The following is a 115,343-nucleotide window of genomic DNA, read 5'->3' as shown; positions in this document are numbered from 1 at the left end:
GCAGTGAAATGCTTTCATGCGGCCATCGTAGAGATTGGGTTCCCAACCAAACCAGGCTAAATAAACCGGTGCAGATTGGGAGGCTTTTGCTGTGGAGGTATTGATAGCACCTTGGCGGTTGGATAGGATCATGGCCCAAAGATCTGCCGGAGATGCATTTGGAAAGTCCTTTGCATAAGCAGCATAAATAGCATCAGATTGTTCACCAAATCTACCTTTTAGCTGCTCCACTACCCCGGCTTTATCTATTTTTTCCAGTTCGGCATTGGTTCGGGTTGGGTTCCATTCATGGAATGTGGTACAAACCATCAAGGGCATGTTGGCTGCATGGCCTGAAGTTTCTGAAAAGAACTCACCTTTCGGAATATGTACTCCATCAGCAACAGGACCGAAACCACCTCGAAAGCCGGGCTGAGGGTTATCTTTCCGCATTCGAACTAAAGCACGATTTGCGACATCTAAATACTCTCTCCACGAGATTTCCTGAATTTGATCCAGCGTAGCAGGCGTTAGTTTTGCCTCCTCCATGACATAGCGACCCAATGTCTGTGCATATTCTTTGTCATTGGCTTGAAGCATGCTGCCACTGAGCGCAACGCCTTTATGTACCATACCTTCGGAAGCAGGCATGGCCATGGTGCAGGTGACTTTCGCACCTCCTCCGGATTGCCCCATGATGGTGACATTTCCAGGATCTCCTCCAAAATTGGAAATATTGGTTTTCACCCAGTTCAAAGCCGCAATGATATCCAACATGCCAACATTTCCTGAGTCTTTATATTTATCGCCTCCTACAGCGGATAAATCTGTGAAGCCAATTGGTCCCAACCGGTGATTAATGGATACGAAGACGATATCTCCGTTTTTGGCAATATTTTCCCCATGGTAGCCATCCTGCTCAATTCCATTTCCATTGGTAAATCCACCTCCGTGAAGCCAAACCATCACTGGGCGCTTTTTCCCATCAGCGATTCCATTGGACCAAACATTTAGGCGCAAACAGTCTTCGCTGAGATCGTCATAGTTCCAATGATCCGCAAAAGAGTAGTGGACATTTGCATAGCGATTATCCATAATCTGAGGAGCGGTGTTTCCCCACCAAATAGTGGGTTTGACATCAGTCCAGGGTTCAGGTTTTTTGGGAGCCATAAATCGATTTTTCCCAGCAGTGTCTGCTCCATAGGGAATCCCCAAGTAGGTAAATATGCCATTCAGGATATAGCCTCTTACTTTTCCTGAGTCGGTATTGGCGATTGCTATATTATCTCCAATTTGGAGAACCTGATCATCCGAAGCTGCTTTCGGGGCGGAGGAAAGTGCATGTGCTTGTGAAGCGAATGGGATGGAAGCTGCAAGTGTTCCGGCGCCAACTTTCTTAAAAAAATCTCTTCTGTTGGTTTTCATAGGTGAGGGAGTTTTGGATTATTGTTTCAATATGACAAAATAGAAAAAGAAATTGAGAATCAGAGTATAATAGAAAAATTATAATGCCTATGAATCAAGTTCTATTTTTAATATGGAGTTTCGATAATTAAATTCATCCATCTTTTTATTAAAAAAAGTAGCCTTTTATGCACATATCAATATGCACTATTGAGTGAAAAATGCACGAGTTAATTTTTGGCTCTCAATTCATTTCCTCTTTACTAAAAAAGCCGACCCCATTTTCAGGAGTCGGCTTTAAAAAACCGGCTTTCAGCTATTGATTTCAGCCTTCAGAATTCATATTTCATCCTTTCCCTACTGTCCAACCAGGAAAATCGCATTGCTCAGCACCAATTTTCCGGATTCCCAGAAACCACGGAAAATCGGATTATCCACGAAATAGACAATTTCTCCACGTCCCATTCGTTCGGAACCGATGGCTAAGGATCCCCCCATGGAAGATTTGATTTTATAACCTATGTATCCGGTTCTGTAGGAATCATTGGAGCTGATTTTTCCTGCATTGACTCCGTCGAGTAAGTAGGCAAATTTATTGGAGTTGTTTTTCAAAGCGTAATACTTGCCCTGAGTTCCAAAGCCAAGGGGATGTGTAACATCCATATCAACTTGGTAAATTGCTCCTGCAGCTCCGCCTGAGATTGCCAAACGTTCTCCCTCCTGATAAGGCTCTAAGCGTTCTTTTCTAGCCAGGGTGTCAGCTGTTTTTTCGGCAGCTTTTTTCTCCTCATCGGTATCGAAAGTTTTCAGAGAAAAACCTTCCTTGTTTGCAAATAGGTTCACAGCGCCATCTATCGCAAGGATTTTTCCACCTGCGCGTATCCATTCCATAAGTTTATCCTGAGCTGCTTTATTCAGTCCTCCGCCCCACATGGATGGGAGAATGATCACATCGTATTTGCTTAGGTCATATCGGGCCATGTTGTCCAATTCCAAGTTTGAAAGTGGATAGTTCAAGTCCTTTTCGAAGAAATGCCAAAGCTCACCGTAGTTCAGAGAAGAAGTCCCAGCTCCTCCTACCAATGCAACTTTTGGGGCCTGGATAATCCGGATATTAGGTGAGCCAAAGTCTTTGCCTTCTTCCATGTAACCAGTCATGGTTGTTTCAAGGGAGATACCAAATTGATTGGCAATTCCTGTAACTTTTTTATCGAAGTCAGCGACATATTCATTACCTCCTTTGGTGATTAGCAGAGTGCCGGCTGGGAAGCTTTTTCCTTCTGTTTTGAAAGGGAATTCAGGATATTTTACTCGTATGCCTTCTCTTAAAAGTGCTGCAAGAAAAGCTGCATCTCTTGTTCCTTCCCATTTAGCAATATAAGCTACAGGGGTTTTTCCTGGGACATTTGCTACAAAATCTACTTTCTCATAAGCTCCGGCTGGGTCTAGTCTGCTTTCTAAAGCGTAGGCTTTCAAATTATAGGCATAAGGTAAAGCCCATGAAGTAATATCGTAAGTGATGCTATCGTTCAATTGAGGATTTGGCTCAAAAAAGACCTGTGCCAAAACAGATTTTGGCTGATAAGCTGAGATTACAATGTCCTTTTCAGAGGTGCTGAAAGCTGCACTTTTTCCGCTTTGATATTCAAAACCTCTCAAACCTGATTTACTTCCCGCCTTTCCATACTGGATTCCATTTTTATCCAATAGCTCCAATAACTTGGCAATTTGTGCAGGGTTGCTTTCTCCTTTGATGACAAAGCTTTTGTATTTACCCTTCGGGTTAGTTGAGTTCTCTTTGTAAAACTTCTCAAACTGCTCCAGAAGTTTTGAAGCATTCTGGCTGGTTACTTCTGCGGCTGACATGGCAGCGGTATAGTGTCCTTCGATTCTGTAACTCAGCGTTACTGTATCTCCTACGGCATTGAAACCACCTCGGCCAGCCTGACCTCCTCCACCTTGCTCTATGGTCATTCCGATTGCTCCGTTAAACATCGGGTAAGAATCACCATAAGAAGGATAGAGTAAATCAAATCGCTCTTTGGTAAAATAAAATCTACCCATATCATCGAAATACTTGGCGGTATTTCTTCCAAAAATATCCTGGAACTCATGCTGCCAAGCAGTCAGCTGCTCATGCAGTGGTTCAGCGGCAGGAGCCATGTAGAATGGATTATTAATGCCTTGCTCATGAAAGTCCAAATGCAAATGCGGCATCCACTGCTGATACATTTTCAGTCTTGCCTGAGACTCGACCTGCACCTGCCATGCCCAGTCTCTGTTGAGGTCAAAAAGATAATGATTTGCTCTACCTCCCGGCCAAGGTTCGCTGTGCTCCATGGATTGTAAATCTGGCTGCAGGATGGTATTCATTTTTTGGTTGTACCACATCGCATAGCGATCTCGACCATCTGGATTAATAGCCGGGTCAATGATGATAACCTGATTTTTCAGCCATTCCTGGGATTTTGCATTAGTAGGATTAGCGAGTGTATGAAAAGCTGAAATAGCTGCTTCCATACCCACAGATTCATTTCCATGCACATTGAAAGACATCCAATTAATTGGGATAGCTGTAGAGGGAGTTCCTTCCATCAACCCGGCTCTTTTAAGGTTGTCGGTCCGTATTTGTTCCAGATTAGCCATGTTTTCAGGGCTTGAAAGGATTGCCATGATCAGCGGACGCTTTTCGTTGGTTTCCCCGTATTGGATGAGTTTGACATTGGGATTATTAGCGGCAACGTGTTCGAAGTAGTCTACCATGCGGTGATGGGGAGTAAATCGGTCACCGGGCTTGTAGCCTAGAAACTGCTCTGGTGTTTGGATCTGCGCTTGCGCGAAAGTCCAGCATACCAAGCTGAAAAGAGTGAAGAGTAGTCGTTTTTGCATAAGAGAAAATTTCATTGAATGCCGAATTTAAAACTTAAAGCCAAAGAGATAAAACCAGCAATGGAAAAGCGCAAAAAAAGCTATTTAGAAAACTGTCCAAATATTTATTTACCATGAAAATCGTAAAATATACTTTCGATTTTCATGGTAAATAATTTGTAAATCTGATTAATTAATTCTATTTTTACCATGAAATCCGTAAATTGAACTTTCGATTTTCATGGTAAAAGATCGTCAAATTCTCCCTCTTTTGCAGGAGTATCTATCCATTTTCCCAGCTGTAGGCCTATTGGGTCCTCGACAGGTGGGAAAGACAACTTTGGTCAAAAACCTGAAACTCGAAAAGGACAGCCTCTACCTCGATCTGGAAAAATCCTCTGATCGGGCAAAACTGGTCGATCCGGAGCTTTTCTTAAAAGCCCATGCGGATAAAACGGTCATTCTCGATGAGATCCAACTTATGCCTGAGCTTTTTGCCGAGCTTCGAAGCTTAATCGATGAGCAACGCGAACCTGGACGTTTTATCTTGTTGGGTTCGGCTTCACCGGACCTGATCCGAAAAAGTGCAGATTCCTTGGCCGGTCGAATTGGATACTTGGAACTGACGCCATTTTACCTTGGGGAGATTGATTCGGATGAGTTGGAAAAACTCTGGATTCGAGGTGGATTTCCCTTGTCTTTTTTTGCCAAAAATGAACGAGAGTCTCAGCTTTGGAGGCGAAACTTCATCAAAACCTATCTCGAACGTGACCTGGCACAAATCGGATTAAGTACCGATCCGAGACTGATTGAGCGCTTTTGGATGATGCTTGCCAATGCACAGGGGGGAATCTGGAATGGAGAAAGTTTCGCAAGGGCCCTAGGGATTACACGACCTACCGTAAACCGATACTTGGAGTTTCTTGAAGGTTCGTTTATGGTTAGGATTCTGGCACCTTTTCATCAAAATATTAAAAAGCGCCTGGTCAAATCTCCAAAGGTTTTTATCCGGGATACTGGATTGCTACATTCCCTGGCTGGAGTGGAAGGTATGGATGCTCTGATCAACCAATTATTGGTCGGACCGAGTTGGGAGGGCTTTGTGATTGAGCAGATCATCTCCACGCTGAAGGATGAGTTTGAATATTACTTCTACCGAACCCATCAGGGCGCAGAATGCGACTTGCTTTTGGTGAAAAATGGAGTGGTCAAAACGGCTATCGAAATCAAAAACACCCTCTCGCCTAAGCTCAGTAAAGGCATGCAGATCAGCATGGAAGATACGGGTGCTGAAAGCGGTATGATTATCTGTAGGATTTCGGATAGCTTTCCTCTTTCAGAAAAAGTGATGGCCTTGGGATTGAGGGAGTTTTTGGGAAACTCATTCGTATAAAAATAACACCGCTTACTCCCTCTCCACTAAATCCTTCCTTGTAAAATTAATTTTCAATGAAGCTTTCTGAAACTAAAATCACAAATATTTTAACTATTTAAACGTAATGCTTTATGAAAAAAATTAAACCCGGATTATGCATTAGAATCTGTAGTGAGAGGTCAAACCGCAATAAAATCAAGTATTTAGCGAATGAAGCATAGCACCGCTACGGTGATTGAGCTAAATACAGCAAAGCGATTGATTTTGAAGCGGTTTGGACTCGTAATAAGAAGTCTACTGTATATTTCGGGTTAAAGTTTTTGTGGCAGTAATTGCTGCCTTTGCTTTACCCCATTTTGGAATGGCGTGTAGTGGTAGTTGGTATACTTGCGAAAATTTGGGAGAATTCTTGATTCAAGTTGCGGAGAATTGTCCATGTGATGGGATCATGATCATTGAAGATTGTGATGCTGGAATGATCGAACTTGATTATAGTTGTGAAGATTAATCAAGTAATAGAGTATCCCAAGTTTTTCTTGGGATGCCTTTAAAAATTCAGGGAATTTAAATTTTATAAATTAATGAGAGTCTTTTTTCTTCTTTTATTGGTATTTTGTTTTTCGTGCCACTCTGATACTATTAGACCATTTAAAATTCATTTTGAGGAAATGAATTTACCAATTGATCAGGTAGGAGTCTCGTCCTCAAGACCCTTTTTTTTCTTCATCGATTCTAGTGGAATGTACGTTTTTGATGAATTTTCAAGAACAATTTTAAAATTTGGTCAAAACGAGGTAGTACCCAAAGAGTTTATATCTTTTGTAGATGAGGATAGATTTGAAGTCTCCGAGATGCAAGGCTTTATTTATTCCAAGGTTGGCTTTTTCTTCTTTAATCCAAATCAAATCGTTCATTTAGATAATGAAGGTGAAGTAAAGAGATTTCGACTAGAGGATTTAACTATTGATTCAACGAGTGAATTCCTGGACTATGGTTATAAAATTCAATTTAACTTGACTTTTGGAAAGACTATTTCGGCTTTTGATCCTGAAAATAATAGGTTGTTTTTTGTTTTAAAGAAAGATAAGGAAATGAAAGTTGGAGAATATTCATTGAATTCTCCTTCAAAAGTGAAGGTCTATGAAATCATCGATAATGATAGGATCGATGTCCAAAGAATTGGGAATCAATTTACAAGTAAGATTTCTCTAAGTAATGCTGTAAGCCCTATTCTAAGTTACGCAAATGGGAATCTTATGATTTCATATCCTTTTCAAAACTCTTTTCAGGTATTTGATTTGAAGACAAATAGGCTTTTTGAAAGTACTATTACTTCCTCGATACACCCGAATTCGAAAGAAATTCAATATGTCGAAAAAGATGAACTAAATGAGTTTGTTGCCAAAATAAAAGCTTGGAATAACGATATTACATTTGGACCAATTTATTGGGAGGAAGAAAATCAAGTTTATTATCGATTAGTTAAGGGAGTTTCGAAGAGTTTGAATCCATTTGAAGGTGAGCTTTTTCTATCACTTTTTGATTCTAATTTTTCCTTGATTCAAGAAGAAAAATTGGAATATGGTTCAAATCTCTCCTTTGAGTATTTTAAATCGGATAAAGAGATCTGGATAAAGAAGGTTTCAACAGCAGAAGATGACTTGGCGTATGAAACTATAACCTTGTCAAAATGATTTTTAAATCCTTTTGCATTGATAGGTTACATATCGTCTTTGAAAAAGTTTGATACTCCAGTTGGTTGGCAGATTGGCAAAGAATAAAAAAAGCACAAAATCTTATCGACTTTGTGCCTGATAGTTTGGGATCTAAGGGATTCGAACCCATGACCTCTGCTCTGTCAAAGCAGCGCTCTAAACCAACTGAGATAAGATCCCATTGATGGTTGCGAAGATAGTCATCCGGTTTAGGCTTCACAATAGTAGAGAATCATTGGAACCCTTTTTTTTTTGGTTTAGGCATTATTGGGTTCAGTTTCCTTTTTTCTATGGAAAATAGGTATGCCTACCCGATCTATATGCTTTATTAATTCAGACTCTTGAATCTTATGATAATTGACTAGGTCAAAATGATAAGGCATATTGGTCTCTTCATTGAGTAGATAACTGATTTGACTGACTTTTTCAAAGGTTAGACTTTCTCCCTTCAAGGCCAAGTCCACATCACTTCCAGGGCGGAAATTTCCCTTAGCTCTGCTTCCAAATAGAATCACTTCTTCTACAAGTTTATGATTTCCAAAAATTTCAAATATGGCAGCCATATCCGATTCCAAAAGTCCAAATTTATTCTTCATTTACTTTTCTTTGGAAGGTGAAGCGCAGTGCGTTTAATAAAGGGAAATATTTTTCCTGAATGAGTTTTTCCATTTCAGTAGCCTTTTGCTCATCATAGGTATGAGCAGTTAGGTTTCTATCTTGTAGCAAATCCATCCAATCATGGCCATTTTCCAAAAGATTGACTTCAAAAGCCTTTTTTAGAGCTGCCCTTGGTGAACGAATATCTACGAAACCTTGCTCTTCCAGGTAATCCTTGACCATGTTCCAGGCAAGCTCAAATGACATTTCAAAAAACTGAATAATACCGGCTTTTTGTACCAAATCCGGATTTGGAATTTGTAAGGCCTTTTCCAAATGACCTAAGGCTTTGCTAAAGTTAGAAAAGCGTTGTTTCCAGCGGATATCTTCATTTTTCATGCTTGAATTCCTGTATTTCTATGCACAAAATACAGCTTTAATTCTGTTTTTCCTTTTTTGACCATTAGAACAAGGTTGTGAATCTTCAAGGTTGAAGGAGTTTATTAGTCTTCTGATATTTCTTGTGCTATCGATTTTAATTGAGGAATAAGCTTCGAAATATAATCTTTGTAATAAGCCAAATCTTTCTCTTCAGGAATTAATCGTTTTTCAGAATTCGCTTCAAACTGATCCTCAAGACTAGTTTTTGATCCTAGATCCTTTCTGATTTGATTGAACAAATCAGGGCTCACCAAAGCATGGGAACTCCAATACTCTGGATCAAAAGCAACAATTGTTTCCAATCCCACAAAACCAAATCCTTTTTCAAGCGATTCTAAATCTTGTCTGGACTGGACAAAGTGAAAATCCTCGAAAAGAATTTTCTCTACAATCGTGACTTCACTTCCCTTCTGATATGGTCTTGGATTTCCGATATTGATGGGACCGAAAAGTTTAGCTTTTAATTCTACCTCGCTCATAAAGACTTTGTCACTAGAATTTTCAAAAATGACTGAAAGACTACCGCCCATTTGCCGTTCTCGTCCATTTCGGTTTTTTGGAAATGCGACGTAATTGTATTTGGAGAAGTTGATGGTAATACTCTCGATGTTTTCTCCTGACTCATCCAAAATAATTTTTCCTTCTCCTATGAGAAATAAGTCTGAATTTGCCTTTACGCGCTCATCGTCTTTTGATTTAAACAGGATGATTTCTTTTCCATTTTCCAAGTCATACTGGAAATCATAGAATTTGAGATTTGAAGAGGATAAAGGCCAAGAATACTCAAAAGCATGCATTAATTCTCTTGCATAAAAAGGTTTTATAAAATACTGATCTGACCGTTCTGTACTGGATGAAGTATTCCTTGCAGGAATCGTATCTCCTGTTGCCCAGTCCCAATGATGGCTTCTCCTCAGTTCTAGGGGCACTAGAAATTGATAAGCGCTGCCGCCGCCCCATGCTTGGACAAAATTATAGGGTTTCCATTTTTGAGTTTTGGAGTGTAAAGAAATACCACTCGCTTCGAAAAAATCCACATACTTTTCTTGCTGTTGCACAGCATAATAGCCTCTGAAATTAGATAGGAATGCCTCCTTTTCAAAAGTAGGCTCAAAGTTTTTGTTGAGGTATTTGAGCTGATCAACCGGGTTTTGAAAGGATCGGATTTCGATTTCTTCCAATGCGATTTCTGCCCTTTCCAGAAGAATTACTTTTTCCGCATTTGGCTTTACCCGAAAAGCTTTGTCTTGGTAAAAGAAACTTCGGATAAAAAAGGTGATCCCTTCCTCCAAGGTGATATTTCCAATGCTATCGGTGATTCCGTAAACGGCCCCATTTTCAGAAAATACCGGTAAAAACGGAATGGGGCTCCTTTTTTTATTTTCACCCTTTTCTAGTAAAGAATACTGATGCTTCTTTTGTTCAGCTTCTTGACCGTACGAAAATTTTGAACCCATAAGTATGGCCGCAAAAGTTGCGAAAGCTGACGTAAGTAGGATTGACTTTTTCATTCTGATAACTTCAATCTATAGACGACTATCTTTTCTTCCCGTTCAAATTGCTTATTGTATGAACCGTAGAGGTAAGGTTCCTTGTATCCGAAGTAGTTAAAACCCTTCGGAACAGCTTGGTCCAAAAGTAAGGTGTCATTTCTGTAAAGCTGAATTCCATCTTCTAACGGGCTGTTTTTAGTATAACCTCGTACTAAAAGATCTCGCTCCTCAATAAAATCTAAAGTAGTAAAGTAGTTGACTTTTGGGCGAAGTTCTTCTCTGCCCAGATCAAATTCCGTTACATCCAAAGCGCTCAGATCAGGGTAGTCAGTCAACATGTCTTTGCCAGCATGCCCAAATGCATGCTGAATCAGCCCATCAGCAGAGAACTTGTTCAGCAGACTATCCGCCTCAAAACCTTGAACGTGAAAATTGTTTTTTATTGGTGCTATTGCTGTACCCATTAAGTAGGGGATAAAACTATCGCCTGAATATATTGGAGGGTATCCTCCAGAGATTTGTATTTTCCCATTGCTTAGGTCTAGTATCCCCAGGTTTTTGGCTTCCTCAAAGTAATTTTTATTTAGAATGTAATTGTACTCGGGATGGGTAGAGGATATCTGAATCATCACTTTCCTTTCTCCAAACCAGGTCGGTTTCTGAAATTCATAATGGAGTTCGTAAATGCCTGCGTATTCCGGTTTTGGATTCTTCAACAATTCATCATAAGGCGTATTTTCATGGTAAAAGTCCAAGTTGCCTGTTTGGGAAATAGTCCAGTTCTTATCAACCACATAATAGTCATAACTCCCACCTAAAAGGAAAAGCCCCTGATCTCCGGAAGCCATGGCAACAAGTCCTCCTTTGATCTGATTTGGTCCTTCGCCGATTCCTATTTGCGTTTCTTTTAAGCTAAGGTCATCATTAAAAACATAAATTATCCCGGTTCTTTTATCCGCAAGAATAATCTGATCATTAAAAATCTTCCAAATTCCACTGCCGGAGAAAATGACCTCTTTGTTCTCTAGTGAATCAATTTTTAAAGAAATAGTGTTGATTTCCGCATTCCGATAATAGCCGATCTCTTCACCGTTAAATTTGACTTTTTCGCCGGAAGTACAGGAAAGAAAAATAAAAGAAATAAAAGCCCCGATCAAAAACTGCTTCTTTGATATCATGGAAATTAAGGAGGAGTTATCGGGGCTTTTCATGATACTAGCAGTTAATTGAATAAAAACCGCAGATACCTTGTCCAGATTCAATTTCTGCACATTTTGGTCTTAGTGAAATATGATTTCCTGATCCACAAATCTTATTCCCGTCATCATCTTTTTTACAGCGACATTTCAAAGTATTCGAATCTGGAATATCAGGCAAACTAATTGTCTGTGCTTTAGTAGTTGTTTGGAATAGGTTTGCCCCAAGATCTATGAAGGGACTTTCTAAAGAAATATTCAGTGGGAGTCCAAATGCGAATAAAACTACCATGGACAGCGTGATAATTTGAAATCTTTTAAGAAGTTGCTTTTTCATCATTTCTCAGCTTTAAGTTCAACATTGATTTTATGAAATAAGCTTAGGCCTGAAACTAATTTCAACACTTAGTAAAAAAAAACAAACCTAGTTGTCAAGAAAAATTGAAAAAATCTGATGAATTTTTTAAAAGTTGAAGATTTAGGGAGGTGAGGAATTAGTTGATTTTATGCAAATCCTTCTCTCAAATACTTCGCTGTGTAATTCCCTTCCTCCTTAGCCAAATCCTCAGGAGTACCAGCAAAAGTCAGATGTCCTCCTTTGTTTCCTCCTTCTGGGCCCAAGTCAATCACCCAATCGGCGGATCGGATCACTTCGGTATTGTGCTCGATAATGATGACCGAGTGACCCTGGTCAATCAAGGCGTTGATGCTGTGAAGGAGCTTGCTGATATCATGGAAGTGTAAACCCGTCGTCGGTTCATCAAAAATAAAGAGTACATGATCTCCTGATTTTGTACCTCCTTTTCCCAAGAATGAAGCCAGTTTGACACGCTGAGCCTCTCCTCCGGACAGGGTATTGGAGCTTTGCCCCATGCCGATGTAGCCCAATCCCACTTCTTGAAGAGGCTGCAGTCGGTTGATAATCTGGGTTTTTCCTTTGAAGAATTCCAAAGCCTCATCAATGGTCATGTCCAAGACTTCAGAGATATCCTTGTCTTTGTATTTGACGTCGAGAATCTCATTCTTGAAACGCTTGCCTTTACAGGATTCGCAAGTAAGATGGATGTCCGCCATAAACTGCATCTCTACTGTAGTGACCCCTTCACCTGCACAGTTTTCACATCTTCCTCCGTCCACATTGAAGGAGAAAAATGCCGGTTTGTAGCCCCGTTGCTTAGATATAGGCTGCTCCGAAAATAAGGTTCGGATGGCATCATAGGCCTTGACATAGGTCACTGGGTTGGAGCGGGAGGATTTTCCTATCGGGTTTTGATCCACAAACTCCACTTGGGTGATTTTTTTAAAATCCCCTTCAATCTTGTCGTATTTTCCGCTTTCATCTATGACTGTTCCCAGCATTTTACCCAAAGCTGGATAGAGTACCTTTTTGATCAACGTAGATTTTCCTGAGCCGGAAACCCCCGTGACCACTGTCAGGGTATTCAGCGGAAACTTTACCGTCAGGTTTTTTAGATTATTTTCTCTGGCACCTTTGACGATGATGGAATCTTTCCACTTCCGATTTCCATTTTTCTGGAAGATTTTTTCTTCTCCTCTCAGGTATCGGGCTGTGTGAGTTTGTCCGGAAGAGATTAATTCTGCGATTGAACCTTGGAATAATAATTCACCTCCATTTACTCCTGCATCCGGGCCAATATCAATGATTTGGTCTGCAGCTTTCATGACCTTGTCTTCGTGCTCGACCACGATCACCGTATTACCCATATCTCTGAGCGATTTTAGAACCCCAACCAGGCGATCGGTATCTCTCGGGTGTAAACCAATACTCGGCTCATCCAAAATATACATGGAACCTACCAAGGCCGATCCAAGTGATGTGGCCAGCTTGATTCGTTGGTATTCCCCACCTGATAGTGTGGAGGTCAGTCGGTTCAATGTCAAATAGCCTAAACCTACCTGATCCATAAACTCCAAGCGGCTTACAATTTCCTTGAGCAGTCTATTCGCAACCTTCGCTTCATGTGGAGCTAATTCCAATTGATTGAAAAATCCTAAAGCCTCGTCAATTGGCATTAATACCAAATCGGTAATGGATTTTTCATTGATTTTCACATAGGATGCATCCTTCCGAAGTCTGGTTCCACGGCATTCAGGACAGGTAGTTCTTCCCCTGAACCTGGAAAGCATCACCCTATATTGGATCTTGTGAGTTTTGGTTTCTAAGTCTTTGAAAAATGCGTCTAAGCCTTTGAAATACTTATTTCCAGTCCATAGCAAAGCCTGCTCTTTTTCGGTCAAGTCCTCAAAGGCTCTATGGATGGGAAAATCAAACTCAATTCCTTTTTTCAAGAGTGGTTCTAACCATGAGCGGGAGGATTCTCCTCTCCAAGGTGCAATAGCTCCTTCGTAAACAGACATGGTTTTATCTGGAATTACGAGGTCCGGATCTATCCCTAATACATTTCCAAAGCCTTCGCAGCGTTTACATGCTCCATAAGGATTATTGAAAGAGAAAAAATTAACAGAAGGCAATTCGAAGCTCATTCCGTCCAATTCGAAGCGGTCTGAAAATGCTTTGGTTTCTTTGCCGGGAATCGTGATTTTACAGTCGCCATGGCCTTCGAAAAGTGCGGTTTGGATGGAGTCTGCAATTCTGAACTGGTTGTCTTCGTCATCCTTTCGCACAGCTGCACGATCTATCAGGATTTCATAATCGCCTTTGGGTACTTTCTTTTCTTCTAAAAGTTCTTCTACAAAATAGGCTTCCCCGTCAATCAGAATTCGGGTATAGCCTTTTTGTAACAAAAGTTCCAACTCTTGCTCAACCTTTCTACCTCTCGCTACTTGCAGAGGGCAGGAGATCATCACTTTCTCTCCCTCCTCGAAGGATAGAATGTAATCTACAATATCAGTGACTGTATGATGTTTGACTTCCTTTCCAGAGATCGGAGAGAAAGTCTTCCCAACTCGCGCAAATAATAATTTAAGGTAATCGTAGATTTCAGTGGTTGTCCCTACAGTGGAGCGAGGGTTTTTGGTACTTACTTTTTGTTGTATTGCAATGGCCGGAGCTACACCTTTTATGTATTCTACTTCCGGTTTTTCCATTCTGCCCAAAAACTGCCTTGCATAAGAGCTCAAACTCTCTACATACATGCGTTGGCCTTCGGCAAAAAGAGTGTCAAAGGCGAGAGAGGATTTACCGGAGCCCGAAAGGCCGGTAACGACAACAAATTTATTTCTGGGGATGGCTACGCTCAGGTTTTTTAGATTATTGACCCTCGCGTTTTTGATAATGATGTATTCTTTGGGATCGAGTGAATCGATGTCTTTTTTCTCAGTCAAGGTGCTCAAAGTCATAGGGGACAAAGTTAATCATCTAACCCTAGAAGTCATGGGAAAGTTTATTTCATTGCAATGAGGACTTAACATACCAAACGTAAGTAAGACTGTCTTAAAATTTCACATAGCGCCGCATCTGTGTAATTTTTTTTACCTAGATATTTAAAATTTTCACCGCTGAGGCGCAAAAAGCGCAGAGAAAACTTACAAGTTATTTACAACTCGCTTAATCCCATCAGTTAATCTCACAACATTAAAATTCAATAATAATCCTAATTTCAGATTGGAAAGTTTTAAATATGTCAATACTTGAGCTAAATGGATCGGATTAAATTCTTCGATAGATTTCATTTCTACAATCACTTTTTCTTCCACAAGAAGGTCAATTCTATATCCTGTATCAAGTTTCATTTCTTTATAAGTAACTGGCAATAAAACCTGCCGTCGAAAAAATAAACCCTGATCCTCAAGCTCAAATGCAAGACATGCCTCATAACTGCTCTCTAAAAGACCTGGTCCTAATTGTTTATGCACATTGATTGCAGCTCCAATTATCTTAGAAGAAATTTCATTTTCTGTCATTGCTAAAAAAAATTTTGATTAATTAACTATATTTTATTTATAAAATCAACTAAACCTATTTAATACCTGCGATCTTCTTTGCGATCCCTGCGCCTTTGCGGTTTAAAAATGGATTTTCTACCGGCCTATGCTTTTATCACCGGTAAAGAAGGTAGGAGAAGGGGCTTCGTGACTTTATGGGGGATAACTTTTTGGAGAATACCAAAATCTGGAAAATAGATTTTAAATTAAGCTCCACTTTAGTAGCACTGAACATTTAATAAAATATATAATCGAAAGATCCTAATACCTCAAAAATGTCGTTTAACAGGTGTTCTAACTTACACATAATTACACCTTATCTTTTGTCGTCTCTTTTCACTTCACACAAAGATTGCCTCTTGAAAGGTTGAGCACTCACTTTAAAAGCAGTAGGATATCTTGAATTGTTGAAAAACTCAAGATATGGTTGCTTTGGGATTATAAGATTTTAAATATCCATGAAAGGATATTTTGCCCCTCGCAGAGTCGAGGTACTTCCAACTTTTTCCCTTATTTCGTGGCATGGATATTCAGTTTTTGGTGGATGGATTTGCGGAAGGTTTGAAGGCCATGACTTGGCTCGAAGCTATAGCCGTATTTTTTGGAATCGCTTCCGTGTTTTACTCCATGCGCGAGCATATCTGGGTTTATCCCACTGGGATCATTTCTACCCTGATTTATGTATGGATTTGTTTCCAATATAAGCTCTATGCAGATATGGGGATCAATGCCTATTATTTCAGCATGTCCATTTACGGCTGGTATGTCTGGACGCATCCAAAACCTAATCAAGCTGTTGTGCCCGTCACTTGGCTTAAGCCTAAAGGTTGGATTATTTCCGGCTTTATATTTTTAGCTTCTTACGGAATCCTTTCCTTTGTATTGACTCAATTTACAGATTCTGATGTTCCATATTGGGATTCATTTACCACATCTTCTGCATTTGTAGGCATGTGGTTGATGGCCAAAAAGAAAGTTGAAAATTGGATTTGTTGGATTATTACTGATTTAGTCTCAGTTCCTTTGTACTTTTACAAAGGGTTGATTTTAACTTCTTTTCAATTTCTATTTTTCACAGTCCTAGCATTTATGGGCTTATTTGCCTGGATAAAATCTGCAAAAAATTATGCAAAATCCTAAAAGGATCTTGATTTTGGGCCCTGAATCTACGGGCAAAAGTACTTTAGCATCGGATTTGGCTGTTCATTACGATGAACCTTGGGTTCCGGAGTTTGCTAGAGAATACCTAGAAATGCTGGACCGTAATTATTCTTATTCCGACCTTTTGAAAATCGCCAAAGGTCAGATGGCTTTGGAAGATGAGAAATTTCAACAGGCACGGAAGTTACTTTTTTGTGATACTGATCTTAGGGTGATTCATGTTTGGTCTCAGCACAAGTTTGGTAAAGTGCATGATTGGGTGACTCAGGAAATAGGAAGGAGAGCTTACGATTTAATTCTATTGACGGATATTGACTTACCTTGGGAGCCAGATCCTCAAAGAGAGCATCCAGAGCCGGAAATGAGGCAGTTTTTTATGGATTGGTATGAGCATCTTGCTATAGAAAGCAAGTTTCCATGGGAAAAAATCAATGGTGATCCCAAAACAAGGTTAAATAGAGCTATCGAATTAATTGAGTCTCTGTAAACTTCTTTCGTCATTTTCTACCAAAAGATAGTGTAGCCGCTTCTACCAAACGCATCATGGCAGGATGGACATTATTATTTAAAATAATGATGGTTTTATTTTCTTCGATAAATCGAACAATGATGGTCTGATAGCCCGGATTGTCACCATTGTGCTTGACCATTTTACCAAATGGACTTTTGGGCTCTAAATCCCATCCAAAACCATAATAACTTCTGGTGCCGTCCTTGAGTCGATATGGGCTAAATGCCTCCTCTAGAGTTTTGGGGGAAATTAGTTTGTTGGTATACAAAGCCTGATCCCATTTCAAAAGATCCTGGGCAGTGGAACTCACTCTCCCAGGTCCTTTTCTATTTCCTAGCCATAAAGTATAATCCGATGCTCGAAATCGGTTGGCATTCACATAATTTCCATTCTCATCCTTTAAGTGGCCTGCAGCAAAATTGCGGACTTTGGATTTTTCATCTAAACTTCTGATTGCTGTATTTTTCATGCCCAATGGCTCGAAAATCCATTCTTTGGACAGAACCACAAAGTCCTTCCCGCTTACTTTTTCTACAATACTACCCAATAGTACATAGCCTGTGTTGCTATACTCATATCGTTCCCCTGGTTTAAAAAGAATAGGAGGGGCATAGATTCTTAAATACTCCAAAATATCAGGGTTGCCGGCAACTTTACTTTTATCCCAGTGCTCATCCATGATGGCCTGGTAGTCTGGGAGTCCTGAAGTGTGAGTTAATAAATGACGGATGCTGATGCCTTTATATGGGATTTCCAAATAATCCGAAACAGGATCATCAAAATCCAAAAGGCCTTTTTCCTTACATAGCATGATCATCATAGCTGTAAATTGCTTGGAAACGGAGGCCATTTCGAAGATGTCATCTTTTTGTAAAGGAGTGTTTGACTCATAGGACCTCATTCCACTCGCTTTTTCAAAAAGTATTTTTCCTTGGTCAGCTACCAGGACCACTCCGGAAAAGCCTTCATTACTTGCCCTGATAAATGCCTCTTCTAGTAATTTTTGTTGAGCGATCCCTTGCCAGGAAATAAAGAATAACAATAGAAAGACTTTAACAGGCTTCATAAGCTGATAAAATTAGTATTAACTCCAAGATAGCTAAGTCGTGGGGCCTTTCAAAGCTTCAATAAACTCTCAAGTTTCCATTAATAAAATCTTTCGGGTATTAATGCTGAATTGGCTTAGATTCAAGCTGTAATGATTCAACCTATGTCTAGATATTTCCTGCTTTCATTATTCTTTCTTGCTTTCTTGAATCGAGCTGAAGCTCAATTTTCTCAAAGTTCAAGGGATTCAATAACTAAGCTCAGCCAAGCTGATCATCAATTGATGCTTCAAAAATTAGGGATTGATAGTCTCCGACCCGGACCTTCGGGAAACCCTTCCGCTCCGAACGCAGCAAACTCAGACGAGAGCAAAGCCAAACAGTATAGCGAGGTTCCCGATCCTTTGGTTTTTGAAAATGGCTCGCCAGTCCAAACCTTGGAAGACTGGGAAAGAAGAAAAGAAGAGCTTTATGGTCTATTCGACTTTGAAATGTATGGGAAAACTCCTGCCAACTTACCCCCGGTAAATTGGCTAATTGTAGAGGAGAAGGATAGTCTCATTGGAAAGCAAGAATTCAGATATAGAAAGTTGAAAGGAAAGGTGGACAACTCTTTCTATCCTGCAATTGAAGTGGAAATAGATTTTGAATACGGGGTGCCCAAAAATACTGTGGATCGGGTTCCATTGGTGATGGAGTTTGGGTGGAACTGGCCTGCAGGGATGAGGAGACCGGCTCAAAAAGGTCCTAGCTGGCAGGAGCAGCTCTTGCAAGAAGGTTGGGCTTTCGGAGTAATTATTCCAACAAGTTATCAAGCTGATCACGGTGCAGGATTAAGAGCCGGAATAATAGGTTTGGTGAATCAGGGGCAACCTAGGAAGCTGGATGATTGGGGTACACTCAAAGCTTGGGCTTGGGGCGCAAGTAAAGCTTTAGACTTTTTGGAATCTGATGATTTAATCAATCAGGAAAAGATTGCGATAGAAGGATTATCTAGGTATGGAAAAGCAGCATTGGTAGCCTTGGCCTATGAACCCCGATTTTCACTTGGCTTGATTGGAAGTTCGGGAGCTGGAGGAGCCAAATTACTCAGGAGAATTTTTGGGGAACAAATAGAAAATCTTGCGAGTTCAGCCGAATATCATTGGTTTGCTCCCAATTTTATCAAATATGCTGGTCCATTGAATCAGAATGATTTACCTATAGACGCGCATGAATTGATTGCCCTTTGTGCACCGAGACCATTGTTTATCTCAGTGGGTTCACCAGAGGTGGAGGGGCAATGGATTGATGCAAAAGGGATGTTTGAGGCTGGAGTTTTAGCAAGTCCTGTATATCAATTTTTGGGTAAGAAGGGGGTGCCCATATCTGAGTTTCCGCCTCTTGGAACATTCCTTAAGTCAGGAGAAATAGCATTTCGACAACATGAAGGAGGACATACTGTGGGACCGAATTGGCCTTATTTTATAGAGTGGGCAAAAAAGTATTGGGAATAAAAAAGGCCAAGCTTTTTCAAACTTGGCCCATTCAAATATTTCAATGAATTAATCCATTCCTCCCTTTCTGGTCGGAGATCTCATAGATGGCCATTCTGTAGGCTCACCGTTTCTACCAAGTGGAATTCTTCTTTCGCGGGATACCATATCGGGTTCTTCGCAAGCCATATAAACCATGATGGCAGCCATAATCACATTGTTTTGCACGTCGTCAAAAACAATCTTGTCATAGGTGTCCAAATTTGTATGCCAGGTGTAGTTGTAATATGACCAGCTTAGTGAACTCAATGAAAAGGCAGGAACTCCTGCAGCTACAAAGGATGCATAGTCAGATCCACCACCACCTGGATTTCCAGGGAAAGTTGTTTCCACATCTCTAGTGATTTCTCTAGGCACTTTATTCATCCAGCGACCCAAGTATTCGTAACTATCTACAAAGCCTTGACCTGATACATTGGCTACTCTTCCGGTTCCGTTATCCTGGTTGAACAATGCCTGAATCTTATCCATCATTTCAGGATGATCCTCTACAAATGCTCTTGAACCATTCAAGCCTTGTTCTTCTGATCCCCAATGTCCCACCAGAATAGTTCTTTTAGGGTTTGGATAAACTTGCTTCAACACTCTCATTACTTCCATCATCATGATAGTACCGGTTCCGTTATCGGTTGCTCCAGTTCCTCCATCCCAAGAATCGAAATGCGCGGATAGCATCACGTATTCATCTGGCTTTTCACTTCCTTTGATTTCGGCAATGGTATTGAATGTAGGAGCTACGCCAGTTTCTTTGGACTGTGCATTGAGATGGATTTTTGGTTTTTTGCCACTCTCAGCCAATCTGTATAGCATTCCATAATCTTCCAGTGAAATATCAACTGTAGGCACTTTTTTGGTGTAGGCAGAGAAGATTTTATTCGCACCGAAACCCTGAGACCAATAGGAAGTGATAATGCCGAGTGCTCCAGCATCTTCCAAAGCTTGAGGTAGTTCTCTTCTTCCCTGTCCGGTTTTTTGAAGTCTTTCGTTCCAAGCTCTATTGAGCTCAGTTCGCTCTTCTTTCATTTTTTCAAAAGATTCTTCAGTAGCCCATTCTTCCCAGTTATAATCCGGTCTACCGGTAATTTGCGGGGCTGAAATCATCACATATTTCCCTTTAACAGAAGGAAGCCAGGCTTTGAATGCAGCTTCGTCTGCTAAATCAGGGATGATAACCACTTCGCCCATAGCACCACCTTTAGGGGATGCCGGTGACCAGGCTAATTGCATTCCGGAAAGAGACTTCACCCAAGGCTCCATCATATCAATATGGGTAATCCCTCTTTCCCATCCTCTCCATTCGCCCCATTGCTCATTACGAGCTTCTATGCCCCAGGATTGATATTTTTTTACTGCCCAATCGTGGGCTTTCTGCATTTGAGGAGAGCCTACCAAACGAGGGCCAATTCCGTCCATCAATTCATGGCCGATTGATTTAAGCTGGGAGTTGTCCCGGGCTTCTTTGATAATATTATCAATAACTTGATCTTGGGCCATTGCCTGTATGCCAAAAAGTAGCATCAGACCCATGCCAAAAAGGTATCGTTTTTTCATAAGTGTTTTGTTTAGGTTCTAAAAGTATAGGAAGTAGACGAAAAATTCGAACCGCTGGTGGAATGTAAATTCAAAAAAATAGCCGGCTAAACCGGCTGTAAATCTTAGAGAAATTCAATTACGTCAGCTGAGCTGTTTACTTGATGCTTCCAGAAAAATAGGAAGAAAGAGCTTTTAGTGGAAAAGGTTTCATTAATGATGGCTCTTGGAGAGCCTTGAAGTTTGGCCTTGGAATACATTTCACTTCTGGCTTTTTCAACAAGTGATTTCTTATTTAATCCACCTATACCAAAAACATAAGTTGCTTTAGCTTTTCCCTCAATGTGATCAACTACGCTGAAGTTATTTTGCTATAAGACCACGCTGGTTTGACTGGATTTCAAATTTCCCGTGTAGGAAGAATGAGTTGCACAGCTAGAAAGAAGAGAAGCTGATAAAATTAGAGTTGAAAGAAGTAGTTTTTTCTTTGCTTAAAATTTTAAAGTTGAACAAATTAAATAATAATTGAACTAAATAAGAAAAATAAATAACAATGTTATAGTTAATTCACTAAACCTAAGAGAGAAAAATTCTTGACACTTTTCATATTTACTCCCCACTCCTCCCAAAATTGATGGAATTTAATTTTTGATTGAGTTTATTTACAGGAGTAGAGCAAGCTCAATTGACAATGACCCAAACTGAAAATTTTCCTGCATTCTTGATAACTCTTTTGGAACAACAAGCCGATGAAAAATCCATTGCTTGGTTGAATCAAAAAGTAGAAAAATTTAAAGAATCAGGCTCCAAGACAGGATTTTTTCTTGCCTTTAGTCAGGCTTCCCGTTATTTTGGTAAAGACCCTTTACAAATTTCAGAGCAAAAGGCCCATGAAGCAGAAAAGCTTAGCAAAGGCTTTGAACCCTCTTTTTGGAACGTCCTGCAAACAGCCCGTACTTATTTGCTCCTTCATTATCCTCAGCAAAAGCAAGTATGGTTTGATGCTATCAATCAGCTCTTTGAAACAGCCGATATGCATGAGCATCAGGCATTATTTGCCGCTCTTCCGCTCTTGCCTTTTCAGGAAGAATTACTTTCCCGAGCCATTGATGGTTGCCGAACAAATGTTGCTTTGATATTTGATGCGATCGCTTTAAACAATCCTTACCCATCCACTTATTTTCCGGAGGGCAACTGGAATCAGATGGTCCTGAAAGCCGTCTTTATGCAAAGACCGCTTTATCGAATTCAAAATCAAGATAGTAGAAGAAATCCTGCATTGGCAGAAATTGCTTCTGATTTTGCCCATGAAAGATGGGCAGCAGGAAGGAACGTAATGCCGGAACTATGGCGTTTGGTTTCTCCCTTTTTAAATGATGAATTCTTCAAAGACCTCAAAAAGGTGATGAGCTCGGCAGATGAGTTGGAGAAAAAAGGAGGAGCTTTGGCCTTGTATCAAAGTGATTTTCCTCCTGCGAAGGGGCTTTTGGCAGATTTTCCTAACTTGATTCATGGAATTGAGTCCAAATCCATCACCTGGGAAAGCATTGGTCAGGAGTACCAGCAAACTCGCCTTTAATTAGAAGCAAGAATTACCTAAACATAGAAAATCATGTCCATGTATATAGATCCTCATATTCATTTAGTTTCCAGAACCACCGACGATTACGAAGCCATGCAAAAAGCCGGGATTGTGGCTACTATTGAACCCGCATTTTGGTTGGGACAGCCCCGAACAGAAGTGGGTAGCTTCAAGGATTATTTCAGCACTTTGGTAGGTTGGGAGCGTTTTCGAGCCAGTCAATTCGGCATTGTCCACTATTGCACCATGGGTTTGAATTCCAAGGAAGCCAATAATATTCCTTTGGCGGAACAGGTCATGGAATTGCTTCCCTTGTATGTGGGAAAAGAAGGCGTAGTGGCAATCGGAGAAATTGGCTATGATGATCAAACGGAGGCTGAGGATAGGTTTTATCGGGAACAATTGGAATTGGCCAAGGAAGTGGATCTTCCCGTACTGATTCATACCCCACATAGAGATAAGAAAAAGGGAACCTACCGCTCCATGGATGTGGCAGAGGAGCATGGCATGGATCCGGGCTGGGTCATTGTAGATCACAACAATGAAGAAACAGTCAAAGAAGTTTTAGATAGAGGTTACTGGGCAGGATTCACGATTTACCCGCATACCAAAATGGGTTCCGAGCGAATGGTGGAAATTGTCAAGCAATATGGCCCTGAGCGAATTATAGTGAACTCGGCAGCTGATTGGGGGATATCTGATCCTTTGGCTGTACCCAAGACAGCCGACCTTATGAGAAAAATGGGGATACCTGAAGAGCATGTGCAGATGGTTACCTACAAAAATGCCTTGGCTGCATTTTCACTCTCTGGCCAAATGGATGAAAAAGACTGGTTGAATGCACCTCCAATTGATCAGACAAAAAAAATGGGAGGAAACTCAGTGCTTAGAGGTGGGCAGGTACCTAGAGTCGAAGGACCTTCTGATCGTGTGGAAAATTAATCTATGAGTAAGGGCAGCCTATTTGCATACCTTCAGTTAACCCGCCCAGCCAATGTGGTAACTGCTATTGCTGATATTTGGGCAGGTTTTGCCATAGCCGGAGCTTGGACTTTCATGCAAGTTGACTGGAGTCAGGGAGCTGAAGATTTTTGGCAAAATTTGCTTTGGCTTTCGATCAGCACCATGGGTTTGTATGGCGGAGGAGTAGCTTTTAATGACATAGCAGACGCCGATTTGGATTCGGTGGAGAGACCCGAAAGACCTATTCCTAGCGGAAGGGCTTCCAAAAAGAGTGCAATTCTGATGGCTTCCTGCTTACTTTTGGGAGGCATTTTCTTTGCATTTTTGGTCAACATTTTCGCTGGTCTTTCGGCAATTGCAATAGCTATTTGCGCTTTACTTTATGATTTTTGGGGAAAGCATCATCAACTCTTTGGACCCATCAATATGGGACTTTGCAGGGCTGGAAATCTACTGCTAGGTGTGGCTGTTGCTCCTGAGGTTTTGCAAAAACTTTGGCCAATTGGTGTTTTGCCCTTGATTTACGTAGCAGCCATTACTATGGTGAGTCGGGGAGAAGTGCATGGAAAAAATAAAAAAGCGCTCTACGGGGGGTTTGGGTTGTATATATTGGTTATTTCCGGGATTATTTTTCTGGCGAAAGTCCAAAAACCCGGTTCATGGGAAGTCTTTCCTTTTTTGATATTGTTAGCCTACATGGTATTTCCTCCTTTGACAAAGGCCATCCAAAAACAGGAACCCGCATTGATAGGAAAATCAGTCAAGGCTGCCGTAATTTCTTTGATTATAGTCAATGCATCTATAGCAGCAGCCTTTGAAGGATGGATAGTCGGTGCTATAGTTTTATTGCTTCTGCCGATTTCTTTATGGTTGGCTAAGAAGTTTGCCGTGACTTGATTTACTTTAGGATTGGTTTTCAAGTTAGTTGAGAACTTTCAGCCCCAATAACCTATTATCCTTGTATGAATACCATTTTAAAGCAGCGGTTTTCAGTGTCTTTTGAGTATCCGGTCTGTTTTTCCGAAGATATTTTCAATCCAGAAAATAAGCTCTTTGCTTCCCTGTTTGAGAAGGGGAGAAAGTGTAAGACTTTTTTCATCATAGACAGTGGAGTTGCGCAGCATCACAAATCCCTTTCTGATAAAATTCAACATTATTCCGAAGCAAATTCAGACACATTCTTTTTATGTGCGGATCCTTTGATAGTTCCTGGCGGGGAGGCCTGTAAAAATGATGCGAGTTTCTATCAGAAAGTAGTCGAAGCCACCCATATTCATGGAATTGACAGACATTCTTACATAGTAGCCATAGGAGGAGGAGCCGTTTTGGATATGGTAGGTTTCGCAGCGGCAATTTCTCATAGAGGGATAAGATTGATCCGGGTACCGACCACAGTTCTATCCCAAAACGATTCCGGTGTGGGAGTGAAAAATTCTGTTAACTCATTTGGGAAGAAAAACTATTTGGGAACCTTCACCACTCCAGTTGCTGTCATCAATGATTTTAATTTTTTGGAGACCTTAGATGATAGAGATTGGAGAGGTGGAATTTCTGAGGCTATCAAAGTTGCCTTGATTAAAGATTTCTCCTTTTTTGAGTGGCTGGAACAGCACGCTGCTCAATTAGCGTCCCGCTCGCTGGAGCCAATGAAAGAACAGATTATGAGATGTGCTCAAATGCACATGGATCATATAGCTGGGAAAGATCCTTTTGAAATGGGTTCTTCAAGACCTTTGGACTTTGGACATTGGGCGGCCCATAAACTGGAGCATCTAAGCAGCTATAGAGTTAGACATGGCGAGGCAGTAGCCATAGGAATTGCTTTGGATTCCACATATTCTTACTTGAAAGGCTGGATAGCCAAAGAAGATCTGGATAGAGTAATTGTATTGCTACAAAATCTCGGATTTTCATTGTACGAGCCGGAATTATCCGGTGAAAATTTAATCAAAGGTTTGAGAGAATTTCAGGAACATTTGGGAGGCCAACTAACCATTATGCTTTTGGAGCGATTGGGTAAAGGAGTGGAAGTTCATGAAATGGATCATGCTATGATTGAAGAGGCAGTAAAAATGCTAAAAGATTGGAATCAAGAAGCTATAAGCAAATCCTAGAATGCATATTTCAGATTTTCACTTAAGCTATTGTAGTAATATCCACCCGGGAGAAAGCTGGGGGGCTACTTTTCAAAATTTACAGCGATATATCCCGGAAATCAGGAGTAATCTCAATTTTCAGCAATCCTTTGGAATAGGCCTGAGATTATCTCATGAAGCAAGTTTGGAGCTCCAAAAGCCGTCAATTATAGCAGAATTCAAAGCTTGGTTAGAATCCGAAAATGCCTATGTCTTCACCTTAAATGGTTTCCCGTATGGAGATTTTCACCGAACTACAGTAAAAGATCAAGTGCACTTCCCGGATTGGACTACTGAAGAGAGAAGGGATTATACGATTAGATCCTTCAGAATATTGGCGGGATTAATTCCTGAAGGATTGGACGGAGGAATTTCTACTTCTCCCATATCTTATAGGCACTGGTTCCAATCTGAATCAGATCTAAATGCTGCCATGGTCAAAGCTAGCCATTATTTATTGCAGGTAGTGGAGGAGTTGGCTTTGATTGAAAGAGAAACTGGCAAATTTTTGCATTTGGATATTGAGCCTGAACCGGACGGTATTTTGGAAAATTCAGGTGAGATGATCTGGCTTTTTCAGGAATATTTACTCCCAATTGCAAAGGAAACTTGGGCTAAATCCAGGCATCTCAATGAAGCTGAAGCAGAAAAATTGATCAGGCGACATATTCAGGTTTGTTATGACGTTTGCCATTTTGCGATTGTTTATGAAAAGCCTTCTGAGACTTTTGCCAAGTTTGCCAGCGCAGGAATCCAGATCGGGAAAATCCAAATATCTGCTGCCCTGAAACTCCTTTTGGGGGATGATAAAAAATTGATTAAGCAAAAACTAGAGCCTTTTGTGGAGTCAACTTATCTCCATCAGGTTGTGGGAAGGTATCCAACTGGTAAGTTGGTTTCTTATCCGGATTTGCCGGATGCCTTAGCCAAAATCGAATCAGCCAACGAAGAGGAATGGAGGATTCATTTTCATGTCCCATTATTTATAGAAAGCTATGGGGACTTACTTTCTACTCAAAGCAGTATTGTTGAGGTTTTGAATGAATTGGCCTTGAATCCAGGATTAACTAACCATTTGGAGGTGGAAACCTATACTTGGGAAGTTTTACCTGAAAAAATGAGGCTAGATATGGGAGAATCTATTTCCAGAGAGTTAGATTGGGTAATTCAAAACATGAAAAAATGATGAGAAAAACGGTAGTGCTGGATATTGTTGCGCTTTCTTCCCGAGTGGTTGGCGAGCACACGCCTTTTCTCAAATCATGGATTGAAGGCAAGAAAAAAGCTATTATTGAACCTGTTCTTCCAGCAGTAACATGCTCTGCACAGTCTGTCTATCTCACTGGAAAATATCCTTCCGAACATGGAATAGTCGGAAATGGCTGGTATTTCTATGATGAGTGTGAGATTAAATTTTGGAGACAATCCAACAGGCTGGTTAGATCACCCAAAATCTGGGATCATTTAAAAGCTGAAAACCCAGAATTCACTTGTGCTAATCTTTTTTGGTGGTACAATATGTATTCCAGCGTGGATTATGCAGTTACTCCGCGTCCTTTGTATCCGGCTGATGGAAGAAAGCTTCCAGACTGTCATTCTCAGCCTATGGAACTCAGAGATAGATTGCAAAAGGAGCTTGGGCAATTTCCTTTATTCTCTTTTTGGGGTCCCAATACCAATATTTCGGCAACTCAATGGATAGCTGATGCCGCAAAAAAAGTCGATGAGTGGTACAATCCTACGCTCAACCTGATTTACCTACCACATCTAGATTATGGCTTGCAAAGACATGGAATAGATTTCGAAAAAATCGGAAAAGACTTGCAGGAAATTGATCAAGTGGCTGAAGACTTGATTACTTATTTTGAAAAACAGGGGGCTGAAGTATTACTGCTTTCTGAGTATGGGATCACCAATGTGAACCAACCAATCCACATTAATAGGATTTTGAGGTCTGCAGGATGGATTCAGGTAAAAGATGAGTTGGGTCTGGAAACTGTAGATGCTGGCACCTCGCAGGCTTTTGCTGTGGCAGACCATCAGGTGGCCCATGTACATATTCAAAATGAGGCCATTTTCGAGGAGGTGAAAAGTTTACTCAGAAGTACTCCTGGAATAGAAAAGGTACTGGATAAAAATGATCAAGTGGAATATGGGCTAGATCACAAAAGATCAGGGGATCTGGTGGTGGTAGCTGATAAAAACTCTTGGTTTACATATTATTTCTGGATGGATGATGCCAAGGCGCCAGATTATGCGCGCTGTGTAGATATTCATCGAAAGCCAGGATATGATCCTGTGGAGTTATTTTTAGATCCGAAAATCAAAGTTCCTTTACTGAAAGTGGGTTCAAAAGTCCTGAAGAAAAAACTAGGCTTTAGATACTTAATGGATGTGATCCCTTTGGATGCTGGCTTGGTAAAAGGAGCTCATGGAAGAATTCCAGAGGAGGATATTGATAAGCCCTTTATAGTGGGGGGAAAAGGGCTGATTTCTCATCAAAAAATTGAAGCTGGTGATGTATATGATTTAATATATCATGCTGTAAAAGGTTAGACTAGGTTCAGTTTTTCTTTTACTGAATCGATATTATCCTGTTTTTTAGGTTCCCTGAATTTTTTGCAGTAATCAGTGTGATATTCATGTTTTTCTAAAAATGTCAGTTGAAGCTCGTTCCAAGCTTGCTCAGAAAAACTTGGATTGAAATGCTTTAATTCATCAAAAAGCTTATTCCCTTGTCTTTCAAATTCATTGGTTCCCAGATATTCCAAATCTGCATCGGCAATAATTTTTTCCAGTTGATTGGTTGGAGATTGAGGGATTTTGGTAGCCATAATCATTCCGCAGATTTTGGATAGATCTGACTCGGAAATATCTTCAGAAAGGTAGTTTCTTGCGATTCCGCAACCTATTTCCTCATGGTTTTTTGGATTTTCTATAAAGCCTGTATCATGAAACAAGGCAGCAAGCCTCAATAAGAAGAGCTCTTTTTCTGATACATCTTCGATCCTGGCCAAAAAGATAGCTTTATCCATCACATACTCTGTGTGGGCCAGATTATGATAGGTCAGGTAGGAAGGCAATTGCTCCAATATATTCCTGTAAACTTTCCGTTTTATTTGCTCAAAGTCTATCATACATGCTTTTTTCCTACTTTTTTAATGACTCCGCCTTTTACTTCTTTGATAGTTTGGACATAGAAAAAGGCCTTAGGATCGATTTCCTGAATAGCTAATTTGATTCTATGTACTTCCAGACGGGTTACTACGGTCATAATAATATCGCAAGGGTGCTTAATATGAAAGGTTTCAGGGAGATAGCCCCTTTCCCCTTTATATACCGAAATTGCTTTTTTAAAGTCTTTGACTATCAATTCTTTGACCAATTCGTGTTCTTTAGAAATAATTGTCAAAGCGGTGTACTCCTCGAAGCCTTCTACAATGTAGTCAGTAGTCTTTATTGCGGTAAAATAGGTCAGTATAGAATACATTGCAGGTTCTATGCCAAAAACATACGCAGCGGAGAGCATAATCAGACTATTGAGAAAAACAGTTATCTCACTGGCAGTCAGGGCAGAGTTTTTATGGAAGTACTCTGTGATGACTTCAAAGCCATCAATTAAGCCTCCGCCTCGAATAATTAGCCCTATTCCTGTACCCATCAAAAAACCTCCGAAAACAGCTATCAGTACCTTGTCTTCTGTTACGGTAGGTATTTCCATGAAATGTAAAACCAGAACCAAAAGAAAGACCGAAAAGCCTGACTGAATGGCGAATGTCTTTCCTATCATCTTCCAGGCCATGTATAAGAAAGGAAGGTTGATAACTACCAAAAGCAGGTTTAAATTGATTCCAAACCCCAAATTGACCAAGATGGCTATACCGGTTACTCCTCCATCCAAAAATTTATTGGGAAGCATGAAAGCCTCTAATGCAATCGCTGCAAGAGCTACACCACAAATTGAGTACACTAAAGAGTGGGGGGAGAAAATAGTTTTCCAATCAATCGATTTGGCTGACGATTCTTTCATTCTGGTAGCATAGGGTAAAAAATCATTTTTTGCAGCTAAGCGCTAGCTTTTAGTTTATAGTAAGGGTTCTGAATCCTAATTTAAGGAAATAAAAATTTAGTAGTTTGCCAAGAACAAAGAGTAATTATTTCACTTTTGGCTCAAAAAAATTAGACTTTCCTTAAAAAAAGGAACAGCCAAGACAATTCTTGGCTGTTTCCTCCTCAAATTCTGCTTAATTTTTCAAACTGGTGGTCACTTTTGGAGCCTCCTTGGTCCAAGAGCTTACATCCAATTTTCGTGGATTGGGATAAACTTCATCCAAGGTGTTACCATCATACAATCTGCCATCTTTAACCACATGTGTGATGGTATTGGTATTCCTGATATTTTCCAAAGGATTGGATTCCATGATTACCAAATCCGCCAATTTTCCAGTCTCGATACTTCCCAGGTCTTTGTCTAAACCTAAAGCTTCAGCTCCCAGAATAGTGGCAGTTTTCAAAGCATCCATGCTGCTCATTCCTCCGCTGGCCACTGACCATAGCTCCCAATGATAGCCCAAGCCTTGTAGCTGACCGTGAGATCCTACACCTGCCAGTCCTCCGCGCTTTACCAACTCGTTGATTCCTTCGGCATGTTTTTCGAAGACATGGTCTTCCGGAGCAAACCAACCACCCAGTCCGCCAACTCTTCTTCTGGCCTTGGAATTCAGCTCATTATATGGAGTGAATCTGTTCAGTTTAGGGTCATGCAGTGGACTTTCTGTGGTGTAATAATAATTTTCAGCCCAAGGTCCGCCATAAGCTACCAAAAGGGTAGGAGTTACCGCCATTTTACTTTCAGCAATAGTCTGTATCACATCTGAGTAAAGTGGGTATACAGGGATAGAGTGTTCATGTCCTGGATATCCGTCGAATAATTGGGTCATATTCAGTTTGTAGTCCAAGCCGCCCTCCGTAGTAGGCATTAGCTTTTGATCTTTAGCTGCCATGATTACCCACTGTCTGTGCTGTCTATTTCCAACCAAATACATTTTGATGTACTGGGTATTATAATACTTGCTGTATTGCTTCAGTACATTTTTGGTTTGATCCAGAGATTTTAGATTATACATCCAGAATCCTACTCCAGGACCTGTAGAATAAACCCGAGGACCTGGAATCATTCCTGCTTCCACCATGTCACCATAAGTCAATACGTCAGTCGTAGCCGTCTGCGGATCTCTGGTTGTGGTCACGCCATAAGCTAGATTAGCGGCATAGATCCAAACGGTATTTTTGTGAAGATTCCAGGTTGGCCACATGTGAGCATGGGTGTCAATAAAGCCCGGAGTGATGGTCTTACCTGTTGCATCTATGACTTTCGCATTCCCCGCGTTGAGGGTTCCTGTTTTTCCGACTGCCTTGATTCGATTGTTTTCAATCAGGATATCTCCATTTTCGATGACTTCTTCATCTTTCATGGTGATGATTCTTGCATTTTGAAGAAGAATTGTTCCTTTAGGAGTATCCTTTGCGAAGTATACTTTTACCTGATGCTCAGCAGGCTTATATTCTTCTTTTTCTTTGAGCTTAGCCTTGTGGATGCTATCTGCTTTGGCCAATTCTTTGTCTGCTTTGAATAAGGAGTCTATCCTTTTCTTTTCAGCTTTCGCCAGAGAATCTGCTAACTTAACCGCATCTTCTCCTTTAGCTTTCAAGGTAGCCACACTGTCAGCATCAGCTAGTTTCTTTAGCTTTTTGGCTGTTTTTACAGAGTCTTCAATAAACTCTGCCCGAGTTATGTCATATATCCAATGGCCGTTTCCTAAGGACCAATGCACTTTTTTTCCATTGGCTTCCCAAGCTGGCCATTCTCCACCGATCTCGGTAAGTTGACGTGCGGGGAAATTGGCTGATTCAGGACTTCCCACGTTGATGGTTGGAGTTTTTCCAGCCTTTGGTATTGTTACCACATATACATTGTTGTTGATTTGAGCCAGTGCCAAATCACCTTCCGGAGCCATCAAAATCGTACTGGCGCTGGAAGGTTGCATTTGAGGCTCTCGGGCGCTACTTCCCTCAGGGAGCATGCAATAATTAACTGCATCGGCGGTGCCGTAAGGCTTACCCATAATGTATTTTACAGAAGAGAAATCCTCATTATGCTCATGTCCCTCATGATCTCCTGCTGCTGTTCCAAAAGGAGTAATACCAGATATTTTAGCATAGGTTTTTTCATCCGTTCCATCCCACTTCACACTCATCAGCGTGCCTCCAGGTCCATTTAGGAAAATACGGGTAGTATCTTTTGTAAAATGTGCATTTCCGATATTTCGGGCATCCATGATTTTTCTGAATGCACCTCCAGAAGCCGGCATCCATGCTAAAATAGATTCAGCTCCGGAAACTCCCGGTCCTTCTGCTTCCTCCATGAGACGCTTATCGCCTTTGAATACCACAATTTTATTATTAGGTCCCCAAACTGGTCCCATGTAAAGAGCACTTTCTGTAGTAAGCTTTGTTATTGCTCCATTTCTTCCGAAACTAGCTTTATAAAGATGTCCACCTGCCTTTTCATCCCAAGTGGTAAATACCAACTGGCTTCCATCTGGAGACCATGAAGGCATGGCTTCGGTAAATTCATTTTTCGTAACCCTTTTAGGTTCGCCATTCGGGTAGTCCATCACATACAGTCTATTGAGTGCCGTGAAGGCCAGTTTTTTGCCATCCGGTGAAGGAACAGCATCTCTGATTTGTGTAGCCAGTTTAGCGGTGGTGTCTTTGATTTCATAATTGAAATAGAGCCTTGGACCCATTGCCAGTTTCACATCTGCTTCGAATGGGATCTCTACAGCCGGACTGCCATCTACAGCCAATTTCCATATTTTCCCTCCATAGGAAGCGATGATAAATTTGCTATCCGGAGTGAACGCCATAGCAGGCAATACTCCCTGAGGCGCGATGGACTCCTGCTCATCCCGCTGCACAGGATAGGCTAACCATTTTTCATCTCCTGTATTGAGGTCTCTAAGGACCAAACCGGTTTTATCTTGCCACCTGGATCCATAAACCATCCACTTTCCATCTTTGGATAAGGTAGGAGTGAAGGCCGAACCATAACGGCTGGTGATATTTGTGATTTTTCCTTCCTCAAAATCATAATGTCCAACCTGATATTGTGGAAGCATGGCATTGTAATTCCAAGCGCCTGTTCTATGCGAGAAATAGACTTTTTTTCCATCTGGGCTTACCACTGGGTCGATGGTTTTCATCGAGGAAGGGTTTTCATTGAGTTGAATTCCTCCGCCTCCATCTATATGGTACATCCATAGCTTCGGAATACGACGGCCTTTACTCACGATGATATATTTACCATCCGGTGTCCAAGCAGCTCCAGGTACATCTCCATTTTTATCTTTGGTTACCTGAACCGTGTCCTTCTTGACCATATCGATATACCAGAGATTATCATTTCCGGCTCGGTCAGAAGTGAATAAGATTTTTTCTCCATCAGGAGAGAATCGGGGATGAGTCTCATAGGCAATTCCTGTAGTAATCGGGCTTGCCTTTCCACCTTCAATTGGGATCGTGTATATGTCTCCCATCAGGTCAAAAGCGATTGTTTTGCCATCAGGACTGACATCCAAACTCATCCAGGTTCCTTCTTTCGCAGTAAATTTTACTTCCCGCTCAGGCTTGAGGGGCAGGTCCTTGAATTTTGGATAATCTAGGGAGTCTTTTTGGGTACTGTCTTGAGAAATGGTGTGATTCACCAGTGATTTTGGGTTTTCCCTGCCACCAGGAACCATAGCTGCCATAGACATGGTAGCTCCTAATGCCACCAATAGTGCAGGTTGGGTAAGTTTTTTCATTTGATTATAAATTGGACAAAGACTAAATTCTGTAGGGATTGATTAAGATTTATGTTGAGATTAAGCAGGTGAGACTAATTGTTTATATGGTCAACCTGCAAAACCTTGACAGGATGAGCTTTATTTTTAAGTTTCATTTCCCCAATGGTAGAAAAAGTAAAGCTATCTTTAATTTGATCGACACATTTTTCCAAGACTAAAATTTGGCCCGGATTAGCCGCAGTCTGTAATCTGGCGGCTACGTTCACCGTATCTCCAATGACTGTATAATCTAATCTTTTCAAAGAACGGGAACCTATATTTCCTGAGACCATCTCACCCGAGTTAATTCCGATGGATACTTCAGGTTTGAAATTTGTCTCTTCTGAAAAAACCGGGATTTGAGCCATTTTTTCCCGGATGGAAAGTGCAACCTTGATGGCTCTTTCGAAGTGATTCTCCCCCTGAAAAACTGCCATAATTGCATCACCGATAAACTTGTCCACACTTCCTTTCTCCTCGATAATCTCTTTGACCATTAGGTCAAAATATTCGTTGAGTAGTCCCACAACCACGTTGGGCTCTTCGTTTTCAGAGATTTTTGTAAATGCTACCAAGTCAATAAAAGCCACTGATGCATCGATGGTCTCATTTTCCATCAAGCTTGATTCCAGCTCCTTATTACCCATAAAGTTCAACACCGTTTCATCCACATACATTTTGAGAATGTTGTTTTCACGGAGGGCTTTAAGGGTGGATTTGATTTGGTTTCTGTACTGAATAGTCTTATCAAGAGTGATTTCCAAATCACGGAAATCTACGGGTTTGGTAATGAAGTCAAAAGCCCCCAAATTCATGGCTGTCCGGATATTTTCCATGTCTCCATAAGCCGAGATAATGACGGTTTTAAGCAGTGAGTTTTTTTCTTTGACTTTGGAAAGCAGGGTCAGACCGTCCATCTCAGGCATATTGATATCGCTCAGGATCAAATCAATATCCGGATTTTCTTCAATGATTTCCAAGGCTATTCTGCCGTTGAGTGCAAACTGAAAATCGAACTCACCTTCACGGATTCTTTTCCGGAATTTCTGTTTGATCAGAATTTCCAAATCCGCTTCATCATCTACTACCAAAATCTTGACCATGGGTTCTTAGTTTTTTTCTGACATCAAAGCTCCAATTTCTTTCTTAAGGGAATCAAAATCAATGGGTTTGGTAAAAAACTCCTTTGCACCTGAACTCATGGCTTTTTCATAATTTTGACTGTCCCCGTAAGCAGAAATCATACTGACATTGATCTGGGGAAATCTATTTTTGATTTTTTCCAAAAGCTCCAATCCGCTCATACCAGGCATATTGATATCTGAAAAAACATAAACTACCTGAGGGGGATGCTCGCTGTCTAAAACTGTCAAAGCTTCATCACCTGAAAAAGCAAAGCAAAGCTCTAAGCTTCCACTTTTGATCTCTTTTCTGAACTTTTGACGAAATAGCATTTCCACATCTTTTTCATCATCAACTATTAAAATTTTGCTTTTCATCTGATTATGGATTGATTGTTAGGGTTGTGACTTAGGGTCTGGAATTCTTGAAAATTGCAATTGGCTTTTCCAGAAAAACATTCGGCCCTAGACATTTTGATCTTTCCTGTTTTCATGATTTCGGTAATTTGATTGTGAAAACAGTGTATTCACCAGGTTTACTGTCTACTACTATTTCACCTCCATGTCCTTTGGTGACTATGTCATAGCTCATAGAAAGCCCTAAACCTGTACCTTTTCCAGTTGGCTTTGTAGTAAAAAAAGGCTGGAAAATTTTCTCTTTAATTTCAGCTGGGATACCTTTTCCATTATCTGAGATTTGGATTTCAACACCTGTACTGATCTTCTTGGTGTTGACGGTGACGGTAGGCATAAAGTCTTTCTCACCTTTGGCATTCAATTCTTTTTTCTTTTCGTCAGCAGCATAAAAGGCATTGTTGATCAGGTTGAGAAATACTCTGCCCAAATCTCCGGGAACTACCTGAAGGATTCCGGCTTTAGGGTCTAGATTTAATTTAAAATCAGCCGTGAAACTTTTATCCCTTGCCCTTAATCCATGATAGGAAAGCCTTAAATATTCATCTGCTAATGCATTGATATCTGTGGGTTCTTTTTGACCGGTATTGCTTCTGCTATGTTGTAGCATTCCTTTCACGATGGAATCAGCCCTTTTGCCATGGTGATGGATTTTGTTAAGGTTTTGGATCACATCTTCCAAAATTTCCATAGCATCTTCAGTTTTCCCGGCTTGCAATTCCTCTTTGAGTTCGGTCAACAACTCTGTGCTGACATCTGAAAAGTTATTGACAAAGTTGAGCGGGTTTTGAATCTCATGAGCAATCCCTGCCGTCAATTCTCCTAAGGAGGCCATCTTCTCTGCATGGATCAATTGGTTTTGTGCTGCTCTTAGCTCAGATAAGGTATTTTCCAATTCATTTTTTTGCTCAGTCAGCTCCTTGGTTCTTTGTTCAACTTGTCTCTCTAATTGATTTTTGAGACTTTCAGTTATTTTAAATTCTTTCTCTCTTGCTAGAGCCTTTAGCTTTTCCTGTTCCAGGGCTTTTCTTTGTTTGGAATTATTAATCCACATGGCAATAGCCCAGATAAAGGCAAAAAATTCAGCTACTCCAAAATAATTTTCCCATTCGGTATAAAATGATTTATTGATGAGTTCAATGGATTCTCCCAGCACATTAACTGCCATGATAGGAAGCCAGGCGTATATCATTCCTTTGCGATGGTGAAGCTCAGGGTTCTTAAGTGTCACCACGACAATAATAGCTGCCAGAACAAAAGATAAAATAGTGGCAAGCCCACTGATTAAGGGGATCTTAACGGCAGCAATTCCAATAATAGCTGCTGCTGCGACCATTCCACCGTTGAAAATTCGTTTCCATTCTGCAGATACCGTGATCAAGCCCATGGGTTGCTTGAGATAGTATAACAAAATCAAAGAAATTATTCCTAAAACCATAGTAGGCTAGTTTGGGTAAAATTTATGATTTAGATTTTGGTTTAGTAGGTAGAAAGATAGTAAAAACTGTCCCTGAATTCTCACCGGTTTTACTTTTTACACTGATTTCACCTTGGTAAGACTTGATAATATCATAGCTCAAAGAGAGTCCCAAGCCTGTTCCTTGCCCTGTAGGTTTGGTAGTGAAGAAAGGCTGGAATATTTTTCCAATCACATCCTCAGGGATACCCATCCCGTTATCGGAAAGAATAATCTCCACTCCCTTATCTGTTTTCTTGGTGGCAATCTTTACTTCAGGTTTATAGTTTTCAGACTTTGTTTTTTGAGACTTTTCATGGACAGCATGAAAGGCATTGTTGCACATATTGATCAATGCCCTTCCAACTTCCTGACGGATTACTTCCACTTCCGGAATATTGGAAGCCAACTCTGTTTTATATTCGGCGCTAAAGTCTTTTTCTTTAGCCCTGACCCCGTGATAGCTCAGTCGCAGGGATTCATCGCAGATAGCATTGAGATCTGCGAGTTCTTTATTGCCCACGCTGGCTTTGCTGTGTTGAAGCATTGCTTTGACAATCGCATCCGCTCTCATGCTATGAGTGGCAATTCTGTCCAGATTTTCTTTGATATCTCCCGCCAATATTCTGGCAGAATCAAATTTTCCTTCATGAATCTCCTGGTTCATCTCGTCCATGAGTTCATGACTTACTTCCGAAAAGTTTTTAACAAAATTCAGTGGATTTTGAATTTCATGAGCAATTCCAGCAGTCAACTCACCCAAGGATGCCATTTTTTCAGCCTGTATCAGTTGGGATTGGGTAGCCTTTAAATTTTCATGTGCAGAAGCCAAATCTTCGTAAGCTTTTTCAATTTCTTTGGCATGCTCGAGTTCCCTTTCTTTGGCCTTTTCTCTCTCTGCCTTCAGAACCCTATTCCTTTGGTAAATATTGATAGGATAAAGGAGTGAAAGGAAAAGAGCTGCATAGCCCAAGTAGGCCCACCAGCTTCTATACCAAGGGGGTAAAACTGTGAAAGAATATAAGGTCGCTTCGGTCCAATCAGCCCCTTCTTCAATTGCGGGTCCTGAGTATCTTGCTCGAACTTTAAAAGTGTAATCTCCCTCCTGAATATTACCAAAAGTAGCGGATGTCCTTTTAAGTACCGGACTCCAATCCTCATCATAGCCTTCCAGAATGTATTGATACTCTATCAAGAATGGCCTAGACAATTCATTGGTGCCGTATTCTATATTGAGATGATTGTGTTTGTAAGGAAGTGTTAGGTTGATAGGAACTGGGAAAAATTCACTGACTTTATCAAAGGTAATTCCCTTGAAGCGTTCTTGCAGATCACTTTCTTCTTCCGAATTGAGGATTTTTTTGAAGGTCAGTAATTCCTCGGTGGTTTTGGCCGCTTGATTAGAAATTTTGCTCGAAGCCAAGGTTTCCCAAGAGATAACTTCTTCATTGAGCCTTACTTGTTTGATAAGTAGCTTGGGTTTGGAATCATTTCTGGAAATTTTTTCTAGGTCAATTCTTGCCAGCCCTGTTTTGACGCTTCCTGTCCCTGCCCAGAGAATACCCTTGGAATCTAAAAACATGGCATTTTGCCCATCAGTCAAATCTTTGACTGGGTATCCATTATCCGAATTATAAATCTGTAAATTTTGGATAGCATCCACTGAGTCCGGGAAAAAGTCGAAGATGGAAATCCCCTGATTGGTACCTATTGCCATCTTGTTCCCGGGAAGATCTACGATTTGAAGAACATTGTTGTCAGGAAGTCCATCTTGACTGTTATAAGATTGAAAAAGCGCCCCTTTTGATGGGGCCCAACTAGCAATGCTTTCTTTCTTTGTTTTGCTTAAAAAACTGAATCCAGAAGTGGTGCCTATCCACAGATTTCCGTCTTGGTCTTCTTTAATGCGATTCACTCCATTATCGATCAAGCCTTGATTGGTGGTAAAGTTGATGAAAGTTTCTCCATCAAATCGGCTTAGGCCTCCATCAAATGTACCTATCCAGAGAATCCCCTCCCGATCTTCCAGGATGCTGATGATTCCATCTCCGGCCATTCCATGTTCTGAAGTAAAGTGAAGGAGTTCCCCTTCCTGATATTTTAAGATTCCATTATCAGTCCCTATCCAGATAGATCCGTCTTGTGTTTCCACCAAGGCATATACTTCATTAGAGGGTAATCCTTGATCCACAGAATAATTCGTGAATTTTTTATTGTCCAGAATACTCAGGCCATCCCCAGCAGTGCCTATCCATATTTTTCCTGACCTATCCTCCAGAATACTAAAAACTATTTCACCGGCGAGTCCTTGGGAAGGGTAATAAGAGGTGAAAGACTGTCCGTCAAATTTACTGATTCCACCATCTGCCGAACCAAACCAAAGATTCCCATTTTGGTCCTCCATTCCGCTTAGAATGATATTTCCGGAGATTCCATGGCTCGTTGTAAAACTCGTAAAACCAAATCCATCCAACCTGCTGACTCCACCTCCGTCGGTACAAAACCACATTTTCCCTCCAGAATCCAAGGTCATATCCTGAATGTTATTTCCTGCCAAGCCCTGTTCAGTGGTGTAAGTTTTAAATCTTTTTCCATCCCAAAGACTGGCACCTCTGTCCGTCCCAAACCAAATATTTCCGTCTTTGTCCTCAGAAATCGAGCGTACAACCGATCCGGCTAATCCTTCTTTAATCCCGATTGTTTGGAAGCTTTTTCCATCGAATTTGGTCAAGCCTCCTCCTAAGGTCCCCATCCAAATGGTACCATTACTGTCTTGAAAAATTGATCTGATTCGATCAGATGACAATCCGTCTTGAAGGGTATAAGTTTTGAAGGTTTTTCCGTCGTATTTGCTGACACCTCCTCCATAGGTGCCAAACCACATATTGCCATCATTATCCTTAAGAATACTGATGACTATATCGTTTCCTAAGCCATTTTCGGTAGAGAAATTCGTAAATTTTTCTCCATCGTATTTACTGACTCCTGCCCTGTCTGTGCCAAACCACAGGTTTCCTTCATTGTCTTCACCAATAGCCCATATAACCAGACTTCCGAGTTGATCTGCCAGATAATTAGTGAATGACTTTCCATCAAACTTGCTTAATCCGCCATCTGCGGTACCGATCCAGATATTTCCTTTGGAGTCTTCAAAAATGCTTCTGATGGTGATGCTGGGTAGTCCGTGGATTTTTTTGTAATTGGTAAATTCCACTCCATCAAACCTACTTAGCCCTCCTCCATTCGTGCCAAACCAAATATGCCCTCTGCTATCGGTAATAGCACAATGAATCGCGTCTAATGCCAATCCATCATCTGAAGTGTACTTATTAAACTGTGACAATCCTCCTGCACCAAGAAAATAAGGATCCCCTTGAGCATCCATAATAACTTCACCGTCTTCGTTTCTGAGTTTAGGCAATTCCACCCTATAGGGAGGATCAATCCCGTTTTGGCTTTGACTGACTAATGAAACTATTTCCGGGCCAGACTCTACTCCCAGGCTAAACTGTTTAGGCTTTTGTTCTTCCGATAGATCAGAAAGGGTGGTTTTATTGGGTGGCTGTAAATCTTCAGAAAATCTTGAATTTCCCTCTTCTGCCCGTGGACTGCAAGCTTCAAAAAAAAGTGTAATAAAAAGAACTCGTAAAAAAATTGATTTCATGAAACCTAGATTAGGCGATGGGTTGACAAATTTTCAATTTCAGCTTTAATAAGAAAGACATTTCAAAAGATTCTATTTTTTCCAAAAGCCTGAATTTCAGCATTAATGTACAAATTGTAGCAATAGCTTAAAAATTTCTTTATTTCATTTAGTGAGGGTTAAGATTTCTTTCAATCTAAAATGATCTTTAAGATCTCTATTACCAGGATAAAAAAATTGCATCAATAAATACCCCTTTACGGTGTAATTGTTTAAGAATAGAGGACACTTAAAATGATGTACCAATAAAAGCGGGAGAACATTCTCGAAAATCACAAAGACCAGTCTAATTAGCCTCTAAAAAGGATTTCCATAATTGAAGATTTATCAATTGAGAGAGGCTATAATTTAAAGTCAAAATAGAGATGCCTAAAAGACCAATTATACCAACTTCAATTATACATTTACAATAATTTAAATCAGTTTTTTCTTTTTCTTCAGAAGGCAACATGGCATCCAATCTTTGATTGTTTGAATGAATTGATATACAGTAAGTTATAAAATAATGCGCGTAAGAAAAAAATATTTTAAACAATAAATTCTGACTGAATTAGCTTGTTTTATAGACAGATAGAAAACAGAAGATTTTTTAATAATCACAAAATCCTTTTTTGGGGATAAGCAACAGCAAGTTTTGACTCCTGAGCGAATAAGGATGGATACCGAATAATTATTTTTGGTCTTCCGTCGAAAGTACTTTCCTTTTTTCTTCTTAGATTTCTTAGATACTAATTAAATCATTAATCTATGTATAAGGCGACCATACTATCGTTTTTGTTTATTTCTATTTTTTATAATCAATCTAAGGCCCAAGAAAAACCGGGATATTTTATGCATCCGGATTTGCATGAAAATACCATGGTTTTTGTAGCAGAGGGAGATATTTGGACTGCATCAGTATCTGGTGGAATGGCAACTCGCCTAACCACGCATCCTGGGGATGAGTCCGATCCCAAAATCTCCCCCGACGGAAAATGGGTTGCGTACGCCGCCAGCTATGAAGGCCCTACTGAGGTCTATGTAATGCCGATTTCCGGAGGTTTACCCAAAAGGTTGACTTACGAACCCTCTGCATCTATCCCTGTAGCTTGGAGATCAGCCACAGAACTGGCTTATACCACCAATCAATATTCCACCTTGCCCCGACTGAGGACCGTTGTGGTAGATGTAAATTCTAGAGTAAAGGAAGTTCTTCCTTTGGAAATGGCCGCAGAGGGAAGTTTTGATCGGGAGTCAAACACCTACTTTTTTGTAAGACCTACCTATCACAACAATGTCACTAAACGCTATCAAGGAGGAACAGCCAGACAACTTTGGAAATACAGTAATGGAGCTGCGGAGGCGGTCAAACTGACCAAAGATTACGCCGGCGAAGACCATCATCCTATTTTTCACCAAGGACGTGTCTATTTCATTTCCTCAAGGGATGGAATCCAAAATGTTTGGTCCATGAAACCGGATGGCTCGGATATCCAACAGCACACCAAAGAAGTATCTTATGATGTGAGGGAGTATTCCCTTTCTGGAAATACGTTGGTTTATCGTTCAGGAGCGGATCTGTTTCAAATGAATTTGGGACAAAGCGAATCCCGAAAAATTGCGATCAATCTAGTTTCGGATTTTGATCAGTTGAGGGAAAATTGGGTAGACAATCCTGCCAGCTATATCACGAATATTTCTGTGTCCAATAATGGAGAAAAAGTGGCTTTGACCGCTCGGGGTCGGGTTTTTGTCTTTCCTGCAAAGGATGGAAGAATGATTCGCCTAAGTAGAAAAGATGGGGTGCGGTATCGAGATGCAGTTTTTACAACAGATTCCAAGGATATTTTGACCTTTTCCGATGAAAGTGGGGAGTTTGAAATCCATCAATACTCTGGTTTGGGTTTGGATCAGGGAAAGCAATTGACAGATAATGGAACCACGCTTCGATTCAATTTGACTCCTTCACCGGATGGAAAATGGCTGGCTTGGATCGATCTCAACAATGATCTATGGATTAGAAATCTTGCCACGGGAAAAGCAGTCAAAGCCAACCTTACAGATGAAGACCTGCATGGCAGTATGTCTTGGTCGCCTGACAGCCAATGGCTGGCTTATGGGCAGGCAGCTTCAAATACATTTACCCAACTCTTTGTCTTCAATCCGACTACGGAAAAGCGAGTTACCTTGACTTCCGATCGCACCAACAGTCTCAACCCGCAATGGAGCGCTGATGGGAAGTGGATTTATTTCCTTTCAGACCGGAATTTTGAGACTAAAGTGGGAAGTCCTTGGGGGCAGCGTCAACCGGAACCATTTTGGGAAAAGCAGATGAAGATCTATCATATTCCGCTTCAAAAGGGTTTGATTTCTCCCTTTACTCCAAAAAATGAGCTGAAAGCAGAGGAGAAAAAATCAGAGGGTCCTGTAAGCGTGAAGATCGATGAGGAGGGACTGATGGAACGCGTACAAGAAGTACCCGTTACAGCGGGAAATTACAAAAATCTGATCGTGACAGATAAGGCCTTGTACTACCATCGAGTTGGCCCAGGTCCGGGAGTGTATTACGGAGGTGGTGCTTCCAATGAAGATGAGCCTGCACTGATGATGACTCCAATTTCTGAAAAGTCTGAGCAAAAGGTTTTTGCAGACAAAATCAACAGTTATGCAGTTTCAGCCAACAACAAATATGCTTTGCTTCGGCAAGGAGCCAATCATTTTTTAGTGGAGCTAGGGACATCTCCTGTTTCGGATTTATCCAAAAATAAGTTGGATCTGAATGGGTGGAGGTTCAGTATAGACCCTCGGGAAGACTGGAAGCAGATCTATACTGATGCTTGGCGCATGGAGCGCGATTATTTTTACGACGCAGGTATGCATGGGGTAGACTGGGATAAAATGTACGAGAAATACCTTCCTCTAGTAGATAGGGTGACTACCCGAAATGAGCTTTCAGATGTGATAGGAGAGCTGATAGGAGAGCTTTCCGTTTTGCATACTTCCGTTCGTGGAGGTGATACCCGGGATGGAGATGACAATATTCAGTTTGGAATGCTGGGAGGGCTTTTTACTAAGACTAATCAAGGTTACAGGATCGACTACATCTTCCAAAGCGATCCTGACTATCCTGATGAGAAATCACCTTTAAGCCATCCTGCTTTCGGCATTCAAACAGGCGATGTGATCACACATATCGATGGGACTTCAGTTTTGGAAGTAGCGGATATGCAGGTTTTGCTTCGAGATAAGGCCAGAAAGCAAGTTCGCCTAGCAGTAGCCGGAAAGGGAGACTTTATAGTCGAGCCTATGAGTTCGGGGCAAGAAAGCAACCTGCGATACAACGATTGGGAGTACACCCGAAGATTGGAAACCGAAGCCAAATCCAATGGAGATATTGGCTATGTGCATTTAAGAGCCATGACTTCAGGCGATATCGGACAGTGGTATCGGGATTTTTATCCTCAGTTTAAGAAGAAAGGCTTGGTCATCGATGTACGCCACAACCGCGGTGGGAACATTGATTCCTTTATTCTGGAAAAATTGATGCGAGAAGCTTTCTTCTACTGGAAAAGCCGCACGGGAGAACCTTACTGGAATATGAATTATGCATTCCGAGGGCATTTGGTTTTGCTAGTGGATGAATTTACTGCCTCTGATGGAGAGGCTTTTGCCGAAGGCTTCAGAAGACTGGGCTTAGGCAAAGCGATCGGCGCGAGAACCTGGGGAGGAGAAGTTTGGCTTTCAGGTGTGAATACGCTTTCAGATAATGGCATTGCCCGGGCTCCGATGAATGGGGTGTATGGGGAAACTGAAAATGGGACAGAATGGCTGATTGAGGGAGTTGGTTTTATTCCTGATATCGAAGTCATCAATCTGCCTAAGGCAACCTTCGATGGAAAAGACGCCCAATTGGATGCAGCGATTGAGCATTTGCAAGAGTTGATTCAAAAAGACCCACGGCCGGTTCCAACGCCACCGGCTTATCCGGATTTGAGTTTTAAGAATGGGAAGAATTGACCTACAAAGAGGGCTTGCAATTATGCAGGCCCTCTTTGATTTTAACCTTTTGCCATAATCCCTCCATCAATTGTATAAACGCTTCCGGTAATCCAAGAAGCCTCTTTTGAGGCTAGAAAAAGAACCAAATTAGCAATGTCTTTAGGCTTTCCCAGTCTTTGGATCAGGGTATTATTGCCGGCATTTTCTACAGCTTTTGCAGGATCTGGAAAGGCCTTCGCTGAATCATGAATCAGTGGGGTATCCACCGGCCCGGGACAGATGCAATTGACACGAACTTTTGGGGCATAATCTACTGCGGCTTGTTTGGCAAGTGCTATCAAACCAGCTTTGGATGCGCAATAAGCCGGGTGATTAGGAAAGGATTTAAAGCCGGCAATTGAAGAATTGATGGTAATTGAAGCTTGACTGCTTTTTTGTAATACAGGAAGTGCTGCTTTTAGGAGGTAAAAAATTGAGGTCAGATTCACGTCTAGGGTTCTATGCCATTCCATTGGTGATAAATCAGTGATAGAGCCTAAGCCCAATCTTCCTGCATTGGCAGAAATGCCATCAAGCTGTCCATATTTTGTGACCGCTAAGTCTACTAGTTTTTGATTATAGGCGGGATCACTGACGTCTCCAGAAAGGAAAATGGCATGATCTCCCAATTCATCGACAAGTTCATTTCCGGCAATTTCATTTCTTCCGCTTAAGATGAGGTTGGCTCCCTCATTTGCAAAAGCCTTCGCTACGGCTCTTCCCATGCCACTGGTGGCTCCTGTGATGAGATAGGTTTTACTCTCAAATTTTAAAGATTGAGTCTTCATTTTTAAATAAAAGGAGAAAATTGATTTATTCCTATGTCTCCAATTACTGATAAAATTTTCCGAAAGGCGGCTCAGTGCTGAAACTCCAACCAAGAGGAAAATTCAGCGTGGTTAAATGCTGCTGAGATTTTAATAGATAAAGAATCATGCCTGCCGAAAGGATGGTGATTGTGTTTCCAAAAGTGATTTCAAAACCATTATGAGTAGATTTTATTTTCCTTCAGGGTTAGGATATTTTTTTTTAATCTTCCAATCGCAGAAATCTCGCCGCATTCCCATAAAATATCCCTTCTTTATCCTCAATTGTCAGGAAATCCAAACTGTTCAAAAAATCGATAGACTTCCCGATTGCGTAAGGCCATATCATTTGATCAGAACCAAACATCACTCGATCCAGGTAGCCTGCATGCTTGATGTTTTTGAGAAAATCCGTGACATATCGTTGAGTGTTGGGCTCCACCCAAAGTAAAACAGCAATATCCGTATAAAGCTGGGGATAGTAGGCCATCAATCGAATGGCATGTTCCGGCCAATCCTCTCCTCCGGCGTGCATCAGATACACCCGTAGTTTGGGATACTTGACCAAAACATCTTCTATCAAATAAGGATCACCTAGTTTCAGTCTTGCTCTTGGGGACCAGGAATAGGTGCCTCCTGGGTCTCCACCTCCGGTATGCACAGCCACTGGAATGTCATATTTTTCACAAATCTCGAGATAAGGTTGCCAAATGGGATCGCTGAGCGTGGTACCGCCGTAGTAGGGACCCAATTCTCCAAAGATTTCGATTTCACCTGCTTTGATCATTTGCTCAAACCGCTCAATATCTATTTCGTAATCATCTGGGGAAATAGATAAAATACCCTTGATTACACGGTTATCTTTATCTTTTTCCTTCCAGATTCGAACACTTTCGGGATTACCACTGACAGCAGCCTTAACGATATTAAACCGCTCAAATGCCGCAAAAGTCTCTATGCGATGTTGCTCAGCATTTGCTGAACTCTTTACTCCATAGTGATCTGTAGCGGAAGGTTCCCGCACACCAAAATCACTCTCCGTGTAGGAGTGAATGTGCATATCAATAATTCTGGTCTGGCCGAAAGAAACCACTATGGGAAAAAGTGCCCAGCCAACTATTGCTAAAATTTTTTTCATGTTGAGGTTATCATTTGATTCTACCGTACTTCTTTAACAGCTCGACGACTTCGTCTTCTGGTAGTTCGTATACCGTCGTATTATTTTTCCCCACCATGGTTTCTGCAGCTACCAAGGCATTCAGAATTGATTCTTCGGTCGCTTGGGCGGTTGCCAGAAAAAGGGCTGACATTTGATCATTGGGAATCATGTCTACCTGTTGATTATTTTCTCGATCGGCAGCCCCAGAATTGGCAGTAGAAAAGGCAATGAAAATATCACCGGAGCCATTCCCTCCATATCCACCTACTCGACTGATTCCTATAGGTACTCGCCTTGCTAATCTTTTTAATTGATGGGGAAGCAGCGGAGCATCAGTAGCCACGATCACAATGATGGATCCTCTTTCTTCTTGGCGATTCAATGGATCTAAAAGAATCTGTCGATCGGAAATTTCTTTGCCTACAGGTACTCCGGCAATAGTCAGTGATTCACGAGTGCCATAATTGGCCTGCACAAGCACGCCTAAAGTGTAGGTGGTATTATTGATCATAATTTCACGCGAGGAGGTGCCTATTCCTCCCTTGAATTGATGACAGATCATCCCGGTGCCACCGCCAACGTTACCTTCTGCTACAGGTCCGGATTTTGCATTTTCCAAAGCAGCAAAAACATGTTCTTTTTTAACATGAAAACCATTGATATCATTTAAATCCCCATCGTATGTTTCGGCTACTACAGGCAATGCCCAAAATACGTCTGGTTCACCTGGTAATGGATCAAAATGATTGTTTTTAAACTCCCATTCTATCACCGCATCTCTGACTATACCTACACTGTGGGTATTGGTAATGGCAATGGGTCCTTCCAAAAAACCGGATTCTTCCACCCAAGTAGTTCCTGTCATTTCCCCATTTCCGTTTAGGCTATACCAGCCTGCGAAAACGGGATCGTATTGCTTGCCTCTGGGGAAAATAGTGGTCACTCCTGTTCGGACAGGACCTTCCCCTACTATCAATTCTCCCTCTCCGGATATCAGTGTGGTATGACCGACTTCTAAGCCTTTGACATCAGTGATGGCATTGAGTTTTCCTGTTTTTCCATCCAAGGGGATTCCTAAATCTCTTGCCCGATGGTTTTGACTGTAGACAATGGTAAGTACAAATTGAAAAATAAGTATTAGGATTAATTTTCTCATTATTAAATTTTTATAGGTATACCTGATACAATATAAGCTGATTATTTTCTTAGTATTTAAGGTTTCTTTTCTTTCAAGAGTAAGCAGTGAAACTGTAACCAAAAAATTTTCAAAGCATTCTATAGTATTAGCGAAACCTACTGAATGATTTGAAGCTACAAATTCCACCATCTTCTTGTTGGATTCTATAAATTCAGTTTTTCAACTCTTGCTGTTTGAATGAGTCTATTTTTTATAGATCAACTCCCCTGAATTGAAGTTTGCATTTTCAATTCCATTAGAGTAGTAATATAAAGCTCCAATATCTCCTTGTTTCTTTCTTGAGAGCTGGTCACAGTATAATTGTGAAAAGGGAATAGTTTTTACTTGTCGAAATCCTTCAATCCATTCTTCAATATTTTTGAATATTGTGTCATTTAAATGTGGCGGGATATTGGGTTTTCGCATCCAAAGCCTTGGACTTTCTCCGGCCGAAAGGTCAAACTCTTGCCAAGGTTCAAATTCCAGCCCTTCTTCGTCTTCTGGTCCAATAGCCTCAAACCCTATGATAAGTATAAGTACAAGAGAAAGAATATATAGCATGACTTTCTTAATCATGATTACCTGATATATAGGATAGGGAATTTATTTTTTATTCCACTGAAGTACGATCTCGCAGATAAAGAGCGGAACTACCCAAGAAAGCCAAATGGCCGTGGGGCCGGTCTCTATAAATGAGCCAAGCTCATTATAAAATGGTTGGCTTGTGAGCCAGCGAAAGAGGACAAAGGCAAAGGTCACCACATAGCTTCTGATCATCCATTCTTTATGGAGGCTGATTCTGCGCAAAAGAATAAACCGAAAAGCCATTCCTGTGGTACCAAACCAAGCTATAGCCAAGCCTATTAGAGCTAGACTCCAAGTCCAATGAATAGCGATACCAGTGGTCAGAGATAGCGCAATTGAGCTAATTACTCCAACCAGAATTCCGGAGATATAGGCCATTCCCATCATCCGATGAGCTTTGAGATACCTATTTCTAAAAGCGGTCCAAAACTGGAAAGGACCAAGGCTTAAGGCAATTAAACCTCCAGAAATATGTCCGATTAATGGCCATTTCATCACCCAAAATCTCCCGAACACACCTTCTTCCAATCCGAAATATGGGAGCGCATCATTTAGGATAAATTTTCCTGCTAATAGAACCATAAAAGCAACACCCAACCAGGTAAACCAAGTTTTAAAGGAGAATGCTTCAAGAGTGCTGTTTTTTGCCATGATGTGTAAAATGCTTAAGTCTTAATGCTTACTTAGAAAAAATGGACAGTCGATATGAAGTCAAGAAATCATGGCGGTTTCGGTGTCTTGGAAATGCTATACCAGGTTTAAAGACACCGTTTTATTTCCATCAGATCAAGCTGTATCAGTTCCTGCTTGCATCATTTCCATGATCTTCATTCCTTATTTTTTTGAAATCTTTCTTAGAAAATTTTCAGGGTTTCACCAGTTTTATGAAAGCCAAGTAAAGGAGATCTAGGATCTCCTTATTTTGACTGATTGACCTTTCATCAATACTTCGGCATTCAGTTGAATTGGTCAAAAGCAGAAGTCTTTACTTTTAATTATTTCCAAGATGACTAATTTCTTCGTCCATTTTGTAGATATAGCTCCAAGTGCTTTCTAAAGACGAACGGAATTTTGCTTGTAACTCATCTCTTGTTTTCTTCCCGGACGCATCTTCTACAGATTTCCAAACGCTATCCTGCATTACATCCATTTCAGCATAATTTTTATATCCTGTTACCACATGGTAGTTTGGACTGCTAGGATCGCCGGTTTGCCAATTATACCAATACCCACGAATAGGCAACCCAGAGCTTTTGCGTATCGCTTCAACTTCTTTAACCACTTCCATCATTTTATAGCCATTGGTCTGGTTAAGCTTGAAAAAGCTTACCCTGATAAGGTTGGCTCCAAAGGCATTAGAATTACTTATTTCCGGCATAAAGCGTGTAATATGATTGGTTGCAGTTTCCACGTGAGGATTAATCAGGCTGAGGGCAAGTAATCGGCAATCCTTTCCTTTTTCATCAGTTTTATCCATTTCAGCCCAATTTGGCATGTTGGTGGCCAAAATGTAAACAGTGCCTTCTCCTTGCTGTCTTTCCCACATTCGCCAAGTCCATTCTCCTCCGTCTTTTAAATAGCATTCTTTCCATGCTTTGATACCTTCTCGAAATTGCATGGTATGACCAGGCTTAATAGTAAACTCAGTGACAGAAGTTAGTGGTCCCAAAGGAGCATCTTGAGCATTTACAAATGGGCTGATCGCAATTAGCAGTACCAACCCTAACAATTTTCTCAGTGTTGCTTTCATCTTTATTTTTTTAGGTTAAAAGATTATTTGATTCAATCTCTCATTGAATTTGCAATTCAAAAAGTAAAGGAGGACGGAGCTAGTTGTTTTCTGTCCGAACTAGTGCAGTTTTTTATCAGAGGCATTTAAAATGCAAAAAAATGACTTTTAAATACTAAAAATTGTTTATTTTCCAATATGAAAAGAATCTTAGTCTTCTTTTTACTTTTTTGCCAACTTTCGGGTTTTGCCCAAATTTCCAATAATGAGGGATTGATTGAATATCAAGCTGTTTTTGAAAACACAGATGACTTTGGTCCAGAATATCTTGAATTGATTGAAAAATCACTCCCAAAAGTTGAGGGGTCTGATGTAAGGCTTCAAATGTTGTGGGATTTAGGCTATTATACGCACACGAGAAACCTTCGAAGATCACTCTTCTTTATCAAACAAGGATTAGAAGAAGCCCAAAAAGATGGAAGCAAAATCTGGGAGGGGCGAATGCAAGTAGCTCAGGGAGCTGTATTGCTAAGAATGGAGCAACTTGATCAAGCAGAGCAAGTTTTGAAAAGTGCGCTGGAAAAGTTACCTGAATCAGAGACTTGGTTACTACTCACTAATTTAGGCTATGTCTATGAGCGTAGAGGAGAATTGGGCAAAGCCTTTGAATTTGCCAGTCAAACGCTTCAATTGGGAGAAAAATACGGCGATACCAAAGCCATTGCTATGGCTTATTCAGATATCAGCAATTTGTTTTGGAAGCAGGGAAAATCAGAAGAAGGGTTGGAGTATGGCCTGAAGTCGCTCGCGCTTTTTGAGCAGAGGGGCATCAAAGACTTGGACTTTGACTTCACATTGCATGTCACTGGCAATAATTTGGTTATGCTTGGCAGGTATCAAGAGGCTCTTCCGTATTTTCAACGCTCCACCCAAATAGGCAAGAAATACGGCTTTTATAATAACCTCAGCGATACCTACATTGCCTTGACAGATTTATACTTAGCGTTGGAGGATTATTCAAATGCCGAAAATTCCGGGAAGGAGGCACTTAAATACGCCGAGCTATTACAGAATGAGTTTATGGTTGTTCGCTCTTTGCTTTCTCTGGGGAAAGTGAAAAAAGAACAAGGCTTTTATGAGGAAGCCACCATATACCTTAACCGAAGTATCCGGACAGCTACTGAGGATTTTGGGGACCGCTACTTTTTAGGGTTGATTTATAGGGAATTGGCTGAATCATACGAAGGCTTACAGGATATTTCCAATTCATACAGGGCTTTTAAAAAGTATCATGAACTCAATCAGGCAGTGTTCAATGCAGAAGCAGATCAGCGAATCGCCCAATTGCAAACAGCAATGGATGTAAATCAAAAAGAAAGTATTATTTCCCTGCAGGAAGAAGCTCTTAAGCGTCAGAAAATTATCCAAGTTTTCACCCTTTTGATCACTGCATTGATGGTGTTCTTCCTCTTTTTTCTTTATCGGGTTTTCGTCAAAAGAAAAAAATATAGCCAGCTTCTGGAAAGACAAAATTTAGAAAAGGAGTTTCTGCTGAAAGAAATCCACCATCGTGTCAAAAATAATCTGGAGACGATTTCCAGTCTCTTGGCTTTGCAAACGGCCCAAATCGATAATTCGGAACTTCAGGATATTATGGTGGAGAGCCAAAACAGAGTTCAGAGTATGGGCATGATCCATCAAAATCTATATCAAGGGGAAAATTTGGCGGCTATTGAGATGAAAAATTATTTCGTAAATCTGGGTTCATACATCATTGACTCCTTTGATGCCACGGATCGAATAAGTATGGAAGTCAACATGGATACTTTGGAGTTGGATGTGGATCGCGCTATTCCAATAGGTTTGATCGTTAATGAACTAATCACCAATTCATTGAAATATGCCTTTCCGGATAGACGTAAAGGGGAAATTATGGTTAGCCTTAAAGAGGATAAAGAGCATCTTTATCTAAGGGTAGCAGATAATGGAAAAGGTATGAGTAAAAGCAAATCAATAGAGGGAACTGGATTTGGTACCCAGCTAGTGGAGCTCCTTACTAAGCAGTTGGATGGAAAGATGACCTTGAGCACCCAACAAGGAACAGAAGTTTTTTTCGAATTTAAAACAAAGAAGGCGGCATGAGTGAGAAGACGAGAATTTTGATTGTGGAGGATGATATGATTATCGCTGCAAATATTTCTTTGCAGCTATCCAAGTTAGGATATGAAGTGACAGGAATAGAGTCCAGAGGAGAAGAGGCAGTTAATCATGCTTTAGAGAACCGACCCGATATCATTCTCATGGATATTCAACTGAAAGGGGGGATAAATGGGGTGGAAGCAGCTAAGAAAATCCAGGAAAAGGCTTCCATTCCTTTAATCTATCTTACGGCCAATTCAGACGAGGCTTCGTTCCAAATGGCAAAAGAAACCAAGCCAGATGCATTTATATCTAAACCATTCAATAAGCTTAATTTACAAAGAACCATTGAGTTAGTTGAAGAGAAGATCCAAGGAAAGGGGGGGCAAATACCTGAAAGCAATTCTTTTATTGAAAGCTTAGACGATCGAATTTTTATCCGAAATAATGGGAAATTAATCAAAATAATGTTGGATGAGATCCTTTATATCGAGGCCGAAAGAAATTATTGTAATATCATTACCAATTCTCAAAATTATTTGATTGTCAGTCCATTAAATACATTTTGCCAGAAAATGGAAAACAAGGATTTTTTGAGAGTTCACCGCTCTTATGTAGTGAATATCAGAAAGCTTGATGCTGTAGCCGATTCACACTTGGAGATCAAGCGCAAGGTAATTCCTGTTAGCAAAATGTATAAGGAGGATTTAATGCGAAGTATTCGTAAAATCTAAGCTTATCCAATTTTTCCATCTCCATTCAAATCTTTGCCAGTATGCTCCTCAAGGATTTGAAGTGTTTTTTTTAAGATCTGTTGGGTTTTGTGCAATTCATTTTCTAGGTAGGCCACGCGTGCTTCCAGCGTAGAGGCTCTGGCTTTTTGATCAGAAATTTGGCTTTGTTGGATTAGGTTCCAGAAGAGTCCCATAGTTGAAATTGTTTAAAAATTAGTTTGTAAGGTCCTAAAATAAAAAAATCCCCATAGAGATGGGGATTTTAGGAGGGATAAGACAAGTCTTAATTCATCATGGTAGAGTCAGCTGCTGCTGCCATGGATTTTTCGTATTCCATCATCGCCATCATAATTGGAGCATTGTCCCAATAACCAAAGTCCTTGACAATTTTTCCATCTACAAATTGAAATGTCTCGTGAAATGGAACTTCGAAAGATTTTCCAGATGCAGTATGGGTTCCTTTCCAGACTCCCCAGCAATTCACCCATTTTTCGCCTTTATCAGTGGTGACCATTTCAATAGCACTATCTTCTATAGTTATGGATACATTGGAGAAATCATCTGCCTGAGCTTTTTGCTCCTCAATCATTTTATCTACTGAAGTTGGATTATCTTCAGTAGCATTATAAAATATCTGTGCATCTGCAGCATAATATTCCCTTTGACCTTCAAAATCTCCCGAGGCAGAAGTTGCCAATAATGCCCTTGCGGCATCGATTTCAGGAGATTGTTGAGTGTACCTTTGTTCCTGCTGGCAAGCAGATAAAGTCAAGCCAAACAGCATAATTAAAATTAACCTTTTCATAGTTGATGGGATTTAGGTGTTTTATTTGAAATAATAGCTAAAATACCAAAAAAACAATTGAAAATCAGTTAATTATGTCATTAAATTACACTTATTAATCAAAAAGCTTCCTCTTTGTTGAGAAAGTAATAATTGTACTTTTTTAATTTTACACAATTTTAGTAGGTAAGGAAATTTTGAACTCAGAACCTATTCCTATTTCACTTTTAATATCCAATTGTCCTCCGTGGGCCTTGATGATATCATGGGTAATACTTAATCCCAAGCCTGTTCCCTCTGTTCCTTTTTTGGTGGTAAAGAAAGGTTGAAGGATCTTGTCCTTGATCTCATCGGGGATGCCGGGGCCATTGTCTTCAACTTCGATGATGACTTGATTTCCCTCTGCCTTTGTTCGTACCAAGAGTTTGGGCTGATATAATTCAGAATTCATTTTGCTCCGCATGGCATCAAAGGCATTGTTGCATAAGTTGACGATGACTCTGGAAAAATCTTCTGAAACTAGATTGACCTTTCGGACTTCGGCATCGAGATTCATCTCTATGTCTACATTGATCGGATTTTTCCCTGCGCGCATTCCATGGAAACTCAAATTGACATATTCCTTGATTAGAGCATTGAGATCGGTGGGTTCCATTTTACCTTCTCCACCTCGGGAATGCTGCAGCATGGAGGAGACGATTCTATTGGCGCGAGTACCGTGTTCATAGATTTTTATCAAATTTGATTTGATATCCGAAAGAATTTCGACTGTCTCTACAGCATGCTCATTTTCCTGAATTTGATGAATTTCCTCCAAAGCTTCCTCGATCAACTCCATTGAAACTTCTGAAAAATTATTGACAAAATTCAGTGGGTTTTTGATCTCATGGGCGATGCCGGCGGTGAGTTGTCCTAGAGAAGCGAGTTTTTCTTGCTGAACGAGTTGCTCTTGGGCTGCCTTGAGATTTTCATAGGCTTTTTCGATCTCCTTGGCTTGGGCCAGCTCTCTGTCTATTGCCTTATCCCGTTCTTTTTTGGCAGCTCTTCTTCTTTGCCCCCGGATAAAAAACATAGCCAATAAAATGATTACTACCGCGTAAATAGAATAGGCCCACCAAGTCAGGTACCAGGGGGGGAGTACTGTAATCTTAAGAGTTTCAGGTTCCAGGTTCCAAACTCCATCTAGATTCATGGACCTTACCTCAAGCACATATTTGCCGACAGGCAGATTTGTATAAGTCAAGCTGCCATTGGTGCCTGCATCCTGCCAGTCTTCATTGAACCCGACTAACCTGTATTGGGATTGATTTTGCCCATTTCCACCAAAATGAATAGCAGCAAATTGGACTACCAAAGTAGTAATACCCGGAGGGACTACTAAGGAGGAAAGCATGTAGCTTGGCTGCCTTTCTGCTGAGTCCAAAAAGCGCTGGTAGCTTTCGCCGTCCAGTAGAATTTCTTTGAAAAGAATCTCAGGGGGATAAGAGTTGGTTTTGATTTGGTCAGGATGAAAAACATTTGCTCCGCTGTTTCCAGAAAAGAAAATTTTTCCGGATTCACCCCGGTAGTTCAAGCCTCCGAACAGCAAGGATTGGAGTCCCATTTCAAAACCGAAGCGCCGGAAGTTCCCAGAATCAGGGGAATATTGAATTATTCCATCGGATGTGGCAAAGTATAATTCTCCGCGATCATTGTAGCTGATTGCATTGATTTCCAAATCAGGGAATGCTGTTTCTTCCAGATTTACCCAATGCAAGAATTTTTCATAGGTTAAATCAGTGTAACCGAAGCCCTCCCTCATGGCCACCCAAACTCTATTTTGTTTATCAATTATGGGTTGGGCTGTAAAGTAGTTTTGCCCCCTTTTGCCTTTAAGATTTAATTTCTTGATTTCTTTTGTTTGAGTATTTAAAGTGAAAAGCCATTGGCCTGACTCTCCCGAAATAGTAGCTTCTTCCAAAACCCCAAGTAAATGTCCATTAGGGTCAACCAAGTAAGCATCAAGATCCAAAAATTTGCCCTCAGGGTCGATTTTTGAAAACTTTTCGGATTCAGGATCAAAAAAGTCTATTCCCTCACTATGGGTTATCCAAAGTTTCCCTTGAGGATCTTCTGAAATATTGAAAATCCAATCTTGAGAAAGAGAGTTGGGGTCTAACGGATCATGTTTATAGCGAATAATTTGATTGAAATTAGGCGATATTCGGTTTAGTCCTCCATAGCCAGGGCCTGGTTGACCGGTACCCACCCAGAGGGTTCCGTCAGAAGAAACAAATATTTTCCAAGGGAAGTAATGAGACAATGCTTTTCCGATGGTTTTCCCTCCTGATGGGGGCGGTTCCTGAGCACCGATGCGTTCTAGTATTGTTTTTCCGTCTTCCGAAAAATGAATGAGCCCCTTTTCCAATGAAGTTCGGGTACCTACCCAAAAGGTTCCATCCTCCATTTCTGCGGCTGATAAAATATCTGCGATTACAATGCCATTTTCATCCCGTAGAAGACCGAAGTCCGATTGGTATAAGTTGAGTAAACTTAAGCCATAAGAGAACCTGGAAGCCCACAAAATCCCCTGGCGATCAATGTATAAATTGCAACCATGATTACTCTCCATGGGAAGTAGGCCCCGGGAATTGTTGATTTCAGAGTTGATTGTTTCCATCTCCCCGGTTTCCAGATCAACCCTGCTGATAGCATTGATTTGATTTAGCCAGAGATAATTGCCTTGAAGTTTGTAAGAGTTATAATTTTCAAAACCTTTCTCTTTTAAAATTTCAGGACTACTTACCTGGAAAAACTTCCAATCTTCATTTGGGCTTTCCCTTTTGGCAAAACCGTTGGGATTAAAAATGACAGCACCTTTATCCCCATATGGGAATACTATCGTTGGTGAGGTTTGGTAAAAAGAAAGCTGCTCCTCGTTGTTTTTGTCAATCGGAAAATCTTCATAGCTGTATTTTCCTTCCGGAGATCGGCTTCCTAATTGGATTTTTTCTTCTTGAAAGGATAAAAAATTCATTCTCCCGTCATTTCCTTCATTTAACTCACGAACAGCTCCTTTTTTTTGGCCTTCTTCCAGGATGAAGGTTTGTGAGGCGGGGTCAAATCGCTTGATTCCCGATCCTGTTCCGGCTAGTACATTTTTGTTTTCAAGAATCTTGAGATCAAGATATCTGATACTCTCGTCTACATTTTCAAAAAATATGACACTGTCATAGGAAGGGTGGTAATATCCTAAATGGCCCGTTTGTATTGAAATCCATAAGCCTCCCTCCTGATCGGATTCTATATAGCGTCCGTCTTGAAAAATCTTCTCATATTTTTTTCCATCAAATCGATAAACTCCGTCCCAAGTGCCTATCCAAATAAATCCAAAAGTGTCTTGGTCTATATCCGTTACTGAGGTAGTAGGCAGGCCATCTTCCGAGGTAATATTTCGAAAAACGGGGCTTTTTGTTTGCGCAAAAATTTCAAATGGAGAACAGTAACCCATCAAAAGTGCTAGGACTGTGGATCTGATAAAATTTCTCATTTTTTTTAATTAAAAGCTTGAATACTCATTTCTTCTTTTAGATCTATACCAAGGCCATTTACTCTTTCCATAAAAAAGACAAACCCTCTCCAGTGAACCGACATTCTTGAGAATGTATTGATCAATTCTTCATCTTCGGAAATCGCATCAAAATCATAAGAATAGGTGATTTCCAGTGTTTCAGGGTCGGTGTGCGCCCTCAGATATTTGTTATAAATAGTGAACTGAGTTTCCGTATCTTCTGACAATCGCCCGAAGGTGCTTTCTACTTGGAGCAAGTAGCTGTACAATTCCGCCAATTCATTTCGTAAGGGGATATTGCGGATCAGGTTGAGGTTGCCGCTTTCTTTCATTTCCTCATAGGTGAGCATGGTGGGCAACTGATTGGTTGTCCTGGGAAACCATACTATCGCAAAATCCACTATTTCCTTTTCGTAATCAGATAGAGCTGTTCTTCTTTCCAGCAATTGTTGGGTTTTGGTGATGGATGAAAGGATTTCCCGCATTTTCTGCTTTTGATCTCCACTTATTTCAACTAGGCGATCCAAATCTTCCGCTATTCTGCTTAGGTACTCATCGGAAAGCTTTTTCTCTTTCCACTCTTCATTCCAATTGTTCACCTGCAAAGCCAAGAGTATCCCAATCATGACCAAAAAAATCTCTCCCAAAGCGTACCAGATGTAATTTCGAACCTTGTCTTGTTCGATGAGTTTTTTGCGGATATGTCGAAAGAAGCGCAGCATGTTTAAAGTTCGTTTAATTGATTGATGATCATTGCCCGAAGCAGCTCAGCTTGATCCTTGAATCTGTCCAGTACTTCGCTAGTCCTTGTTTTGGATTGAATAGTGATGGGCAATATTTCCAGAAATTCAGGTTTAGCCATCATTCTCTTGTAAGCTTGCATAGCTTCTTCTGGAGAGTAAGTTTCTGAGCTGCTAAAGCTACCGACTCCTATTTGTTGCTCCGGGAGAAGGATGCCACGGGAAAATTTCAGGTAGTCGATTTGGAATTCCTGCCGGATAAAATTGAATTGATCCCGATTGTTGAGAGTTGAATAGTAAGTGGAGAGGGCAGTTCTAAGCTCCTCATTTTGGATAATGGCCAGTCTTCCGCTGGATTTAATTTCTTCAAAAATGTGATCGGAAATCACGGGATCATAGGTGTATCCGGCATACTCAATACTTTCAATAAAGTAGGTTGGCTCTTCACTCACTAGCCCCGAAGAGTCCACAGCTTCCAAAAGAAATTCAGCCCGTTTCTTCCGACTTTCATTGGCATTAAGGGATCTTGAAAAACTTTCTATGTCTTTTTCCAGATCAGCTGCCAGTCTATGCAAATAGCGATTTTCTAGGTTTCGCTCTTTCCTGTTTTCATTCCAATTATTGACCTGCAATGCTAATAGAATCCCAATCATGACCAAAAAAATCTCTCCAAGGGCATAGAGAACATACTTTCTGATGTTGTCAGAGAATAGAATCTTTTTGCGGATATGTCGGAAGAATCGGAGCATTATTTTAGATTTTCTAATTCTTGAGACACTGCTTCCCTTAACTCATTGGCTGATTCATTCAATCCTTTGGAAAACATAATATGGTGGGACCATTGCACTGAAAATTTTGAGAAATAATTGATCAGCTTTTCATCATTTGCCATTGCTTCAAAATTGAACTTTGGGTTGACCTTGATTCCCCTAGAAGTAAGGCTGCTGGTATCAGGTATCGAGCGTACAAATTGATCTATATAAAATACAGGATTCTGACTCTGATAACCTATTTGCACAAGCACTTCATCATTGGACAAAATATCTTGATCCAACTGGATTAGCTTTTTTCTAAGATCGAGGTTACCAATAAGACTAAGGTCCCCATTACTCCGCATTTCATCCAAGGTAGTTAGGGAAGGGTGTCGGTAGGGTATCTGGTAATAAAAGTGAAGCGTATTTTCAAAAACCCTAACTTTATCCTCAGGCAGGTTTTTTGATTCCAAAAAATCTATAGTTTCCAAGATTAAATTTCTGATTGAAGTAGAGCGTTTCATTGCCTGGTTAGTTTCACTGATGAAGATATCAAGGTCTTCAAGAATCCTTTCGTGGTAAGTGATCGATTTGATTTTGGCTTTCCGCTGCTCATTCCAGTTATTCACTTGAAGGGCAAGCAAAATACCGATCATGACCAGCAGGATTTCTCCAAGAGCGTATAGCAAATATCTTCGGATCTTACGCTCTTCCATCAACCATTTTCTTATATGTCTAAAGATTCTGAGCATTTTTTCTTTGGATTAATTTTTGTCGATTTCCTGATTAATTAAGTTCAGAATAGGAGCTGTAAAGGATTCCATCGATTGCTCATACAGAAGCTTTAATTCCAGATTTACAGCGGCTACATTCCGCATATGATAATCAGAATCAGGATCCGATAGGTAGCCTGGAATATCTGTTTCATATGACTCCATGATGTCATCAGTCAGCTTTTCGGTTTGGGTACCTAATTCCCAGATTTCATTCATAATCAAAGCTGAAAAGTACCGGTGTATGTGGGCATTGTAGACTGATCTCCTTGTATCTCCCTCGTCGTACAAAAATGATTGCAGGCCGTTCATCCTGTTCAAATAGGATGAGATTTGTTTAATGATCTCCTCATTTTGGATGATCCCCAATTCACCATTGGCCACTAACTCATTGTAAGCAGGGATATATGGAAGATAACTGCCGCCTCGCCCCACCAGAAAAACGTCTCTTACAAATTCAGGAGGATTCTCTATTTCTGAATCAATCTCAAATGCACGAAGCAGACGCTCTGCTTGCTCTGCTTTATATTTTACCAGACTAATGCTGCTTTCCAGGTTCAAACTGTCTTGCACCATCTCCTGCTGCAGGCGTTTGAGCACATCCCGCTCACGATTTTTGGTTTTCCTTTCTTCATTCCAATTATTGACCTGAAGGGCGATCAAAATCCCAATCACCACCAAAAATATCTCTCCCAAAGCATAGATTACGTATCGGGATAATCGGTTTTGGATCAGGAGTTTTTGCCGTAGCCTTCGGAATAGGGAAATCATATCAATTAGGTTTTTGAAGTTTGAGGATAAATATGGAACCTTTTCCCTCCTCACTTTCTACTGTCAACTCACCCCCATTTGCCTTTACAATATCATGGGTAATACTTAATCCCAAACCTGTTCCCTCGGTCCCTTTTTTGGTAGTGAAAAATGGCTGAAGGATTTTATCTTTGATTTCGTCAGGAATCCCTAGTCCATTATCCTGAAAGCTAAGTTCTATTTTGTCTTCCAGACGCTGAGTTTTGATTTGAAGGCGAGGTAGGTATTCCCCATTATTGGTAGTGTTTAGCTTTTCGCGCATCGCATCAAAAGCATTGTTGACGATGTTCAGAACCACCCTAGAAAAGTCCTCCATCACCAAATTAGCCTCCCCGGCATTTTCATCTAATTGAAAATCCAAATTCACATTAATAGGGTATTTGCCCGCTCTCATTCCATGAAAGGCTAGCGTGGTGAATTCTTTGACCAGATCATTAATCCGGACTGAACTTGCTTTTCCTGTACTTCCACGGCTATGTAGTAGCATAGATTTGACTATACTGTCAGCTCTGCTGCCATGCTCATGAACTTTGGTTAAATTATTTTGTACGTCAGTGAGAATGTCGATAATGTCCTGTTTGGTTTCTGATGAATCCAGTTTTTCCAGTTCCTCAAAAACCTCCTCGATCAATTCCTTGCTCAATTCTGAAAAGTTGTTGACAAAATTTAAAGGGTTCTTGATCTCATGGGCAATACCGGCTGTGAGTTGACCAAGTGAGGCCAACTTTTCTTGTTGGACTAGCTGAGCCTGGGCAGATTTAAGCTCTGCCAAAGCTTCTTCTACAGCGACTCTTTTATGCTCAAGTTCTTCAATGGTTTCCTCCAGCAAAATGGCGGTAGTCCGTTTTACTTTTTCGGTTCGGTCTAGCTTGAAGGATAATATCTGAAGTTCTTTATCCACATCTTTCAAAGACTTCAGCATAGCCTCCTTGACTTCAGGAGAAATATTGGGCTCCTGCTGTATGAAGTCTGATACCTCTTGAAGATTTTTATCCATTTCTATTTTTCTTTTAGGGCTATACAACAGGTCGTTAGGTTGTGCATCTCTAGATTGCCACCGGCCATTCTCCCAAGCTCAGCATTGGAAAACATTCCTACCATGGGCACATTCCAAACATTTTTAACACCTTCTATTTCTGCGTTCATCATGGGGCCAAAGGAGAGTATTCTACCCGCACAACTGAACACCACTACTGCATCTGCTTCAGGCGTTTCATCTTGTTTGAGTTGTTGAACTCCTTTCACTACTTTTTCCATCACATCCCAATCAGGGGGAAGAGAAAAGCGGATTTTTGAGCCTTGAGGTACAGTGCCACTAGTGAAAAAGGAGCGGTCGGTCCAATCCACAACCAAAGGAGGCCGCATGACAGGGTCTCCATTTTCCCGCTGGAGTTGAAGGGGAAAGTTGGCAGCGATTTCAATTAAAAGGTCTTTATTATCAGGACTGATATTTTCCAGCCCACCATACTTGGTAGTGATATCCAATGCCGGCTCATTATCGATTGTGAAGACATGGTTCCCTTCGCTTTTTGTAACTATTTTTTCGGTTCCCATTGCTTTCCATCCGCAGGTAGCAATACCGCTTACTTTTACTTTTGATTCATCCAAGGCGATGCATACCATTCCATTATTGCTTTCCCATTCATTGGTAAAAACCCAGGTTTCTTCAAAAGCATAATCGTCACCCGCAGCTCCGCCGAAGGCATTTACCTCCTCACCGATCGTCTTTCTAAATCCAAGTAATATTTCTTCCCCATCCGTTGCTGCATTGCTGGTCGCTATCAGAAAAGCGAGCTGTTCAAATTCTTTTTTTGCCTCTTGAGTGATGCGCTTTGCAGTCTCTTGGTAGTTATTTGACTTAAACTCATCAGCATAAATTCTGAAATGCTCTTTTTTCATATCTAGAAGGAGAATAGCAACAGACTTTGTCTCTATGTCTTCGTCGATAAACTCCCCATTAGTACTGCTACCGAATACAGCAATGCCCGCTTCATCAAGCAATTTGCTGATTCCCTTTCTGTCTTGGGAAACTGACAGAAAAACGATAGCTAGCGTAGGATGGAACCCATCTGCCATGCTTTCGGCAAGCGCGCTTTTTATTTCTGCGGTGGATTTTCCTTTGATTGATTTCGCCTTCATAGTTTTATTGTTTGACAGAAATTTATTTCTCTTTTAAGGCTACCCAGCTTACAGTTGTTCCTTGAAATTCACATTGGCCTTCATCCAGTTTTCCAAATTCACCCAAGGAGAAAAAGCCTACCATTGGTTTGCCCCAGGTGGATGCAAGCCCTTCTATTTCTGTGGAGATCAAAGGACCGAAAGTCCCTAACCTTCCCACACATGAAAAGACCATCAACACATCGGCATCCGGCATCTCTTTTTCTTTACAAATTCTGGTAGTCTCTACCACTTTGTCAATCACATCAAAATCTGGTGGTAGGGAAAAACGGAAATGGTCTCCTTCTTTTGCGCCACCGGCTATCATGACGGATTGGTCAGCAGGATTAAAAAATAGCGCAGGCTTCATAATGGCATTTCCCGAAGCTCTCTGAAATTGTAATGGATAGCCAAGATCAGTCGGAACAAATCCACTTCCTTCTGAATTATCCCTTACTATATCGTTCCCTAAGAATCTTTGAATGACATGCATCGCCGGTTCATTGTCAATGGTTAAAGCCCATGAGTCTTCACATTTCGTGATTTTTTTCGTAGTACCTACCGGCTTCCAACCTGAAACTGCCAGACCGCTAATCTCCACCTTGTCCTGATCAAGAATAAGAGCTAGCAATCCTCCTTTACTTGATGCATTATTGGTAAAAATAACCCCCGAAAAATCAGCCGGATCACCACAAACGCCACCTGCAATCATGGTTTCATGGCCTGCTGCATCTGTCAATCCTCTGATTAGTTCGTCGTTGGAGACTCTGAAATCCAAGGGGGAAATGATAAAGCTCGGATTCTCAAAAGTATTTTTTCCGGTTAGGCCTGCATTATATCCAGCTTGGAAAGGAGAAGACCCTTCGTAATCGTTCAATACTATTTTAAAGTGGTCTGGTTTTATATCCAGAAGCATGACAATAATATGACCCTCCCTAATTCCCTTTTCATTAAAGTTGTGGGGAGCGGTTACCCCGAAGATTTCAATTCCTTGATTCCTAAAAATAGACTGGATCGGTTCGGCATCTTCCATGTTGCTTACAAGGATAATGGCAAGGGTTGGCCTGAAATCTTGTCCATTAGCTTGATTGCCGTCACCTATACTTTCATCCAATGCCTTTTTTATGTCTGAGGGTGTGGTTCCGGTTATTGATTTTGCTTTCATATTTTCAATATTTTATGACTAAATCATTTCTCTTTTAATGCCACCCAACAGCAGGCGGTCGAATGAACATGCTGCTGTCCGTTTTTGGCCCTTCCAAATTCCCCATAGGTAAAAAATCCTGCCATAGGGCTTTTCCATACCTCTGCAAGTCCTTCGTTCTCCATGGTTACCAATGGGCCAAGTGCCGGTTCTCTGCCTGCACAAGAAAATACCAGCAAGGCATCTGAATCTTCACCTACAGTGTTTTTGACCTCCTTTGCTTCATTGATGATTTCCTCAACAATATCAAAATCAGGAGGGACCGAAAACCAAAAAGTCTCTCCCTCCATCATCTCCATGTCCATGACCAGTGCATTTTCTTCGTGATCAATATTCATGGGTGACTTGATTAATATTTCTTGACTGTTTTCCCGCTCTGTGATGAATGGATATTCGAATGAAAGCTCGTTTAAAAGATCGAATTCTTGATCTTCACCCTCTTCGCCTTTGCCCAAGTACTTTAGGTACATTTCCACTGCGGGTTTTCCGTCAATGGAATATAAAAGTTTGCCCTTGCTGTGGGTCACTTTCCTTGAAATCCCCAATTTTTTCCAGCCTGTTATGGCCATACCATTCAAAGAGACTTTATCAGCATTAAAGACCAAAGCGACAAGGCCATGATTGGTTTCCTCATTTTGGGTAAACACAGACGTTCCTGTTAATGTAAAATCATCTCCGGCCATACCACCAAAAAAGATTCTGTCCCTTCCTATAGATTCCGAGAGTTCATGAACAAGGGACATTCCGTCAAACATTTCAGAGTCAGGGGTGACGCCGGTACTACAAACGATCAGGGTCGGATTGGAAAAATTCGAAAGGGCGGAACTTGCGACTTTTTTAGCTGCAGCCTGAATACTTTGCGCTCCCATATCTTCAAACACAATAGCGTATAAATCCCGTGATAAGTCCATCAATAGGATGGCTATTTCACCCTTGCTTTGGTGACCATCAACAAACTCCCCGCAGGACGTTGCCCCAAAAACGTCAATACTCTGTGCTGCGAGGATTTCCCTGACCGCTTTTCGATCTTGCTTAATGGAGATAAAGACAATGGCCAAGGTTGGTATAAAACCATCACCTATAGCTTCTTTTAATGCTATTTGGATTTCCATAGGTGATTTTCCGTAAATAGATCTTGCTCTCATTTTTTTAGTTTGATCATGAAATTTGTCCCTTTGTTGAGAGCTGTTTCTATTTCCAGTTCCCCCCCATGGGCCTTTACAATATCATGCGTAATACTCAGCCCAAGACCAGTTCCCTCAGTTCCTTTTTTGGTAGTGAAAAAGGGCTGGAGGATTTTGTCTTTGATATCATCTGGAATACCGGGGCCATTGTCTTGAATACTGATCAATACCTGATTTTTCTGCCGCTTAGTTTTGATATCCAGGCTAGGAAGATATTCCCTGTTGTTTGAGGAATTCAGTTTATCGCGCATTGCATCAAAGGCGTTATTGGCAATATTCAAGATGACTCTTGAAAAATCCTCCATGACAAGGGTTACTTCTCCGGCATTTTCATCCAAGTCAAAATTCAGATTTACGTTGATAGGATTTTTTCCTGCCCTCATTCCATGAAATGCCAGATTGCTAAATTCTCTAACCAGCTCATTTATCCCGATGGAAGTGGCTTTTCCTGCACCGCCCCGACTGTGTTGCAGCATGGATTTGACTATACCATCCGCCCGACTTCCGTGCTCATGTACTTTGGTGAGATTGCTTTTGACATCCGTTAAGATGTCAATGATATCCTCTTTGATATCTGATGATTCTAACTTTGCTAGTTCATCAAAAACCTCTTCTATCAGCTCTTTGCTCAATTCTGAAAAGTTGTTGACGAAGTTCAATGGATTCTTGATCTCATGGGCAATGCCGGCCGTCAGCTGTCCCAGGCTCGCCAGCTTCTCCTGCTGAATCAGTTGCTCCTGGGCAGCTTTCAGCTCTTTCAAAGCCGATTCTGCCTTGGATTTTGCCAGTTTGATTGCTTCCAAATCCTTTTCTGCCTGAACTGCATTCGCCTCTGCGATTTTTAAATCTGTAAATCGGGTATAGGTCAGATCAAAAACACCAGCAAATTTTTCAAGTAGGTAGAGCGCCTCTTCATGTAATGGCTCGGGACTGGTGACTACCAACATACCTTTGGAAAAGAATCCTACAGTCTGTACCCGTCGATTGTGCTGGTATTTTTTATTGAATGGGATTTTGATCTCCTCCTTCATAAATTGAAGCCATTGATCTAGTTCTTCCCCCTGAAGGTCTATTACCAAGGATTTTTTTCCTTTTTTCCAAGCCTGATAGGCTTTGGAAAGCGTGGTTTCTTCGCTAATTCTTCCAGAAAATCTTGTGTCTAACCGATTTCCACCCTGAGCGGTGATCCAAAAGTCAATCGTTTGATTTTTCTCATTGATGATTCCGATGTTGATTCGCTCATGGGTTACTCCCAAATTTTGTAGCTGTTCAAATAGTACTGAGGCTGTTTCGGATAGTTCTTCAGATCGCTGCATTCCCATGGTTCTGGATCTAACCCGCTCCAAGGCAGCCTCTATTTGAGCCTCCCGTGCTTGGGCTTCTGCCTGCTTTAGATCGCTGAATCGGGTGTAAGCCAAAGAGAAAACGCTAGTCGCTCTTTTTAAAAGTTTCCAGCTTTCCTCAGAAATTTCTCCTGGAGAGGCTGCACCCATAAATCCGTGACTGAATTTGTAGAGATGGTAGGTTCGCTCGGGAATTTGGTCTCCATAAAACTCCTGAATGCTGAAGTGATGTGACTTTTCTGCACAATAGGATATCCATTCCGTACGGTGCTGGCCTTGCATCTTTATGGAGGTTTTGGAAGAATCTGATTGGTAAAATGAGAGCATTTCTTCTCCCACCCAGGTGTCTTCCAAGCGGATAGTCATGTAGTCGGAAATCAATTTTTTATCATCCTGGATAGCATACCAGCATTCTGTAGTTCCTTCATCTGCATGGTGGATGTAGATGGAGCTGGTCTCCAACTCTTCAACTCCCAGGAGACCCATTTCTTTTCTGAGAAGAGTTGCCACATCCACCAACTCATCCGGTTTTTGCATAGACATCGCTCTTGCTCTGACCCGCTCCATGGACGCTTCTATCTGAGCATTTCTTGCTTGCTCTTCGGCCTTTTGGAGATCAAGAAATCTGGTATAGGCCTGTTCAAAAACCTTTGCAAAACGAGGGAGTATATCGGTAGTTTCCAGATACTTGAGTGAGGAAATTAGGATATAGCCATTTTTAAAGGATGCTCCATAATCAATTTCCCAGGGCGGGGCGGCCGGCATGGGAGCATTTCTGGATTCAAGATCTTTTATAGCCACTTGAGCGGAAGGAAGATCAAAAATATCCTTGAAGTGTTGCTCAATAAAATCACCGGGAATTTCTACAGAGAACAACTCTTTTCCCGCCTTCCACTGATCGTATCGATATTGATGAATATAGTCTAAATCAATGGGAACAATAAATGGACTGAGCATACCTCCACCCGGAATACTGTGCCATTGCTCTACATGGCCTTCATGCTTATCGCAAAAGACTATCCCTGCCGCGAATAAATCTTCCCCAAAATTCCTGAGTTGGTCAAACATCTCAGTAGTCACTACCCCAAAATCTGCAGCGCTTTGCATACCCATGGAATGGGATCGGATTCGTTCCAATGCAGCTTCAATTTTAGCCTCCCTGGCCTGAGCTTCAGCTTTCTTTAAATCTAAAAAACGGGTATATGTCTGATCAAAAACCTTGGTAAATCTTTTGAAAATATCCTGCGAATCGGGCACTTTTTCATAGGTAATGAACAGAATAAACCCTTGATTGAATTTACACAAATGATTGATCTGATAGGTGGGGAGCGAAAGCCCAAGCCTTTCAATTTCGTCAAAAGTGGGCTTCAGGTCCGGGAAGGATTTCATGTATGTATAGTGCTCCTCCAAGGCTTTACCTCCAAGCTCCTGAACTAACATTGTATCGTCACCCCGAATGAATTCACCCATCTCATCGAAAGAGGCCTCACCATAAAGTCGAAGCTGAAATGGGGTTTGAAGGGTTCCCTCACTACTCATGCAGCAGGTAGCTGTTTTTTTATCCTCCGACAGAATATTGTACCCACAGCTCCATGCGGGAATACCTAATGCCTGGACTTCCAAAAAAAGCAAATTGGCTACTTCGGGTAATTCAGCACTGCTTTGCATGCCCATGGTCCTAGACCTGATTTTCTCCAAGGCTGCCTCAATTCGGGCTTCTCTGGCCTGGGCTTCTGCTTTCTGTAAATCCAGAAACCTTATGTAGGCTTGCTCGAATACTTTGCCGAACCGGATGACGATTTGATTATCACTATCAGAAAAGGGCTCATCAGTATACCGGAGGATTTGTAATCCTGAGTTTTTCATGAAAGTTAAAGTCGTCGTAAAAGCAGAACTTTCCTTCATGAATTTCTCTATTTCCGGATTGAAGGAATTGGTGTCCAACAATTGTTGGTAATACTCTTTCATGATTTTACCTGAATAGGTTTTCATAAAGAGTTCTGGTCGCTCTTTAATCACTTGATTGTATTCACGTTGGACTTGGGTGCCACTACTGTGGGTGATTCGAAGGGGCTTTTCTGAAATAGCCCCTCCTACCCAGACATCGTAGTCCGAGTCATTATCAATTACCCCGCTCATGGCCATGGCATCCAAAGGAACCCCCAAGGCCAACAATTGCTCCCGGATTTCATTTGCTACCAGTTGCATCTCCGTGGTGTTTTGCATGCCCATGGATCTGCTTCTAACCTTTTCTAAAGCGGCCTCTATTTGTGCTTCCTTTGCCTGTGCCTCTGCTTTTTGCAAATCCAAAAAGCGCTGATAGGCTCGGCCAAACTCTCTGGCAAAGCGACTGACTATACTCTTTTCCTCTTCAGTGGCTTTGCGGGAGTGGTTGAAACCCAAGTAGCCAAATTGGAAATGACCCTGAGTGGTAAATAGCCCTTTGGGAAAGTCTTTTGGATTTATTTTGTGCCCTTCTGGCAGCGCTCCCATCACCTCGGATAGTAATTCCCATAAGTAAGGGAGATCCTCTGGCGCATAATCAATGGTATTGACGGAATTGGGCTCACAGCTTTTCCATTGGGCAAAGGCCTGTTTCCAGGCATCAATGGCATGAATATCGATTAGCTGTTCTGCCACCACGCCATTGTCAGCGGTAGTCGTCAGCCTGATGCTGAAGGTTTCATTCGCTTCATCAAATAAAGTCAAATGGGTCAATACCGGATTGATTCCAAGCAGGTCGAATTGCTCAAAGAGAACACAAAGCACGTCGGTCAACTCATCGGTATGATGCATGGCCATGGCCCGGGCTCGAATTCGCTCCAGAGAAGTTTCGATTTGAGCTTCTCGGGCTTGTGCTTCTGCTTTCTGGATGTCCAAAAAGCGCTGATACACTCTTGTAAACTCTTTACAAAAGCGTGAAAGGATTTCTTTTTCCTCGCTTGTGGCAGGTCGTAGATGGTCGTAGCCCAAGTACCCAAAGGGAGTGTAGCCTGCCATGGAATAGCCTCCTTCTGGAAAATACTCTAGCTTCATTCTTTCATCCTCGGGCATTGCATCGAAGGTTTCAGAGAATATTTCAAAAACCTGTGGAAGGACTTCTTTGGAATAAAAAATGACTTCTACTGAGTCGGATTTGTCATTGATAAACTTATCATAAATCCCTTTTAACTCTTCCATACTATTTACATGAACAACCTGTTTTTGAGGTTGTCTATGCTTTGACTTACCAGAGGCTCTGTAAGTGAGTGTTCTATTTTCCCGGTCAAAAAGACTTAAGTAAACATTCATGGGATGAATTCCGAGCTGGTCAAATTGTCGGAACAAAACACTAAGTACCTCATGCAGTTCATCCGTGCTTTTCATAGCCATGGAACGGGCACGTACCCTTTCTAAGGCCAATTGAATTTCGGATTCCCTTGCCTGAGCTTCCGCCTTTTGGAGGTCTAAAAATCGAGTGTAGGCTTGCTCAAAAACCCTCGCAAAACGATTGATAATATCAATTTCATGTGGAGCTAAGGACTTCCCTTCAAAATCATTGATGTTAAACACAGCGTTTTTGACTGCTATCATGGAAATGCAATAGGCCTCACTATTGAATATCATTTGAAGAATATCCTCCGGCAAATGCTTAAATTCCTCAGTATGCTCAATCAGGTGATGATAAAAAGCATCTTTTTCTTCCTTAGAATAATGTCCTTCAAAAAAATCCAATTGCTTTTCCAGCGCATGATATAAATCTTTCGGTACAGGATTCTCAAAGTAAGGAAGACGATAATTGGTGATGACCAAACCTGCTTCATTCTGTCCACAAACAAATGCATTGAGGTCTTTTGAGTCTTCGATACTTGTAGCTATGCCAACCGCTGTGAATGGTATTTTCAGGTCTTTCAATTTTTCGAAGAGCACAGCTACTACCTCATTCAATTCATCACTTTTGTGCATGGCAAGTGATCTTGAACGGACCTTCTCCAATGCGGCTTCAATTGTGGCTTCACGTGCTTGGAATTCTGCTTTTTCAAGATCGAGAAAGCGAGTATAAGTTTGTTCGAATACCTTGGCGAAGCGTCTGGCCATATCCTGTTGTCCAGCCGTCAGCTTTGCACCGTCAACCAGCAATAAGTAACCATGTTTGAAATTGAACGTGTGGATCGCGATTCGCTCCGGAGAGATAGCAAGCAATTTTTCTTTGGTCAGAGAAAAATTGGGACTATTTTCAGCCACGTAGGTCTGATGCTCGATGGTTTCCTGCGGGTCCAGTTCAATCAAAAGGAAGGGTTCCTGCTTTTTCCAACTTTCAGAAATAGCCTCCAAGACATTTGTTCCCGATTGGGGGATGCCGGTCGGCAAAGGCCGGATACTTCCATCGCCAGGATTTACCCCGTAATTCCAGCCGATTTTTGCTTCGTCATCCATCAACACATAACCGCAGTTAAATATGTTGATACCTAGTTTTGATGCTTCCTGGAATAACAAGGCACCTATTTCCAGCAATTCATCACTTTTATGCATGGCCATCGTTCTTGACCGTACTCGTTCTAATGCAGCCTCAATCTGTGCTTCCCGGGCTTGGGCTTCTGCCTTTTGAAGGTCGAGGAAGCGGGTATAGGTTTGATTAAAGACCTTGGTGAAGCGCTTGAAAATATCAACGGCTTCAGAATTGTGTTCTTGCAAAATGAACATCAAGTGACCATTTGTGAAAAATCCACAATGGGTCACTTGGAATGTTGGTAGTGGAAATCCGGCTTCCACAAAGCTACGCATGGTTTCACCTACCACAGGTAGACCATCCATATAGCGGTAAGTTTGAGCCAGCGATTCCCCTTCGGATTCGAAAACGAGGAACTCATCACCTCTACGTTTAGCCTCACGAATTGTAGTAAAGAATATATCTTCTGTAAGTGGGATCTTAAGGGGATTGCCCAATTTCCCATTTGGCCCCGGATTGTACCCTAAAAAATAACTGTCATCACCATACCATAAGCTAAATCCGCAAGACCATAATTCAATACCAAGATTTTTTATTTGCTCAAACATCAATTCTGATGTTTCCATCAGTTCATCACTGTGCTGCATGGCCATCGTCCGTGCCCGCACACGTTCGATTGCTGCTTCAATTTCCAGTTCCCGGTTTTTTTTCAGTAAATCGGCAGTTTTTTCTTCGACTAGTTTTTCTAGCTCCTCAGTCTTTTGTTTCCAAATGTCGATCCCCCAGGTATCCTTTTCACTTGCCACTTGTTCAGGTTTTGAACCATGCCAGTGGACTACTTTCCATTGCTTATTAGAATAATTCAATACTGAAGAAAAGCGCATGAACATCTCAACTGCTTCTTCCCCGGTTTTGATGGTTGCATAAATGTTTTCTGCATACACCGCGGAATTTTCATCTTCAGAAATAAAACGATGAACCGGCTCACTCCTCCATGCAATGTCCAAACCCTGACTTTGGATTTTTTGATTGATTAGCAGATTTTTAAACTCCTCAATGCCTAGGATTTTCTCATCAATCGCTGTCCCAAAACCCATGATGTTCTTATCCACCAGTCCCTCCAAAAGTTTTGGTTCATTGGACTCTAATCCTACCTCCATAAATTCCCGATAGGTCTTTTCCAAAAGTTCTTTTTTCGCTCTTTCCATCTGGTATTAGCTTATAGGTAATGAGATAAGAAAACTTGCTCCATCGCCGGGTTTACTTTCAATTTTAATTTCTCCCCCATGAGCTTTTACTATATCATGGGTAATACTCAGGCCGAGACCTGTCCCATCTGTTCCCTTTTTAGTTGTAAAGAATGGCTGGAGGATTTTGTCCTTGATATCCTCTGGAATCCCTGGGCCATTGTCTTGGATACTGATCAGCACCTTGTTTTTCAGCCGTTTTGTTTTGATTTTCAGACTAGGTAGATATTCCCCGTTTTTGGAAGAGTTCTGCTTGTCATGCATCGCATCAAAGGCGTTGTTTGCGATGTTCAAAATAACTCTTGAAAAATCCTCCATCACGAGTGTTACCTCTCCGGCATTCTCATCCAAATCAAAATCCAGATTGACGTTGATTGGATTTTTTCCCGCCCTCATGCCATGGAAAGCCAGATTGCTAAATTCTTTTACGAATTCGTTTACTCGGATTGCGCTTGTTTTTCCAGCACTTCCCCTACTGTGCTGCAGCATGGATTTTACGATCCCATCTGCCCGGCTACCGTGCTCATGAACTTTGGTCAGATTGCTTTGGACATCTGTTAAGATGTCCATAATTTCTTGTTTGATATCCGATTCATCAAGTTTTTCCAACTCTTCAAAAACTTCCTCTATCAGTTCCTTGCTCAACTCAGAGAAGTTATTCACGAAATTCAAAGGGTTTTTAATCTCATGGGCAATACCTGCGGTCAGCTGTCCTAGGCTCGCCAGCTTTTCCTGCTGGACCAATTGCTCCTGGGCAGCTTTCAACTCTTTCAAAGCAGATTCAGCTTTGGATTTAGCGGCTTTTATAGCTATTAAATCTTTTTCTGCCTTTTTCAAGTCCTCAAAACGCTTGTATGCCAAGTCAAAAACACCTGCAAATCGGGCCAAGGTGCTTACTGCTTCCTCAGGAGGATTAGGTACATAGCCGGGCAAACTATAGCCGATTTCTCCTTGAGATGTCTTTGCCATAATAAAAGTAAGCCCTCCAATATGCCTGATGTCATCCATGGTTGGGGCATTTGGGTCTACCTTTTCAAAATCGCCTAAGGAGACCATTTTTTGAACATAGTCCATGGCGGTGTCTACATCCATTGGAAAAATCAGGGTTGGTTCATTGCCACGTTCCCAATCTGCAACCAATGGGATATCTCCATGAATATGCCGAGGTAAGGACATGACCATTCCTACTTGTGTACCATCTCCAGAGGTCATGGCTTTCTCATATTTGCTAGGAAGCCAACGCATGTACCAGAAATATTGAGCTTCGTGGCCAAGTGAAACAAATTCACTACGAATACTGACCATGATGTCTAGTAAGTCGGTGGATTCCTGCATGGATGTGACCTTGGATCGTATCCTTTCCAGCGATAGTTCGATTTGCGCTTCTTTTGCTTGCGCTTCGGCCTTTTGAAGATCCTCAAATCTCTTATAGGCCAAGTCAAAAGCTGCAGCCATTTTTTTCAGAATGGATGCAACTTCATCCTGTGGAGGCTCAAGCAAATCCAGACTCATTCTCCCATTTTTCAAGGGTACTGTGGGATGATAGGCTTGCTCCAATTGAGTTGTGTCAAAAAATATCCGGGCCTCTTCAGCTTGCTCAGGATGCCCATTGTCTTTAAGCCATTGGACAGTATGCGGGAAGTCTCTTTTTTTCTGGATAACCACAAAATAGCCTTCAGTGTGTGCCCAGATTTTTCGCATAAAAAAATCCGGGTGAGTATCGTCTAGCCTAAAACTTACATCAAGTGGAAGATGGAGATCTTCTTCTTTCAATTCCAGTGAAGTGAGATCCCAAACTCTGCATCGCCCGTTAGATTCTTTCAAGTGAATAGTGGCAGCCGCCACCTGAGGAATATTCAAACTCATAATTTCCTCTTTCAGCTTGTGAACCACTTCGAGAATTTCCCCTGATTGGTACATCGCTAAAGCTCTTGCCCGTACTCTTTCAACCGCCAGCTCAATCTGTGCTTCCCGGGCTTGCTCTTCTGCTTTTTTAAGGTCTAAGAATCGGGTATAAGCCCTTTCAAATTCAATGGAGAATCTTTTGAGGATGGACTTTTCCTCTGGGGTTAGCCTACGTCTGATATTGATACCAAAACATCCGAATCGCATGTAAGCTTCGGAATAGAAGATTCCTTCAGGAAAATATTCTGCTTTTAATTTTTCTGCCCCTTCAAGTAATTCCTGCCAAACCTCAAAAAACCCTGCTACTTCTGGCGGAGAAATAAACTCTTCCAACAAAACCTCAGGTTGTGCCCAAGCCTCAAAACATGCTTTAGTATAAGGTTCTGACTTGTCGAGTGGATAGGTAACTTGTTTGCTCAGGTAAATTGCTTTCCCATTTTCTTCTTCCGACCAACTTGCCCAAAATTGATGTTCACTATTGGGTTCGTCGGGAAGCCATACATAGGAAAACTCAGAGGGGATGTCTAATTCAAGTAATTGCTGATGAAAAATTGTTGAAATGGATTTGATCTCATCGGAATGCTTCATAAGCATACTCTGAGTTCTTGTCCGTTCCAGAGCAGCTTCAATCCGGGCTTCCCTTGCCTGAGCTTCGGCCTTTTGTAAATCAAGGAATCGGGTATAAGCTTGTTCAAACACCCTAGCAAACCGTGTGAAAACCTTTTCGTCTTCATAGGTTTCAGTCGTGATGACTAGCATATACCCATATTTAAAATAGGCGGCATGCCATTTTTGCCATGTTGGAAATTCAATACCCTGATCTAATATTCCTTGGAAAATGGGCTGGACATCAGGAACTGTGAGCATATATTTATAATGATTTCTTAGCTCCTTACCACCATTTTCAATAGATAGAAAGTCAAGGTTTTTCTTCCAGCCCTCATACATTTGCTTATGTGCTGGGTCCACATTGTTAGGGATTTTTAAATGAGGCATGATGCCATTTTCATTGGCAAACCAGAATTCATCGACCGCCGAATCTTTTTCACAGAAACCGAACCCCGTACCCCAAAGCTCTCCGCCTAAACTCTTGAGTTGTTGAAAGAGAATCATCGCCACATCTCCTATTTCATTACTATTATGCATCGCCATGGAGCGACTTCTTACTCTTTCCAGCGCTGATTCAATTTGGGCTTCTCTTGCCTGAGCTTCTGCTTTTTGAAGATCCAGGAAGCGGGTATAAGCCTGGTTGAATGCTCCTGCCATTTTCAACACAATGGTTTTTGTGTCTTCACTTGGGGGGGCGGTTAAGTCGACTCCAAGCATTCCACTGGAAATTCTCGCACAGGCTGACCATTGATGGCTTAATGCTCCAGTTTCTATAGCATTTGTAAATATTTCGGCAACAGCAGGGTCGATTTCTTCTAACTCAGGTAATGCCTTTTTTAGTTTTTCAAGGGGATAATCAGCAATGAAGTAGTCTAGGTCAGTATTTACCAGGATTTTAAAGGGAAATCCTAACATTTCATGCTTGTTGGAATCAAACTGAAACGTATAGCTGGTCTGATTTCCAATATTTCCAGGACTTGAAAAATCCCAGGCTTTCACCCATCCATTTTCTTCGACCAGATAAAAAGTAACTCCGGAAAGTCCTTGTATCTGAAGCCATTGAAGTTGGCTTAATAGTTCTTTGTTTACTTTGTCGAGATCGTCTGGATGATGCATAGCCATGGATTGGGCCCGAACCCGCTCTACTGCAACCTCGATTTCTGATTTCCTGGTTTGAGCCTCAGCTCTCTGAAGGTCTAAAAACCGAGTATAAGTTTGTTCAAAGACCTGGGCGAATCGCTTGAAAACTGAGTGAGATTCAGGCACAGGCTCATAAGTGATAAATAGAATGTAGCCATATTTGAAAAAAGCTACGTGGTCTATTTGGTACTTGGGAAAAGAAATTCCAGCTGCTTTCATCTTGAGCAACTGATCACCTACTCCGGGAAGACTGCAGAGATATTCGTAATGTGAAGGACATTCTTCCTCGCTAATTTCATTGATCAAAAGGGTTTCACCTCTTTGACCAGCTTTATAGTAATCCAAAAAGACATTTTCTCTGGGAGTTTTATATCTGGGGAAAGTAGACTGGCCATTACTTCCCCATTCAATGGACTCCTCACCATTTTCATCGTAAATGTTAAAAGCGCAAAACCAAGTTTCCACTCCTAAAGCTTGAACCTGCTTGACCAATTCTAAAGAAAGATCTGCCAGCTCATCACTTTTTTGCATGCCCATGCTACGGCTTCTCACTTTTTCAAGAGCCGTTTCGATCTGTGCTTCTCTGGCTTGTGCTTCGGCTTTTTGCAGATCCAGGAAGCGGATGTAAGCTTGCTCGAATACTTTACCGAATCGCTCAAGTATAGCCAATTCTTCCTCTGAGATTGGGTTTACACTGACTGTTTGCAGTCCACTATACTTGAAAAATGTAAAACCAGCCACATACCTTTCCAAGCTTTTATTAGCCTCCTGCACATGCTTGGGAAAGCGTTTGAATTCCGTTTCGGAATAGAGATATTCATCATAGATCTTTTTCTCTTCCCCTTCCAGCACATATACAAATCGCTTGTCCTGAGCTTTCCAGGCATTCCACATGGCCCGATGAAAATCATAATCCTCAAACTTCATGTAATAGGACTCCGCATCTTTACCGGTTTCAGGATTGGCTGCCCAAACCGTGTTGGACAGGTCATCTCCATCGATCAGGTTGATGATGCAAAAGGTCAGGGTAAAATCAAGTCCGGTAAATTCCTGCAAAAGGGCGTCCACTACCGAGGATAATTCCGAAGAATGATGCATCGCGAGGCTACGCGATCGGACCCGCTCCAATGCAGATTCTATCCGTGCTTCCCGAGCCTGCTCTTCTGCTTTTTTTAGGTCTAGAAATCGGGTATAGGATTGCTCAAATACTCTCCCAAAACGTTTCAGTATGGCATTATCCGCCTCCGAAAATGGAACACCTTCATGATTGATGATAAAAATGCTGGTATGTTCAGATACCACACAGGATCGGGTATATCCTCCTGTAGTTTCCAAGGTCTGTTTTTTCTCTTTCTTACTGAGCGAAGACCAAGGTTGGTGATTAAACAAAAAGGTAAAAAATTCAACTTTTTCTTCGAAGGTAAATTCCTCAGTGAAGAAACTGGGTCCTTTCTTAACTCTTTCAAGCAGGTTGGTATAGAAAGGCTTATCATAGCGGGGAATATGAATTTCTTCAGACGTTTCAGCCGTGCCCCCAGCTCCCCAACACTTGAGTTCTGTATCCAGCTCACTGTTGATCACGATAAATGAGCCGCCGAAAATTGAGAGATTCAAGCGAAGCAATTCTTCATGTACGGTATGAATGACAGATTGCAATTCGCTGGTTTGATGCATAGCCAAACTCTTGGAACGAACTCTCTCCAGCGCCGCTTCAATTTTAGCTTCCCGCGCTTGCTCCTCTGCCTGTTGAATATCCAGAAAGCGCCTGTACGCAAGAGTAAATACCTGATGAAAGCGCTTGAATATATGCAGTACTTCCTGGTTTAATGCTTGATAAAGCGAAAGCCCCAAACCACCTTTTCCAATAGAAAGAAAGCAATAGCTCAGTTCCTGAGATTGGTCCAAAAGTGGGTCTGAAAAATGATTTTCTTCTTTTCTATGGGCCGCAAACTCCCGAAGTTCTTTTCCCTGAATACTACCTATAAAGTGTCCATCTTTGGAGGCTAACATTTGCCGAACCATTTCATGTTCTACTGGACTTTTGAAATATTCGGTCAGTTCTACTACCGCTTTTTCATAGGCTGGAAAGTGTTGATAGCAGAGGTAATGACCCTTTTCCTCATCGATGATGGCAGTTTGAACATTCCGGATTTGCTCCACTCCAAAAGCTTTCAATTGGTCAGCTATGATTTGACAAACATCCAGCATGTCATCAGGCTTTTTCATACTCATAGCCACGGCTCGAACGCGCTCCAAAGCAGCTTCAATTTCCAGTTCCTTGGTTTTATTCTCCAGCTCTGTGGTTCTTCTTTTGACTGCCTGTCTGAGCTCAAGATTCTCCTGAGAGACCTTTTCCAAGGCCATGGTTTCCCCGTCTTCAACCTTCATGTCCGGAAGTGATCCATGTTGGTGTAGGACTTTCCAACCTAAGGGCGTCTCGTGAAGCAATGTGGAAATCCTTAATTTGGAATAAAAGGTCCATTCTGGCTCAGAAATCACGTAGATATCGCAATTCTCTATGATCAAAAACATCTCCCCAATGGCTTTGGTAATGATGTTTCTGTTTCTCATTTCTGCTTTTCCTACAATCTCCTCGATCTGATTTTTAAAAAAAGCTATACCCTCAGCCTTATTGTGGCACACCTCCGTTTCAGAGGTACCAATCATCTCAAAATCCTCATCCAGTGTGGAGGAAAAAATGGGAATATTCCCCTTGATATAGCTGTCCCAAAATTTATGGTAAACTTTCAAGGCCGAAGCTTCCCTCGAAGCATCAATATCTATCATTTTCTATGTCTAAAAAGAATTTTAAGCAGGATCCAGAGAGCTTCCTATTCACCTATATTTGTTGGAGTTTTTACTATCCAATAGTGAAAGGTGAGGGAAAAACTTTGGGGTTTTTGCCTATTTTATGTTTAGTTGAATTGCCTGTGTTTTTGGTAAAAGGCTAAGTGGCTTAGGAAAATAAAAGTTGGCTGCTTTAAAATACAAAATACAGGTTATAAACCACTAATTATGTATCTGATTTTCAATTTATTTCGACATTTAACAAGTTAAACTAGTTATGTTTTTATTAAAATCTGATTATCCGCAATCATGCCAGTTGCCATATTTTCTTTGTTTGACCGATTGGAAGACCGATGACCGAAGACCGAAGCTTCCGGATTCTGATCCATTTAGCTGACAAAAAGCCGTATTTGGTTGTTACTGGTAAGAAAGCTATACATATATTAAAAAATACAAGTCGCCGTGGGAGAGCTAGCTTTCAAGATATTGCTTTATATTTTTTTGAATGGATTGTAACTGCGTAATTCTACTTTCCAGTTTGCTTATCATATTAAAAGACCTGCCCAAATCCGCGACCACATAGGATTCAAATTCCGGTTGATTTAGAAATTTTTTAAGTTCCTCTGGGGATACTCCGGGTCTTTGGTCTTCGACAGATTCTAACAGGAGATAAAAATTTTGATTGCCCTGACTGATCAAGACTTGGTCTGAACTTTCCTTATCCAAAAAGTTATTCGGTAAACTTGCCATCAGAGGTTCAAAAGTGCTTTCAATAAATCGGAGGGTGGAGGTCAGTACATTTTCGATTTCCTGAAAACTGGAATAGTATTCTACCAATTGTTTCAGTAGTATTTTATTGGAAAAAGCAGCAATTGATCCAGCACTTTTGGCAGCTTCATAACTGGTATCAAAGCTAATCGCGGACTCGCTGTAATACAGAGGCTCGGTGTGTTTTCCAAAATCCCCAGGATTAATTGCATCATTAGGTTGTCTTATTTCTTTGAGTAACCAGGTAAGGTTTTCAATTCTGTTTTGATAAAATTTTGTTTGAGTTTCTAATTTTTGCTGATCACTTTCAAGATCAATCAAAACTGATTGATAAAAGGAAATTTCTCTTTTATGATCATTTCGTTCTTCTTTCCAGGTATTGATCTGGAGAGCGATCAAAATTCCAATTGTCACCAATACGATCTCCCCCAAAGCATAGGTTAAATACCTAGTAATCCTATTTTCCTTTAGCAGTCTTTTGCGGATTCTACGATAAAAGGAGATCATTTCAGCTGATTTTTTATGGATGTTCTCAAGCTGGAAATTTCAGCTAATGCAATTTCCATTCTACTAATTGAGCCCTCTCGATTATCCTGAAACATTTTGAAGAGAATGATATGACTAGGATTTTTAAAAAAATCCTCCAGATTTCGAGGTTCCAACCGGTCTTCATAATCAAAATCATAGAATTCACTTTTGACCACTGGAATCCAATCTGCATTGAATGAATTTTCAACATCCAAAATGGCTTGACTTAGGCGGAATAGGACTTCATCATAGTAGTTGATTAAATCGATTTGGAGATCCTTATCAGAAATCGCATCAATTCCCTTGGATTTTAAAACTTCAAAGCCACTGGACTGAGATTTGAACCTCTCAAACCGAATGACCTTGGCCATCCATACATAGAGATTCTCCTCAAAAACTCCTTTCTCCACTTGATTTAAAATGGAATCAGTGGTCGCATTGGCGATGAGAGCTTTTTGTAGCTCCGCAGCAATCACGCTAGAGTCACGACTTAGATTTTGATCAATGAGTGAAAGAATCTCTTGCTCAAAATTTCTTGATTTCCTGCTTTCATTCCAGTTATTCACTTGTAGAGCGATCAATATTCCGATGACTACTAAAAATATTTCTCCGAGCGCGTAAACCAAATAGCGAGTAATTCGATTTTCATGCAGCAGTTTTTGACGGATTTTTCGGAAAAATGAGATCATCTTTCTGGGTTTCTGGTTGACTCTGACTCTGAAATAATTTTTTCACTAATCTCTCGGAGAACATTTAAGGCATTCAAATAATTGGCTATTCCCCAAGCATGACTGTCAAGCTGGTTTTCAAACTCCAATTCCTGAAACATTTTTGGCGTAGGCGAATCGAATTTTGATTTTTCCTTCCAATTCAAAGAGCCATATTGGTCAATATTTTTTAGGGAGGCATTCTTTATCAAATAAGGCAATAGCAAGGTTTGAGCAGTTTCATCCAAGGTTTCGAAGCTTTCATTCTTTTCCATAATCTCGCTATTCCATTCAAAAATGAGCTTTCGTAAATTTTCGGATGAAATGAGGTTAAGATTTCCCGACGAGATTAAATCTTCAATTGCAGATTGAGAAGTGCTAAGGTCACGAATATCTAGACTCCTCTCGATTAGACTATCCAAATTGTGAGTTTTGAGAGTGGAATCGGGCAGCTTAAAAAGCTTCATAAGGTCCTTGGTGCAGCCTAGAATGGCTTCGTGATGTTGGATGCTGGCTTGTATTTTTTCTTTGTTGCCTTCAAACTCCGAATGCAAGCTTTGAAGAATCAATTTTTCTTTGTTGGAATCCTTTCTTAGCTCATTCCATGTATTGATCTGTAGAGCAATCAGGATACCTATGGTGACTAGTACAATTTCTCCGAGCGCATAAACCAGGTAGCGAGTGACCCTATTTTGCTGAAGCAGTTTTTGGCGGATTTTTCGAAAAAATGAAATCAATAGAGCAAAATTTTCTCGAGAAGATACTAAAAAATCCCTGATTATTAGCGTATTACTAAAGTATGTGATTTACTTCGATCAGAAATTACCACACATTGATCTTTGTTTTGACCAATTAGCTGCGAAAAATATTTCACCTAACTGAGAGGAATCGCGGATTCAAGATCAATTCCAACCTTTCTTAGGTATGTATTATTCAAGACGTTTAAGTTCTGTGTCCAGATCACTGATCATGTGTTCTACATCTTCTTTCAAATTGGCATAAAAATAATCTAAGTAGGATTTTGTTCTATTCCGGTGAGTTTTGAGAAAATAAAGGAATTCAGTGTCACTTTTTAATGCCTCAAAATCAAGTGGAATTAGCTCTCCTTCAAAATTGGATTTTGGGAAGTTGAACCCAGACTCAAACCTTCCGGGAAATATATGCCTCAATCCGTAATAGACTTCATCCAGTTCTTCTGATTCGGCTTGTAGAAAAAAGTCATATTGTGAATCATAAACTTTGACAAGTTTGGTTCGAATGTCTGGATTGGATATGATATCCAAACCTTTAGACTTAAGGGTTTCAAAGGCACTGGTGGAATGCACAAAATGAATGGGTAATAAAGTGTAGTTAAATAATGCTGCCAGAGAATCATGATATTGTCCATCATTTTCCAACAAGTCGATAAAGGTCTCTAATGCGAAAAGTGACTTTTTAAAATCATTGATATTGAGATTAATATCTTTTAAGTCGGTTTGAAACTCTGCTCTGCAGCCTTTTAGGATTTCAATTTCCTCCTTTTTTCTTTTTTGAATTTCCCCATAATTATTCAATTCAAAGGCAATAAAAATACCAATGACCAGTACAATTATCTCCAGTATATACTCTGGCCATTTTTCTTTAATTGTGGATAGGATTCGTTTCATAGCTGAAAAGGTTTAATCACCGTTTAAGTAACTCTTGGTCTATTTGTTCAATTAAAGATCTTGCCTCGATCAACGAATAGTCCATCTCACTTTTGATCTGGGAAAAAAGAAATCTCTTGAAATTACTCAGGCCCTGAAATGAAGCGGCTAATTGTGAATAATCTACTTTTACCCAGACCAGAGAATCAATTAACCAACCCTGATCGTGGTTTTCAGTAGACCCAAATGTGTATCGATCTACATAGTCAGAAACCTTGGCGCGATAATCTTCAGTAGTCCTGTTGATTTGTGTTTTTTGAAAGTCCTTTTGATTATAGAAATTCCTGATTTTACTGTTCAAAGAATCCGGCAGATAGCCCAATAATCCAAACTCTAACAAGCTATTGTAGGCGTTTCTATTATAGATAAGAGCTTCTGTCCAATTGGGATTAAACTCGAAACGGGCTATTTGAAGCAAAGTATCTATGCTTGCATTTTCATGTGCAACTCGACTACGAAAAGACTCATTGATCTCGTAATGATGTACTACTTCGGGATAGTAGGCTTGAATCATTAAAGTATCGTTGATCAAATCTGACCGAAGCGCAATCAATAGCTCTTTAATTTGACTTTGAGCTTTTCTATTTTCATTCCAATTGTTTACCTGCAGAGCTATCAATATTCCAATGACCACTAAAAATATTTCTCCAATCGCGTAAGCCAAGTAACGAGTCACTCGGTTTTGTTGGAGCAGTTTTTGGCGGATTTTGCGGAAAAGACTAATCATGGTCTAGCTCATTTCTAATTAGAAGTAAGGTTTCATTACAAAACTCCTGACTTGCGATGACTGCATCCATTTGGGTCACCAAGTAGTTCATTAAAGTCTGGTTCACATAGAATGGGTCTTTCAAGAGTTGATCTATTTCTTCCTCAGTGGGCTCATTTATATTTTTTACTTTGAGGCTTACATAATTTACTACCAATTGACCCTTTTCCTGACCGATTTTCAATTTCCGGGTCAAGTCATCGTAAGTGTTGTAGATAGATACGATTTTTCGTCTAAGCTCCGCATTAGAAATTAGGCTCAATCCATTCCCGTAAGTCAGTTCGTCCAAGGTGTTGGAATTGGGAATAAAATCTACCAGAATATTATATTGATTTAGGAAATTGGCATTTATAGAGTCTCGGTTGGCTGGCTTGCCTTCGATGTAATTTGAAAAAACAAGTTTATAGCGAACAGCAGTCTGAAGGGTGGTAGAAATTTCCTGGAGGCTAAGAGAATCCGCTTTCAAATCCTCCAAAAGGTTGGTTAAAAATGCTTTTTCCCGCTTCTTATTTTTATTTGCCTCATTCCAATTATTGATGGCCAAGGCAATTAATATCCCAATCACAACCAGGACAATTTCCCCAATAGAATAAGCCAGGTACCGAGTTACTCGATTCTCTTTGAGGAATTTTTGGCGGATTTTGCGGAAATAGGGAATCAATTTTTATTGAGATATGACATGATAGCTTGTTTTAAATCTTCATTCTTTTGAGCGAATCGTTCAATGTTTGATCGCATTATTCTCAGTTTGACCCCTGATTCAAATAAAACCTGCCTGATTTCTTCATTTTTAAATTCTTCAAAAAATCGTTCGTCATTGATCAAATCAAATTTCTGTCTATCGGTTTCAATTTGCTGACCAAAATTCAGTAGCTTTTTTTCCGCGAGAAATGGTCTTACCAGGACTTCTATGATTTCATTATGATTTAAAATAGTGAATTCCAGCCAATCAATGAGTAAATAATGATCTAAAAGAATCCTCCGCAATTCTTGATCTTTTACCTCATTGGGCAGATTGGGATTATTCTTTTTGATAATTAAAATATTTGGTTCTGAAGCCCGGATCAGGTCCAAGTTCCCGACCGCATCTTCAGGTATTTTATTTTCTGAAAGTAATATAAGGTTGTGGTGAACAGCCAGGATTTTATCTGTTCGTGACTTGATACTATCGATGCTTATCGAATCTGTTTTCAGGTTTTCCAAAGCGAAAAACAATTGCTCTCTCTCTTTTTTATGCTCCTTTCGCTCCTCATTCCAGTTATTGACCTGTAGCGCTATCAAAATCCCGATGACCACCAAGAATATCTCACCCAAAGCATAGATTAGGTATCTCGTGACTCTATTTTGGGTTAAGAGTTTCTGGCGGATTTTTCGAAAAAATGAGATCATTTTTATCAATCAACGATTTGATTTTCAATTAACTCTAAAATAGTAAGAATCTTATCTCTCAGGGTTTCTGATTCCCAATTGACTCCAATATTTATTAAAACTGCATTGGATAAAATACCTTCAACTTTTATATCATTAAGAATTTCTTTTACAGTAGGTGCATTTTTGGAGGGACTTAAGGATATTTCCTTACTATTATTTATATCCATGAGGTAGTTTAGGTTTTTTGGATTATCATAAAAATAAAGGTTTAAGTCTCGGGAAAGCCCAACTTCTATTAGAAAAGGAGCGGTGAAATTATTGTATAGTTTAACCCACTCCTCTTCCTGTTCTTTCAACTCAGTAACATAGGTTGGCCAATTAGCCAGCACCCTGCGTAATTGCTCATTTCTGATTAGTTGGATTTTTTCGGACTGGAGAATATCATTTTGAATGGGATCAAAAGTTGGAGCCATGACTATAGGACTCATTTTTTGAAAAAGAGTATCCTTGCTTACCTCAGTTTTGGAATCGATGTATTGTAAAACTTCCGTCGCACTTGATATTATATTATCTCTTAAGGCAATCTTAAGATCAATCTGCTCTAGATTTGACTCAAATTCTTCTTTGAGTTGTTTCAGAACAGTTTGCTCTTGGGTTCGCTCCAAACGATAAGTATTCCAGGTATTAATTTGCAAGGCTATTAAAATCCCAATGGTCACCAAAATAATTTCTCCAAGCGCATAAATCAGATAGCGAGTTACCCGGTTTTCTTGAAGGAGCTTTTGGCGGATTTTACGAAAAAATGAGATCATGAATCCTTTTGGATTGGAAGTGTAATTTTCATTTCCGTGCCTTTTCCTTCTTCGCTTATGACTCTCAACTCCCCTCCATGCGCTTTGATAATATCGTAAGAAAGAGAAAGCCCTAAACCAGTTCCTGAGCCTGTTGGCTTGGTAGTAAAGAAAGGCTGAAAGATTTTATCCTTGATGGAATTAGGAATACCATTTCCATTGTCTTTGACTGAAATTTCCACTCCATTTTCGTTCTTTTTGGAAGAGACGATGACTTCAGGTTGATAGCCGTTACTGCCCAGTTTTGCTTTTTCATTGACTGCATAGAATGCATTGTTGATCAGATTTAAATAAACCCGACCAATATCTTGAGCTGCAACTTTCAGCTTGGGAATACTGGAGTCAAAATCTGTTTTGAAGTTGGCCTGAAAGGATTTGTCCTTAGCGCGAAGTCCATGATAGCTAAGTCGTAAAAATTCATCTGCCAAACCATTGATGTTGGTCAATTCTTTTTCTCCGCTGCTGGACCTACTATGCTGAAGCATGCCCTTAACAATAAAATCAGCTCGTTTTCCATGTTGCTTGATTTTCGCTTCATTTTCCTTGATCGATGCGGCTATTTCTTTCACCTCATCGAGGTTTCCATTTTTGATTTCATCAAAAAGATCTTCAATCAACTCTTGGTTTAGATCCGAAAAATTATTGACAAAATTCAATGGGTTCTGAATTTCATGGGCAATTCCAGCTGTCAATTCACCCAAAGAAGCCATTTTTTCTGATTGAACCAGTTGGGCTTGTGTAGCTTTTAGGTCCTCGTAGGCTTTCTCAATTTCTCGGGCATGAGCCAATTCCTTTTCGCGATTTTTTTCTTTTTCCCGTGCCAGAATTCGATTTGTCTGAAACTTGACTATTCCATAAACCAAAAATCCGAAACTGATCAGGTAGAGCAAAAAGGCCCACCAGGTAGCATACCATGGAGGTAGAATTTTAAAGGTGTATGAAATCTCATCAGAAAATACGCTGAAGGCATTTTTAGCCCGGACCCGAAATGTATAGGTTCCGTAAGGAAGATTAGTGAATTCACGTGAAGTTTGGTCCCCCCAATTTTCCCAATCTTGATCAAAACCCTCTAAGAAAGATTGAAATTGGATTTTATCTTCTCTTACGTAAAATGGGGAAGAATAGGAAAAGGCAATACGATTCCCTTTAAAAGGAATTTCCGGTAAGTTTCCACCCAAAAACTCAGGCAAAATCATTGGACCGGTAGCTCCAGAAATGGAGTTAAAGAATAAAGGTACTGGGTAATCGATTTTATAGTTTTTATTTGGGTCTAGGCGCATTAGGCCTTCATCGGTCCCGATCCAAATTACGCCATTAGGTTCAGTATAGCCAGATGCCACCCCCGAGGCTGTGATCAAGCTTACCGGATATGTTTCTAGTTTATAGCTCCCATCAGGCTGGAGGTATGCGTACCTTTTTTCTCCTTTGAAGTCTAAAAACACATTGCCAGTCTCTCCTACGCCCAACCCATAAGTATCTAAATTGATATCTGCTACCTCATCTGAAAAACTAAAAATCTGATCTCTTTCAAACTCATTGACTTCCGTGTTAAAAAAGTAAAATCCATCTATTCCTGAAGTGTAGACTTTACCTGAAATTGGTCCCACAGCTAAGCCTGATAGGCCTCTAACCCCATCATTTTCACTATACTCTACTATTCTGGTGTTTGGGATATCTAGGTTCCCAGAAGCAGTTTCGGTAAAAATCATTCGGTATAAAATACCTGCTTGAGTTCCACCCCAAAGCTCTCCTTTTTCGTTTTCAGCCATGGAATAAACAGCTCTGGAAACGCCTGAAATGGGGCCTATATCCTGGTATTTGTAATCCCCATTGCTTCCAAGCTCTCTTTTAAATACATGTATCCCAAAGTTTCCACTCAGGAATACATAGCCATCGTGCATTTTTGATACCACCACACGGAGACTTTGAAAAGATTCGGTTTCTGGGATTACCGTAGCTTTTGATCCCCTGATTTCATAAAGACCCACACCTGTGCTCAAAATTCCATTTTTGTCATCCTGCAAATCAAAAACCTGAGTATTGGCCATTCCTTCTACTTTTTTGACGATTCCATCCTTTTTATCGATATAAAGTACCGTGGTGGAAGTGCCGATATAGAGGTTGTCATCATATGCTGAAAGAGAAAGTGCATTTCCTATTTCGTAGTTTTCCGATTGAAAGCGGGTAAGAGGTGAAAATATTTCGATTTTGGAAAGGCCATTATTGGTACCTACCCATAAATTGGCAGTATTATCTAAATGAAAGGAATAAACACTTTGATCCGGGATTGAATTTTTGATGTTGAAATGAGATTTGGTAGCCCCTTCCCGGTCGATTATGAAAAAACCTTGTCCCAAAACACTCAGTGCATAAGTGCTATCGGGAAGGGCCAATGCCTTATATAAACTTCGCTGTTGAAGCAAAGAATCAATTGATGTTGGAAAGGGTAAAAAATCCTGACCATTATATCGATAAAGTCCTCCGGCAAAAGCCCCTACCAAAAACTCACCTGAGTCATAGGGAAGCAATACCTGAACTCTGTCATTTCCTAGGAATTCACTACCTTTTATAAGTTCCAATGTCCCATTTACCTCCTTAAAAAGGCCTAAGTTCATTTGGTGGGCATAGTAAACTCCATCTAGACTAAACCCATACATAAACTCCGTATCGGGTTTCCATATTTTAAGGCTTCCGGATTCATTTCCACTTGGAGGAGTATAAACGAAAATAGCCTCTCTAGCCTGGAAATAGATTTTTCCCTTGCTTTCTCGGATTGACCAGATATCGTTAAAAATAAAATCAGCCGGGTAGCCTTTTAAAAGTGACCGTTCTTTGATTTTGCCAGTGGAATCCGAAACAACAGTTCCAAAATCCCCTAAGGCACCATAGTAAAAAGTCCCATCCGATGCCGAGAGCGTGGAGCGAATATTGGTATTGAATTCTGTGCTCGGAGAGGCTAAAAGCTCCCATGATTTTCCATCAAAAGCCTGAAGTCCAGAGCTTGTTCCTACAAAAAGTAACCCATCTTTATTTTGATTAACATTCCATACTTGTTGCCCTGCGAGACTTCTACCACCGACCACATAATTTGTATAACTAGGGACTCCCTTTGAGGCATTTATTTGTCCTACAGATGGATGGTTGAACAGGATCACCATTATCAATCCTGAAAATAATCTAGTGAGAGTACTTAAAATGCAAAGATTGATTTTCATAAGATTGATAAGTTTTTACGGACTGGGCTAGATCTGGGCAGTAGAGGTGAATAGAGTTCTATATTTCTAATTCCACCATTTTATCCAACCAAGGGAAAAGATGAACTAATAAGTATATGGAAATTCACATTTGAACTTCTTCAGAGAACTAAAAAACAGGAGTTGGTTTAGTGAATTTTAATGTTGGGTTTGCCAAAAATTCTTTAAGTCTGTGATAGTTGAAGCCTACTTAAAGTCTCTGACTAAAATACAAAAACTGCTGTTAAATACAATAATTTGTATTTGAAATTTCTATAGGAAGTTAAATAAGTTCAATTTTAATTAAGTATTTAAGTGAGTAGAATTTTACATTATCCTTTATCAGTTTTCTGTTTTTCCAATGTTCTCCAAATTCCACTTCTCAATTAAGATAATTTTTAAGGGTAAGGAGAGTAATTAGATCGGGATGAATGTGTATAAAAAGTTTCCGAAGGAATTAGATTCTTTTCCGATTAGCATTAGCCTTGGAAAAATATTTTGGCTTTACTAAAGGAGATTAAAATCTACAAGAACCAAAGTTTTTTCAGATTTTGACCTGTAAAGTGGTTTCAAAAAAAATTATTCTAAAACAAGGCTTTGAAGTAGTTCGATGAGATCGTTCAATTGTATTTTTATAATATTGAGATCATTCACCTTGCCGGTCTCATTTCCAATGAGGTATCGTAAATCTTTTTTTAAGCTTTCGTCTTGGCTTAAGGTTTCAACCACAGATTTGGCCAAATTATAATCAATGGAAATCTCGCAGTTTTTAGGCAAAGCTGTCTGATATCCATTTCTGGATTTGATGTAAATATCATTGCATTTGGCACGGATTTCTGTTTGGATCACATCAGGCATTTTACTCCTTAAATTTTCTCTGTATTTATTTTCAAGGTTGAACACGCCGGAGGATGTCCAATCGATTTCGTAGTATCGGATTAAGGCGGTTTTTAATTTTTCATTTTGAATGAGATTAATTTGCCCGGATGAAATCAATTCGGTGTATGTGGACTCTGCCGAATAAGGGTCTTGTAGTTGGCTTGCCTGATAAAAGTCCAGTAAATTTTGTAAAGGGTCTTGTTTAGCATCAGATGGATTTTCAAAAATTGCCATGGCACTTTTTCCGTGACTAATCACTTGATTCGAGTAATTTATTGTGGCCTCCATGATTGTTTTTTCCTCCAAAGCATCTTCTAAGAGTCGCCTATAATATTGATATTCTTCGTTCGAATTGATTCGGTTTTGGTTCCAGATGTTGACTTGTAGGGCGATCAGAATCCCAATTGTTACCAGTAAAATTTCTCCAATCGCATAGGCCAGATACTGTGTGAGGCGATTTTGTGAAAGAAGTTTTTGGCGGATTTTTCGTAGGAAAGAGATCATCTATTCTTTAGGTAAAGCCACAAACAATTCCGACTGTATGAGCCAATTCCCAGACTTTTTGGTCCATTGGGCGGCATAATTTCCTCCTACAACCGATTCTTCTGAGCCTTCCACAAACCCTTTCCATGTTCCACTTTCCCAAGCGAGTTGAGTTTCAGGGTTGACGATGATTTCATCGGGAGTTCTTATCCAATACATCCTTGGGCCACTTGCTTTCCTGATATATTCCAAAAGCTCAGTTTTTCCCGAAATCAAGGTTCCCGCCCCAGTGGTAATCAAAATACCGTCCGTCAAAAAAGTAGCATTGAGCTCCTCATCAAAAGCACGCAAAGCTGCATTGGATTTTGCCTTGAGCGCAAGAATCTGAGATTCTTCAGATTCTTGCGCAATAGAGCATATGGGCAATAGTATTAATATGATCCCAAGGACAAGTTTCATTTCTTGTCCCTGTAATGATTAAACCAACTCAAAATCGCTGCATTCTTACCCAATAGCATACTTGGTCTATTGACTAAGCCATGAGAGGCATTGGGAATTCTAACCATGGCAGACTCTACACCTTGAAGTTTCAGTGCTGCATAATATTGCTCAGACTCAGAGATAGGAGTTCTATAGTCGTTTTCTCCTGTTAACAGCATGGTTGGGGTTTTTACATTTCCCACGAGGGAGATTGGTGATCGTCGGTGATAGTATTCTACATCTTCCCATGGTTTTGCTCCAAACCAATATTTGGTAAAGAATACTGGATTATCTGCGTGTAATACAAAGCTGTACCAATTGATTACAGGCTTTGCAACAACGGCAGCTTTAAATCGGTCGGTCTTTCCAATAATCCAAGCAGTCAATACTCCTCCGCCTGAGCCTCCAGTCACGAATAAATTATCTGTATCGATATAGCCTTTTTCTATCACTGCGTCTACCCCGGACATTAAGTCTTCGTAATCATGATTTGGATAATCGTGGTGAATGGAATTGCCAAATTCCTGCCCATATCCCGTACTCCCTCTAGGATTGGTATAGAGCACCACATATCCTGCGGCTGCATAGGCTTGAATTTCATAGGCAAAAGAGGGTCCATACATGGCAAATGGCCCCCCGTGAATTTCCAGGATGAAAGGGTACTTTTTCGAAGGATCAAAATCCGGAGGCGTTACAATCCAGCCCTGGATTCTTTTGCCATCAAAACTGGATTCCCACCATAACTCTTCAGTTTGTCCGATTTTTCTGTAGGAGAAAAGGTCATCATTCAGGCGAGTAACCCTTGTTTTGGTTCCATTGCTCCAAATGGCTAAATCTGCCGGATGTTCTGGACCTCCTTCTGTAAATGCAATTTTATTATTGGCAGAAACAGAATAGGTTCCGGAATTGTAGGGTCTTCCCAAATCCAATCCTCCCAGCCCATCAACTATGGTTCTGACTTTGCCGGTCAGGGCTACATAACCCACTTTGGTATCGCCAAACTCATCATATTGAAAATAGATGCCTTGTCCATTGGCATCCCATTGAGGATTGGAGGCGTCCCTATCCAGGTCTTCCGTTAAATTTTTCACACCGCTGCCATCAGTATTCATCACGTATAGGTGAGTGACCTGATATCCCTGAAAAGTGTCATTGTTCCCTGTGTAGGCAATCTTTTTCCCATCAGGAGAGAGCACCGGGCCAGAGTCAGGACCAAATCGGTTAGTCAATGCTTTGATACTTCCATCAGTTAAGCTCAGTTGATAGATTTCTGAATTAGCTGGTTCAAACTCTGCATTCTCTCTCAGATTGGCGGAGAAGAACAAAGAATTCCCATCTTTCGCCCAAATTGGGCTGCCATAATTGTGATCATCCGAAGTCCATTGTCTGGCAGTGCCCCCGGCTAAACCAATGGTGAAAATCTGTCTGTTTCCAGGCTTTACATAGCCAGCTCCATCTCTCCTGTAGACCATTTCGTCAATGTAGATCGGAGCCGCGTTCCAGTCCGCCCCCGCAGGTTTTGATGGGATGTTGAGTAGTGATTTTGGAGTGGAAGGAACAAACTGGGTGAAGGCCAAACTTTGATTGTCGTAAGACCAAGAGACAGAGCCCGGAGGAACAGCCGAATTGGTCAGGGCAACGGAGGTTTGGGTATCAAAGTAATGGACGAAAAGCTTGGTCTTGTCATCTTGTTGATTTGAAAGAAATGCAAGCTTGGTTCCATCATGAGACCATACAGGAGCGTAGTCCCGCTGATTTCCCTGAGTGATGGGACGGTTCTGACTTCCATCGCTATTGACAATCCAAAGGTTTGAATAGTCTCTGTCAGTCATGATATCCTTAAAATTACGGACATATACCACTTTGCTTCCATCCGGGGATATAGTGGGCTCAGTGACATATTCCATATCGAAAAGGTCCAGTGGCTGAAGGGCTGTCTTTACCTGAGCCTCTACTTGGGCAATCATTCCCAGACAAATAATCCAGAGTAAGAGTGTTTTTTTCATGTGTTTATAATTTAAATTTTTAGGACAAATGGAATCTTCGCATGGATTTAATACATTCTTGCTGGTTGCCTTTGTCCCTGCTCGATTTTATATGTTCTTTTTGATAGTTCTCAATTTTTTATTCTTAAAAATAGCAACAGGAATATAGAGTAAAATTAAAACTAGGATAAATATCCCCAGTGCCAGTAGCTCTTTGTTAGTTAATTGAAAGAACACCCAAGCCAAAGCTATAAGTGTGATAAGGCCTATCAGATTTCCTCCGGGAACCTTGAAAATTTTCGGGTCTTGATTTTTGCTATTCCATCGAAGTTTGAGAAAAGCCAAAACTGCCCCAAAATAGATAAGTAAGGAAGATCCTGTCACTAGCACCAGCAAATATCTAAAGCTCCCTGAAGCAGCAAACCCAAACTCCAGAAAACCCAGAAAAACTATCGCCACAAAAGGGCTTCTATAAGTTGGGTGAATCTTGGAAAAGACATCGGGTAATAAGCCGTCTTTGGCTCCTGCATAAAGAACTCTAGGAAGCAATGTCAAAATAGAGCTGAGCGTACTCCAAACGGCAATAAAAGAAAGGGCTAAGACTATTAAAAAGCCTACTTCACCGAAAAGAGCTTTTGCCAATTCAGCCAAAGGAGCCTCTTGATTGCTAAGCATGGAAGTGCCCAATACACCTTGTGCGGCAAGATGGATGGCACAAAATGCAAGAATCACCAATACAATACCGATAATGAAACCTAAAGGGCCTGTTCGGCTGGGATTTTTCATTTCCCCTCCTGAAGCCAAGGCTAGCTCTCCGCCCAGGAAAGCAAAAATCAAAAGAATGGAAGCCTCTCCGATTTTCCCAAATTCGGGGAATCCCTGCCAGGCGATATTGGCAGGATCAATTCTTGTCAAACCAAAAATCACCAATAACATTAATGAAAGGACTTTGGTCCAAGTCAAAACTTTGATGAAAAGCATACTGTCTTTGATTCCTTTGATATTGAGAAAGCAGCTGAAAATGATAATGGCTCCAAAAAAAGTGATTCTAACCCAAGTCAGCTGGAAAACGGGAAAATAGGTTCCTGCTATGTCTGCCAAAGCATTCATCAAAGCGCCACAAGCCAAGACACCTACTCCCAGCCAATAGAGAATATTTGAGATAAATCCTGCCATAGGCCCAAATGCTCTTTGGATATACACGTACATCCCTCCGGTGTCGGGAATTCTGCTACTCAGCTCGCCGAAACATAGTCCTAAGCAGAGAAATATCAGCCCACAAAAAATGTAGGCCAGTATACTGGAAGGGCCCAAAATTACATAGACCAGAGCGGGCAAAAGAAATATCCCACTGCCTATGGAAATACTTAAAACATTGGTGATGACGCCCATCAAACCCAGTTCTCGTTTCAGTTCTCCTGATTTAATTTCTGACATAGCGTTGACTTATTTTTTGGGTTGGGGAGTTGGAGTTTGTACGCCAACCTTTTTTGACCAAGTATCCCAGTCTTTTAAAAGCTCTAAGTATTTTTCTGGAAATGTGTTTTTCAGGTCATTTTGCTCGATTAGATCATTTTCAAGGTCATATAGACCAAAATTTTCCCTTTCGAAAGGAGTTTTTAAATTCAAAAGCTTCCATTTTCCTTTTCGGAGCATTGCATAGCCCCTATGCTCCAAAGCGAAAACATAAGTGGAATCATGAGCTTCTGACTTTTCATTTTTTAGGATAGGAAGAATAGATTCCCCTACGGGTTTTTGCACAGCTTTCTCCTGAAATTGATCCGGGTATGTGATGCCGGCCAAATCATAAATAGTTGGGGCGATATCCATGACGCTTAGGAAGGAGTCATGGATTTTTCCTTTGACACTAACAGCGCTCCCTGAGATGATTAAAGGAGCAACCATTCCGCCCTCACTGGTAAAGCCCTTATAGAGATAAAAAGGAGAGCTTCCTGCCTCTGCCCATTGCGGGCCATAGGAAATAAAGGAGTTTTCTTTTCCCATTTGGGAATATTCGTCTGTATACAGTCCTTTCAAAAATGGTCCAAAATATTCCGAATAGAAAAAATCTTCTCCAGCAGCTCCATTATCAGTCATGAAAATGATTAGAGTGTTTTCATAGGCTCCTTTTTCCTTCAAAAAACAGAAAAGTCGACCAATATTTTCATCCAAATTATCCACCATTCCTGCATAAAGCTCCATTTTTCGGGCCTCTATTTTTTGTTCCTCAGCACTCAATGAGTTCCAAGGTTTGATAGCAGGGTGGAGTGGAGGAAGTTGGGAATTGCTTGGAATCATTCCCGCTTCTTTGAGGGACTCCAATCTATCAGCTCTTAATTGTTCATATCCCGCATCGAATTTTCCTTGGTATTTTTTCCAGTATTTTTCATCTACTTGAAGAGGCCAGTGGGGAGAGGTAAAGGTTGCAAAAGCAAAAAAGGGCTGTTGATCATCCAAATTGGAGGAAATATATTCCAGAAGTTTATCCGTGTATAAGTCAGTGGAATAGGCTCCCTCTGGCCAATTTGTTTCAACGCCGTTTTCAGTAAAAATGGATTCGGGAGTTTCCGGAAATATCCCACGCGAACTATAATGATTGGCCCCGCCTTCCAAGGTGACAAAGGAATTTTCAAAACCCTTGTTGGCAGGATTAGCTTCTTCCGTCAAGCCTAAATGCCATTTGCCAGCTATGTAGGTGTGATATCCTGCTTCTTGGAGCAAAGCAGGAATAGGAATGACTCGGTCACTGAGTTTGCCTTCATATCCGGGGACATCACTGACCAAATCCTGTGAACCCATTCCTGCCACATGACTGTAATTTCCGGTCAATAGCATAGCTCTTGTGACAGCACAAAAAGGGGCTGTATGAAAGCGACTGAATCGAATTCCTTCAGCAGAAAGTTGATCCAAATTTGGCGTTTCTATATTTCCTCCAAAGGATCCTAAGTCTGTATAACCTAAATCATCGGCAACAATCAAAAGGATATTTGGGGGCTTTTTTTGAGGAGCCTCATCTTTTCTTGAACAGGAAAAAATAAGAAAAAACAAAAATAAATACAGAGTCGCTCTCATTCAGGATATTATATTCTGTCAGAAGATAAGCATTTCTTATAAAAATCAGCTAATTAGGTTGATCTCCTGTTATATAGAAGTTTTCAGATCCTAATTGGAAAATGGTATGAATAAAAAAACTTCCCCAATTTAAGGAAGCAAAAACCAGAGTTAAACTGGCATGTTTTGCTCTATTGGGGAAGCTTTTACGGAAGTTATTTAAAGGCTTAGGCCCTTACTCTGTTGGGAGCCCAGCTGGCACACATCATACCCGGAGCAGCGTGTTGTGGATTAGCACAATCCTCTCTTTCGTATCTCAAACAGGTAGTGCAATTTCTATCATCTTTCAGCGCTGCCTTCATTTCAAATTGATCGCAGGTATAGTTGCCTGAAACTTCTACACCATGGACTTTACATACTTTGTCAGCTTTTAAATTTTCACAGTTCTGACAATTATTTCCTAATCTGATAGCCATAATAGTTTTGTTTAGTTTAAATTCTAATCTAATAGGCTGTTTGCATAGAATCAATTTAAATAGCTGTAAATCAATTAATTGTAATTAGACTGATTTGAAATAAGAAAAAGTTAGAACTTTTTGGAAGGCTTTTGGTTTTGGCTATTTTTATCCTTCTATGTCTGGTTTTCTGCCAGTTAGTAAAAAATATGGCTAAGAGTCAGCTTACGAAAGACTAGGGTATCCAAGCAATTCGCTAAAGAGTAAATGAGCAGATAGGCAAAAAATCCATCAATTATTGAAAAGATTGCTTAATCATTGATATTCAGGTGGATTCCTTTATTTGATGCTTTGCAATTGAATATCGTGAAATTTTTGAAGTTGATTTTTCATTGGTTCAACGTACCACATGTCTAATAAGCCCTTTCCTTTTACTTGTACTTTTCCTCTATGCTCAAAACATAGCTTTGTATCGTCTTTGATGAGATTATAAGTGAGTTCCGAGATGTTGATTTTATTGAGTCCGCAGCAAGCTTCCATTCGCTGGGCTGTATTTACTGTATCTCCCCAGATGTCATACTGAAATTTTTTGATGCCCACTATACCTGCTACCACAGGTCCCGTGTTTATACCTATCCGCATATCAAATTTGGCTTTGGAGGGAATGGATGGATCAAAGTTTCTTTGATTGATAAAGTTTTTGACTTTAATAGCAGCCTTGATTACATCATGTACATTGGATTGATTATTCAATCCCCCGGCTGCCAAATAGGCGTCTCCAATGGTTTTGATTTTTTCCAATCCAAACTCTTCCATGATCAAATCGAAAGCCTTGAAGCAGATATTTAGTTCATATACCAATTCCTTGGCGGTGAGGTGCTGAGCCTTTTTGGTAAAGTCAGCAAAATCTGTAAAAATGACTGTGACTTCTTCAAAATCCCGGGCTTCTGAATTTCCCTTTTCTTTTAACTCCTCAGCAACTTTAGCCGGTAGAATATTCAGTAATAATTTATCTGATCTTTCCTTTTCACGCTGAATGATTAAACTTGATTTTTTCACAAACTTGTATCTTCTCCACCAGCCGATTGCTAACACCAAAAAGAGAACACCACTTACCATAAAAATGATGCGCTGATTTCTTGCGACCTTCAGTTGCTCGTCAAATAACAAGGCACTTTCCCTCCTTTCCTGTTCATTTTGAATACTGTCTAAAAGTTGCTGTTTGGCAAATTCATAGTTGAGTTTCATTTGGGTGATTCCCTTAGTATTAGATTCATTCAGAATGCTGTCCTTGAGCTGAGTGGCTTTTTTAAGATAATCGAGCTCTGCTCTGTAATCTCCCCGCTGTTCGGCAATTTCCATCAGTCTTTCATAGGCCATTCTAATGACTTTGACTTCAGAGGCAGATTGAGCATTTTCCAGGGATTTTTCAGCATGAAATTGAGCCTGGCGCAGACTTTCTTTTTCTAGATAGAGGCTAGCTAGTCTATTGTGAGTGTAAGCAAGGCCTCTGGAATACCCTAAAGAGTCCCGTATTTCCAAGGCATGTAATAATGTTTCTTCAGCGAGATCCAACTCTCCTTTCATCGCATAATTATTCCCCAAATTGCTCAGAGATAATCCTATGGAATAGGGGCTATTGCTTTCATAGGCTTTTTCTAAAGCCATCTGGTGGTAATAAATAGCAGAATCCAGTGGACCGGTATGCTCAAAAATGATGGCTAAATTATTTAGGCTAGAGTGAATTCTTTGAGGGTCTCCTTGAGATTTTTCTAAGGCCATTGATTTTCTGGCGTGGAAAAAGGCTTCTTCATAATCATGCTGATCATAATAAACCAAGCTCATATTATTATGTACACTTGCCAGCCCTAATGAGTCATCCTTGGCCTCATACATATTTAATGCAATGAGGTGGTTTTCTATGGATTTTTCTATATCTCCAAAAAATGCATAAATACCAGCCACAAAAGTGTGTGCTCGAGCTTTTTCTCTATCAAGTCCAGCCTCCTGGAGTTTGGGAATCAGATCCTCTATGGGCTTAGGATTATAGGTTGAGGGTTCATATTCCTGTTTGGCCATAATTTTGTAAAACTCACTTTTGATCTGGCCAGTTGAATAGTCCAGCTCCTTGCTGATTTCTAATGCCTTTTCGGCACATTTGATGGCCTCCAGATAATTATAGTCCCCATATTGCTGATAAGAGAGCTCGCAAAGGCTGTCGATTTGGGCAACAATTTGCCCTTGCCCCCTTGCTACAAAGCAGCTGATTAAAAATATCCATATGAAGTGAAATCTAATTTTCACCTTTTTGTCTTTTTTGTTTCAAATACTCATAATGGCTATTATCGGAAGGACTTCTGACGATTTTACTTTCCGGTAATGGCCTTAACTGCTGAACTGCCAAATCCATAGCTCGCATCATTTGAGCTAGCTTTTCCGGGTTTTCCCTTGCTAGATTTTGGGTTTCTCCCGGATCAGATTTTAAATTGAATAACAAGGTGTCATGGGGAGCTACAGCTTTCATTCCCGGACTTCCCTGATATCCCACAAAAGGCCTCTTCACTTTCCATCCTTCCTCCTGATAGGCTCTTTGATCTGCTCCCATGTAGTATAGAAATTCGTTCCCCTCCCGGGTTCCGTTTTCAAATAAAACCGTGCTAAGGTCTCTTCCGTCAATGGCTCTATCTTGTGGAATTTCGGCACCAACTATTTTACAAAAGGTAGGAAACCAATCCATTTGAGTGGCCAAGTCTTCATATACCTGGCCGGGTGCAATTTTGCCTTTCCACATCGCTAGGGTAGGAACCCTAACTCCCCCTTCAAAAGTGTATTGCTTACCTTCCCGAAGTGGTCCTGCCGAACCTCCATGATCTTCCATAACCAGCCATGGACCATTATCGGAAGAGAAAATCACCAATGTGTTTTCCATCAGCCCTTTTTCTTCCAACTTCCTCAAAATCTCCCCAACACTCCAGTCTATTTCTTGAATCACATCTCCATACAAGCCCCTTTTGGAACTTCCTTCAAACTCCGGAGAAGCGTAAATGGGCACATGGGGCATGTTGTGAGCCAGATAGAGCAAGAATGGGTTTTCTCCAGCGTCTTCGATGAATTGCAGGGATTTCTCGGTGTAGGTCTTGGTCGTAAACCGCTGATTAACTTGAATCGAGTCCAATTCAAAATCTTTGAGATAGACTACCGACTCCATATCATTGCTGTAAGGGATGCCGTAATAACTGTCAAAACCCTGGTTCAAGGGTAGAAACTTTTCCATGTGCCCCAAATGCCATTTTCCCACAATGCCTGTTCGGTAGCCTTTCTCTTTTAAAATCTCTGCAAAAGTGATCTCCTCCTGATCCATTCCGGTGAAGCTTTCCGGGAAAAAAACTGAGTTGATACCCATTCTCTGAGGCATTCTCCCCGTTAAAAGTCCGGCTCGGGAAGGACTGCAAACAGGAGAGGCAGAGAGAAACGAGGTGAATTTGATCCCCTCTTTTGCCATTCTGTCGATATGGGGAGTCGTGATATCTGTAGCTCCGAAGCAACCTAGATCGCCGTAGCCTAAGTCGTCCGTGAAAATAAAGACGATATTAGGAAGCTCGCTTTTTTGTTCGGTAGGGAGCGTCTCCTTACAGGCAAAAAATAGCAGTGAAAAACAGAAAATCAGACTGGATTTTTTCATGTCTTCTAAGGATTAGGCGGGTTTAACCAAGTCATTTTGAGGATGTATACATTTTCTTTCGGCCGATCCCTGGAGTCAGTTGCGACAGTAGCAATTGCATCTATCACCTCCATGCCTGAGATGGTTTGCCCAAATACTGTATAGTTTTGATCCAAATGAGGGGTTCCACCAATCTCTTGGTAAATTTTCCTATGATGCTCTGGAATCGTGTATGAATCAAAATCTTGAGTTTTTATTCTGCTTTCCCATCGACTTGCCAATTCAGCTCTCAGTAAACTATCTTTGGACTCTCTGGCCAGTTCAATAGAGTCGAGCAAGCTTTTGTTATTGGGATTATTGACAGCAAAGTGTCTTTGTAAAAAGGAATTGATTCTTCCTTCATTTTGTGTTAAGAGACTGTCATTTTGGACTTTTCCCTGAACCAAATAAAACTGTGTACTGCTGGAAGCCCTCGCAGGATTATTGGTTCTGGCAGCTCCCAGCGCTCCTTTTTGATGAAAGAGTCCAGGCTGGATTTCTGCCGGAATTTGGTAAGGCAAGTCTGCGCTTCCTAATGGGTCTCCTAAAACAGCTTCTTTGCTTTTGATATCTCCTGCCTGAACCATGAAGTTCTCAATCACCCGGTGAAACAAGAGGCTGTCATAGACCTTGTCTTGAACCAATTTCAAAAAATTATCCCGGTGAAGCGGAGTTTCATGAAAGAGTTCGACTACGATCTGGCCATAGCTAGTTTGGATTTCTACCTGTGGCCTGAGTTGAGCCTTGACAGCAAACACTGTCAATGAAAATACAAGAATTAAAAATGCTCCTTTTTTCATAACATTTTTGAATTGTCGAATTTGGCTTACAGATGATGAGCCATTCGGTGTTTTTTCAATATGTCTTCCCCAAAATCATTGCCTTTTTCCCTCCAAATGGTGTGGATATGGTTGGCATTATCCAGGAATCCAACATTATCATATTCTATCAGAAAATCCGGACTATGGATCATGTAATAATGCGGTTTCATGGGCTCATAACTTCCGATCCAGGCAAAATAAATTTGGTCCATACCTGCACTATGTAGTTTTTGCAGGTATTCCTCGGATTTTTCATGTTCTAGATTGGCTATATATTCTTCTATCAAGTAGTGTAATATCTGTTGCTGGGCTTCTGACATTTCGGAGCCTTTGATTCCCTGATATTCTTCTAGCCACTGCGGCCTTCCAGGGCTGGTGATGATATCACCGGGAACCTCCAAGGCTAGTGTTGCTTTGGCTTTTTGCTCATCATTGAGTGTATTCACCAGCCAAAAGCCATAATCTTCTTCCTTGCTCAAGGGTCTAAGCCCTGCATATTGGGTATTTTCTACCACTGCTGGATCCGAACCGAGGAATAAAGGAGTCATTGAAAAATTATCTCCTGATACAGTTAAGTTCAGGGAAATATGATGCCCTTCAAATTTTAAGCCCCAAACAAGGTCCCTTTGCGGATTGCCCGAAATCGCAATAAAATAGTTGCCATAATCCCAGTTGAGACCGCGTATCATTTTTATAGAGTTTTCATTGATAGCCCCCTCCTGGTATTTTATTTCAAAAAGTTCATGAAGTATATCATCCAATTGCATGATGGCGAAAGTTTTGAGATATCCTTGGGAACTGAGGATTTCACTCAAAATCTGATGAAAGGCAATTTTGCTCTTGTCAGATAGCTCGCCGAAGGCCAATCCATTTCTTGGAGCCAATCCTAGAGGGAGGTTTGTCCAGTTAATTCTTGCGCTGTCGATAAAGGCTATGCTGATTTGCTGCCTTTGTTTGCTTTCTAAAGTATTTAAAAATTCATTGGTCTTAGTTTGAATAGATGAACTAGACTGGCCGTAAAGATTGGGAGCAACCAAAAGCACCAAGAAAAAGAAGCAGTATTTCATAGAAATTATTTTTTGAAAAGAGTCAGATAAATGAGGACTCTGAAAAACTAACTGAGAATGGGAGGTCTCAGAACCGAAATCAATATACCAATTCAGCTAATTATTAGTTGGGCTCAGCTGATGAAAAGAGGTCAATCATAAAAACCTGTGGAGGAAAATTTTTGACCCTTAGGTAATTTACTTGAAAAAATTCAAAAAATCTAATAAATGTTCTATTAAAACTGCTGTTTGAATAATAAAAAATGGACTTGAAAGGCGCAAACCGTGTAAAGTTTTTTTTCATTTAGTGTTTACTCTAGTAATTTGGTTCTTGAGTTATTAGTTATTTTGAAAGGAGTAATTGGGTAACTGAGTAATTGATTAATTGTGTGTCAGTGTTATTTTGAATTCTCCTCTCTCGCTTCTCTCTTCTCGTCTCTCATCGTCGTAAATCTGAAATTTATCTCTGTTCATAGGTCGAAGTAGAACTTCGTTATTCAACATTCATCATTCGATGTTCGATATTAATTTAGTTATTGAGTTATTAGGGATTGGTTATTCCAAAAGGAGTAATTGGGTAACTGAGTAATTGGTTAGTTGGTACAGTCATTGTTCTTAGTTCAACCCTATCTGCAACAAACCTACTAGAGGTCAATTAAGCGGAATAATAACAGTGATTATCAACTAAAAATATTCGTGACGGTGCGGTGGGCCGTCGTGGCAGCGGGGTGTGGGCTGGATTGTGAGGGGAAGCTTTGCCACGACAAGGCTTTTGGTTACTTTTTGCCTAAAAAGTAACAAGAGAAAAAAACAAAAAACTCAGCTCTTCGGAATGTAAGTTGGTTGTCTAGAAATCTTCAGTTCTTTTTAGCATGTAGCTTTCGGGGCGTAAATCGTAACTCGCAAATCCCAATTCCCTTCATCCTTCTCACTTCTATCTTCTCACTTTCAAAACTGTCATCTTGTCACTTTTTTGGGTTTGGAACAGGCATTGATAATCCATTGATGTCAATTATTGTATTCACTAAACTGATTTATACCCATGCAGGAAAAAGGTACCATCTCGATACATACCGAGAATATTTTCCCGATTATCAAGAAGTTTTTGTATTCCGATCACGAGATTTTTCTCCGTGAACTCGTATCCAATGCGGTAGATGCTACTCAGAAAATCAAGCGCCTTGCGACATTAGGTCAGTACAAAGGAGAATTGGGTGACATCACCGTGGAGGTTTCCTTTGATGAGAAAAAGAAAACCATCACCATCGCTGACAAAGGCCTTGGGATGACAGCTGAGGAGATTAAAAAGTACATCAACCAGATTGCTTTCTCCGGCGCAACTGAATTTGTGGAGAAATTCAAAGATGCTAAAGATGCCAATGAGATCATCGGTAAGTTTGGTTTGGGTTTCTACTCTGCTTTTATGGTGGCTAAAAAAGTGGAAATTCATACGCTTTCCTATCAGGAAGGAGCTGAACCGGCCATCTGGACTTGTGATGGCAGTACTGAATTTGAAATCAAAAAGGGTAAGCGTAAAGACCGCGGAACAGAGGTAGTTCTTCATATCAACGAGGACTCCGAAGAATTTCTAGACAAGTGGAAGCTACAAGGCATCTTGGACAAATATTGCAAGTTCCTGCCTGTTCCGATCAAGTTTGGCACCAAAACCGAATCCGTAGAAGATGGAGTCGATGACAAGGGAGAAAAGAAATGGAAATCTGTTGAAGTGGACAATATCATTAACACCACTTCCCCGATTTGGACCAAGTCTCCAAGTGATCTCAAAGACGAGGATTATCTGGCCTTCTACAAGGAGCTTTACCCTATGAGTGAAGATCCGCTCTTTTGGATTCACTTGAATGTAGACTATCCGTTCAATCTGACCGGGGTGCTTTACTTCCCGAAAGTCAAGAATGAGTTTGAGCTTCAGCGAAATAAGATCAAGCTTTTCAGCCGTCAGGTTTTCATCACCGACGAGGTGAAGGATATCGTCCCTGAATTTTTGATGCTTTTGCATGGAGTAATCGACTCTCCGGATATTCCACTCAACGTATCCCGAAGCTTCCTACAGGCCGATGGAAACGTGAAGAAAATCAACAATTACATCACCAAAAAAGTAGCGGACAAGCTTTCTGAGCTGTATAAAAAGGACAGAAAGGCATACGAAGCCAAGTGGAATGACATCGGACTTTTTGTGAAGTACGGCATGATCTCCGAGGATAAATTCTATGAAAAAGGCAAAGAGTTTACCCTGCTCAAAAATACCAAAGATGAGTACTACACGCTGGATGAGTACGCCGAAAAGGTGAAAGCTATCCAGAAAGATAAAAACGAGCAAACGATCTTCTTATATGCCACAGACGTGGATAAACAAGACAGCTTCATTGCCTCTGCCAATAAGAAAGACTACGATGTGTTGGTTTTGGATTCTCCGATCGATAGCCACTTTATCCAGCATATTGAGACCAAGCTGGAGAAAACTCAACTCAAGCCCGTCGATGCGGATGTAGTGGAAAAACTGATCCAGAAAGAAGATAGCTATGCAAATTTGCTGACCGAAGACCAAAACAAGCAAGTGAAGGAGGTATTCGAAAAAGCTATTGATAATAAATCCTACTCTGTGGAGATAGAAGGCTTGAGTCCTGAAGAAATGCCAGTGACCATTACAATGGAAGAGTGGATGAGAAGAATGAAGGACATGGCGCAGACGGGCGGGGGGCCAATGAGTTTCTATGGACAAATGCCGGATAGCTATAAAGTAGCCATCAATGGCAATCATCCAGTAGTTGACAAAATCCTCAAGGCTGAAGGAGAAGAAGCCCAACTGCAACTGGCCAAGCAAGCATTTGACTTGGCGAAACTGTCTCAGGGCCTTCTAACGGGTAAGGACCTTACTGCATTCGTGAAAAGAAGTGTGGAGTTGATTTAACCTTTGATGACCTTTGAGGTCTTCAAGACCTCGAAGGTCTTCTTTACTTATCTAAATATTCAATCCTTCGGGGTTTCACAAACCCCAAAGGTTAGCCCTATCCCCGTCAACTCGACGGGGATTTTTTATTCATACACAATTATTTGTATTTCATACCTTAAAAATCAGTTGTTTATTAACAAATTGTATTTCAGGAAGCTATAAATGTAAATATTTTTAGAAATAAATTTTTATAGCTGATAATCAATTACCTAGGGGATTTAGTTGAAAAATTTTTAGTCAAATTCTTGACTTTCTGGATGAGGGGGGTAAGTTTAGTTTAAGTTCATTGCATAATGAGCTTTTTAATGAATTTATAAAATATAATACCTTTTAACATGGAAAAATTAAAGATTTATGCTTTTTGCACTTCGGTTTTCATAGTTTGTTTGATCTTTGGTTCAGCCAAATCTAACGGACAAATAATTTATGAAAATTGTCCCAATCAAGAACTATCCTTCTCTATTATAGATGAAGAAACTAAAATGTGTGCAAATAATGGAAGAGGTGGAAGCGGTTCTTCAGTTACTTTCTTGGTTTGTAATCCAGATCCAATTCAATGTTGTCCTGGCTTAGATATACCCCAAGAGCCATCCTGTTATTCATTGGCTGGATGAAATCTTTAGCTAAAATATGGGTTTTTTGCTTTCTAGGGATTGCTTGTTCTTGTGGTAAAAAATCTTCTGATTCTGTTAAGTTCAACAATCGGGAAATTGAGGAGATGTTATTCTCCTCAATTTTTTCTGAAGTTGAGACAATTATTCTTGAGACAATCCCGGAATCTATTATAGGAGAGATTTCATTGATAAGATATAGTGATAAATATCTCTATATTCTTGATAATAAGAGGAGTAACGCAATATTTATTTTTGATCTTGATGGGAATTTTATAAGAAAAATTAAGGGAGGATACAATGGACCCGGCAGCTTAAGCTATCCGGATAATTTGTCTATTGCTGGAGACTATTTTTTAGTATATGACTCAAGGCAAAATAAGGTGTTGAAATATACTTTAGATGGGATTTTTGATGAAGAAATTTACCTTAAAGAAAAAAATATTTATTCCCTTGATATGATATCGGATGGTGAAAGGGTACTATTTTTTGATTTTTATTCCGATCCTTCAAGCCTATTTAGGATTTTGGACATAAGTGGAAATATTATTGTAAATGAAAAATTTTCCGATAATGAATATAAAGTAATATCTGGTCGCCGAAAACCTTATTTATCCTTATCTATTGATAATGAACTGAGAGTTCAGATACCAGGTTCTGATTGCTATTACTTGTATAACAAATCTGGAAGGTTAAAAAAAAGTTGTTTCGATTTACAAAGTGAAGAACTTTTTGATCCAAATTCACTCGTAAATTTCTATGATTTTTATTTTAAGGTTCAAAGCCTTGAAGCTACCATATTAAGAGGTGAAATTGCTGATTTTATGAATCTTTCCTTATTTACTGTTCAAACAGGTAGGTCGGTAATCTTATCGGTTTGGGATAAGATAAATAATACTGCAAATCCCGTTAAGTTGATCAATGATGGGAAAACAATTTGTCCAGATATTGAAATGCTTCCTATCTACAATGTAGGAAATAGTGAAATAAGCCTTGATTTTTTTCCGGCAGACTTAATTATGATTTATTTCAATTCGCCTAAAAAGGAAGCATTATTGAATTTCTTTGAAGAAAACGAAATTGAGGAAGGGGATAATCCAATTATATTTAGGTTGAAGGAATAAATCCTGGCAAATTATCCTTTTATATAACATATCCTGAACCTACTTATTTTCATGGTTAAAAATTGAGTTAAGTTGATGAATGTTTAACTTTTGAAGATTCTGAACCATCCAAGAGATTATACTAATCAAGGAGCATATTAATAGGCTAGATTCACTTCTAGTAATAAAGGCTAGCCCTCGGAGGGTTTTACTTTCAGCTATAATAATTAGTTCGAACCCTCCAAGGGATTACTTGAAACAGAGAAAGGGTAAAAGTATAGTGCACCATTCGTAATTAGATCAACCCTTGGAGGGTTTGTTAATTCCCAATCCCCGGCCTCGGTCGGGGATTTTTTGTTGTTTATTTATGAAAAAAAGTAATTGAAAACTATATTTATGTTTCTTGTTAATAAATTGTATATCAGCAAGTTAAAAATTGTGTTTTACTAATAGTTTGAAAAAAAATTTATTGAAAATCAACTAGTTATGATTTCTTGGGAAATAAATTTCAGTTAAAGTCTTGACTTTTTGAAATTGGGGGGGGTATGTTTAGTTCAAGTTTTAAGCGCTGAAAACTTTTTAATTAATCTAGAAATTTTAAAATCTAAAAAAATGAAAAAAGTATCTTACGTTTTGTTCTTAATTTCATTTATGTTTTCCTGCCAAGAGTTGGAAGATGCGGGAAATACCAACTTAAACTCTTTTGAAGATATAAATAAGATTACAAACGAGTTGATCACCTTCAACGCTTCGAAACTAAGCACCTTCATGACAAAGGAATCAGATGGCAGTCTTTGGATGGATAAAAATCAAATGACAGTTTCTTCTTTTGAACATTTGGACGGTTACCTAATTAATGCTTCGGGCCTTGATATTGAATTATTGGCAAAACCATTTGGTAAAGAAAGAATTGACAGAAACACTATGTCAAATCGGGTTATGAATATTGACTATGGTAATTTCAACATGCCTCAAGTTTGGTTCGCAGACCAGTTAATAACCAACTTGTTAGAAGTGGAAGATTTGTACGAGGTAACAGATGTGGTTTTTAGTTTTAACCTACAGGTGTTAAATTCGTTATTAACTCAGGCGGAAAAAGACGAGCTATTGGTTTTGTCTTCATCGGCATTGAGTATTAGGGATTTTCTTTTAAATGGCGGCGTAGATATACTTTATGATGAAATGATTTTGGTTTATGGAGACCCTACAGATCCATCAAATCCATCGATTGGAGGAAGAGTTCAGGGTTGTTCGGTTGATACAAGAGCAGTTTGGGGTTCCGCTGTTATAGGCTTAACAACAGGAGCCGTAAGTGGGGCATATGCAGGAGCTACTGGTGGGTCGATCGCACCAGGAATTGGAACGGTTACAGGAGCAGTTAGCGGGGCTGTTATTGGTGGTGCCGTTGGATTTGTATCCGGTGCTTTGGCAGGTGTAGCAGGAAGCTTATTATTAACTTGTTTTAGGTAAATTGGAGTCATGAAAAAATTGGATAAAAAAACAACTAGAGTATTAATTATTACTTTCTTTCTTGAATCTATTCTATTTATGTATTTCATGCCTTTTGGTTCTTTTAACCCAAAAGAATTTGGCTTTTATTTGTGTATCCTTACAGCACTAATTTCTAAACTACTATTTTCATTGATTTTTGGTAGATATTTGGAATATAGGAAGAAACAATCTAGTTAGTACTTAATGTAAATTTTCTTTTAAGTTTATTTCAATTTATTTTAAAAGAGAATTTCAGTTTTGATATTAGAAGCTTGGTCCTGATTTATTGACTATTAAGACCTACCATTTTCGTGCGATTTGTTTGGATGATTTAAGTCTTCTACCCTCCAATGATTCGAAACCCTTAGAAGGTTATTGAATTTAAATCCCCGGCCATGGTCGGGGATTTTTATTTCCCCACTCCCGTACTAGGCTATTTCCCAAATTAGCTTATTTTTGTTTATGCTTTCCAAAAAGACCAAGTACGCCCTTCATGCCCTCACTTACCTAGGCAAGCACCGGGAAGAAAAAACAGTGCTGATCCACGATATCGCCGAAGAGCATGGGATCTCCCATAAGTTCCTGGAGAATATTCTACTCGAACTCAAAAAAGCCGGCATGCTGGGAAGCAAAAAAGGCAAAGGGGGAGGTTATTATTTGATCAAAGAGCCAAAAGATATTCCACTTTCCAAAGTAATTCGACTCCTCGACGGACCTATCGCCATGCTCCCCTGTGTTAGCCTGAATTACTATGAACCCTGTGACGAATGCAAAGATGAAGCAACTTGTGGGATCAATAAGGTGATGATTCAAGTGCGAGATGAGACCCTCAAAATACTGGAAAACAAGACATTAGCTGATATTTTAAAAACTTAACAAAAATTTTTTACCATAAACCCTATAAAATATGTAGGCTTTATATACTTTTGTTTTTCACTCCCGTTGAAACCTATATGATTTTAGATCAGCACATAAAAAAATGGTTTGAGTCCAAAAAAGGGACAGACAGTAATTTGAAGAGTCTCATGAAGTCCATCTCCTGGAGGATTGTGGGGACTATTGATACCATTGTTATCTCCTTTATTGTGACGGGTCAATTGACCATGGCGCTTTCTATCGGTTCGGTAGAAGTAGTCTCTAAAATCCTATTGTACTACCTGCACGAGCGGGTATGGGAGTCTGCAACTAAAACAAAAGAGCATGAGCCTGAAAAAGAATATGCAAGATCTTGAACACAGATTAGATCAATTGACGGCTAAGGAAGGCTTGGCTTTGATTGCTGATCTCTTTCCCGGAAAGGTGGTATTCTCTACCTCATTGGGTCAGGAAGATCAAGTCATTACTCAATTGATTGCTTCCCAAAATCTACCTATTCAAATCTTTTCTTTGGATACAGGAAGGTTGTTTCCGGAGACTTTGGAGTTGCTGGCACGCACGGAAAGCAAGTACCAAACGCGAATTAAAGTCTACTATCCCGAAAGAGAAACGGTAGAAAATCTAGTAGCAGAGCAAGGGATCAACGGCTTTTATGAGTCTGTCGAGAATCGTAAATCCTGTTGCTTTGTCCGCAAAGTAGAACCTTTGAAAAGAGCTTTGGCAGGGAATGAAGTCTGGGTAACGGGACTTCGTGCTGAGCAGAGCGCCAATAGAAGCGACATGAAGCGGATCGAATGGGATGAAGCCAATCAGATTCTGAAATTCAATCCTTTATTGGATTGGACTTTCGAACAGATGATTTCCTATATCGAGGAACATAAAATCCCTTATAATCCACTTCATGATAAAGGCTTTATCAGCATAGGTTGCGCTCCCTGTACACGGGCTATTCTTCCAGGAGAAAATCCCCGCGCCGGACGCTGGTGGTGGGAAGACTCGAAAAAGGAATGTGGGTTGCATTCCAGATAGCAGTGGTCAGTTTGCAGTTCTCAGAAGTCTGAGATTGACGTCACTGCGAGTCCCGTAGGGCGAAGCAGTCTCATAATTTAAAAAGTGTTCGAAAAGATTGCTTCTCCAGATTCTCGGGATCGCAATGACTAATGTCAGATGATACTTCGAAATTCATTATTCGATGTTCGATATTCGAAATTGAAAAAACTTAAAGATTGGAAAACTAGCCAAAGAATATCTAATTCTGGAAAGATTAAATAAAATAATAACGAATGATGAACGCTGAATGTTGAATATCGAAGTAGGCGTAAAATATAAATCAAAATTGTATTTCCATATGTCAAACCTATTCATACCTAACCCCAAAGAAGCAGAATCCATCCATATCCTTCGGGAGGTGGCGGCGCAATTTGAGCGCCCTGTTTTGCTTTTTTCCGGAGGAAAAGATTCGATAACCTTGGTCAGATTGGCTCAAAAGGCATTTTTTCCAGCTAAAATCCCTTTTCCGCTTTTGCATGTGGATACAGGGCATAATTTTCCGGAGACCATCGAATTCCGGGATCAACTTGTGGCCGAGCTGGGTTTGGAATTGATTGTCAGAAAGGTGCAAGACTCCATCGACCAAGGAAAAGTTCGTGAAGAAAGAGGGCGCTATGCGAGCCGAAACTCCTTGCAGACTACCACCCTTTTGGATGCGATCGAGGAGTTCAAGTTTGATGCCTGTATCGGTGGAGCAAGACGAGATGAAGAAAAAGCCAGAGCCAAAGAGCGGGTATTCTCGGTTCGGGATGACTTTGGCCAATGGGACGAAAAAAATCAGCGTCCGGAATTATTCGATATGCTAAACGGTAAAATCCATGTAGGACAAAACGTGCGGGTTTTCCCGATTTCTAATTGGACTGAACTGGATGTTTGGGAGTATATCAAAACAGAGAATATTGCAATTCCAAGCATCTACTTCGCGCACAGGCGGGAGGTGTTTTTCCGGGATGGATTGATTTGGACCGCTAATGAGCACGTCTTTCGTGAAGTGCATGAAGAGGTGGTTGAAAAATGGGTTCGATTCCGCACCGTCGGTGATATGACCTGTACCGCAGCGGTACTTTCCGAAGCCAAAACATTGGAAGATGTAGTTGCAGAAATTCGGGAATCTACACTCTCAGAGCGCGGAGCCCGCATCGATGATAAACGCTCAGAAGCAGCGATGGAAACGAGGAAAAAGGTGGGATACTTTTAATAGAAGCAAGAATCTAGATACGAGAAGCGAGACATTCAAAAAGAAAAAGAAACACGGTAGAAATAGGATAGAAATAATTCCCGCAAGCGGGAAGAAATACTCGGCTTGAACCGATGCCAAGTATTTCGCCGAACGCAGTGAGGCCTATTTCAATCTATTTCAACTGTATATCAAAAAATAATATGGACATCCAAGGAAGAAAATTAATTAAAATCGCGACTGCTGGTTCGGTTGATGATGGCAAAAGCACCTTGATTGGGCGTTTGCTTTATGATACCAACTCCCTGACTACAGATAAGATTGAGGCTATTGAAAGAAGCTCCAAACAAAGAGGATACGATTATTTGGATTTTTCTCTGGCAACGGACGGTTTGGTTGCCGAGCGCGAACAAGGGATTACGATCGATGTGGCACATATTTATTTCAATACCGCCAAAACCAATTTCATCGTAGCTGACACTCCCGGGCATGTGGAATATACCCGAAACATGGTGACAGGGGCTTCTACTTCCCAGGTAGCAATCATTTTAATTGATGCCAGAAAAGGCGTGATCGAACAAACCTACAGGCATTTTTTCATCGCCAATCTGCTTCGCATGTCACATGTGGTAGTGGCGATCAATAAAATGGATTTGGTGAATTATGAGGAGGATATTTTTCTAAAAATAAAAGCCGATTTTGATGGGTTGGTGGCTAAGAGTTCTTTCTCAGAAGAGCAGATTACTTTCATCCCCGTTTCTGCCTTGAAAGGTGAAAATATAGCCAGACAGTCAGAAGCAATGCCTTGGTATGTTGGAAATACCTTATTGGATCATCTGGAGGTTTTGGAGCCTCAGGATTTGCAGGAAAGTGCTGTGGCCAGATTCCCTGTTCAATACGTAATCCGTCCAAAAACAGAAGCCTACCATGATTTTCGCGGATTTTCAGGTAAACTCTATGGCAATGAACTTCAGGTTGGGGACCGAGTAGCGGTCCTGCCATCCGGAAATGAGTCTACTATCAAGAGCATTCATTTCTTCGAAAAAGAAGTGAAGGCAGCAGCTCCCGGTGCTTCCGTGGTCATTTCCTTGGAAGACGAGGTGGATTGCAGTAGGGGAGATATGATAGTGAAGGTTGGAGAGGAGCCCAAAAGTGAGAAAATCCTTGCTGCCACACTTTGTCAGGTTAATTCAAAAGTGCTCCAAGTTGGACAAAAATATATCCTCCAGCATGGAGTCAATCGGGTGTTGGCTAAAGTAGATCGCATCGAAGCCAAGGTCCATGCGGATTTCTCTGGTGAAGAGGATACCACACAGCTTAGACTGAATGATATTGGAAAGGTCCATTTTCGTCTGAGCAAACCCATTCATTACGACTCCTATCAAAACAATAAATCGAACGGAGCTTTTATCCTTATCGATGAAGGAAGCTTCGATACGGTTTCGGTAGGATTTATTGATTAGAGACGAGAAGCGAGAGTCGAGAGACTTCGCTACCTGCTTTCAGCAGACAGGTTCGGCAATCATCATTCGATGTTCGATATTTTAAGAATGTCGAATACTAAATATCGAATAACGATCAAAGAATACATAAGCCAAGCCTCAAACCTTGGCTTTCTTTCAAATCTATTAACCTATAATCCCGATAGGGAAATAAAACTATTACGCTATGCAAAGTTTTCGAACCGAACTGGAAAATCCCATCGTAGAGCGAGACATTCTTGAATTAGAGCGAAAAATTGCGCTTTTCAAAGAAGGGAAAATCGACGAGGAGAAATTCCGTAGCCTGAGACTAGCTCGAGGCGTTTATGGTCAGCGGCAGCCCGGAGTGCAAATGATCCGGATCAAGTTGCCTTATGGAAGAGTAACTGCCCCTCAGCTAAGAAGAATCTCCAAAGTTTCGGAAGAATATTCCACCGGGAGATTGCATATCACTACCCGTCAGGATATACAGATCCATTATGTGAGTTTGGATCGCACACCACAACTTTGGGCAGAACTCGAAAAGGATGATGTGACTTTACGGGAGGCCTGTGGCAATACCGTAAGGAATGTGACCGCATCCGAACTGGCAGGAATTGACCCCAAAGAGCCTTTTGATATTACTCCTTATGCGGACGCAACCTTTCGATATTTCCTAAGAAATCCGATTTGCCAGGAAATGGGCCGAAAATTCAAGATGGCCTTTTCTTCATCGGAAGGAGATACCGGCTTGGCCTATCTTCATGATTTGGGCTTTATTCCCAAAATCAAAGATATCAATGGAAAGAAAGTGAGAGGCTTTAAGGTGCTACTCGGTGGAGGCTTAGGTTCCCAACCCAGACATGCGGACCTAGTCTATGATTTTCTGGAAACCGATCAGCTGATTCCCTATATCGAATCAGTTTTGAGGATTTTTGATCGGCACGGAGAGCGGGCCAGAAGGAATAAAGCCAGGATGAAGTTTTTGGTAAAAGATTTAGGCTTGGAAGCTTTTTTGGAATTGGTCGAACAGGAAAAGAAAGCCCTTCCATTCACCAGTTACCCCATTGATGCGGCAGGTTATGAGGCTGCCCAAAGCCTACCTAATCCTGAAAAGCCTGAACTAAACTCTGAGCTGGGCTTGGATTACGAGCTTTGGAAACTGACCAATGTATTGCCTCAGAAACAAGAGGGTTATGCAGCGATCGGGGTGCGTGTTCCCCTGGGAGATTTTTACATTTCTCAGGCCAGAGCTTTGGCGGATTTGATTGAGACATATGCTAATAATGAGCTTCGGTTTACGCTTCGTCAAAACTTCTTGATACGCGATGTTCGGGAGGATTTGGTGCCTTTTTTCTATCAGGAACTGAAGAAAATCGGTTTGGCAGAAAGAGGCTATAATTCCTTGGGTGATATTACTGCCTGCCCGGGTACTGATACCTGTAATTTGGGGATTGCGAGCTCTACAGGAATTGCTACAGAATTGGAAAAAGTCATTTTCAACGAGTATCCTCAATACCTCAAAAATCAGGATTTAGTAATAAAAATTTCCGGCTGTATGAATGCCTGTGGCCAGCATAATATGGCACATATCGGTTTTCAGGGCATGTCTATGCGTGTTGGTAAAACCGTGATTCCTGCCTTGCAAGTATTGCTTGGTGGTGGAAATTTGGGAGATGGAAATGGACGTTTTGCAGATAAAGTAACCAAAATCCCGAGTAAAAGAGGGCCTCAGGCTTTGAGATTGTTATTGGATGATTTTGAGGCGAATGGTGAAGATCTGGATTTCCTCAGCTATTATGATCAGCAGGGACAAATGTATTTCTATGAATTACTGAAAGAGTTGGCGGACCCTGCAAAAGTGACCGAAGAAGATCGGGTAGACTGGGGCAGAAATGAAAATTACGAGGTAGCAGTAGGCGTGGGTGAATGTGCTGGAGTAGTGATTGATTTAGTGGCAACCTTGCTTTTGGAAGCCAAAGAGAAATTGGATTTGGGACAGGAAGCTTTGGAAAATGGCAGATGGTCTGATAGCATTTATCATCACTATGCCGGTTTGATCAATGCTGCCAAAGCAATTTTGCTCAGCGAAGATATCAGTACCAATAGCTATGCAACTATTATTTCCCTCTTTGATGAGCATTTTGTCAGTAGCGGAAAAGTAACCTTAGACTCCACTTTCGCTGAGAAAGTCTACGAAATCAATCAGCATGAGCCTACTCCGGAATTTGCGAGAGCTTACGCCAAGCAGGCTTTGGATATCTATGAGGTTTTAAAAAGTTATAGAGAGGAGGAGGTGAACGCATGAGAGAGCAAATTCATCCCAAGGTAAGTTTGGTTGGTGCGGGTCCAGGTGATCCGGAGCTAATTACTTTGAAAGGCATTTTAGCTTTGAATACTGCAGATGTGGTATTGTATGATGCTTTGATTGATCCGGTTTTATTAAAGCACGCTCCTAAGTCTGCGATCAAAATCTTTGTTGGCAAACGCGTAGGCAGGCATTCCAAACCTCAGGAAGACACAAATCAGCTTTGTGTGAGCTTGGCGAAAAAACATGGTCATGTGGTTCGCTTGAAAGGAGGAGATCCTTTTGTCTTTGGGAGAGGCGGTGAGGAGATGGAGTATATAGAGAATTTTGGGATTCCCACTGTGGTGGTTCCTGGGATAACTTCTGCTGTGGCAGTTCCTGCTGCTGCTGGTATTCCTGTTACCAAAAGAGGGGTTTCTGAGAGCTTTTGGGTGGTGACTGGCACAACTACTGCTGGCGAATTATCCAGAGATTTAGCCTTGGCAGCCCAGAGTACTGCAACCGTGGTAGTTTTGATGGGGACTAAAAAACTGGATGAAATCGTGCAAACTTACCGCAAAGCTGGAAGGGAAAATCTTCCCGTAGCCATTATCCAAAGTGGAACTACTTGGGAGGAGAAAATCACCGCAGGTTTTATCCATGACATTGCTCGAAAAGCGGTAGAAAATCAGGTGGAATCTCCTGCAATCATCATCATCGGTGAAGTGGTGAGGGAAAGCTTGCGCTTAGCGGAGGTGTACAGGGAAGCTGTTTCTTTCAGTAGGCAGTAAAAAATAGGCAGATGGCAGTAACAGTAGGCAGCTGAATTAAAGTCTACAATGCTGCCGCTCCAGAATTGGAATGACTGAAAAATAGTTTGGCCGAAGAAGTGGGACTTATTTCAATACTATTTCCACTGTATTTCATATTTCTATTCTCTAATCTCTCGTTTCTAAACTCTATAAATCTAAAAAATGAACTATCTATATCCCATTTTCCTGAAAGTTCACGAACTCAATGTTCTTCTGGTCGGAGGTGGTTTTGTAGCCACAGAGAAACTGGAATTTTTGCTAAAATCCAGTCCCAAGGCACAGGTAACCGTGGTATCAAAAATGTTCCGCCCGGAATTTTTGGAACTGGCTGAAAAAGCAGAAAAAGTCACCTTGATTGAGGATAGCTATGATGAAAAGTACTTGGGTGGGAAACACATAGTAATTGCCGCAACCGATGACAAAAAGGTAAATCTTCAAATCCGAAATGAGGCAAAGGAACGCTTTCTTTTGGTCAATGTGGCAGATACTCCAGCCCTTTGTGATTTCTACTTGGGCGGAATAGTCACCAAGGGAAACTTGAAAATTGCTATCTCTACCAATGGCAAATCACCTACGACAGCTAAGCGGCTTCGCCAATTATTGGAAGAAGTATTGCCTGAGGAGATTGACGATTTGTTGGATAATCTAAATGCTTATCGGGACACCTTGAAGGGTGATTTTGAATACAAGGTGAAAGCAATGAATGAAGTCACGGAGGCATTAGTGAAAAAGAGATAGGCATCATGGATAGTGTCTCCCGCGAAGAGGCAAAGAGATAATTCAAGCTAAAGCAAATCCCGTAGGGATTTAAGCTAAGTAGCAAGGGTGTCTTCAGAGTGCCTTGCCATGCCGTAGGTATGGAAGAATTTTGAGCTTGTATCTCTGAAATAAAGAAATACAATGGAAATACGCTTCGCGA

The 115,343-nt window shown here is 40.7% G+C and carries 83 protein-coding genes, 1 tRNA gene and 1 pseudogene (1 of these 85 running past the window's edge); 27 read left to right on the top strand and 58 right to left on the bottom strand.

The window, feature by feature from the left end; translation table 11 throughout:
- Together FL972_RS18440 and FL972_RS18435 are read right to left on the bottom strand one after the other, a co-directional pair.
- Positions 1-1,404: the 5' portion of a carboxylesterase/lipase family protein gene (locus tag FL972_RS18440; protein WP_144607458.1), read on the bottom strand. It extends 255 nt beyond the left edge of the window; the window shows 1,404 of its 1,659 coding nt (coding positions 1-1,404); its start codon is at positions 1,402-1,404; its stop codon lies beyond the left edge, outside the window.
- A 336-nt stretch (positions 1,405-1,740) separates the two neighbouring features.
- A complete protein-coding gene (locus tag FL972_RS18435; protein WP_144607457.1) occupies positions 1,741-4,272 on the bottom strand; it encodes a M14 family metallopeptidase in 2,532 nt (843 codons plus the stop codon).
- 220 nt (positions 4,273-4,492) lie between these two features.
- Here FL972_RS18435 and FL972_RS18430 point away from each other — a divergent pair, with 220 nt between their 5' ends.
- From FL972_RS18430 to FL972_RS18420, 3 genes are all read left to right on the top strand, one after another.
- Positions 4,493-5,644, top strand: a complete 1,152-nt coding sequence (locus FL972_RS18430) for an ATP-binding protein (protein WP_144607456.1) — start codon at positions 4,493-4,495, stop codon at positions 5,642-5,644.
- 304 nt (positions 5,645-5,948) lie between these two features.
- A complete protein-coding gene (locus FL972_RS18425; RefSeq protein WP_144607455.1) occupies positions 5,949-6,134 on the top strand; it encodes a hypothetical protein in 186 nt (61 codons plus the stop codon).
- A 160-nt stretch (positions 6,135-6,294) separates the two neighbouring features.
- Positions 6,295-7,320: a DUF4221 family protein gene (locus FL972_RS18420; RefSeq protein ID WP_222116054.1), complete on the top strand. Its 1,026-nt coding sequence runs from the start codon at positions 6,295-6,297 to the stop codon at positions 7,318-7,320.
- A gap of 126 nt (positions 7,321-7,446) precedes the next feature.
- Here the strand turns inward: FL972_RS18420 and FL972_RS18415 are convergent.
- From FL972_RS18415 to FL972_RS18380, 8 genes are all read right to left on the bottom strand, one after another.
- Positions 7,447-7,521: transfer RNA gene (locus FL972_RS18415), tRNA-Val, on the bottom strand.
- 77 nt (positions 7,522-7,598) lie between these two features.
- Positions 7,599-7,937, bottom strand: coding sequence for a nucleotidyltransferase family protein (locus FL972_RS18410; protein WP_222116053.1), 339 nt, complete (start codon positions 7,935-7,937; stop codon positions 7,599-7,601).
- Positions 7,927-8,337, bottom strand: a complete 411-nt coding sequence (locus tag FL972_RS18405) for a nucleotidyltransferase substrate binding protein (RefSeq protein ID WP_144607453.1) — start codon at positions 8,335-8,337, stop codon at positions 7,927-7,929. The genes FL972_RS18410 and FL972_RS18405 overlap by 11 nt, the downstream gene beginning before the upstream one ends.
- Before the next feature lie 104 nt (positions 8,338-8,441).
- On the bottom strand, positions 8,442-9,890 hold the full coding sequence (locus FL972_RS18400; RefSeq protein WP_144607452.1) for a hypothetical protein: 1,449 nt from the start codon (positions 9,888-9,890) through the stop codon (positions 8,442-8,444).
- Positions 9,887-11,083, bottom strand: a complete 1,197-nt coding sequence (locus FL972_RS18395; RefSeq protein WP_144607451.1) for a hypothetical protein — start codon at positions 11,081-11,083, stop codon at positions 9,887-9,889. The genes FL972_RS18400 and FL972_RS18395 overlap by 4 nt, the downstream gene beginning before the upstream one ends.
- A 4-nt stretch (positions 11,084-11,087) precedes the next feature.
- Complete coding sequence (locus FL972_RS18390) at positions 11,088-11,405, bottom strand: hypothetical protein (RefSeq protein ID WP_144607450.1); 318 nt, start codon at positions 11,403-11,405, stop codon at positions 11,088-11,090.
- Positions 11,406-11,572: 167 nt separating this feature from the next.
- Positions 11,573-14,389, bottom strand: coding sequence for an excinuclease ABC subunit UvrA (gene uvrA, locus FL972_RS18385; protein ID WP_144607449.1), 2,817 nt, complete (start codon positions 14,387-14,389; stop codon positions 11,573-11,575).
- Positions 14,390-14,575: 186 nt separating this feature from the next.
- Positions 14,576-14,953 (bottom strand): GxxExxY protein, encoded by a 378-nt coding sequence (locus FL972_RS18380; protein WP_144607448.1) that lies wholly within the window; start codon positions 14,951-14,953, stop codon positions 14,576-14,578.
- A 543-nt stretch (positions 14,954-15,496) separates the two neighbouring features.
- Between FL972_RS18380 and pnuC the strand changes: the two genes are divergently transcribed.
- Positions 15,497-16,114, top strand: a complete 618-nt coding sequence (gene pnuC / locus FL972_RS18375) for a nicotinamide riboside transporter PnuC (protein WP_144607447.1) — start codon at positions 15,497-15,499, stop codon at positions 16,112-16,114.
- Complete coding sequence (locus FL972_RS18370; protein ID WP_144607446.1) at positions 16,101-16,622, top strand: AAA family ATPase; 522 nt, start codon at positions 16,101-16,103, stop codon at positions 16,620-16,622. Before pnuC ends, FL972_RS18370 begins: the two co-directional genes overlap by 14 nt.
- Positions 16,623-16,632: 10 nt before the next feature.
- Here the strand turns inward: FL972_RS18370 and FL972_RS18365 are convergent, their stop codons facing one another.
- A complete protein-coding gene (locus tag FL972_RS18365; protein WP_144607445.1) occupies positions 16,633-17,712 on the bottom strand; it encodes a serine hydrolase domain-containing protein in 1,080 nt (359 codons plus the stop codon).
- Between the two features lie 144 nt (positions 17,713-17,856).
- On the opposite strand from FL972_RS18365, the gene FL972_RS18360 reads away from it, so the two are divergent.
- The gene (locus FL972_RS18360) at positions 17,857-19,188 is read left to right on the top strand and encodes a glucuronyl esterase domain-containing protein (protein ID WP_144607444.1); all 1,332 of its coding nucleotides are present in this window, start codon (positions 17,857-17,859) and stop codon (positions 19,186-19,188) included.
- 48 nt (positions 19,189-19,236) lie between these two features.
- On the opposite strand, the gene FL972_RS18355 is transcribed toward FL972_RS18360, so the two are convergent.
- Both FL972_RS18355 and FL972_RS19750 read right to left on the bottom strand, forming a co-directional pair.
- Positions 19,237-20,778, bottom strand: coding sequence for a M20/M25/M40 family metallo-hydrolase (locus FL972_RS18355; protein ID WP_144607443.1), 1,542 nt, complete (start codon positions 20,776-20,778; stop codon positions 19,237-19,239).
- A gap of 104 nt (positions 20,779-20,882) precedes the next feature.
- Positions 20,883-21,116 (bottom strand): annotated as a pseudogene (locus FL972_RS19750) (DUF6567 family protein); the annotation flags it as partial.
- A gap of 293 nt (positions 21,117-21,409) precedes the next feature.
- Here FL972_RS19750 and FL972_RS18350 point away from each other — a divergent pair.
- The 6 genes from FL972_RS18350 to FL972_RS18325 all read left to right on the top strand — a co-directional run bounded on the left by FL972_RS18350 (position 21,410) and on the right by FL972_RS18325 (position 27,993).
- A complete protein-coding gene (locus FL972_RS18350; protein ID WP_250161388.1) occupies positions 21,410-22,336 on the top strand; it encodes an EboA domain-containing protein in 927 nt (308 codons plus the stop codon).
- Between the two features lie 33 nt (positions 22,337-22,369).
- Positions 22,370-23,281 (top strand): TatD family hydrolase, encoded by a 912-nt coding sequence (locus tag FL972_RS18345; protein ID WP_091651570.1) that lies wholly within the window; start codon positions 22,370-22,372, stop codon positions 23,279-23,281.
- Positions 23,282-23,284: 3 nt separating this feature from the next.
- The gene (gene eboC / locus FL972_RS18340; protein ID WP_144607442.1) at positions 23,285-24,199 is read left to right on the top strand and encodes a UbiA-like protein EboC; all 915 of its coding nucleotides are present in this window, start codon (positions 23,285-23,287) and stop codon (positions 24,197-24,199) included.
- A 65-nt stretch (positions 24,200-24,264) separates the two neighbouring features.
- On the top strand, positions 24,265-25,416 hold the full coding sequence (locus tag FL972_RS18335) for a 3-dehydroquinate synthase (protein ID WP_144607441.1): 1,152 nt from the start codon (positions 24,265-24,267) through the stop codon (positions 25,414-25,416).
- A gap of 1 nt (position 25,417) precedes the next feature.
- Positions 25,418-26,623 (top strand): metabolite traffic protein EboE, encoded by a 1,206-nt coding sequence (gene eboE / locus FL972_RS18330; protein ID WP_144607440.1) that lies wholly within the window; start codon positions 25,418-25,420, stop codon positions 26,621-26,623.
- Positions 26,623-27,993, top strand: a complete 1,371-nt coding sequence (locus FL972_RS18325; protein ID WP_144607514.1) for an alkaline phosphatase family protein — start codon at positions 26,623-26,625, stop codon at positions 27,991-27,993. The genes eboE and FL972_RS18325 overlap by 1 nt, the downstream gene beginning before the upstream one ends.
- On the opposite strand, the gene FL972_RS18320 is transcribed toward FL972_RS18325, so the two are convergent.
- The 7 genes from FL972_RS18320 to FL972_RS18290 form a co-directional block, all read right to left on the bottom strand.
- Positions 27,990-28,574, bottom strand: coding sequence for an HD domain-containing protein (locus FL972_RS18320; RefSeq protein ID WP_144607439.1), 585 nt, complete (start codon positions 28,572-28,574; stop codon positions 27,990-27,992). The two genes, FL972_RS18325 and FL972_RS18320, sit on opposite strands and share 4 nt — an antisense overlap.
- On the bottom strand, positions 28,571-29,467 hold the full coding sequence (locus FL972_RS18315) for a YitT family protein (RefSeq protein ID WP_091651556.1): 897 nt from the start codon (positions 29,465-29,467) through the stop codon (positions 28,571-28,573). Before FL972_RS18315 ends, FL972_RS18320 begins: the two co-directional genes overlap by 4 nt.
- A 214-nt stretch (positions 29,468-29,681) precedes the next feature.
- Positions 29,682-33,302, bottom strand: a complete 3,621-nt coding sequence (locus tag FL972_RS18310; protein WP_144607438.1) for an amidohydrolase family protein — start codon at positions 33,300-33,302, stop codon at positions 29,682-29,684.
- 74 nt (positions 33,303-33,376) lie between these two features.
- Positions 33,377-34,426: an adenylate/guanylate cyclase domain-containing protein gene (locus FL972_RS18305; RefSeq protein WP_144607437.1), complete on the bottom strand. Its 1,050-nt coding sequence runs from the start codon at positions 34,424-34,426 to the stop codon at positions 33,377-33,379.
- A 6-nt stretch (positions 34,427-34,432) separates the two neighbouring features.
- Complete coding sequence (locus tag FL972_RS18300; RefSeq protein ID WP_144607436.1) at positions 34,433-34,822, bottom strand: response regulator; 390 nt, start codon at positions 34,820-34,822, stop codon at positions 34,433-34,435.
- A 112-nt stretch (positions 34,823-34,934) separates the two neighbouring features.
- Complete coding sequence (locus tag FL972_RS18295) at positions 34,935-36,296, bottom strand: sensor histidine kinase (protein ID WP_144607435.1); 1,362 nt, start codon at positions 36,294-36,296, stop codon at positions 34,935-34,937.
- Between the two features lie 22 nt (positions 36,297-36,318).
- Positions 36,319-39,978, bottom strand: coding sequence for a two-component regulator propeller domain-containing protein (locus FL972_RS18290; protein ID WP_144607434.1), 3,660 nt, complete (start codon positions 39,976-39,978; stop codon positions 36,319-36,321).
- 786 nt (positions 39,979-40,764) lie between these two features.
- On the opposite strand from FL972_RS18290, the gene FL972_RS18285 reads away from it, so the two are divergent.
- Positions 40,765-44,013, top strand: a complete 3,249-nt coding sequence (locus tag FL972_RS18285) for a S41 family peptidase (protein WP_144607433.1) — start codon at positions 40,765-40,767, stop codon at positions 44,011-44,013.
- A gap of 41 nt (positions 44,014-44,054) precedes the next feature.
- Here the strand turns inward: FL972_RS18285 and FL972_RS18280 are convergent, their stop codons facing one another.
- The 6 genes from FL972_RS18280 to FL972_RS18255 all read right to left on the bottom strand — a co-directional run bounded on the left by FL972_RS18280 (position 44,055) and on the right by FL972_RS18255 (position 49,511).
- Positions 44,055-44,822, bottom strand: coding sequence for an SDR family NAD(P)-dependent oxidoreductase (locus FL972_RS18280; RefSeq protein WP_144607432.1), 768 nt, complete (start codon positions 44,820-44,822; stop codon positions 44,055-44,057).
- A gap of 241 nt (positions 44,823-45,063) precedes the next feature.
- A complete protein-coding gene (locus FL972_RS18275; protein WP_144607431.1) occupies positions 45,064-45,978 on the bottom strand; it encodes an amidohydrolase family protein in 915 nt (304 codons plus the stop codon).
- Between the two features lie 10 nt (positions 45,979-45,988).
- Entirely contained in the window at positions 45,989-47,155 is a 1,167-nt protein-coding gene (locus FL972_RS18270) for a DmpA family aminopeptidase (protein WP_144607430.1), read from the bottom strand.
- Positions 47,156-47,380: 225 nt separating this feature from the next.
- Positions 47,381-47,752, bottom strand: coding sequence for a hypothetical protein (locus FL972_RS18265; RefSeq protein WP_144607429.1), 372 nt, complete (start codon positions 47,750-47,752; stop codon positions 47,381-47,383).
- Positions 47,753-47,779: 27 nt separating this feature from the next.
- A complete protein-coding gene (locus FL972_RS18260; protein ID WP_144607428.1) occupies positions 47,780-48,412 on the bottom strand; it encodes a DUF2306 domain-containing protein in 633 nt (210 codons plus the stop codon).
- Positions 48,413-48,752: 340 nt separating this feature from the next.
- Complete coding sequence (locus tag FL972_RS18255; RefSeq protein ID WP_144607427.1) at positions 48,753-49,511, bottom strand: hypothetical protein; 759 nt, start codon at positions 49,509-49,511, stop codon at positions 48,753-48,755.
- Between the two features lie 177 nt (positions 49,512-49,688).
- On the opposite strand from FL972_RS18255, the gene FL972_RS18250 reads away from it, so the two are divergent.
- Both FL972_RS18250 and FL972_RS18245 read left to right on the top strand, forming a co-directional pair.
- Complete coding sequence (locus FL972_RS18250) at positions 49,689-51,632, top strand: tetratricopeptide repeat-containing sensor histidine kinase (RefSeq protein WP_144607426.1); 1,944 nt, start codon at positions 49,689-49,691, stop codon at positions 51,630-51,632.
- Complete coding sequence (locus FL972_RS18245) at positions 51,629-52,363, top strand: LytR/AlgR family response regulator transcription factor (RefSeq protein ID WP_144607425.1); 735 nt, start codon at positions 51,629-51,631, stop codon at positions 52,361-52,363. Before FL972_RS18250 ends, FL972_RS18245 begins: the two co-directional genes overlap by 4 nt.
- Positions 52,364-52,365: 2 nt before the next feature.
- Here the strand turns inward: FL972_RS18245 and FL972_RS18240 are convergent, their stop codons facing one another.
- The 32 genes from FL972_RS18240 to FL972_RS18085 form a co-directional block, all read right to left on the bottom strand.
- Positions 52,366-52,557: a hypothetical protein gene (locus FL972_RS18240; RefSeq protein WP_091651520.1), complete on the bottom strand. Its 192-nt coding sequence runs from the start codon at positions 52,555-52,557 to the stop codon at positions 52,366-52,368.
- An 89-nt stretch (positions 52,558-52,646) separates the two neighbouring features.
- Entirely contained in the window at positions 52,647-53,168 is a 522-nt protein-coding gene (locus FL972_RS18235; protein WP_144607424.1) for an ester cyclase, read from the bottom strand.
- Positions 53,169-53,316: 148 nt separating this feature from the next.
- Positions 53,317-56,676, bottom strand: a complete 3,360-nt coding sequence (locus tag FL972_RS18230) for a sensor histidine kinase (RefSeq protein WP_144607423.1) — start codon at positions 56,674-56,676, stop codon at positions 53,317-53,319.
- 5 nt (positions 56,677-56,681) lie between these two features.
- Positions 56,682-57,419: a DUF6090 family protein gene (locus FL972_RS18225; RefSeq protein WP_144607422.1), complete on the bottom strand. Its 738-nt coding sequence runs from the start codon at positions 57,417-57,419 to the stop codon at positions 56,682-56,684.
- Between the two features lie 2 nt (positions 57,420-57,421).
- Complete coding sequence (locus tag FL972_RS18220) at positions 57,422-58,186, bottom strand: DUF6090 family protein (protein ID WP_144607421.1); 765 nt, start codon at positions 58,184-58,186, stop codon at positions 57,422-57,424.
- Positions 58,186-58,941, bottom strand: a complete 756-nt coding sequence (locus tag FL972_RS18215; protein ID WP_144607420.1) for a DUF6090 family protein — start codon at positions 58,939-58,941, stop codon at positions 58,186-58,188. The genes FL972_RS18220 and FL972_RS18215 overlap by 1 nt, the downstream gene beginning before the upstream one ends.
- A gap of 12 nt (positions 58,942-58,953) precedes the next feature.
- Positions 58,954-59,733 (bottom strand): DUF6090 family protein, encoded by a 780-nt coding sequence (locus tag FL972_RS18210; protein WP_144607419.1) that lies wholly within the window; start codon positions 59,731-59,733, stop codon positions 58,954-58,956.
- A 1-nt stretch (position 59,734) separates the two neighbouring features.
- Positions 59,735-60,769 (bottom strand): sensor histidine kinase, encoded by a 1,035-nt coding sequence (locus FL972_RS18205; protein ID WP_144607418.1) that lies wholly within the window; start codon positions 60,767-60,769, stop codon positions 59,735-59,737.
- A gap of 2 nt (positions 60,770-60,771) precedes the next feature.
- Positions 60,772-61,911 (bottom strand): FIST signal transduction protein, encoded by a 1,140-nt coding sequence (locus tag FL972_RS18200; protein WP_144607417.1) that lies wholly within the window; start codon positions 61,909-61,911, stop codon positions 60,772-60,774.
- Positions 61,912-61,933: 22 nt separating this feature from the next.
- Positions 61,934-63,094 (bottom strand): FIST N-terminal domain-containing protein, encoded by a 1,161-nt coding sequence (locus FL972_RS18195; RefSeq protein ID WP_144607416.1) that lies wholly within the window; start codon positions 63,092-63,094, stop codon positions 61,934-61,936.
- 23 nt (positions 63,095-63,117) lie between these two features.
- The gene (locus tag FL972_RS18190) at positions 63,118-64,278 is read right to left on the bottom strand and encodes an FIST signal transduction protein (protein ID WP_144607415.1); all 1,161 of its coding nucleotides are present in this window, start codon (positions 64,276-64,278) and stop codon (positions 63,118-63,120) included.
- Positions 64,275-71,297 (bottom strand): ATP-binding protein, encoded by a 7,023-nt coding sequence (locus tag FL972_RS18185; RefSeq protein ID WP_144607414.1) that lies wholly within the window; start codon positions 71,295-71,297, stop codon positions 64,275-64,277. The genes FL972_RS18190 and FL972_RS18185 overlap by 4 nt, the downstream gene beginning before the upstream one ends.
- 6 nt (positions 71,298-71,303) lie before the next feature.
- Positions 71,304-77,777 carry an ATP-binding protein gene (locus FL972_RS18180; protein WP_144607413.1) on the bottom strand — a complete coding sequence of 2,158 codons (6,474 nt, stop codon included), beginning with the start codon at positions 77,775-77,777 and terminating at the stop codon, positions 71,304-71,306.
- 471 nt (positions 77,778-78,248) lie between these two features.
- Complete coding sequence (locus FL972_RS18175; protein WP_144607412.1) at positions 78,249-79,052, bottom strand: DUF6090 family protein; 804 nt, start codon at positions 79,050-79,052, stop codon at positions 78,249-78,251.
- Entirely contained in the window at positions 79,049-79,762 is a 714-nt protein-coding gene (locus tag FL972_RS18170; RefSeq protein ID WP_186300151.1) for a DUF6090 family protein, read from the bottom strand. The genes FL972_RS18175 and FL972_RS18170 overlap by 4 nt, the downstream gene beginning before the upstream one ends.
- Positions 79,759-80,517 carry a DUF6090 family protein gene (locus FL972_RS18165; RefSeq protein ID WP_144607411.1) on the bottom strand — a complete coding sequence of 253 codons (759 nt, stop codon included), beginning with the start codon at positions 80,515-80,517 and terminating at the stop codon, positions 79,759-79,761. Before FL972_RS18165 ends, FL972_RS18170 begins: the two co-directional genes overlap by 4 nt.
- A 192-nt stretch (positions 80,518-80,709) precedes the next feature.
- The gene (locus FL972_RS18160; RefSeq protein WP_144607410.1) at positions 80,710-81,426 is read right to left on the bottom strand and encodes a DUF6090 family protein; all 717 of its coding nucleotides are present in this window, start codon (positions 81,424-81,426) and stop codon (positions 80,710-80,712) included.
- A 16-nt stretch (positions 81,427-81,442) separates the two neighbouring features.
- A complete protein-coding gene (locus FL972_RS18155) occupies positions 81,443-82,192 on the bottom strand; it encodes a DUF6090 family protein (RefSeq protein WP_144607409.1) in 750 nt (249 codons plus the stop codon).
- Complete coding sequence (locus tag FL972_RS18150) at positions 82,185-82,892, bottom strand: DUF6090 family protein (RefSeq protein ID WP_262710918.1); 708 nt, start codon at positions 82,890-82,892, stop codon at positions 82,185-82,187. The genes FL972_RS18155 and FL972_RS18150 overlap by 8 nt, the downstream gene beginning before the upstream one ends.
- Positions 82,889-83,620 (bottom strand): DUF6090 family protein, encoded by a 732-nt coding sequence (locus FL972_RS18145; protein WP_144607407.1) that lies wholly within the window; start codon positions 83,618-83,620, stop codon positions 82,889-82,891. The genes FL972_RS18150 and FL972_RS18145 overlap by 4 nt, the downstream gene beginning before the upstream one ends.
- Before the next feature lie 5 nt (positions 83,621-83,625).
- Positions 83,626-84,414: a DUF6090 family protein gene (locus FL972_RS18140; RefSeq protein WP_144607406.1), complete on the bottom strand. Its 789-nt coding sequence runs from the start codon at positions 84,412-84,414 to the stop codon at positions 83,626-83,628.
- Entirely contained in the window at positions 84,411-87,668 is a 3,258-nt protein-coding gene (locus FL972_RS19735) for an ATP-binding protein (protein ID WP_144607405.1), read from the bottom strand. Before FL972_RS19735 ends, FL972_RS18140 begins: the two co-directional genes overlap by 4 nt.
- 597 nt (positions 87,669-88,265) lie before the next feature.
- Entirely contained in the window at positions 88,266-89,069 is an 804-nt protein-coding gene (locus FL972_RS18130) for a hypothetical protein (protein WP_144607404.1), read from the bottom strand.
- The gene (locus tag FL972_RS18125) at positions 89,070-89,507 is read right to left on the bottom strand and encodes a nuclear transport factor 2 family protein (protein WP_144607403.1); all 438 of its coding nucleotides are present in this window, start codon (positions 89,505-89,507) and stop codon (positions 89,070-89,072) included.
- Complete coding sequence (locus FL972_RS18120; RefSeq protein WP_144607402.1) at positions 89,504-91,534, bottom strand: S9 family peptidase; 2,031 nt, start codon at positions 91,532-91,534, stop codon at positions 89,504-89,506. Before FL972_RS18120 ends, FL972_RS18125 begins: the two co-directional genes overlap by 4 nt.
- 87 nt (positions 91,535-91,621) lie before the next feature.
- Positions 91,622-92,950: an APC family permease gene (locus FL972_RS18115; RefSeq protein WP_144607401.1), complete on the bottom strand. Its 1,329-nt coding sequence runs from the start codon at positions 92,948-92,950 to the stop codon at positions 91,622-91,624.
- Between the two features lie 9 nt (positions 92,951-92,959).
- Positions 92,960-94,585: an arylsulfatase gene (locus tag FL972_RS18110; RefSeq protein ID WP_144607400.1), complete on the bottom strand. Its 1,626-nt coding sequence runs from the start codon at positions 94,583-94,585 to the stop codon at positions 92,960-92,962.
- Positions 94,586-94,791: 206 nt separating this feature from the next.
- Positions 94,792-95,040 carry a hypothetical protein gene (locus tag FL972_RS18105; RefSeq protein WP_144607399.1) on the bottom strand — a complete coding sequence of 83 codons (249 nt, stop codon included), beginning with the start codon at positions 95,038-95,040 and terminating at the stop codon, positions 94,792-94,794.
- Between the two features lie 318 nt (positions 95,041-95,358).
- Complete coding sequence (locus tag FL972_RS18100; RefSeq protein ID WP_144607398.1) at positions 95,359-97,323, bottom strand: adenylate/guanylate cyclase domain-containing protein; 1,965 nt, start codon at positions 97,321-97,323, stop codon at positions 95,359-95,361.
- The gene (locus tag FL972_RS18095) at positions 97,313-98,701 is read right to left on the bottom strand and encodes a sulfatase-like hydrolase/transferase (protein WP_144607397.1); all 1,389 of its coding nucleotides are present in this window, start codon (positions 98,699-98,701) and stop codon (positions 97,313-97,315) included. The genes FL972_RS18100 and FL972_RS18095 overlap by 11 nt, the downstream gene beginning before the upstream one ends.
- 5 nt (positions 98,702-98,706) lie before the next feature.
- Entirely contained in the window at positions 98,707-99,519 is an 813-nt protein-coding gene (locus FL972_RS18090; RefSeq protein ID WP_144607396.1) for a peptidylprolyl isomerase, read from the bottom strand.
- Between the two features lie 26 nt (positions 99,520-99,545).
- Positions 99,546-100,607 carry a DUF3500 domain-containing protein gene (locus FL972_RS18085; RefSeq protein WP_144607395.1) on the bottom strand — a complete coding sequence of 354 codons (1,062 nt, stop codon included), beginning with the start codon at positions 100,605-100,607 and terminating at the stop codon, positions 99,546-99,548.
- Positions 100,608-101,628: 1,021 nt separating this feature from the next.
- Between FL972_RS18085 and htpG the strand changes: the two genes are divergently transcribed.
- From htpG to FL972_RS18030, 12 genes are all read left to right on the top strand, one after another.
- Positions 101,629-103,515 (top strand): molecular chaperone HtpG, encoded by a 1,887-nt coding sequence (gene htpG, locus FL972_RS18080; protein ID WP_144607394.1) that lies wholly within the window; start codon positions 101,629-101,631, stop codon positions 103,513-103,515.
- 377 nt (positions 103,516-103,892) lie between these two features.
- The gene (locus tag FL972_RS19480; protein ID WP_186300150.1) at positions 103,893-104,171 is read left to right on the top strand and encodes a hypothetical protein; all 279 of its coding nucleotides are present in this window, start codon (positions 103,893-103,895) and stop codon (positions 104,169-104,171) included.
- Entirely contained in the window at positions 104,168-105,292 is a 1,125-nt protein-coding gene (locus tag FL972_RS18075; RefSeq protein ID WP_186300149.1) for a 6-bladed beta-propeller, read from the top strand. Before FL972_RS19480 ends, FL972_RS18075 begins: the two co-directional genes overlap by 4 nt.
- 591 nt (positions 105,293-105,883) lie before the next feature.
- Positions 105,884-106,741: a glycine zipper family protein gene (locus FL972_RS18070; protein ID WP_144607392.1), complete on the top strand. Its 858-nt coding sequence runs from the start codon at positions 105,884-105,886 to the stop codon at positions 106,739-106,741.
- Positions 106,742-107,224: 483 nt separating this feature from the next.
- On the top strand, positions 107,225-107,638 hold the full coding sequence (locus FL972_RS18065) for an RrF2 family transcriptional regulator (protein ID WP_091651408.1): 414 nt from the start codon (positions 107,225-107,227) through the stop codon (positions 107,636-107,638).
- Positions 107,639-107,715: 77 nt separating this feature from the next.
- Entirely contained in the window at positions 107,716-107,994 is a 279-nt protein-coding gene (locus tag FL972_RS18060; protein ID WP_091651405.1) for a DUF2061 domain-containing protein, read from the top strand.
- The gene (locus tag FL972_RS18055) at positions 107,963-108,667 is read left to right on the top strand and encodes a phosphoadenylyl-sulfate reductase (protein WP_144607391.1); all 705 of its coding nucleotides are present in this window, start codon (positions 107,963-107,965) and stop codon (positions 108,665-108,667) included. Before FL972_RS18060 ends, FL972_RS18055 begins: the two co-directional genes overlap by 32 nt.
- Positions 108,668-108,986: 319 nt before the next feature.
- Positions 108,987-109,886, top strand: a complete 900-nt coding sequence (gene cysD / locus FL972_RS18050; RefSeq protein ID WP_144607390.1) for a sulfate adenylyltransferase subunit CysD — start codon at positions 108,987-108,989, stop codon at positions 109,884-109,886.
- A 182-nt stretch (positions 109,887-110,068) separates the two neighbouring features.
- A complete protein-coding gene (locus tag FL972_RS18045) occupies positions 110,069-111,328 on the top strand; it encodes a sulfate adenylyltransferase subunit 1 (protein ID WP_144607389.1) in 1,260 nt (419 codons plus the stop codon).
- A gap of 205 nt (positions 111,329-111,533) precedes the next feature.
- The gene (locus FL972_RS18040; RefSeq protein WP_144607388.1) at positions 111,534-113,633 is read left to right on the top strand and encodes a HEPN domain-containing protein; all 2,100 of its coding nucleotides are present in this window, start codon (positions 111,534-111,536) and stop codon (positions 113,631-113,633) included.
- A complete protein-coding gene (gene cobA / locus FL972_RS18035) occupies positions 113,630-114,403 on the top strand; it encodes a uroporphyrinogen-III C-methyltransferase (RefSeq protein ID WP_144607387.1) in 774 nt (257 codons plus the stop codon). Before FL972_RS18040 ends, cobA begins: the two co-directional genes overlap by 4 nt.
- Positions 114,404-114,586: 183 nt before the next feature.
- Positions 114,587-115,162 (top strand): precorrin-2 dehydrogenase/sirohydrochlorin ferrochelatase family protein, encoded by a 576-nt coding sequence (locus tag FL972_RS18030; RefSeq protein WP_144607386.1) that lies wholly within the window; start codon positions 114,587-114,589, stop codon positions 115,160-115,162.
- Positions 115,163-115,343 lie beyond the last annotated feature (181 nt).

It is taken from the genome of Algoriphagus algorifonticola (genome assembly GCF_007655305.1).
Classification (GTDB): Bacteria; Bacteroidota; Bacteroidia; order Cytophagales; family Cyclobacteriaceae; genus Algoriphagus; species Algoriphagus algorifonticola.
Note: the sequence above shows the minus strand (reverse complement) of the source record. Positions and strands in the feature narration are given on the sequence as shown.

Coding starts and splice junctions, on each gene's coding strand:
- FL972_RS18435 (WP_144607457.1), bottom strand. CDS start 4,272: ATGCAAAAACGACTACTCTTCACTCTTTTCAGCTTGGTATGCTGGACT.
- FL972_RS18430 (WP_144607456.1), top strand. CDS start 4,493: ATGGTAAAAGATCGTCAAATTCTCCCTCTTTTGCAGGAGTATCTATCC.
- FL972_RS18420 (WP_222116054.1), top strand. CDS start 6,295: ATGAATTTACCAATTGATCAGGTAGGAGTCTCGTCCTCAAGACCCTTT.
- FL972_RS18410 (WP_222116053.1), bottom strand. CDS start 7,937: ATGAAGAATAAATTTGGACTTTTGGAATCGGATATGGCTGCCATATTT.
- FL972_RS18405 (WP_144607453.1), bottom strand. CDS start 8,337: ATGAAAAATGAAGATATCCGCTGGAAACAACGCTTTTCTAACTTTAGC.
- FL972_RS18400 (WP_144607452.1), bottom strand. CDS start 9,890: ATGAAAAAGTCAATCCTACTTACGTCAGCTTTCGCAACTTTTGCGGCC.
- FL972_RS18395 (WP_144607451.1), bottom strand. CDS start 11,083: ATGAAAAGCCCCGATAACTCCTCCTTAATTTCCATGATATCAAAGAAG.
- FL972_RS18390 (WP_144607450.1), bottom strand. CDS start 11,405: ATGAAAAAGCAACTTCTTAAAAGATTTCAAATTATCACGCTGTCCATG.
- uvrA (WP_144607449.1), bottom strand. CDS start 14,389: ATGACTTTGAGCACCTTGACTGAGAAAAAAGACATCGATTCACTCGAT.
- FL972_RS18380 (WP_144607448.1), bottom strand. CDS start 14,953: ATGACAGAAAATGAAATTTCTTCTAAGATAATTGGAGCTGCAATCAAT.
- pnuC (WP_144607447.1), top strand. CDS start 15,497: ATGGATATTCAGTTTTTGGTGGATGGATTTGCGGAAGGTTTGAAGGCC.
- FL972_RS18370 (WP_144607446.1), top strand. CDS start 16,101: ATGCAAAATCCTAAAAGGATCTTGATTTTGGGCCCTGAATCTACGGGC.
- FL972_RS18365 (WP_144607445.1), bottom strand. CDS start 17,712: ATGAAGCCTGTTAAAGTCTTTCTATTGTTATTCTTTATTTCCTGGCAA.
- FL972_RS18360 (WP_144607444.1), top strand. CDS start 17,857: ATGTCTAGATATTTCCTGCTTTCATTATTCTTTCTTGCTTTCTTGAAT.
- FL972_RS18355 (WP_144607443.1), bottom strand. CDS start 20,778: ATGAAAAAACGATACCTTTTTGGCATGGGTCTGATGCTACTTTTTGGC.
- FL972_RS18345 (WP_091651570.1), top strand. CDS start 22,370: ATGTCCATGTATATAGATCCTCATATTCATTTAGTTTCCAGAACCACC.
- eboC (WP_144607442.1), top strand. CDS start 23,285: ATGAGTAAGGGCAGCCTATTTGCATACCTTCAGTTAACCCGCCCAGCC.
- FL972_RS18335 (WP_144607441.1), top strand. CDS start 24,265: ATGAATACCATTTTAAAGCAGCGGTTTTCAGTGTCTTTTGAGTATCCG.
- eboE (WP_144607440.1), top strand. CDS start 25,418: ATGCATATTTCAGATTTTCACTTAAGCTATTGTAGTAATATCCACCCG.
- FL972_RS18325 (WP_144607514.1), top strand. CDS start 26,623: ATGAGAAAAACGGTAGTGCTGGATATTGTTGCGCTTTCTTCCCGAGTG.
- FL972_RS18320 (WP_144607439.1), bottom strand. CDS start 28,574: ATGATAGACTTTGAGCAAATAAAACGGAAAGTTTACAGGAATATATTG.
- FL972_RS18315 (WP_091651556.1), bottom strand. CDS start 29,467: ATGAAAGAATCGTCAGCCAAATCGATTGATTGGAAAACTATTTTCTCC.
- FL972_RS18310 (WP_144607438.1), bottom strand. CDS start 33,302: ATGAAAAAACTTACCCAACCTGCACTATTGGTGGCATTAGGAGCTACC.
- FL972_RS18305 (WP_144607437.1), bottom strand. CDS start 34,426: ATGGTCAAGATTTTGGTAGTAGATGATGAAGCGGATTTGGAAATTCTG.
- FL972_RS18300 (WP_144607436.1), bottom strand. CDS start 34,822: ATGAAAAGCAAAATTTTAATAGTTGATGATGAAAAAGATGTGGAAATG.
- FL972_RS18295 (WP_144607435.1), bottom strand. CDS start 36,296: ATGGTTTTAGGAATAATTTCTTTGATTTTGTTATACTATCTCAAGCAA.
- FL972_RS18290 (WP_144607434.1), bottom strand. CDS start 39,978: ATGAAATCAATTTTTTTACGAGTTCTTTTTATTACACTTTTTTTTGAA.
- FL972_RS18285 (WP_144607433.1), top strand. CDS start 40,765: ATGTATAAGGCGACCATACTATCGTTTTTGTTTATTTCTATTTTTTAT.
- FL972_RS18280 (WP_144607432.1), bottom strand. CDS start 44,822: ATGAAGACTCAATCTTTAAAATTTGAGAGTAAAACCTATCTCATCACA.
- FL972_RS18275 (WP_144607431.1), bottom strand. CDS start 45,978: ATGAAAAAAATTTTAGCAATAGTTGGCTGGGCACTTTTTCCCATAGTG.
- FL972_RS18270 (WP_144607430.1), bottom strand. CDS start 47,155: ATGAGAAAATTAATCCTAATACTTATTTTTCAATTTGTACTTACCATT.
- FL972_RS18265 (WP_144607429.1), bottom strand. CDS start 47,752: ATGATTAAGAAAGTCATGCTATATATTCTTTCTCTTGTACTTATACTT.
- FL972_RS18260 (WP_144607428.1), bottom strand. CDS start 48,412: ATGGCAAAAAACAGCACTCTTGAAGCATTCTCCTTTAAAACTTGGTTT.
- FL972_RS18255 (WP_144607427.1), bottom strand. CDS start 49,511: ATGAAAGCAACACTGAGAAAATTGTTAGGGTTGGTACTGCTAATTGCG.
- FL972_RS18250 (WP_144607426.1), top strand. CDS start 49,689: ATGAAAAGAATCTTAGTCTTCTTTTTACTTTTTTGCCAACTTTCGGGT.
- FL972_RS18245 (WP_144607425.1), top strand. CDS start 51,629: ATGAGTGAGAAGACGAGAATTTTGATTGTGGAGGATGATATGATTATC.
- FL972_RS18240 (WP_091651520.1), bottom strand. CDS start 52,557: ATGGGACTCTTCTGGAACCTAATCCAACAAAGCCAAATTTCTGATCAA.
- FL972_RS18235 (WP_144607424.1), bottom strand. CDS start 53,168: ATGAAAAGGTTAATTTTAATTATGCTGTTTGGCTTGACTTTATCTGCT.
- FL972_RS18230 (WP_144607423.1), bottom strand. CDS start 56,676: ATGAGAAATTTTATCAGATCCACAGTCCTAGCACTTTTGATGGGTTAC.
- FL972_RS18225 (WP_144607422.1), bottom strand. CDS start 57,419: ATGCTGCGCTTCTTTCGACATATCCGCAAAAAACTCATCGAACAAGAC.
- FL972_RS18220 (WP_144607421.1), bottom strand. CDS start 58,186: ATGCTCCGATTCTTCCGACATATCCGCAAAAAGATTCTATTCTCTGAC.
- FL972_RS18215 (WP_144607420.1), bottom strand. CDS start 58,941: ATGCTCAGAATCTTTAGACATATAAGAAAATGGTTGATGGAAGAGCGT.
- FL972_RS18210 (WP_144607419.1), bottom strand. CDS start 59,733: ATGATTTCCCTATTCCGAAGGCTACGGCAAAAACTCCTGATCCAAAAC.
- FL972_RS18205 (WP_144607418.1), bottom strand. CDS start 60,769: ATGGATAAAAATCTTCAAGAGGTATCAGACTTCATACAGCAGGAGCCC.
- FL972_RS18200 (WP_144607417.1), bottom strand. CDS start 61,911: ATGAAGGCGAAATCAATCAAAGGAAAATCCACCGCAGAAATAAAAAGC.
- FL972_RS18195 (WP_144607416.1), bottom strand. CDS start 63,094: ATGAAAGCAAAATCAATAACCGGAACCACACCCTCAGACATAAAAAAG.
- FL972_RS18190 (WP_144607415.1), bottom strand. CDS start 64,278: ATGAGAGCAAGATCTATTTACGGAAAATCACCTATGGAAATCCAAATA.
- FL972_RS18185 (WP_144607414.1), bottom strand. CDS start 71,297: ATGGAAAGAGCGAAAAAAGAACTTTTGGAAAAGACCTATCGGGAATTT.
- FL972_RS18180 (WP_144607413.1), bottom strand. CDS start 77,777: ATGATAGATATTGATGCTTCGAGGGAAGCTTCGGCCTTGAAAGTTTAC.
- FL972_RS18175 (WP_144607412.1), bottom strand. CDS start 79,052: ATGATCTCCTTTTATCGTAGAATCCGCAAAAGACTGCTAAAGGAAAAT.
- FL972_RS18170 (WP_186300151.1), bottom strand. CDS start 79,762: ATGATCTCATTTTTCCGAAAAATCCGTCAAAAACTGCTGCATGAAAAT.
- FL972_RS18160 (WP_144607410.1), bottom strand. CDS start 81,426: ATGAAACGAATCCTATCCACAATTAAAGAAAAATGGCCAGAGTATATA.
- FL972_RS18155 (WP_144607409.1), bottom strand. CDS start 82,192: ATGATTAGTCTTTTCCGCAAAATCCGCCAAAAACTGCTCCAACAAAAC.
- FL972_RS18145 (WP_144607407.1), bottom strand. CDS start 83,620: ATGATCTCATTTTTTCGAAAAATCCGCCAGAAACTCTTAACCCAAAAT.
- FL972_RS18140 (WP_144607406.1), bottom strand. CDS start 84,414: ATGATCTCATTTTTTCGTAAAATCCGCCAAAAGCTCCTTCAAGAAAAC.
- FL972_RS19735 (WP_144607405.1), bottom strand. CDS start 87,668: ATGAAAATCAATCTTTGCATTTTAAGTACTCTCACTAGATTATTTTCA.
- FL972_RS18130 (WP_144607404.1), bottom strand. CDS start 89,069: ATGATCTCTTTCCTACGAAAAATCCGCCAAAAACTTCTTTCACAAAAT.
- FL972_RS18125 (WP_144607403.1), bottom strand. CDS start 89,507: ATGAAACTTGTCCTTGGGATCATATTAATACTATTGCCCATATGCTCT.
- FL972_RS18120 (WP_144607402.1), bottom strand. CDS start 91,534: ATGAAAAAAACACTCTTACTCTGGATTATTTGTCTGGGAATGATTGCC.
- FL972_RS18115 (WP_144607401.1), bottom strand. CDS start 92,950: ATGTCAGAAATTAAATCAGGAGAACTGAAACGAGAACTGGGTTTGATG.
- FL972_RS18110 (WP_144607400.1), bottom strand. CDS start 94,585: ATGAGAGCGACTCTGTATTTATTTTTGTTTTTTCTTATTTTTTCCTGT.
- FL972_RS18105 (WP_144607399.1), bottom strand. CDS start 95,040: ATGGCTATCAGATTAGGAAATAATTGTCAGAACTGTGAAAATTTAAAA.
- FL972_RS18095 (WP_144607397.1), bottom strand. CDS start 98,701: ATGAAAAAATCCAGTCTGATTTTCTGTTTTTCACTGCTATTTTTTGCC.
- FL972_RS18090 (WP_144607396.1), bottom strand. CDS start 99,519: ATGAAAAAAGGAGCATTTTTAATTCTTGTATTTTCATTGACAGTGTTT.
- FL972_RS18085 (WP_144607395.1), bottom strand. CDS start 100,607: ATGAAATACTGCTTCTTTTTCTTGGTGCTTTTGGTTGCTCCCAATCTT.
- htpG (WP_144607394.1), top strand. CDS start 101,629: ATGCAGGAAAAAGGTACCATCTCGATACATACCGAGAATATTTTCCCG.
- FL972_RS19480 (WP_186300150.1), top strand. CDS start 103,893: ATGGAAAAATTAAAGATTTATGCTTTTTGCACTTCGGTTTTCATAGTT.
- FL972_RS18075 (WP_186300149.1), top strand. CDS start 104,168: ATGAAATCTTTAGCTAAAATATGGGTTTTTTGCTTTCTAGGGATTGCT.
- FL972_RS18070 (WP_144607392.1), top strand. CDS start 105,884: ATGAAAAAAGTATCTTACGTTTTGTTCTTAATTTCATTTATGTTTTCC.
- FL972_RS18065 (WP_091651408.1), top strand. CDS start 107,225: ATGCTTTCCAAAAAGACCAAGTACGCCCTTCATGCCCTCACTTACCTA.
- FL972_RS18060 (WP_091651405.1), top strand. CDS start 107,716: ATGATTTTAGATCAGCACATAAAAAAATGGTTTGAGTCCAAAAAAGGG.
- FL972_RS18055 (WP_144607391.1), top strand. CDS start 107,963: ATGAGCCTGAAAAAGAATATGCAAGATCTTGAACACAGATTAGATCAA.
- cysD (WP_144607390.1), top strand. CDS start 108,987: ATGTCAAACCTATTCATACCTAACCCCAAAGAAGCAGAATCCATCCAT.
- FL972_RS18045 (WP_144607389.1), top strand. CDS start 110,069: ATGGACATCCAAGGAAGAAAATTAATTAAAATCGCGACTGCTGGTTCG.
- FL972_RS18040 (WP_144607388.1), top strand. CDS start 111,534: ATGCAAAGTTTTCGAACCGAACTGGAAAATCCCATCGTAGAGCGAGAC.
- cobA (WP_144607387.1), top strand. CDS start 113,630: ATGAGAGAGCAAATTCATCCCAAGGTAAGTTTGGTTGGTGCGGGTCCA.
- FL972_RS18030 (WP_144607386.1), top strand. CDS start 114,587: ATGAACTATCTATATCCCATTTTCCTGAAAGTTCACGAACTCAATGTT.